This is a genomic window from Paenibacillus sp. J2R1T-4, assembly GCF_059692235.1.
Map to the genome: position 1 here is coordinate 1 of NZ_JCAUBA010000002.1, position 115343 is coordinate 115343.

The 115343-nt window shown below is 47.2% G+C and carries 126 protein-coding genes, 1 tRNA gene and 1 riboswitch (1 of these 128 running past the window's edge); of the genes, 107 read left to right on the forward strand and 20 right to left on the reverse strand.

All coding sequences use genetic code 11. From position 1 onward, the window contains the following. Positions 1-306: 306 nt before the first annotated feature. The 3 genes from AC58QD_RS03495 to AC58QD_RS03505 form a co-directional block, all read right to left on the reverse strand. Complete coding sequence (locus tag AC58QD_RS03495; RefSeq protein ID WP_497330086.1) at positions 307-780, reverse strand: hypothetical protein; 474 nt, start codon at positions 778-780, stop codon at positions 307-309. A 145-nt stretch (positions 781-925) separates the two neighbouring features. Continuing rightward, positions 926-1984 carry an RNA-guided endonuclease TnpB family protein gene (locus tag AC58QD_RS03500; RefSeq protein ID WP_497330088.1) on the reverse strand — a complete coding sequence of 353 codons (1059 nt, stop codon included), beginning with the start codon at positions 1982-1984 and terminating at the stop codon, positions 926-928. Between the two features lie 105 nt (positions 1985-2089). Continuing rightward, on the reverse strand, positions 2090-2614 hold the full coding sequence (locus tag AC58QD_RS03505; RefSeq protein WP_497330090.1) for an Rpn family recombination-promoting nuclease/putative transposase: 525 nt from the start codon (positions 2612-2614) through the stop codon (positions 2090-2092). Between the two features lie 250 nt (positions 2615-2864). Here AC58QD_RS03505 and AC58QD_RS03510 point away from each other — a divergent pair, with 250 nt between their 5' ends. After that, positions 2865-4052, forward strand: a complete 1188-nt coding sequence (locus tag AC58QD_RS03510) for a DUF3866 family protein (protein WP_497330092.1) — start codon at positions 2865-2867, stop codon at positions 4050-4052. 35 nt (positions 4053-4087) lie between these two features. Here AC58QD_RS03510 and AC58QD_RS03515 read toward each other — a convergent pair whose 3' ends face one another. Continuing rightward, positions 4088-4285 carry a hypothetical protein gene (locus AC58QD_RS03515; protein WP_497330094.1) on the reverse strand — a complete coding sequence of 66 codons (198 nt, stop codon included), beginning with the start codon at positions 4283-4285 and terminating at the stop codon, positions 4088-4090. 102 nt (positions 4286-4387) lie between these two features. On the opposite strand from AC58QD_RS03515, the gene AC58QD_RS03520 reads away from it, so the two are divergent. From AC58QD_RS03520 to fni, 15 genes are all read left to right on the forward strand, one after another. After that, on the forward strand, positions 4388-4945 hold the full coding sequence (locus tag AC58QD_RS03520; RefSeq protein WP_497330096.1) for an NUDIX domain-containing protein: 558 nt from the start codon (positions 4388-4390) through the stop codon (positions 4943-4945). A gap of 1 nt (position 4946) precedes the next feature. Continuing rightward, complete coding sequence (locus AC58QD_RS03525; protein ID WP_497330098.1) at positions 4947-6167, forward strand: endonuclease Q family protein; 1221 nt, start codon at positions 4947-4949, stop codon at positions 6165-6167. A gap of 91 nt (positions 6168-6258) precedes the next feature. Further along, positions 6259-6900: a stage II sporulation protein M gene (gene spoIIM / locus AC58QD_RS03530; RefSeq protein WP_497330100.1), complete on the forward strand. Its 642-nt coding sequence runs from the start codon at positions 6259-6261 to the stop codon at positions 6898-6900. Positions 6901-6963: 63 nt separating this feature from the next. Then, positions 6964-7434, forward strand: coding sequence for a ferric iron uptake transcriptional regulator (fur, locus tag AC58QD_RS03535; RefSeq protein WP_497330102.1), 471 nt, complete (start codon positions 6964-6966; stop codon positions 7432-7434). Between the two features lie 227 nt (positions 7435-7661). Then, positions 7662-8795, forward strand: coding sequence for an alanine dehydrogenase (gene ald / locus AC58QD_RS03540; RefSeq protein WP_497330104.1), 1134 nt, complete (start codon positions 7662-7664; stop codon positions 8793-8795). Between the two features lie 79 nt (positions 8796-8874). Further along, complete coding sequence (locus AC58QD_RS03545; protein WP_497330106.1) at positions 8875-9111, forward strand: DUF4227 family protein; 237 nt, start codon at positions 8875-8877, stop codon at positions 9109-9111. A gap of 76 nt (positions 9112-9187) precedes the next feature. After that, positions 9188-10093 carry a site-specific tyrosine recombinase XerD gene (gene xerD, locus AC58QD_RS03550; protein ID WP_497330108.1) on the forward strand — a complete coding sequence of 302 codons (906 nt, stop codon included), beginning with the start codon at positions 9188-9190 and terminating at the stop codon, positions 10091-10093. A 134-nt stretch (positions 10094-10227) separates the two neighbouring features. Further along, complete coding sequence (deoB, locus tag AC58QD_RS03555; RefSeq protein WP_497330110.1) at positions 10228-11400, forward strand: phosphopentomutase; 1173 nt, start codon at positions 10228-10230, stop codon at positions 11398-11400. Positions 11401-11427: 27 nt separating this feature from the next. Further along, entirely contained in the window at positions 11428-12255 is an 828-nt protein-coding gene (locus AC58QD_RS03560) for a purine-nucleoside phosphorylase (protein WP_497330112.1), read from the forward strand. A 56-nt stretch (positions 12256-12311) separates the two neighbouring features. Then, the gene (locus AC58QD_RS03565) at positions 12312-13160 is read left to right on the forward strand and encodes a purine-nucleoside phosphorylase (RefSeq protein ID WP_497330114.1); all 849 of its coding nucleotides are present in this window, start codon (positions 12312-12314) and stop codon (positions 13158-13160) included. Positions 13161-13171: 11 nt separating this feature from the next. Further along, the gene (locus AC58QD_RS03570; RefSeq protein ID WP_497330116.1) at positions 13172-13576 is read left to right on the forward strand and encodes a carboxymuconolactone decarboxylase family protein; all 405 of its coding nucleotides are present in this window, start codon (positions 13172-13174) and stop codon (positions 13574-13576) included. A gap of 25 nt (positions 13577-13601) precedes the next feature. After that, positions 13602-14858: an APC family permease gene (locus AC58QD_RS03575; RefSeq protein ID WP_497330118.1), complete on the forward strand. Its 1257-nt coding sequence runs from the start codon at positions 13602-13604 to the stop codon at positions 14856-14858. Beyond that, positions 14855-16186, forward strand: coding sequence for a pyrimidine-nucleoside phosphorylase (locus AC58QD_RS03580; RefSeq protein WP_497330120.1), 1332 nt, complete (start codon positions 14855-14857; stop codon positions 16184-16186). Before AC58QD_RS03575 ends, AC58QD_RS03580 begins: the two co-directional genes overlap by 4 nt. An 887-nt stretch (positions 16187-17073) precedes the next feature. After that, entirely contained in the window at positions 17074-17994 is a 921-nt protein-coding gene (locus AC58QD_RS03585) for a MerR family transcriptional regulator (RefSeq protein WP_497330122.1), read from the forward strand. A 44-nt stretch (positions 17995-18038) separates the two neighbouring features. Then, the gene (gene fni, locus AC58QD_RS03590) at positions 18039-19085 is read left to right on the forward strand and encodes a type 2 isopentenyl-diphosphate Delta-isomerase (RefSeq protein ID WP_497330124.1); all 1047 of its coding nucleotides are present in this window, start codon (positions 18039-18041) and stop codon (positions 19083-19085) included. Between the two features lie 81 nt (positions 19086-19166). On the opposite strand, the gene AC58QD_RS03595 is transcribed toward fni, so the two are convergent. Beyond that, entirely contained in the window at positions 19167-20084 is a 918-nt protein-coding gene (locus tag AC58QD_RS03595) for a helix-turn-helix domain-containing protein (RefSeq protein WP_497330126.1), read from the reverse strand. A gap of 240 nt (positions 20085-20324) precedes the next feature. Here AC58QD_RS03595 and AC58QD_RS03600 point away from each other — a divergent pair, with 240 nt between their 5' ends. From AC58QD_RS03600 to sigF, 5 genes are all read left to right on the forward strand, one after another. Next, positions 20325-21161, forward strand: a complete 837-nt coding sequence (locus AC58QD_RS03600) for a phytanoyl-CoA dioxygenase family protein (protein ID WP_497330128.1) — start codon at positions 20325-20327, stop codon at positions 21159-21161. Positions 21162-21414: 253 nt separating this feature from the next. Continuing rightward, positions 21415-22614: a D-alanyl-D-alanine carboxypeptidase family protein gene (locus AC58QD_RS03605; protein WP_497330130.1), complete on the forward strand. Its 1200-nt coding sequence runs from the start codon at positions 21415-21417 to the stop codon at positions 22612-22614. A 231-nt stretch (positions 22615-22845) separates the two neighbouring features. After that, positions 22846-23199: an anti-sigma F factor antagonist gene (gene spoIIAA / locus AC58QD_RS03610; RefSeq protein WP_497330132.1), complete on the forward strand. Its 354-nt coding sequence runs from the start codon at positions 22846-22848 to the stop codon at positions 23197-23199. Next, positions 23196-23642, forward strand: a complete 447-nt coding sequence (spoIIAB, locus tag AC58QD_RS03615; protein WP_497330134.1) for an anti-sigma F factor — start codon at positions 23196-23198, stop codon at positions 23640-23642. The genes spoIIAA and spoIIAB overlap by 4 nt, the downstream gene beginning before the upstream one ends. A 12-nt stretch (positions 23643-23654) precedes the next feature. Continuing rightward, a complete protein-coding gene (gene sigF, locus AC58QD_RS03620; RefSeq protein ID WP_497330136.1) occupies positions 23655-24410 on the forward strand; it encodes an RNA polymerase sporulation sigma factor SigF in 756 nt (251 codons plus the stop codon). 57 nt (positions 24411-24467) lie between these two features. Here sigF and AC58QD_RS03625 read toward each other — a convergent pair whose 3' ends face one another. Continuing rightward, a complete protein-coding gene (locus AC58QD_RS03625) occupies positions 24468-25397 on the reverse strand; it encodes a phytanoyl-CoA dioxygenase family protein (RefSeq protein WP_497330138.1) in 930 nt (309 codons plus the stop codon). A gap of 209 nt (positions 25398-25606) precedes the next feature. Here AC58QD_RS03625 and AC58QD_RS03630 point away from each other — a divergent pair, with 209 nt between their 5' ends. From AC58QD_RS03630 to AC58QD_RS03650, 5 genes are all read left to right on the forward strand, one after another. Continuing rightward, positions 25607-26257 carry a stage V sporulation protein AA gene (locus AC58QD_RS03630; RefSeq protein WP_497330140.1) on the forward strand — a complete coding sequence of 217 codons (651 nt, stop codon included), beginning with the start codon at positions 25607-25609 and terminating at the stop codon, positions 26255-26257. Positions 26258-26259: 2 nt separating this feature from the next. Further along, positions 26260-26685 (forward strand): stage V sporulation protein AB, encoded by a 426-nt coding sequence (locus tag AC58QD_RS03635; RefSeq protein WP_497331373.1) that lies wholly within the window; start codon positions 26260-26262, stop codon positions 26683-26685. A gap of 42 nt (positions 26686-26727) precedes the next feature. Further along, positions 26728-28443 (forward strand): spore germination protein, encoded by a 1716-nt coding sequence (locus AC58QD_RS03640; RefSeq protein WP_497330142.1) that lies wholly within the window; start codon positions 26728-26730, stop codon positions 28441-28443. 156 nt (positions 28444-28599) lie between these two features. Beyond that, positions 28600-29943 (forward strand): diaminopimelate decarboxylase, encoded by a 1344-nt coding sequence (gene lysA / locus AC58QD_RS03645; protein WP_497330144.1) that lies wholly within the window; start codon positions 28600-28602, stop codon positions 29941-29943. Between the two features lie 190 nt (positions 29944-30133). Beyond that, positions 30134-30298, forward strand: coding sequence for a hypothetical protein (locus AC58QD_RS03650; RefSeq protein ID WP_497331415.1), 165 nt, complete (start codon positions 30134-30136; stop codon positions 30296-30298). Positions 30299-30439: 141 nt separating this feature from the next. Here AC58QD_RS03650 and AC58QD_RS03655 read toward each other — a convergent pair whose 3' ends face one another. The 3 genes from AC58QD_RS03655 to AC58QD_RS03665 form a co-directional block, all read right to left on the reverse strand. Further along, positions 30440-30946 carry a general stress protein gene (locus AC58QD_RS03655; protein ID WP_497330146.1) on the reverse strand — a complete coding sequence of 169 codons (507 nt, stop codon included), beginning with the start codon at positions 30944-30946 and terminating at the stop codon, positions 30440-30442. A gap of 32 nt (positions 30947-30978) precedes the next feature. Beyond that, on the reverse strand, positions 30979-31329 hold the full coding sequence (locus tag AC58QD_RS03660; protein WP_497330148.1) for a YflT domain-containing protein: 351 nt from the start codon (positions 31327-31329) through the stop codon (positions 30979-30981). A 183-nt stretch (positions 31330-31512) separates the two neighbouring features. Continuing rightward, positions 31513-31950: a peptidylprolyl isomerase gene (locus tag AC58QD_RS03665; protein WP_497330150.1), complete on the reverse strand. Its 438-nt coding sequence runs from the start codon at positions 31948-31950 to the stop codon at positions 31513-31515. Positions 31951-32107: 157 nt separating this feature from the next. Next, positions 32108-32266, forward strand: a riboswitch (FMN riboswitch). A 271-nt stretch (positions 32267-32537) separates the two neighbouring features. Between AC58QD_RS03665 and ribD the strand changes: the two genes are divergently transcribed. The 9 genes from ribD (at position 32538) to ytfJ (ending at position 39564) form a co-directional block, all read left to right on the forward strand. Then, positions 32538-33671, forward strand: coding sequence for a bifunctional diaminohydroxyphosphoribosylaminopyrimidine deaminase/5-amino-6-(5-phosphoribosylamino)uracil reductase RibD (gene ribD, locus AC58QD_RS03670; RefSeq protein ID WP_497331375.1), 1134 nt, complete (start codon positions 32538-32540; stop codon positions 33669-33671). Beyond that, positions 33653-34336, forward strand: a complete 684-nt coding sequence (ribE, locus tag AC58QD_RS03675) for a riboflavin synthase (RefSeq protein ID WP_497330152.1) — start codon at positions 33653-33655, stop codon at positions 34334-34336. The genes ribD and ribE overlap by 19 nt, the downstream gene beginning before the upstream one ends. A 24-nt stretch (positions 34337-34360) precedes the next feature. Next, positions 34361-35587 (forward strand): bifunctional 3,4-dihydroxy-2-butanone-4-phosphate synthase/GTP cyclohydrolase II, encoded by a 1227-nt coding sequence (locus AC58QD_RS03680; protein ID WP_497330154.1) that lies wholly within the window; start codon positions 34361-34363, stop codon positions 35585-35587. Between the two features lie 40 nt (positions 35588-35627). Continuing rightward, a complete protein-coding gene (gene ribH / locus AC58QD_RS03685; RefSeq protein ID WP_497330156.1) occupies positions 35628-36098 on the forward strand; it encodes a 6,7-dimethyl-8-ribityllumazine synthase in 471 nt (156 codons plus the stop codon). Beyond that, on the forward strand, positions 36098-36754 hold the full coding sequence (locus AC58QD_RS03690) for a site-2 protease family protein (protein WP_497330158.1): 657 nt from the start codon (positions 36098-36100) through the stop codon (positions 36752-36754). Before ribH ends, AC58QD_RS03690 begins: the two co-directional genes overlap by 1 nt. A gap of 16 nt (positions 36755-36770) precedes the next feature. Then, positions 36771-37562, forward strand: coding sequence for a segregation and condensation protein A (locus tag AC58QD_RS03695; protein WP_497330160.1), 792 nt, complete (start codon positions 36771-36773; stop codon positions 37560-37562). 36 nt (positions 37563-37598) lie between these two features. Next, positions 37599-38207: an SMC-Scp complex subunit ScpB gene (scpB, locus tag AC58QD_RS03700; protein WP_497330162.1), complete on the forward strand. Its 609-nt coding sequence runs from the start codon at positions 37599-37601 to the stop codon at positions 38205-38207. A 74-nt stretch (positions 38208-38281) separates the two neighbouring features. Continuing rightward, on the forward strand, positions 38282-38956 hold the full coding sequence (locus tag AC58QD_RS03705; protein WP_497330164.1) for a DUF2953 domain-containing protein: 675 nt from the start codon (positions 38282-38284) through the stop codon (positions 38954-38956). A gap of 125 nt (positions 38957-39081) precedes the next feature. Next, entirely contained in the window at positions 39082-39564 is a 483-nt protein-coding gene (gene ytfJ, locus AC58QD_RS03710) for a GerW family sporulation protein (RefSeq protein ID WP_497330166.1), read from the forward strand. Between the two features lie 61 nt (positions 39565-39625). On the opposite strand, the gene AC58QD_RS03715 is transcribed toward ytfJ, so the two are convergent. Together AC58QD_RS03715 and AC58QD_RS03720 are read right to left on the reverse strand one after the other, a co-directional pair. Then, positions 39626-40954 (reverse strand): (Fe-S)-binding protein, encoded by a 1329-nt coding sequence (locus AC58QD_RS03715; protein WP_497330168.1) that lies wholly within the window; start codon positions 40952-40954, stop codon positions 39626-39628. Continuing rightward, positions 40947-42365 (reverse strand): FAD-binding oxidoreductase, encoded by a 1419-nt coding sequence (locus tag AC58QD_RS03720; RefSeq protein WP_497330170.1) that lies wholly within the window; start codon positions 42363-42365, stop codon positions 40947-40949. Before AC58QD_RS03720 ends, AC58QD_RS03715 begins: the two co-directional genes overlap by 8 nt. A 149-nt stretch (positions 42366-42514) precedes the next feature. On the opposite strand from AC58QD_RS03720, the gene AC58QD_RS03725 reads away from it, so the two are divergent. The 5 genes from AC58QD_RS03725 to AC58QD_RS03745 all read left to right on the forward strand — a co-directional run bounded on the left by AC58QD_RS03725 (position 42515) and on the right by AC58QD_RS03745 (position 48169). Further along, entirely contained in the window at positions 42515-43246 is a 732-nt protein-coding gene (locus AC58QD_RS03725; protein ID WP_497330172.1) for a FadR/GntR family transcriptional regulator, read from the forward strand. A 387-nt stretch (positions 43247-43633) separates the two neighbouring features. Beyond that, positions 43634-45649 (forward strand): endonuclease MutS2, encoded by a 2016-nt coding sequence (locus AC58QD_RS03730; protein ID WP_497330174.1) that lies wholly within the window; start codon positions 43634-43636, stop codon positions 45647-45649. A gap of 153 nt (positions 45650-45802) precedes the next feature. Further along, positions 45803-46981 (forward strand): D-alanyl-D-alanine carboxypeptidase family protein, encoded by a 1179-nt coding sequence (locus AC58QD_RS03735; protein ID WP_497330176.1) that lies wholly within the window; start codon positions 45803-45805, stop codon positions 46979-46981. 42 nt (positions 46982-47023) lie between these two features. Next, on the forward strand, positions 47024-47629 hold the full coding sequence (locus AC58QD_RS03740) for a nucleoside recognition domain-containing protein (RefSeq protein ID WP_497330178.1): 606 nt from the start codon (positions 47024-47026) through the stop codon (positions 47627-47629). Between the two features lie 6 nt (positions 47630-47635). Continuing rightward, complete coding sequence (locus AC58QD_RS03745) at positions 47636-48169, forward strand: spore maturation protein (protein ID WP_497330180.1); 534 nt, start codon at positions 47636-47638, stop codon at positions 48167-48169. A gap of 103 nt (positions 48170-48272) precedes the next feature. On the opposite strand, the gene AC58QD_RS03750 is transcribed toward AC58QD_RS03745, so the two are convergent. From AC58QD_RS03750 to AC58QD_RS03770, 5 genes are all read right to left on the reverse strand, one after another. Continuing rightward, positions 48273-49184 carry a hypothetical protein gene (locus AC58QD_RS03750; RefSeq protein WP_497330182.1) on the reverse strand — a complete coding sequence of 304 codons (912 nt, stop codon included), beginning with the start codon at positions 49182-49184 and terminating at the stop codon, positions 48273-48275. Between the two features lie 62 nt (positions 49185-49246). Further along, a complete protein-coding gene (locus tag AC58QD_RS03755) occupies positions 49247-50899 on the reverse strand; it encodes a hypothetical protein (protein ID WP_497330184.1) in 1653 nt (550 codons plus the stop codon). 21 nt (positions 50900-50920) lie between these two features. Beyond that, a complete protein-coding gene (locus AC58QD_RS03760) occupies positions 50921-51352 on the reverse strand; it encodes a divergent PAP2 family protein (protein WP_497330186.1) in 432 nt (143 codons plus the stop codon). Positions 51353-51383: 31 nt separating this feature from the next. Next, complete coding sequence (locus tag AC58QD_RS03765; RefSeq protein WP_497330188.1) at positions 51384-51734, reverse strand: SMR family transporter; 351 nt, start codon at positions 51732-51734, stop codon at positions 51384-51386. 29 nt (positions 51735-51763) lie between these two features. Beyond that, positions 51764-52615 carry a decaprenyl-phosphate phosphoribosyltransferase gene (locus tag AC58QD_RS03770; protein WP_497331377.1) on the reverse strand — a complete coding sequence of 284 codons (852 nt, stop codon included), beginning with the start codon at positions 52613-52615 and terminating at the stop codon, positions 51764-51766. A gap of 468 nt (positions 52616-53083) precedes the next feature. On the opposite strand from AC58QD_RS03770, the gene AC58QD_RS03775 reads away from it, so the two are divergent. From AC58QD_RS03775 to AC58QD_RS03850, 16 genes are all read left to right on the forward strand, one after another. After that, entirely contained in the window at positions 53084-54289 is a 1206-nt protein-coding gene (locus AC58QD_RS03775) for a HEAT repeat domain-containing protein (RefSeq protein WP_497330190.1), read from the forward strand. Beyond that, a complete protein-coding gene (locus tag AC58QD_RS03780) occupies positions 54286-55743 on the forward strand; it encodes a glycosyltransferase family 2 protein (protein WP_497330192.1) in 1458 nt (485 codons plus the stop codon). The genes AC58QD_RS03775 and AC58QD_RS03780 overlap by 4 nt, the downstream gene beginning before the upstream one ends. A 12-nt stretch (positions 55744-55755) precedes the next feature. Beyond that, the gene (locus AC58QD_RS03785; protein ID WP_497330194.1) at positions 55756-56568 is read left to right on the forward strand and encodes a response regulator transcription factor; all 813 of its coding nucleotides are present in this window, start codon (positions 55756-55758) and stop codon (positions 56566-56568) included. Between the two features lie 83 nt (positions 56569-56651). After that, positions 56652-56834 (forward strand): hypothetical protein, encoded by a 183-nt coding sequence (locus AC58QD_RS03790; protein WP_497330196.1) that lies wholly within the window; start codon positions 56652-56654, stop codon positions 56832-56834. Further along, positions 56821-57006, forward strand: coding sequence for a hypothetical protein (locus AC58QD_RS03795; protein ID WP_497330198.1), 186 nt, complete (start codon positions 56821-56823; stop codon positions 57004-57006). Before AC58QD_RS03790 ends, AC58QD_RS03795 begins: the two co-directional genes overlap by 14 nt. Before the next feature lie 20 nt (positions 57007-57026). Beyond that, on the forward strand, positions 57027-59240 hold the full coding sequence (locus AC58QD_RS03800; protein WP_497330200.1) for a hypothetical protein: 2214 nt from the start codon (positions 57027-57029) through the stop codon (positions 59238-59240). A gap of 33 nt (positions 59241-59273) precedes the next feature. Further along, positions 59274-60290 carry a glycoside hydrolase family 18 protein gene (locus AC58QD_RS03805; RefSeq protein ID WP_497330202.1) on the forward strand — a complete coding sequence of 339 codons (1017 nt, stop codon included), beginning with the start codon at positions 59274-59276 and terminating at the stop codon, positions 60288-60290. 211 nt (positions 60291-60501) lie between these two features. Beyond that, entirely contained in the window at positions 60502-61626 is a 1125-nt protein-coding gene (locus AC58QD_RS03810; RefSeq protein ID WP_497330204.1) for a hypothetical protein, read from the forward strand. 196 nt (positions 61627-61822) lie between these two features. Beyond that, on the forward strand, positions 61823-61984 hold the full coding sequence (locus AC58QD_RS03815; protein ID WP_497330206.1) for an anti-repressor SinI family protein: 162 nt from the start codon (positions 61823-61825) through the stop codon (positions 61982-61984). A gap of 163 nt (positions 61985-62147) precedes the next feature. Beyond that, on the forward strand, positions 62148-62480 hold the full coding sequence (locus AC58QD_RS03820; protein WP_497330208.1) for a helix-turn-helix domain-containing protein: 333 nt from the start codon (positions 62148-62150) through the stop codon (positions 62478-62480). Positions 62481-62631: 151 nt separating this feature from the next. Next, a complete protein-coding gene (locus AC58QD_RS03825; RefSeq protein WP_497330210.1) occupies positions 62632-63381 on the forward strand; it encodes a pseudouridine synthase in 750 nt (249 codons plus the stop codon). Positions 63382-63442: 61 nt separating this feature from the next. Next, on the forward strand, positions 63443-63970 hold the full coding sequence (resA, locus tag AC58QD_RS03830) for a thiol-disulfide oxidoreductase ResA (protein WP_497330212.1): 528 nt from the start codon (positions 63443-63445) through the stop codon (positions 63968-63970). A 16-nt stretch (positions 63971-63986) separates the two neighbouring features. Continuing rightward, the gene (gene resB / locus AC58QD_RS03835) at positions 63987-65672 is read left to right on the forward strand and encodes a cytochrome c biogenesis protein ResB (RefSeq protein ID WP_497330214.1); all 1686 of its coding nucleotides are present in this window, start codon (positions 63987-63989) and stop codon (positions 65670-65672) included. Beyond that, positions 65669-66928, forward strand: coding sequence for a cytochrome c biogenesis protein CcsA (gene ccsA / locus AC58QD_RS03840; RefSeq protein ID WP_497330216.1), 1260 nt, complete (start codon positions 65669-65671; stop codon positions 66926-66928). Before resB ends, ccsA begins: the two co-directional genes overlap by 4 nt. Before the next feature lie 17 nt (positions 66929-66945). After that, a complete protein-coding gene (locus AC58QD_RS03845; protein WP_497330218.1) occupies positions 66946-67665 on the forward strand; it encodes a response regulator transcription factor in 720 nt (239 codons plus the stop codon). Position 67666: 1 nt separating this feature from the next. Then, a complete protein-coding gene (locus AC58QD_RS03850) occupies positions 67667-69484 on the forward strand; it encodes an ATP-binding protein (protein WP_497330220.1) in 1818 nt (605 codons plus the stop codon). A gap of 84 nt (positions 69485-69568) precedes the next feature. Here AC58QD_RS03850 and serA read toward each other — a convergent pair whose 3' ends face one another. Beyond that, positions 69569-71158, reverse strand: coding sequence for a phosphoglycerate dehydrogenase (gene serA / locus AC58QD_RS03855; RefSeq protein WP_497330222.1), 1590 nt, complete (start codon positions 71156-71158; stop codon positions 69569-69571). 586 nt (positions 71159-71744) lie between these two features. Between serA and AC58QD_RS03860 the strand changes: the two genes are divergently transcribed. Then, positions 71745-72068 carry a rhodanese-like domain-containing protein gene (locus AC58QD_RS03860; protein WP_497330224.1) on the forward strand — a complete coding sequence of 108 codons (324 nt, stop codon included), beginning with the start codon at positions 71745-71747 and terminating at the stop codon, positions 72066-72068. A gap of 63 nt (positions 72069-72131) precedes the next feature. Here AC58QD_RS03860 and AC58QD_RS03865 read toward each other — a convergent pair whose 3' ends face one another. Beyond that, positions 72132-73055, reverse strand: a complete 924-nt coding sequence (locus tag AC58QD_RS03865; RefSeq protein WP_497330226.1) for a hypothetical protein — start codon at positions 73053-73055, stop codon at positions 72132-72134. 79 nt (positions 73056-73134) lie between these two features. Between AC58QD_RS03865 and AC58QD_RS03870 the strand changes: the two genes are divergently transcribed. Both AC58QD_RS03870 and AC58QD_RS03875 read left to right on the forward strand, forming a co-directional pair. Next, positions 73135-73728, forward strand: a complete 594-nt coding sequence (locus AC58QD_RS03870; protein WP_497330228.1) for a CPBP family intramembrane glutamic endopeptidase — start codon at positions 73135-73137, stop codon at positions 73726-73728. Next, positions 73725-73940 carry a hypothetical protein gene (locus AC58QD_RS03875; protein WP_497330230.1) on the forward strand — a complete coding sequence of 72 codons (216 nt, stop codon included), beginning with the start codon at positions 73725-73727 and terminating at the stop codon, positions 73938-73940. Before AC58QD_RS03870 ends, AC58QD_RS03875 begins: the two co-directional genes overlap by 4 nt. A gap of 54 nt (positions 73941-73994) precedes the next feature. Here AC58QD_RS03875 and AC58QD_RS03880 read toward each other — a convergent pair whose 3' ends face one another. Continuing rightward, positions 73995-74831, reverse strand: a complete 837-nt coding sequence (locus tag AC58QD_RS03880) for a polysaccharide deacetylase family protein (RefSeq protein ID WP_497330232.1) — start codon at positions 74829-74831, stop codon at positions 73995-73997. A gap of 193 nt (positions 74832-75024) precedes the next feature. Between AC58QD_RS03880 and AC58QD_RS03885 the strand changes: the two genes are divergently transcribed. From AC58QD_RS03885 to AC58QD_RS03995, 23 genes are all read left to right on the forward strand, one after another. Further along, on the forward strand, positions 75025-75357 hold the full coding sequence (locus AC58QD_RS03885) for a hypothetical protein (RefSeq protein ID WP_497330234.1): 333 nt from the start codon (positions 75025-75027) through the stop codon (positions 75355-75357). 240 nt (positions 75358-75597) lie between these two features. Beyond that, entirely contained in the window at positions 75598-76206 is a 609-nt protein-coding gene (locus AC58QD_RS03890; protein ID WP_497330237.1) for a genetic competence negative regulator, read from the forward strand. 122 nt (positions 76207-76328) lie between these two features. Further along, positions 76329-77024, forward strand: a complete 696-nt coding sequence (gene prsW / locus AC58QD_RS03895; RefSeq protein WP_497330239.1) for a glutamic-type intramembrane protease PrsW — start codon at positions 76329-76331, stop codon at positions 77022-77024. 326 nt (positions 77025-77350) lie between these two features. Next, on the forward strand, positions 77351-78706 hold the full coding sequence (gene ypeB, locus AC58QD_RS03900; RefSeq protein ID WP_497330241.1) for a germination protein YpeB: 1356 nt from the start codon (positions 77351-77353) through the stop codon (positions 78704-78706). Positions 78707-78829: 123 nt separating this feature from the next. Continuing rightward, entirely contained in the window at positions 78830-79483 is a 654-nt protein-coding gene (locus AC58QD_RS03905) for a flagellar brake protein (protein ID WP_497330243.1), read from the forward strand. 66 nt (positions 79484-79549) lie between these two features. Beyond that, positions 79550-79852, forward strand: coding sequence for a hypothetical protein (locus AC58QD_RS03910; protein ID WP_497330245.1), 303 nt, complete (start codon positions 79550-79552; stop codon positions 79850-79852). 182 nt (positions 79853-80034) lie between these two features. Continuing rightward, positions 80035-80715, forward strand: coding sequence for a (d)CMP kinase (gene cmk / locus AC58QD_RS03915; protein ID WP_497330247.1), 681 nt, complete (start codon positions 80035-80037; stop codon positions 80713-80715). A 4-nt stretch (positions 80716-80719) separates the two neighbouring features. After that, positions 80720-81304, forward strand: a complete 585-nt coding sequence (locus tag AC58QD_RS03920) for a lysophospholipid acyltransferase family protein (RefSeq protein WP_497330249.1) — start codon at positions 80720-80722, stop codon at positions 81302-81304. A gap of 130 nt (positions 81305-81434) precedes the next feature. Beyond that, positions 81435-82667, forward strand: coding sequence for a 30S ribosomal protein S1 (gene rpsA / locus AC58QD_RS03925; RefSeq protein ID WP_497330251.1), 1233 nt, complete (start codon positions 81435-81437; stop codon positions 82665-82667). Between the two features lie 129 nt (positions 82668-82796). After that, the gene (locus AC58QD_RS03930; protein ID WP_497330253.1) at positions 82797-83453 is read left to right on the forward strand and encodes a YphA family membrane protein; all 657 of its coding nucleotides are present in this window, start codon (positions 82797-82799) and stop codon (positions 83451-83453) included. 4 nt (positions 83454-83457) lie between these two features. Beyond that, complete coding sequence (locus AC58QD_RS03935) at positions 83458-84372, forward strand: YIEGIA family protein (RefSeq protein WP_497330255.1); 915 nt, start codon at positions 83458-83460, stop codon at positions 84370-84372. Then, the gene (locus tag AC58QD_RS03940) at positions 84369-84548 is read left to right on the forward strand and encodes a capping complex subunit for YIEGIA (RefSeq protein WP_497330257.1); all 180 of its coding nucleotides are present in this window, start codon (positions 84369-84371) and stop codon (positions 84546-84548) included. Before AC58QD_RS03935 ends, AC58QD_RS03940 begins: the two co-directional genes overlap by 4 nt. A 116-nt stretch (positions 84549-84664) precedes the next feature. After that, a complete protein-coding gene (gene der, locus AC58QD_RS03945) occupies positions 84665-85987 on the forward strand; it encodes a ribosome biogenesis GTPase Der (RefSeq protein WP_497330259.1) in 1323 nt (440 codons plus the stop codon). A 9-nt stretch (positions 85988-85996) separates the two neighbouring features. Then, positions 85997-86620 (forward strand): glycerol-3-phosphate 1-O-acyltransferase PlsY, encoded by a 624-nt coding sequence (gene plsY / locus AC58QD_RS03950; RefSeq protein WP_497331379.1) that lies wholly within the window; start codon positions 85997-85999, stop codon positions 86618-86620. Between the two features lie 71 nt (positions 86621-86691). Continuing rightward, entirely contained in the window at positions 86692-87732 is a 1041-nt protein-coding gene (locus AC58QD_RS03955; RefSeq protein ID WP_497330261.1) for an NAD(P)H-dependent glycerol-3-phosphate dehydrogenase, read from the forward strand. Positions 87733-87809: 77 nt separating this feature from the next. After that, positions 87810-88091 carry a stage VI sporulation protein F gene (locus AC58QD_RS03960; protein ID WP_497330263.1) on the forward strand — a complete coding sequence of 94 codons (282 nt, stop codon included), beginning with the start codon at positions 87810-87812 and terminating at the stop codon, positions 88089-88091. Between the two features lie 179 nt (positions 88092-88270). Next, the gene (locus AC58QD_RS03965) at positions 88271-88450 is read left to right on the forward strand and encodes a DUF2768 family protein (protein ID WP_497330265.1); all 180 of its coding nucleotides are present in this window, start codon (positions 88271-88273) and stop codon (positions 88448-88450) included. Between the two features lie 50 nt (positions 88451-88500). Next, positions 88501-88794, forward strand: a complete 294-nt coding sequence (locus tag AC58QD_RS03970; protein WP_497330267.1) for a 2Fe-2S iron-sulfur cluster-binding protein — start codon at positions 88501-88503, stop codon at positions 88792-88794. 4 nt (positions 88795-88798) lie between these two features. Then, on the forward strand, positions 88799-89398 hold the full coding sequence (locus tag AC58QD_RS03975; protein WP_497330269.1) for a nucleotidyltransferase family protein: 600 nt from the start codon (positions 88799-88801) through the stop codon (positions 89396-89398). Continuing rightward, positions 89395-89736 (forward strand): 2Fe-2S iron-sulfur cluster-binding protein, encoded by a 342-nt coding sequence (locus tag AC58QD_RS03980; RefSeq protein WP_497330271.1) that lies wholly within the window; start codon positions 89395-89397, stop codon positions 89734-89736. Before AC58QD_RS03975 ends, AC58QD_RS03980 begins: the two co-directional genes overlap by 4 nt. Then, positions 89730-90464 carry a YphF family lipoprotein gene (locus AC58QD_RS03985; RefSeq protein WP_497330273.1) on the forward strand — a complete coding sequence of 245 codons (735 nt, stop codon included), beginning with the start codon at positions 89730-89732 and terminating at the stop codon, positions 90462-90464. Before AC58QD_RS03980 ends, AC58QD_RS03985 begins: the two co-directional genes overlap by 7 nt. A gap of 313 nt (positions 90465-90777) precedes the next feature. Beyond that, positions 90778-92256 carry a stage IV sporulation protein A gene (gene spoIVA, locus AC58QD_RS03990; RefSeq protein WP_497331381.1) on the forward strand — a complete coding sequence of 493 codons (1479 nt, stop codon included), beginning with the start codon at positions 90778-90780 and terminating at the stop codon, positions 92254-92256. Positions 92257-92478: 222 nt separating this feature from the next. Then, the gene (locus AC58QD_RS03995; RefSeq protein ID WP_497330275.1) at positions 92479-92757 is read left to right on the forward strand and encodes an HU family DNA-binding protein; all 279 of its coding nucleotides are present in this window, start codon (positions 92479-92481) and stop codon (positions 92755-92757) included. Between the two features lie 75 nt (positions 92758-92832). On the opposite strand, the gene AC58QD_RS04000 is transcribed toward AC58QD_RS03995, so the two are convergent. Beyond that, positions 92833-94062 carry an ROK family transcriptional regulator gene (locus tag AC58QD_RS04000; RefSeq protein WP_497330277.1) on the reverse strand — a complete coding sequence of 410 codons (1230 nt, stop codon included), beginning with the start codon at positions 94060-94062 and terminating at the stop codon, positions 92833-92835. Between the two features lie 171 nt (positions 94063-94233). Here AC58QD_RS04000 and galT point away from each other — a divergent pair, with 171 nt between their 5' ends. The 25 genes from galT to trpA all read left to right on the forward strand — a co-directional run. Further along, the gene (gene galT / locus AC58QD_RS04005; RefSeq protein WP_497330279.1) at positions 94234-95217 is read left to right on the forward strand and encodes a galactose-1-phosphate uridylyltransferase; all 984 of its coding nucleotides are present in this window, start codon (positions 94234-94236) and stop codon (positions 95215-95217) included. After that, on the forward strand, positions 95214-96416 hold the full coding sequence (locus tag AC58QD_RS04010) for a galactokinase (protein WP_497330281.1): 1203 nt from the start codon (positions 95214-95216) through the stop codon (positions 96414-96416). The genes galT and AC58QD_RS04010 overlap by 4 nt, the downstream gene beginning before the upstream one ends. Before the next feature lie 103 nt (positions 96417-96519). After that, on the forward strand, positions 96520-97509 hold the full coding sequence (galE, locus tag AC58QD_RS04015; protein ID WP_497330283.1) for a UDP-glucose 4-epimerase GalE: 990 nt from the start codon (positions 96520-96522) through the stop codon (positions 97507-97509). 160 nt (positions 97510-97669) lie between these two features. Further along, positions 97670-98686 (forward strand): zinc-dependent alcohol dehydrogenase, encoded by a 1017-nt coding sequence (locus AC58QD_RS04020; protein WP_497330285.1) that lies wholly within the window; start codon positions 97670-97672, stop codon positions 98684-98686. An 81-nt stretch (positions 98687-98767) separates the two neighbouring features. Continuing rightward, a tRNA-Pro gene (locus AC58QD_RS04025) sits at positions 98768-98841 on the forward strand. A gap of 137 nt (positions 98842-98978) precedes the next feature. Further along, positions 98979-99200 (forward strand): trp RNA-binding attenuation protein MtrB, encoded by a 222-nt coding sequence (mtrB, locus tag AC58QD_RS04030; protein WP_497330287.1) that lies wholly within the window; start codon positions 98979-98981, stop codon positions 99198-99200. Positions 99201-99323: 123 nt separating this feature from the next. Beyond that, a complete protein-coding gene (locus AC58QD_RS04035) occupies positions 99324-99863 on the forward strand; it encodes a hypothetical protein (protein WP_497330289.1) in 540 nt (179 codons plus the stop codon). Between the two features lie 94 nt (positions 99864-99957). After that, on the forward strand, positions 99958-100824 hold the full coding sequence (locus AC58QD_RS04040) for a heptaprenyl diphosphate synthase component 1 (protein WP_497330291.1): 867 nt from the start codon (positions 99958-99960) through the stop codon (positions 100822-100824). A 19-nt stretch (positions 100825-100843) separates the two neighbouring features. Beyond that, positions 100844-101575: a demethylmenaquinone methyltransferase gene (locus AC58QD_RS04045; RefSeq protein WP_497331383.1), complete on the forward strand. Its 732-nt coding sequence runs from the start codon at positions 100844-100846 to the stop codon at positions 101573-101575. Next, positions 101562-102443: a UbiA-like polyprenyltransferase gene (locus AC58QD_RS04050; RefSeq protein ID WP_497330293.1), complete on the forward strand. Its 882-nt coding sequence runs from the start codon at positions 101562-101564 to the stop codon at positions 102441-102443. Before AC58QD_RS04045 ends, AC58QD_RS04050 begins: the two co-directional genes overlap by 14 nt. Continuing rightward, positions 102437-103048, forward strand: coding sequence for a UbiX family flavin prenyltransferase (locus AC58QD_RS04055; RefSeq protein WP_497330295.1), 612 nt, complete (start codon positions 102437-102439; stop codon positions 103046-103048). Before AC58QD_RS04050 ends, AC58QD_RS04055 begins: the two co-directional genes overlap by 7 nt. After that, positions 103045-103899 (forward strand): menaquinone biosynthetic enzyme MqnA/MqnD family protein, encoded by an 855-nt coding sequence (locus tag AC58QD_RS04060; RefSeq protein ID WP_497330297.1) that lies wholly within the window; start codon positions 103045-103047, stop codon positions 103897-103899. The genes AC58QD_RS04055 and AC58QD_RS04060 overlap by 4 nt, the downstream gene beginning before the upstream one ends. Positions 103900-103903: 4 nt before the next feature. Then, positions 103904-104878: a polyprenyl synthetase family protein gene (locus AC58QD_RS04065; RefSeq protein ID WP_497330299.1), complete on the forward strand. Its 975-nt coding sequence runs from the start codon at positions 103904-103906 to the stop codon at positions 104876-104878. Between the two features lie 134 nt (positions 104879-105012). After that, positions 105013-105456, forward strand: coding sequence for a nucleoside-diphosphate kinase (gene ndk / locus AC58QD_RS04070; RefSeq protein ID WP_497330301.1), 444 nt, complete (start codon positions 105013-105015; stop codon positions 105454-105456). 90 nt (positions 105457-105546) lie between these two features. Then, positions 105547-106332 (forward strand): CheR family methyltransferase, encoded by a 786-nt coding sequence (locus AC58QD_RS04075; protein ID WP_497330303.1) that lies wholly within the window; start codon positions 105547-105549, stop codon positions 106330-106332. A gap of 85 nt (positions 106333-106417) precedes the next feature. Then, entirely contained in the window at positions 106418-106582 is a 165-nt protein-coding gene (locus tag AC58QD_RS04080) for a hypothetical protein (RefSeq protein WP_497330305.1), read from the forward strand. Between the two features lie 255 nt (positions 106583-106837). Next, the gene (aroC, locus tag AC58QD_RS04085; protein WP_497330307.1) at positions 106838-108001 is read left to right on the forward strand and encodes a chorismate synthase; all 1164 of its coding nucleotides are present in this window, start codon (positions 106838-106840) and stop codon (positions 107999-108001) included. Position 108002: 1 nt separating this feature from the next. After that, entirely contained in the window at positions 108003-109097 is a 1095-nt protein-coding gene (aroB, locus tag AC58QD_RS04090; protein WP_497330308.1) for a 3-dehydroquinate synthase, read from the forward strand. A 4-nt stretch (positions 109098-109101) separates the two neighbouring features. Beyond that, the gene (gene aroH, locus AC58QD_RS04095) at positions 109102-109476 is read left to right on the forward strand and encodes a chorismate mutase (RefSeq protein ID WP_497330310.1); all 375 of its coding nucleotides are present in this window, start codon (positions 109102-109104) and stop codon (positions 109474-109476) included. A gap of 374 nt (positions 109477-109850) precedes the next feature. After that, a complete protein-coding gene (gene trpE, locus AC58QD_RS04100) occupies positions 109851-111398 on the forward strand; it encodes an anthranilate synthase component I (RefSeq protein WP_497330312.1) in 1548 nt (515 codons plus the stop codon). A 32-nt stretch (positions 111399-111430) separates the two neighbouring features. After that, the gene (gene trpD, locus AC58QD_RS04105) at positions 111431-112471 is read left to right on the forward strand and encodes an anthranilate phosphoribosyltransferase (protein WP_497330314.1); all 1041 of its coding nucleotides are present in this window, start codon (positions 111431-111433) and stop codon (positions 112469-112471) included. Then, positions 112461-113282, forward strand: coding sequence for an indole-3-glycerol phosphate synthase TrpC (gene trpC / locus AC58QD_RS04110; RefSeq protein ID WP_497330316.1), 822 nt, complete (start codon positions 112461-112463; stop codon positions 113280-113282). The genes trpD and trpC overlap by 11 nt, the downstream gene beginning before the upstream one ends. A gap of 2 nt (positions 113283-113284) precedes the next feature. Beyond that, entirely contained in the window at positions 113285-113989 is a 705-nt protein-coding gene (locus AC58QD_RS04115) for a phosphoribosylanthranilate isomerase (RefSeq protein WP_497330318.1), read from the forward strand. Then, on the forward strand, positions 113970-115175 hold the full coding sequence (gene trpB, locus AC58QD_RS04120; protein ID WP_497330320.1) for a tryptophan synthase subunit beta: 1206 nt from the start codon (positions 113970-113972) through the stop codon (positions 115173-115175). The genes AC58QD_RS04115 and trpB overlap by 20 nt, the downstream gene beginning before the upstream one ends. Then, on the forward strand, positions 115162-115343 hold the 5' end (the start) of the coding sequence (trpA, locus tag AC58QD_RS04125; RefSeq protein ID WP_497330322.1) for a tryptophan synthase subunit alpha. Its footprint extends 628 nt past the window's final position; the window shows 182 of its 810 coding nt (coding positions 1-182); the start codon lies at positions 115162-115164; its stop codon lies off the right edge, out of view. Before trpB ends, trpA begins: the two co-directional genes overlap by 14 nt.

A 115343-nucleotide genomic window follows, 5' to 3' on the forward strand; every position in this document is an offset into this window, starting at 1 on the left:
CTGCTTGTCAAGTCCTATTTCTCTTTTTCGTGCAAAAAAAGAGCCGGCTATCTTTCGATAACCAGCTCTTGTTCTTGATTTTTGGCCATGCGCCTTAACTTAATGACATTGAGCCTGGGGGCTCCCTTTTTTGTGGGTATCTAACACTTATTGAATATACATAACGGGAATTATCCGTTATTTCAACAGGTCCGCAAATTGCTCTAAAGCGGAAAATACGGAAAATACGCTCTACAGCTCGCGAAAGGTTGCTTAGCATTGCTCTAAAGCGGAAAATCCGCTTTACGTCTCCGTTTTCAAAAACTATTACTTAACCAGTTTCCGGATCTCGTCCAATGGCATATCAACCGTTTGGGCAACTTCTTCAGGAGAGAAGCCTTTGTCCAGAAACTTGCGAATAATTTCTTCCTTGCCCTTCTCCAAGCCTTCTTCTACGCCCTCTTCATAGCCCCATCGTTTCCATGCTGGCATCAGTTCCATAATCGATTCACCCTCCTCCTGAAATTGTTCACTAAGTTCCTGCAGGATCGCTTTATCTTCCTCATGGTTGGGATCAAAGTATAAGTCTGCAACAGACATTACCAAAGACATTTGCGCATCGTCCAGTTTGCTTCTAAGCCGCAGCAACATGCGCAGATAGGTTTTCCGAACATCTAGCTTCTCCTTCTGATTATACCCCATTTTTGCTAAGAGTGCAGCAGCCACGGGGTTCTCAGACTCGATAAAGCTTCTCCAATTGTTATGACGCAATTCAACCTTGAGAAATTGAAAATTTGACACTCCACACGGCTAAAGCCGTGGGATTCTTGATCGTTAGCGTCCGCAGTCCATTTCTGTTTTGGACAACGCCCAAGTTCAATGTCAAAACTTCGTTTTGACACAGGGCTGTGCCATCAGCCCGTCCTAAGACAGTGCATCTAGCATCTTAGGCTGACAGACTGTTACCGTCTATCTCAGGTTGATGCATGATATTGATTGCTCCAACCCTGTCGCGGTGTGCGTGGAAGCCGCATGCTGGACATTGATACGTTCGGTCCATTGCTTTGTTGCGTTTACCGCACGTCGGGCATGCTTGTGAAGTGTAGGCAGGATTCACTTCAACAACTTGGATACCCGCCAATGCAGCTTTGTACGCAATAAATATTTGCAATTGATAGAACGACCAGTTATGCAGGTTTTTAGCGTTTTTACGACTTGTTCTTGTCGTTTGGCGAATGTTCGTTAATTTCTCGATCTTGATGACCGCTACTTGTTCTTCAATCGCCATGTTCACGATCTGTCGGCTGATTTTGTGGTTTTGGTCTTTCATATAGCGCTGTTCCTTGTTTGCTTGCTTTCGGATGGCGGATAGCTTCTTAAGTTTGCCCATCTTCCTTCGACGCTGGTTGTACTTACGACGGACATATTTGTTCTGTCTCCCGTTGCCAACAAACTTTGTTTTGCCTGTTGATGTGACAACAACGGCTGGTACTTTCAAGCCAAGATCAACACCCATCGTCACATCGCCAACCATTTGTTCGGTGGGTACTTCAATTGCAATTTGAACATACCATCTGCCCGACTTTTCAACCAATTTGAGAAGTCCCCGTTTTCCGCTAGATAGCCTATTTTTCTCTCGTTCTGTTATACGAGATGAGATGGAGAGCCGCTTCGTTTTCCCATCCATCATAACCGGAAACGAAACGGTGTTGTCACCAATCGAATAATTTTGATTATTTACATAGTAGACTCTCCGTTTTAATATCGGATGTTTTTCTTTCGTTTTCGATTTGTTATGAATGCTTCGCGCATCTCGAATGACTTGATTCTTTACCGCTGATGGAAGACTGGCTTGTATATCTTTTGATGTTAGCTTTGGAAAAGCCCCCAGTAGTTTTGCTTGCTCTGTTAACTGATTGACCGTTTCCACATATTGTTTTCCAAGTTCCCGCAATAAGTCTGGATGGGTTGGAAAAATACGAACTTGAACCGTTACGGTTTGCACGTTTCCACCTCCTTTCGAACATTTGTTTGAATATATTCATTATACCAAACAAATGTTCGTATAGAAAGTCATTAAAATAACAGAAAATATAGAGATGTAGGACAATTAAACTGCCCGGTGGACAGCCCTTGTCCTAAGCTGATTCATCCCATGCCTGAAGGAATGGGCTTTCTCGGCTGATATCTGTAAGATGTTATGCTCCGGAATGACCATCGTCAGTGTATCCCGTTCATCCCTTGTATTATCTGCTGTAAAAATAGCAATCGGAATAATCAGTTTGTGTTCCTTCCGATGCCGCTCAAAGAGACGGCTGAAGTAGATAAACATCCTCTCATGGAAATCAGTCTCCCGGTAAGACTGCGGTTCAAAATGCACAAGAACATACGCATCCAATGCTTTGTAGCGGGTCTCAAGCAGCAAATCCAAATTTCGCGATTCACCCCCAACGATGTCAACTAGTAATTCTTGCATGAGAAACCTTGTATGAGAGTGGTCCAGAAGCCGATCCAGTTCCGGAAAAAACAGCTCGATAAATTCCGCAAAAAAGGATTGCAGAAGCTTCTTGAATGCTTCATCGTGCGGAAGCGATGGTTGTGCATCCCGAGTCAATCGTTCTTTTGGTTCTTCCATTCGATTCTTCCTTTCTTTATTTTATAGAAAAAGCGCAGAAAAAACGAACATATATTCTTATTTTGATTATACCAGAACGGATGTTCTTGGTAATGTTTTTTGGAATAATTTAGATCGAGTTCTGTGGACATAATTGAAGGAAGATTCCTGTACTTTAGGAAGAGAGCTCCAAGTGGGGAAAGGGGATGTGCTTGAGTTGATATACTGGTCGGATGCAGTCGTGAGCAGAGTGTTGAGCTGCAGGGGCGGGGTGCAGGAGCTTGAGGTTATACTTATTAATGGTGAAGAGCAAAAAACCGTCAAAGGTCCAGAAAGTAGTCGAGCAATGCAGGCATCCGATCGGGCTATCCTATATACAGAACTTATGCCGTCGGTCAAGCCAGGGGACCGGGTCGTGTTGAATACAACTGCTGTCCAGCTAGGTCTTGGGAGCGGGGGAGTTCACTTTGCGCATCATGTGGTGAAGCGCAGCGAAGAGGCGGCATGCAGCAACAAAGAGGGGATCGCTGAACAGGCGAGCGGGCACATTATGAAGCTGCGCTACACGCCGCAGCAGGTTGCGGTTCTTGCCGTGGAAGAGGCGGCTAGTCCGCACCACGAGCTGTTTTGCGGCCGGCCGAGGCTGGACGGCATGCCGGTGCTGATCGGCGAGCTGCATAGCATGCTGCCGATTGCAGCTGCGTGGTTGATGGCCGAGAGGGAGAGATCGGCGTCATCCACCATGGGCGTCGGCTCAGGAGCGCCGCACACCAGCAGCGATCGGCTCCGTCTCGCCTACGTCATGACCGACGGCGGCGCGCTGCCGCTCGCCTACAGCCGGCATGCCGCCGAGCTGACAGCCTGCGGCTGGCTCTCCGGCACGGTCACCTACGGCCACGCCTACGGCGGCAGCCTCGAAGCCGTGAACAAGTTCACGGCGCTGCTTGCTGCCCGGCACGTGCACCGGGCAGACATCACAATCGCGACGATGGGCCCTGGCATCGTCGGCACAGGCACCCGTCTCGGCCATACGGCCACCGAGACGGCAGAGCTCGTGCACGCCGCGCATCTGCTCGGCGGCCGGCCGGTCCTCATGCCACGTATCAGCTTCGCAGACGCGCGCGAGCGGCATCGCGGACTGAGCGACCACACCCTGACGGCACTCAGCGACTTATGCCTCGTGCCGGTCACCGTGCCGATCCCGGCGAACATACCGCCGTCCGCACGGAAACACATAGAAAGCCAAATCGCAGAGAACGATTTGGCGCACAAACATACATTCATTTATATGGATGGAATAAATTGTGCTACGATATCCGAACGTATGGCAGCATACGCCATACCCCTAACAACCATGAACAGGACATTTCAAGAAGATCCCATATTTTGGGCTGGCGTGTGCGCTGCGGCGGAGTACTCCCGTTTACTAATTCGACAGAACGATTCACCAGCACCTTAGACTTGCCCCTATGCACTCCATCATGTCCCGCCATCTTACTTAATACGGCTTGCGCTGCGCTTCAATCCGCCTTGCAGTCCACCACGATCCATATAACCCGTGAGATTGGATACCATGGACGCGAGACTAACATCGCCGCCATCCAGCTCCTGGGTCAGCTTGCGCAAATACTGTTGAACTTCCCATCCTTTGCCTACGACACGAAGCTGTCCATCTGACAAAATCGATTTCATCCTCAGTTCCTCCTCGATTACTTGCAAAGTCTGATATAATGACATCGTATGCGTGTGCAGGACAAGTTATGCTTTGTAATAATTCCACACTAATTTTCGGAGATGATAACCTTGAATAACAAATTTGAAGAAGTCACGATAAAGTCTGAACCGATATTCAAAGGCCGAATAATATCGCTGCAGCTGGATACGGTAGAGCTGCCTGACGGAAAAACGGCAACCCGAGAAATCGTTAAACACCCTGGGGCTGTGGCCGTCATTGCGCTTCACGAAGATCGTATGATCGTTGTTGAACAGTTCCGCAAACCGCTCGAGAGAAGTCTCGTAGAAATTCCTGCAGGTAAACTGGATGCAGGAGAGGTACCGATTGAGGCCGCTCGCCGTGAATTAGAGGAGGAAACGGGCTTTAGCGCCGCATCTTTGCGACCCGTCTGTTCCTTTTATACCTCTCCCGGATTTGCTGATGAAATTGTGCATGTATTCCTTGCCGAGCAACTCACTCCAGGTGAACTGCGTCCGGACGAGGACGAATTTCTGGATATACAATCCATTACCCTCGAAGAAGCGAAACAATTCATTACAGACGGACGTATTCGTGATGCCAAAACCGTTACAGCTGTTTATGCCTGGGAAATCTACAAGTTAACAGGACGAATCTGACATGTCTGATCATGCACTTAATAATTCAAATGGTAACCGCTATAGAGTAGATCTCCATATCCACATCGGACGCACAGAAAAAGGCAATCCCGTTAAGATCAGCGGCAGCAAGGATCTGACCTTCTTCAACATTGCAAGGGAAGCTGCAGACCGTAAAGGGATAGACGTAGTTGGTATCATTGATTGCCAATCTCCATTGGTGCAGCAAGAAATAATGGACTATCTGCACAAAGGCGAAATGGAGGAGCTTGAGGGGGGAGGAATCCGTTATCGTCAGACGACGGTGCTGCTTGGGAGTGAAATCGAAGTCAAAGACCCAGGCTGCGGGGCCGCTCACTTATTGGTTTACTTGCCAACCTTGAGTGCGATGCAACAATTTACGCCATGGCTTAGCAGATCTATGAAAAATGTAAATCTTAGCTCCCAACGCTTGTATGTGACAGCCCGAGAACTTCAACAGGAAGTAATAGACCGCGGCGGCATTCTGATTCCAGCCCATATTTTCACCCCGTACAAAAGCGTCTACGGAAGCGCCGTCCGCCATATGGCAGAAATGCTCAACATGACCCATATAGCAGGTGTGGAGCTTGGTCTCAGCTCGGATACCGAGATGGCCAGTTATATATCAGAGCTCGACAATATCCCGTTTGTCACGAATTCAGATGCCCATTCCCTGTCCAAGATCGGGCGTGAATACAATGAGATGCGTATGGAGCAACCCACGTTCGAGGAGCTTACATTAGCGCTGGCCGGACAAAAAGGACGCGGAATTATAGCCAATTATGGACTCAATCCGCATCTCGGCAAATATCATCGAACCTACTGTGCCTCTTGTGAGACGGTACTGCCAGAGCGGCATCAGCTGGGAGAGCGTTGTCCCTATTGCGGGCATGTGAAATTCGTACGCGGTGTATTCGATCGAATCCTTGATCTTGCAGACCGAGCAGCACCCCAGATCAATCCATCCCGGCCGCCCTATCGTTATCAAATCCCTCTGCCCTTTATTCCAGGACTCGGGAAACGCAAGCTTGAGCTTCTGTTAGATCGATTTGGCACGGAGATGAATATTTTGCATCAGGTTCCGGAGATCGAGCTGGCTGACGCAGTCGGCCTTGAGATTGCTCAATGGATTCTGCAAGCACGGCATGGACATTTAACGATCGATGCAGGTGGAGGAGGACGATACGGAAAAGTGAGTACAGATCAAGTAAAGCCAATCTAGTGTTCCATATAACAGTCATAGTTTCCCGCTAGTTTCATATACATGAACAGAGTTGGACAAGGAGTAGCTGAGATTTAAGGGGGAACTGCACATGAGCTGGAACAACCGGATGCGCTCTGATCTGAAGGAACATTTATCCCTATACGTTTTTGTTTCCGTCTTGTTGGTTATGGGCGTTGTATTCGGCGCACTTATGGTAAACGCGTTGTCGACTGATCAGAGACTGGAGCTAGGCCGTCATCTGAGCAGTTTCGTTCAAATGGTCGATCAAGGTACAGAGCTTGGCGGTAAAACTTCATTTAAGCTTGCTTTTTTTATGCATTTGAAGTGGGTGCTGTTGATCTGGATGCTTGGGTTGTCCGTTGTGGGTCTGCCTTTTATTTTTCTGCTTGATTTCCTAAAAGGAGTGTTAGTCGGCTTCTCTGTCGGAGTTCTTGTTGGAGAGATGTCCTGGAAAGGCATGTTGTTCTCCCTGGTCTCTGTTGCACCGCAGAATCTGATTATTATTCCGGCCATTATGATATGCAGTGTCTCGGCGATCTCTTTTTCCCTGTATTTGATCAAGAATCGATTTCTGCAAAAAAAAGGGACGTTGTATCCGCCATTTATCCGCTTTTCGTCGGTTACTCTCACCATGATTGCACTGATGTTCGGCGTCTCTTTATTTGAAGCTTATTTATCCCCGATCTTGATGCAATGGGTAACGCCTATGCTCAGTGCTATTGCGGAATAATATAAATCCCCCTATAATGGTTACATGCGCGGAAAAGGCGACAATGCTCTAAGGGGGAAGGGTATGGAAGCACGAATCGACAAGATCAAGCAGCAGCTGCAATCGCATGGCTATAAGCTGACACCCCAACGCGAAGCGACCGTTCGCGTCCTGCTTGAGAACGAAGAGGATCATCTCAGCGCGGAAGATGTGTTCATGCTCGTTAAGGACAAGGCTCCGGAAATTGGGCTCGCGACGGTATACCGTACGTTGGAATTGTTAAGCGAGCTTCACGTTGTGGAAAAGATGAACTTCGGAGACGGGGTTGCTAGATATGACCTTCGAAGCGACAATGCTTATCACCATCACCATCACTTGATCTGCGTGAAATGCGGAGCAGTCGATGAGATAATGGAAGATTGGCTTACCCCTCTGGAAGAAAGATTAGCTGTGGAGTACAATTTCAAGGTGCACGACCACAGACTGGATTTCCAAGGGATTTGTCACCGCTGTAATGAGAAGGAAGCCAAAGAGTCGGCAGGCGAGCAGGGATAATAGGAATGATTCATACCGCATGAGAATGGAAAGTCCCGTTTATTTATAAACAGGGGCTTTTTTAGTTTAGATACAAGCATCGGATGACGAGCCCTGAAACAGGATAATTAGTATATTTTCCTTCACGGAAGGGAACCTAATGGGCGAGGAGCGATTGATGGACACCATGCATAATTTATATCAAAGCATATCATGTCTAGAGATAAACGCGAGGAGGGTGGAAGCCTATGACCAGCTTAAATCGCTGTGTAGTCGGCGTACCTAAAGAGATCAAGAACAACGAGAATCGTGTAGCCCTTACACCTGCAGGCGTGCATATGCTGCAATTAAGCGGGCATGAGATTATAGTGGAGCGCTCTGCAGGAGCGGGAAGCGGCTTTACCGACGAGGAATACAGCCTCGCAGGAGCTGTTATTGCGGAGACGGCCGCCCAGGTGTGGGAACGCGCAGATATGATTGTGAAGGTGAAGGAGCCGTTACCGAGTGAATACGGGTATTTTCGGGAAGGGCAGCTGCTGTTCACCTATCTCCACCTCGCTGCTGAGCTTGATTTGACTCATGCGCTTATTAAGAGCAAGGTGACGGGGATTGCCTATGAAACGATACAAGCACCCAATGGCAGCCTTCCGCTGCTCACTCCTATGAGTGAAGTAGCAGGAAGAATGTCTGTTCAGATAGGTGCGCAATTTCTGGAGAAATTGTACGGGGGACGAGGTATTCTGCTGGGCGGTGTACCTGGAGTACCTCCAGGGATCGTCGTCATTCTCGGCGGCGGCATTGTAGGGACCAATGCAGCCAAAATGGCGTTAGGACTCGGAGCAGACGTTGTTATTGTTGAACGGAGCGCAGATCGGATGAGAGCGATAGATGATATATTCGGGGGGCGCGTCAAAACACTGATGTCCAACCCGCACAATATCGCAAACGCGGTGCAAAAAGCGGATCTATTGATCGGTGCCGTACTCATACCCGGTGCGCGGGCGCCGAAGCTGGTAACGGAAGCGATGGTCAGCCAGATGAAAAAAGGGGCCGTTATCGTTGACGTTGCGGTAGATCAAGGAGGATCGATTGAGACCGTTGATCGCGTTACAACTCACAGCAATCCTACTTATGAGAAGCATGGTGTCATTCACTATGCGGTAGCCAATATGCCTGGAGCGGTACCGCGGACATCTACGTTTGCGTTGACGAATGTAACGATCAGTTACGTTCTTGAGCTGGCCAACAAAGGGTATGAGAGAGCGGTCCGGGACAATGCTTCTCTGCGATTGGGAGTGAACACCCATGCCGGTTCTGTGACGCATCCTGCTGTTGCAGATGCAGTAGGTTTGCCTTTTGTCGCATTGGACACTACCGGCTAAAAGCTTGTCATATTCCAATCATGATGATCATAATCTTAGCCTAGACTGCTGAAAGAGGGACAAGGAGGCATGATGAAACGTGATAGTATCCATAAGAAGATGGCTGATGAGATTGAAATTCACGATCATGTTTTTTGTGCTGACTTTGGCGGTCTATTATTTGTTTCAGATCGTATCGGGGTGGGTTGAGCCAGCAGAGCGTTATAAGGAGCCAACAGGCAAAGCAGTCAAGGTGTTCCAAAACCAGAACAGCTATGGAGAGCAATCGACTTCGTTAGCAGACCGCCTGTTCCTGTTCTATTGGTACGGAGAATAGCAAGCAGGAATTCCTGCTTGAAGTGTGGAATGAATGAGGGATGTTCAATATTAGGTAAGGAAGGACCAATCCCTCGATGAAACAACATCTGCACGCGTTCATTCAATATTTATCCGTCGAGAAAAATCTTGCCAAGAACACCGTGGAATCGTATGAACGAGATTTGCTGCAATATATCGACTTTCTCCTGCGTTCAGAAACAAGCTCCATCGAAGATACGAATAAAATACATGTGCATCAATATATGCAATCCCTGCGTCAGCAAGGTAAGGCCATAGCTACAGTTTCACGTATTATGGTTTCATTAAGGGCGTTTTATCAATATTTGCTTCGTGTGCGGAGTATCAGCAGCGATCCGACGCTGCAGTTAGAAACACCTAAGCCCGTTAAACGAACGCCAACGATTATGACGATGGAAGAGATTGAGGCTTTGCTGCAATCACCGGATTCCTCAGAACCAAGCGGCTCACGGGATAAGGCGATGCTGGAGCTGTTATATGCAACCGGCATTCGCGTGTCTGAGCTTATTTCACTGGATGTAGCCGATATTAATCTTGAGCTAGGGTTTGTACGTTGTCCAGGTAAAGGGCTGAAGGAACGGATTATTCCTCTGGGAGGTATAGCCATTCAGTCGCTGGACGTATATATAGGTACTATGCGGCCTCAGCTGCTCCGCTCAGAGAACGAGGAGCCGGCGCTGTTCTTGAATCATTTGGGAACAAGATTAACACGTCAGGGCTTCTGGAAAATAATGAAAAAGGCTGTCAAAGAAGCAGGAGGCCGTCAGGAAGTGACGCCGCATACTTTGCGCCATTCGTTCGCTTCTCATATGCTTTCGAACGGGGCCGATATAAGAGCCGTGCAGGAAATGCTGGGACACGCCGATATATCGACCACACAAATGTATGCTGCGGTTACCAAATTAAGGATGAAAGATATTTATGACCAGGCTCACCCGCGGGCTAAGAGAAGTGGAGTGTAGGGAGTCATGCCGAGGAGGTGTGGCTTCTTTTTTTCTACAGACATGTGGATGATATGGTAAATTTGTGCATGTTTTGCAAAGCGCTGGACGGCGTGAGATAATACTCTAAAAACAACAGCAGGAGGGTATTCCTGATGACCTATAAACGTATATGTTTGGTCGTATTGGATAGCGTGGGGATTGGTGAGCTTCCAGATGCAGACCAATTCGGGGATGCAGGTTCTCATACTTTGGGACATATTGCAGAGCGGGTACAAGGCTTTGCTTTGCCGAATATGCAGAAACTTGGTCTTGGCAATATTGCTTCGCTGCAAGGAATTCCACCTGTACAGGAGCCACAAGCCTGCTACGGGAAGATGGCGGAAGTGTCCGTAGGCAAAGATACGATGACCGGTCATTGGGAGCTCATGGGACTCAAAGTGACAATTCCTTTCCAGACCTACCCGGACGGATTCCCTCCCGATCTTCTGCAAGCATTCGTAGAGAAGACAGGACGAGCCGTAATAGGCAACAAACCAGCTTCTGGCACAGAGATTCTGGATGAGCTGGGTGAAGAACAGATGAAGACTGGGGCCTGGATCGTCTATACCTCAGCGGATAGTGTAATGCAAATTGCAGCGCACGAAGAAGTAATCCCGCTGGACGAGCTCTATGCAGCCTGTACAATTGCCCGTGAGTTAACCGTAGGTGAACATGCCGTAGGCCGCATCATCGCCAGACCATACATAGGCAAGCCGGGAGCATTCAAACGAACTCCGAACCGCCATGATTATGCCGTCACGCCTCCAGCCCCAACAGTAATGAATAGTCTTAAGGACGCGGGACTTGATTGCATAGCTATTGGTAAAATCAACGATATCTACTCAGGTGAAGGGGTTACGACCGCTATCCATACGAAAAGCAATGAACACGGAATGGAAGAGACGATCGAGGTGATGGGCAAGCCGTTCCATGGATTATCCTTCACCAATCTGGTTGACTTCGACTCCCTATATGGGCACCGCAGAGATACAGAAGGATATGGACAAGCTTTGCAAGCATTCGACCGCGAGCTGCCGCGGCTCATGGCTAACATCGGGCATGAAGATCTGCTCCTGTTGACAGCGGATCATGGGAATGACCCTACTCATCCGGGTACAGACCATACTCGGGAATACGTCCCGCTTCTCGCTTGGAGTCCGAGCCTGAAGCAAGGGGGTTCACTTGGTGTGAGATCGACCTTTGCTGATTTGGGAGCTACGATCGCTGATAATTTCGGTATTCCAATGCCTCCGAACGGTACGAGCTTTTTGTCACAATTGAAATGAATCCATAATAGAAAAGAAAGGCTGGGGATGTTGCCCATGAATGTCATAGAGCAGATTGAAAGGGCTCGTCAGTTTATTGAAGAAGAAATTCCGTATCAACCCGAGATCGGGCTCATCCTGGGTTCCGGTCTTGGTGTGCTGGCAAACGCCATGGAAGACGTTACAGTTATCCATTATAGTGAAATTCCGCATTTTCCAGTGTCTACTGTAGAAGGACATGCAGGAGAGCTGCTAGTGGGGACGATTGAGGGCCGCAAAGCGATTATGATGAAGGGACGTTTTCACCTCTATGAAGGGTACGACGCTCAGACAGTAGCTTTTCCGATCCGTGTGATGAAGGCATTGGGGGTTCAGACCTTGCTCGTTACCAATGCTGCTGGCGGTGTGAATACGTCGTATCAATCCGGTGACCTTATGCTGCTCTCCGATCATATCAATCTGATGTATCGCAATCCTTTGATGGGACCGAATGATCATTCTTTTGGTGTACGGTTCCCAGATATGTCACAGGCATACAGTGACCGACTTCGCCAGATCGCGCATGAAGCGGCACAAGAGCAAGGACTCAAGCTGCAAGAAGGCGTATACGCTGCAATGACAGGCCCTAGTTATGAGACGCCGGCAGAGATCAGGATGCTGCGTACACTGGGCGCTGATGCGGTGGGCATGTCTACCGTGCCAGAGGTTGTAGCAGCTAGACACGCGGGCTTAGAGGTTATTGGGATATCCTGCATTACCAATATGGCGGCGGGGATACTCGAGCAGCCGCTGTCCCACGACGAAGTGATGGAGACTGCAGAGCGGGTCAAAGGTACTTTTTTGAACTTGGTTCAGCGGATTATTAAGAAGATCTAAGCAACTGGTCTTAACATTATTCTGTGATTTCTATCATTAATGCAGGAGGATTAGAAATGGAACATAACCAATATCAACAAATCGAGGAAGCCGTTACATATATTCAAGGACAAATAGGTCAACAAACACCCGTTATCGGTATGGTTCTAGGCTCAGGACTGGGAGATCTTGCGCATGAGGTTGAGGAAGCTATTGCCATTCCCTATTCGAACATTCCACATTTTCCGGTATCGACTGTCGAAGGTCATGCTGGACAATTCGTCATTGGCAAGCTTGAGGGCAAAACGGTCATCGTCATGCAAGGCCGTTTTCACTACTACGAAGGCTATTCCATGCAAAAAGTCGTATTTCCGATCTATGTCATGAAGCAGCTTGGTGTACGGACCGTAGTGATGACCAATGCGGCCGGGGGTATGAATAGAGCTTTTCGACCGGGTGATCTGATGCTGATTTGTGATCATATCAACTTGACTGGCGACCATCCATTAATCGGCCGGAATGATCCGAAGCTCGGAGTCCGATTCCCGGACATGTCCGAAGCATACAGCCGTAAGTTCCGCGAGCTTGCACATCGCTTATCAAGTCAGATCCGGGGGGATGACGGTGATGCCTTAGAGCTTCAAGATGGGGTTTATTGCGGAATCAGCGGGCCTGCTTATATGACGCCTGCCGAGCTCAAAATGCTTGTTGTAATGGGCGGAGATGCAGTCGGCATGTCTACTGTAGGCGAGGTTATTGCTGCTAGACATGCGGGGATGAGCGTCTTAGGAATATCCTGTATTACAGATATGGCGATCGGTGAAGAACTGGAGCCTCTTACGCATGAGCAAGTGGTTGATGTGGCGAATCGGACAAAACCGAAGTTTATTGCTTTGGTCAAAGCTTTCGTCCGAGAAGTGGAATAAAGGAAATACATATGGAGTCGAACGACCAAGGAAGTCTAGATGCCCGTTGGGAGTCAGGTTGGTCTTATTTGAAACAAATTACAGGCGATAAGGGGGAGCAGACCATTGCTCGGCTCAGGCAGTTCAGCCCGGATTTGTGTGATCTGATCATTTCATTCGCCTACGGCGACATTTACGCCAGAGATGGACTTGATTTGAAGCAGCGGATGATCGTCACCTTAACAACACTGATCACGCAGGGCGGCTGTGACAAGGAGCTGGAGGTACATATTGGTTCTGCTCTGAATGTAGGGCTCACACCAAAAGAAATCATTGAGATTATGCTTCATTGTATTCCGTATATCGGGTTTCCGAAGGTAATGAATGCAGTTGGCACAGCAAGAGAAGTGTTCGAGTCCAAAGGAATTCGACTGTAGCAAGGAGCGGGGGTTCTGAATAAAGATGGAAGGGCAACGCTCCATTACTTATATGCAAGGTGTTGCGCTGTACATGGGAGCTGTTCTGGGCTCTGGAATTCTTATTTTACCAGGATATACGGCACAAATTGCGGGTCCTGCATCTATCCTGTCGTGGATCGCTATGTCTTTGATCAGTATCCCGCTTGCCTATACGTTCGCTAGGCTTGCACTCAAGTACCGGGATTTCGGCGGCGTTGCCAAAATAGTTGAGCAAGCATTCGGCGCAACATGGGGCGCTTTGGTTGGATGGTTCTTCTTCGTCTGGGTTTCTACGGGACAAGCGGTTGTGGGATTAACGGGGGCTGCTTATATGGTGGCAGCGTTCCACCTGCCTGCTGTGTGGGAGTATTTATTCGCATTTGGTTTTCTAGTAGCCGCGCTAATCACTAATTTGCTTGGCATGAGGGCAAGCGCCAGACTATCCCTTGGATTAAGCGGAGCCGTGCTGATTCTGCTTCTGGTTACGATCGCTTTATCTTTGCCGGATGTTGAACGCGCTCAGTTCTCGAATTTTATGCCCCATGGTATTAGCGGAATCGGACAGGCTTGTGTATTGATTTTCTGGGCTTTCTTCGGTTGGGAGAGCATTACACACCTTGTTCCAGAGTTCCGTAATCCGGAGAGGGATGTCATGCGCAGTACCTGGTCAAGTGTATTCATTATTGGTGCGACTTACACCCTGTTATCTATCGTAACGGTGGGTACAGGTCTATATGGGGACCAGGCTACAGCTGCTCCGTTGGCCGAATTGATGGGACGCGCAGTCGGCTTCAGCGCCAGTATGGCAACCGCCATAGTAGCATGTATTGTATGTCTGGGAACACTGAACGTTTACTTGGCCAGCTCGTCTCGTTTAGGTTATGCGCTTGCCAAGCAAAGAAGATTTCCCGCTTGGTTCGGAGGGTTGGATGCTCGCGGTGTTCCTTATCGAAGTGCGGTCTTTCTGTTCGCGACGAACACACTCACATTAGTCGCTACCTATTGGTGGAGTATAAGCACGGATCGCCTTATTCTGGTTCCGACTACGCTCGGTATCGCTGTATATGTGATCGCCTCTTTCGCTTGTGTGAAGCTGCTGTGGCATGATCGGATCGGGCGCTGGTCCTCCATGCTTGCTGCGTGTTTCTGTCTCGCTGTTGCGCCATTTTCGATGTCTTACATAGCCGTTCCGCTAATCGTAGCCGTCGTTTGTATCATCTATATCCATACACGTAAAGGATCGGAGGTCGAAGCTTCATGAGAACGGTAGATTTGATTCAGAAGAAACGGGACGGAGGCGAGCTTAGCCGCGAGGAGATTGCCTTTTTGATTCAAGGCTACAGTGCTGGGTCTATTCCCGATTACCAGCTGTCCGCATGGGCAATGGCTGTGTTTTTCAAAGGCATGTCGGCGCGCGAGACCGCCGACCTGACTTTGGAGATGGCCGCCTCGGGCGATCAAGTCGACCTAAGCCCGATTGCCGGCGTCAAGGTCGATAAGCACAGCACAGGTGGTGTCGGAGATACGACAACGCTTGTGCTGGCGCCTCTTGTGGCCGCGGCCGGTGTACCGGTCGCGAAGATGTCCGGCCGTGGGCTCGGCCACACGGGCGGCACGATCGACAAGCTGGAGTCGATCCCTGGCTTCCGTGTCGAGCTCACGCAGGAGCAGTTCGTGGAGCAGGTTAACCGGCACGGCATCGCCGTGATGGGCCAGTCGGGGAACATAACCCCGGCGGACAAGAAGCTGTACGGTCTGCGGGACGTGACGGGAACCGTAAATTCCATCCCACTCATCGCAAGCTCCATCATGAGTAAGAAGATCGCTTCGGGAGCCGATGCCATCGTGCTCGACGTGAAGACAGGCAATGGAGCGTTCATGAAGACGTTGGACGACTCTATCAAGCTGGCGGAAGCTATGGTGGCGATTGGCGAGGAGGTCGGGCGTGAGACGGTTGCCGTAATCAGCAGCATGGAGCAACCGCTGGGTATTGCGGTCGGCAACGCACTCGAGGTGAAGCTGGCAATTGAAACGTTGAAGGGCCAAGGACCTAAGGATCTCGAGAAGCTCTGCCTGACATTAGGCGCGCACATGCTCGTGCTTGGCGGTAAGGCACTGGATGTAGCAGAAGCAGAGGAAATACTGCGGGAGTTGATCCGCAAAGGGTATGCGCTCAAGAAGTTCAAGGAGTTCGTCGCTGCGCAAGGCGGGTCGCCTTCCTTCATCGATCAGCCCGCACAATTACCTATGGCCCAATCCATCGTGTCCATTCCATCGGTATCCGCAGGCTATGTCTCCGCGATAGAAGCTGAACGCATCGGAATCGCGGCAATGCTGCTAGGAGCAGGACGAGAGACGAAGGAGGCCACTATCGACCTCGCTGCTGGAATTGTTCTGGCGCGTAAGGTTGGAGATCGAGTAGAGACAGGTGATTCCCTTGTCGAGCTTCATACCAATCGTACCGATGCCAAGCTAATGGACGAGGTGAGGCAGCATATTATCGAGGCTTATACCATAACGGAGCAGGAACCGGAGCAGTTGCCCCTCATTTATGCAATCGTTACGAAGGCTGGCGTGGAACGATACTAAGTTCATTGATTTGATAACACTCACAGGTAAGGATGTGAGTGTTTTTATTTTGTTGTTCGCCTAGCAAAACCGGAGGTGAGCGCATATTTATTTCAAGGAATACGATTCCAACAGCGGTTCGAGCATGCTTTTCTGCCCTCCCACGCGCCAACTGAACTCAACCGCCAACGACCTGGCCGGGCTAACAGTCAGGCTGTTCTTATTGTAACTGCAAAACCTGCAGTTAATTTCTCTCGAACGGCAGCAATTTGATTTATTACTGTAAAACCTGCATCTAATTATCCCAGTTTTACCGAAGAGAGCCGGATATCCAAGAAATAACGGTACGAAGTGCAGTTATTTTGTTACAATGCCTCAATCCCAAAAAAGTAACTGCAGCTTTTGCAGTTAAAGGGTAAGTCGTGCTCTTTCTATGACAGGAGGCGCATTAGTGGTAAGGCCTAAGTATTAACTTCTTTTTAATCTAACACTCATTGAAACGAAATAACGGAATTAATCCGCCAGACTCCGTTTATTTGTCCTAAAGCGGAAAATCCGCTCTACAGCTTGACGCAACGCTGCTTAGCATTACTCATGAATGCGAATCAAAGTTGTACCCAGCAAAACACGGAGCGCACAAAAAACATAACTCGATGATCCAAAGTTGAACAGAAGAGGGCAGGAAGGTGGAGCGGAAAAGCGTCAGCGGTCGCCTTTGCACTTGAATTCTCACCACCAAAAACAGTTCAAAAGAATTCAAATGCAACAGCGATTGGAGCCCGCCTTGCTGCCCTCCCACGCGCCTAACTAAAAGCAACCGACAAGAATTATAAACGTTTTGTTATAAATAAGGGATTAGTGTATAGTCTTTGTATAAGTATGAAACGGTTAGAGAAAGGTGAGCTTCTATGTACAATATGAAACGGGTAGTTCAGCTAGTGGGGATTCCTGCAGTGACGATACGCGCCTGGGAGAACCGATACGGAGTTATTGAGCCAGGACGAACAGAGGGCGGACATCGGCTGTATACCGATCAGAACATAGAGGATTTGCGTTGGCTGAAACAGCAAGTATCCGAAAAAGGATTTACGATTAGTCTTGCTGCTCAAATGTTGAAGAAGCGAAAAGAAGAAGTGGAGACAAACTTTCAAGTATTTGCTGAAAGCTTTGCTACATATAACGAGATATGTGAGCAATTATATGATGAATTGGTAAGTTTCGGCATTGAACGTGCTCATTTCATCTTGGATCGGGCTTTTGCTGCTTATCCCTACGAGGAGATATTTCATCGCGTGTTAGCGCCTATTATGTATCGGGTCGGAGATGAGTGGCAATCCGGTTGGGTCAGTGTGGCCCAGGAGCATTTCGTCAGCAATTTTGTATACCAGCGTTTCTTTCATTACTTCAGGCAACTTCCCGCAATCCCGTCATTGCCCAAGATGATAGCGTTTTGTCCGGAGGGTGAGCACCATCAGTTGGGCTTGCTGTTATTCGTGTTATTTTTGCGAAAAAAAGGGATTGAAGTCGTGTATCTTGGTGCCAACACCCCTATTGATGGAGTGCGTAAAATTGTTGGTGATATGGAGATCGCTTATATCTGCTTATCGCTAACGAGTAAAGAGCAGCTGAAAGAAACGTCCAAGGCCATCCAGGATCTAAGCGAACAGTTCCCAGAACTTAAGTTCGTTCTCGGCGGAAAAGGGTTCCTGCACATCGAGCAATCAATGAAGTGGTGGGTGCTCGATGGAACTAAGGAAGATTGGGAGAGGTGGTATCAAACCGAACAGGTCCTATGGACGTCTCCCAAGCCTGTTGAACGAAGAGTTTAATAGCAGCAGGTGATCGTCAGTCTGGTCAGGAGGAAAGAAAGGTTATGAGTACCGAACAAAGAAAGACAGAACATATTCGCATTTGCTTGGAACAATCTGTTGCGGGTAAAGGCATCACATCAGGGTTGGAGCAATATCGATTCAGGCATCAAGCTCTTCCGGAGCTGGATTTCGCCCAGATTGATCTATCTGCAGAGTTTCTAGGCAAAAAAGTAGCGACCCCATTCCTCATTAGTTCCATGACCGGAGGGACGGAGGCCGCGAAGCGCATAAACAGACATCTTGCCCAGGCAGCGCAGCAGTTGGGTTGGTCCATGGGGGTTGGCTCGGTCAGGGCAGCAATAGAGAAAGCTGAGCTCGTCGATACGTTTCGAATACGTGATGTCGCTCCAACGATTCCGCTCCTTGCTAACTTGGGTGCTGTTCAGTTGAACTATGGATATGGTGCGGAGGAATGCAAGCGCGCTGTGGACATGCTTGAGGCGGATGGTCTTGTGTTGCATCTGAATGCTATGCAGGAAGTTTTTCAACCTGAAGGAAACACCAATTTCAGACACCTGCTTCAGCGGATTGAGCATGTATGCCATACGCTTGCGATACCGGTGGGGGTAAAAGAGGTAGGCTGGGGAATAGATGGAGTGACAGCAAGGCGGCTGCTGGATGTTGGGGTAAGCTTTATTGATGTGGCGGGAGCAGGCGGCACTTCATGGAGCGAGGTCGAGAAGCACCGCTCCGCGGACGTCATACGCCGTCAGGCTGCCGACGCTTTCGCGGACTGGGGCGTGCCTACGGCAGCCTGTGTCCGTGACGTACGCCGGCATGCGCCGGACGCGCTCGTTGTCGCAAGCGGCGGACTCGCGAGCGGCGTCGACGCCGCGAAGGCGATCGCGCTTGGCGCGGACATCGCCGGCTTCGGACGCGGCTTGCTAGCCGCAGCCGTGGACGGCGAAGAGGCCGTCCAGCAGGCGCTCGCGCAAGCCGAGTTCGAGCTGCGCGTGGCGATGTTCGGCATCGGCGCGCGGACGCTGCGGGACCTGCGCGGGACGGCCGCACTCGTTCCGGCGTCCTCCTTTGCCGCGCCGCTCGCATAGATCCGCCGAAGAAATTCGTGCGGATCTGCAAATTCAGACCCAGTAGGGATACGACTACTAGCTCGATATCCTTACTGGGTCTTATTTGAGCTCTCTTATCGACTCGCGAAATGCTCCAGGCCAAATTCCTCGTGTGCGCTTGAATGCCTTGGAGAAATGATGGACATCAGCGAATCCGCAATAAACCGCAATGTCCTGCAAAGTGAGCTCGGTCGTGCGCAATAACTCCTCACTGTGCTGCAGCCGAAGCTTGAGCAAATACTGGTGCGGAGGCATGCCGAACGTCTCGCGAAACACCGCACTGAATCGCGAGGGCGACAAGTTAGCTCGCATGGCCATGTCTTTGACGGACAAAGATTCAGAAAGATGGAAGGAGAGGAAGGCGGTAATCCAATTCAAGGATGGCGTTGTAGAGGTCGGTTGCCGCTCAGCCGACGTGTACTTCTTCAGAATCGACAATATAAGCTCCGTGGCAAGAGTTTGTGCTTCTATTTGCTCGATTGCCTCGCGGTTTTGCCAGCATTGTACCATCCGGAGTAAGGTATCACGGAATTGAATGGGATGCTCCGGAACAAATCGTACTGGCACATGAATCCCATGCAGGTCGTTTAATCGGGGCTGCATGAGGGATTGATAAGCAGTCAAATCCAACTGACCGGCACCCGTCGGGAAGCTCTGCTCTCTAAGCGGATTATAAAAAAAATCCAAATGAGCAAATGGAGTAATTGTATTGGTCGTCCCTTGAAGGGTATGCACACTGTTAGGCTGAATCAAGCAAAATTGTCCGCTTTCGAACGTGTAGTCAACCCCATCCACATGGATCAGGCAATTTCCCTCCTGCACGTAGATCAACAAATAATCCAGCAAACGTCGAATGGGCATATGCCAAGGGGTACGTACAGCGAACTCGCTAGTTCGAATGAAGGGAACAACGGGTTGACGGCTAATGAGCTCTTCTAAGGTTGTTGTCATTGTTCTTGACCAGAATGTGCTGAGCATGGTCGATCTCTTACTTGTATGGGTGAAGCTTGAGTCATGCTGGTTTCGCTCATTAAGGAGTGCTCCTTTCCAATAATCATTCGATACCCCTAATTTATCAGAAGAGTACGCATTTGAACAGTCGTTTTTGACAATAAAGCTAGTCGGGATAAACAATGTCATGCTTGCTTCTGAATCGTATAATAGAGCTGTACTCTAACAGGAAAAGTTCTATTAACCCATAGAAAGAAGGTTCTCAGTATGGACATTAACACTAACAGTCTTCCCGATTTACAACAATCTTACGAATTGACACAGGATCAGATAAGGGCCTACAACGAGAAGGGTCACATTATGCTTCGCGAGGTCGCGGGTCATGATGAAGTTAATGCGTACAGACCTATTATCAACGATCTCGTAAGACAATTAAACAAAAATTCCAAGCCGATTGAAGAGCGGGATACGTACGGGAAGGCATTTATTCAAATCGGCAACGTATGGGTGAAGAGCGAAGCTGTTCAACGTTTTGTGTTCGCACGTCGGTTTGCCAAAATTGCTGCTGACCTTATGGGAGTGGATCGGGTGCGAATCTATGCGGATCAAGCGCTGTTCAAAGAACCGGGTGGCGGTCATACACCTTGGCATCAGGATCAGATCTACTGGCCGCTGGATACGAGTCATACGATTACCATGTGGATGCCGCTTGTCCCGATCCCGGAAGAAGTAGGTTCCATGACATTTGCATCCGGAACCCATAAATCAGGACATATTACCAAACAAGTCATCTCGGACGAGTCCCACAAGACATTGAAATCATATATTGAGCAGACAGGGATAGAGACGATTAATTACGGCGGGATGAGTGCAGGGGATGCTACTTTTCACGCAGGGTGGACGCTTCACAGCGCTCCGTCTAATCCTACTGAGCAGATGAGGGAAGTTATGACAATCATCTTCTACGCAGACCCTACATTTCTGCTTGAACCCGATAGTAATGCGCGCAGAAATGATCTGAATGGCTGGTTCCCGGGACTGAAGGGCGGCGACTTGGCCGAAGGTCCGATTCATCCCGTCCTGTTCGATCGCAACGCAGAATAGTTCTAACATTCTAGTTTATTATCCCATCTGTTAACCAGGAAAAGCACGGCAACTCCAAGCGTTCCTTTTGCGTAATCCAGCATCAGGCAGGAGTAGTCGTGCTTTTATTTTTCGTAAATGGGTATCACTTCCATAACTTTGCATTAGACTTGCTTCCATCGTTTAATTTCCTGAATTTGTGGCGAAACTAGTAGAAGGTTTTCCATACTCATAATGGGGTAAATTTGGGAGTTATTGATCTAGGAGGGGTATAATGGTGCTCAGAAGAAGTTGTCTGGGGTTGTTAAGCTTACTATTGTTATTTGCTTTATGTTCGCCCGTATTAGCGGCCGATGAGAAATCAGTGAAGCCTGTTGCGGAGGTAGCTCCTGCTGTTGAACTAGCGCCAAACGCTACTTCTGCCGTATTGATGGATGCGGACACCGGGACGGTTCTCTATGAGAAGAACATGAATGAGAAAAAGCCGCCAGCCAGCATCACGAAGATTATGACTTTGGTTCTTATTATGGAAGCGCTGGATCAAGGCAAGATCAAGATGGATGAGAAGGTCCGCACTAGTGAGTATGCAGCATCAATGGGCGGCTCACAGATTTTCCTGGAACCTGGTGAGGAATTAACGGTTGAGGAAATGTTGAAAGGCATAGCAATGGCATCCGGCAATGATGCTTCTGTTGCAATGGCTGAGAAGATCAGCGGTTCTGAGGAAGCTTTTGTACAGATGATGAATGCGAAAGCTAAACAGCTAGGGATGAACAACACGAATTTCGTTAACGTCAACGGATTGCCGGCAGATAATCATTTTACGACCGCTTATGATATTGCCATGATGTCCAAGGAATTGCTGAAGCACGAGGAAATCACCAAATTTACCGGTATGTATCAAGATTACTTGCGTAAAGAAACAGCCAAGCCGTTCTGGTTAGTGAATACGAATAAGCTTGTCCGATTTTACCCGGGTGCTGACGGTTTGAAGACTGGGTACACGAGTGAAGCTAAATTTTGTTTATCGGCAACGGCCAAGCGGGATAATTTCCGTGTAGTTGCAATCGTGATGGGAGAACCGAATACGAAGACACGTAATGCGGAAGTAACGAAGCTCTTCGATTACGCCTTCTCACAGTATTCGAATCACCCCATTTTCAAGGCGGGCGATGAAATCGGTACATTGAGGGTGGAGAAAGGGATACTTACACAAGTCCCATTAACTGCATCCCATCAATATTCGGTACTACTCAAGAAAGGCGAAGCCAACGCTGATATTCGTCATGAACTGCAGCTTGAGCCAAATCTCAAAGCACCGATCACCGCAGGGCAGCCGATAGGGAAGCTGGTTGTGTTCAAGAGTGATGTGAAGATTGCGGAGTTCGCGATTGAGGCACCTTCAAATGTGTCAAAAGCCGGACTGTGGACACTGATGAAGCGGACGGGCGCACGTTTGTTTACGATAGAGTGACGGTTTAGGTTTATTGCGACATATATACCCCACACCCACAAAGGAAAGTGAGGCGCTGAAGCGTATTCGATTCCTTTGTGGGGCACCAATTCGCCATAAAAGCTCAAAAAATGTCTAATTGTATCGTTTTATTGAAAGAAATAGCAGTTTTCTTCTAGTTTTGTCGCCTTGCAGGAATTAGCATTCGTTTCGTAGAAATTAGACAGCAACACGAAGGGAGTGAGGCTAACTGTGAGTCTGCAGATTGAATTGGAGCATTACCGAAGAACGTTGATCGTCCGTTTGCGCGGTGAATTGGATCATCATTCGGCGGAGACTGTTCGTACCCGTATGGAAGAAGCGATTCTGAAGGGTGATACCCGTCACGTCGTACTGAGCCTGAAGGATTTGTCCTTTATGGACAGCTCGGGTCTTGGCGTCATATTGGGCCGTTATAAACAGATCACCGGCAAGGGCGGTAAGATGGTTGTTTGCGAAGTGAATTCTGCCGTTTATCGGTTATTCGAATTGTCAGGCCTTTTCAAGATTTTAGCATTTCAGGAGAATGAGAGACTTGCACTTTCCAGTCTGGAGGTCGTGTCATGAGTGGACCTAATTTTATGACCTTGCAGTTTGCCAGTCGTTCACAGAATGAAGCCTTCGCGCGTGTTGCGGTAGCCGCCTTTGTCTCTCAGCTTGATCCGACACTTGAGGAATTGACGGATATCAAGACGGTCGTATCAGAGGCTGTGACGAATTCTATCATCCACGGTTATGACGAAAGAACCGATGGTGTAATTACCATATCGGCCACTATTGAGGGTGATAGAGTACAGATTAGTATTGAAGATTCCGGTAACGGGATCGATGATGTTGAGATGGCAAGAGAGCCTTTGTTCACCACGAAGCCGGAGATGGAGCGTTCCGGGATGGGCTTTACCATTATGGAAAATTTCATGGACGAAGTTTCCGTTATGTCTGCGCCTGGAGAAGGCACCAAGGTTACGATGGTCAAGCGGATAGAATCCAAAAAAGCGCTGTATAACTAGGGGTAGGTGACAATGGATGTGGATCTGAAGCATGCCTCACACAGTTATTTAGACGATAACGAAGTCAAAAGGCTGATTGCTCTTAGTCAAGCTGGCGACTCATTAGCGCGTGAAACGCTTGTGAACTGCAACATCCGCCTGGTCTGGTCGGTTGTGCAGCGCTTCTTGAACAGAGGATATGAGCCGGAAGACTTGTTTCAAATCGGTTGTATCGGTCTCTTGAAATCTGTCGATAAATTCGATTTGTCCTATGACGTCAAATTTTCCACCTATGCCGTGCCTATGATAATCGGAGAGATTCAGAGGTTTCTTCGTGATGATGGGACCGTAAAGGTGAGCCGCTCCTTAAAGGAGTTGGCTAATAAAGTGCGTAAGAAGAAGGATGAGCTGTCGAGGCGTCTTGGACGACTGCCGACGATTAGTGAAGTGGCGGAAGATCTCGGTATCACGTCTGAAGAAGTAGTATTCGCCCAGGAAGCGAATAAACCGCCTACATCGATTCACGAGACCGTGTTCGAGAATGACGGAGATCCCATTACACTAATGGATCAGATTGCTGATGAAGGTCAGGAGCGTTGGTTTGATAAGCTGGCGCTTAACGAAGCGATTAACACATTGAACGATAGGGAGCGGCTGATTGTGTATCTGAGATATTTCCGCGATCAGACACAGTCCGAGGTGGCCAACCGCCTAGGCATCTCTCAGGTACAAGTATCCCGATTGGAGAAGAAGATTCTCCAAGTCATAAAAGAACAGATCGCCCAATAAGGCGATCTGTGCGGCTGCCGAGTTTTAATCGGCAGTCTTTTTATTATGCAAGCCGCTTCAGCACTGGGCGCCGCTCATCTCATTCGTGAACATGCGCTTGTATTCCTTTGGCGTAACCCACTCGGCACTAGCTGGGGCGTAGTGGAATTGCAAGGCACGGCGTCTCTTATTGGTGAAGTTGCTTGGTGTGCCGTGATGAAGCAGGCCGTGAAAGAACAGCATGCCGCCAGGCTGCAATGGAGCTACATAAGCTCTATTCACATCAACATTCTCATCACACATCTGCCAGTCTCTGACGGCATAATGCGGCACACCTCCGCGCATATGCGATCTCGGGATAATATGCATGCAGCCATTATCCACGCCGGCCTCGTCCAGCGCGATCCATACCCCGACAATGGCTTTCTCGAAGTCTAGTCCCCGATAAGCCATATCCTGATGCCAAGGCTTCTCTCCTCCTCCTTGAGGCGGTTTCAATAATGCCATATCCTGGACGAGCTTGCCTGGTTCCCCAAGAATCAATTCCACCGTTCTCAGGATAGCTGGATCAAAGGCAATATCATAAAAGCGCTGATCGTAATATACGAAATCGGCAATTTTTCTTGTGGCAAGCTCGAATTGCTCTTTAGTCAAAGGATGTTGATCTTCTGACCGAGTAAGCTGAACCGCAGGTACTCTTACTTTCTTCGCTTCCGAATCTCCGTTCTGTTGCATAGATTCGCCCATAGGTTGGATCCGCTTGCTGCTCATCCATGCTTCAAAATCTTCCCGTGACATTAATCTTCGCGATTCCATCATATCCGTTATAGCTATCTTCGCATCCTCTACCGTTTTTTCGGATAACCCGGTTTGAATAGCCAAATAGCCTTGTTCCCGATAAAAACCGGCATGAGTCTCATTCACGCTGGACAAGTGGTTCACATACTGTACTTGATCCACGCTCGGGTATAATTGACGATTAATCTCTTCTGGATTTGATAATTTCATATGGAATCCCTCCATGTTGGTAAATTGCTTGCGATATAGCCAATCATAAAGGTCCTAAGCCGTTTGAGCCATGGAGCAGAATGATCTGAATTTGTACATAACAGCACATCCGTTCCATACAGAAGCAAAAAAATTGGAACAAACACGAGTAGGTTCAATCTATTCGCCGCATACTACAGGGAAAGGTTGTCACAAAAGGGAGTGATCCCATGTCAATACTACCCCCAGCTCCAACTGGAGCATTTCTAATTGTATACTTACGTCTGCGCAAGCGGGTAATGGCTCATAGAGGTGTTACGATTCGAATTGGGGATGTTGCACAAATACTCGTAGATCCCGAGCATGAAACCAAGCTTAAACAGTTGCCCTTGCATACTCCGAGCGAAGCAGACGGCTCCGTACTCTTAATTGATATGTTAAAAGTGGTAGCTGCAATAAGGTCCGAATTTCCTAACATGCAGCTGGAACATTTCGGAGATCCGCATGTGTTGATTGAGGTTGTGACCCCATCCAAAAAAACCAATCCTTTGCTGTTTGCTTTAGTATGGCTTCTGCTATTTGTAGGGTCGGGGCTTGCGATCATGAACTTCCATGTAGACGTCAGCATGCTGGAGGTGCATCGCAAATTATACGAGATGATCTCCGGAGAAGCCACGGAACATCCGTACTGGCTGCAAATTCCATACTCCTTCGGATTGGGAGCAGGGATGATCGTGTTTTTCAACCAATTGTTCAAAAAGAAACTCAGTGAGGAACCAAGCCCGCTCGAGGTGGAAATGTTCATGTATCAAGAAAACGTAAATAAATATGTCATCACCGAAGAATATGGCAAGCTTCATGACAGTAAGGATCATTCATGATTATGCATGGGTTCCTGCACGCATCAGCCTATATTTTTATCGGAATAGCAGGCGGAGTAGCAGTTGGCGGAGGAATGGTAGCTTTTCTTGTTGTGCTGGATGTAATTCCAAGGTTAGCTCAGATTGCGAAGACCCCTAATCGTATACACGCACTGGAGATGGCGGTTGTATCGGGTGTTATTTTTTTCACAATAGCGGATGTTTTCAATTGGAAATTCCACATGGCCCCGCTCTCATCGGTATGTTTCGGACTCTTGGCAGGCTGTTTCGTCGGGATGCTGGCAGGCGCCCTGACCGAAGTGCTGAATGTGTTCCCGATTATGGCCAAACGGTTAGGCATCGGAGATTATATCGTTTGGTTGTTAATGGCCATGGTGTTCGGTAAGGTGGCAGGTTCATTATTCGACTGGTTATGGTATTCCGTGTAGCTGGAATTGAGGGATTGTGAACGATGAAGGAGGGACGTCTGCATGGCGGATATGGATACGGAGCAACAAGAGCAAGAGCAGTCTCATCCCCTGTCTCGTGAACCAATTAACGACAACACTGAGCCTCAACACTCGGGGATGAGGGTACACAAGAGAAAGAGGCGTAAACACGATCAACCTGATCAACCCGATCAGCCTGATGACAGTGAGCACGAAGAAAGCAACAACAAAAAAGACAATAAAATGGATGATAAAGATATATTAACGGACGAAGAAATGAGCTTGAAGCATGAGAAGGACATTTCACCTAACTTCGAAAAAGTGAAACGCACGCTCGAAGAGAAGGTCGGCTTAAATCGCAGCTTCGATATCGTATTTAGAGAGATGGTATTCGGTAATGCGAAGCGCACTGCTTTTTTCTTTTTGAATGGCTTTGCCAAAGATACTGTACTAACGGATATAATTACGCGACTAACTTACCTTCACAAAGATCAGCTTGAGCCAGAACCGCTCAAGAGCTTTCTCGAACAATACATTCCCCATATACAAGTGGAGTCTATGCATGAGATGGACAAGGTCGTGGAATATGTACTGATGGGAACAACGGCATTGTTTATTGAAGGGGAGACGTCAGCATTAATCATTGATGCCAGAACGTTCCCGGTCCGGTCCATTGAGGAGCCGGATCTAGAGCGAGTTGTTCGCGGGGCGCGTGATGGGTTTGTTGAGACCTTGCTGACGAATGTGACGCTTGTGCGCCGCCGAGTCCGCGATCCTAGGTTGAAGCTGGATTTGTTTACGGTTGGAAGAAGGACGAACACCCATGTATGCGTTGGCTATATTGAAGATATCGCGGATCCTGCTTTGGTGAAATCGATTCAAGACAAAGTGAAGAGCGTCAAGATTGATGGAATCCCTCTGGGAGACAAACAGTTGGAAGAAGCGATTATCGGAAAAGGGTGGAACCCGTATCCATCTGTTCGTTACTCGGAAAGGCCTGATGTCGTCTGTGCGCATATGTTGGAAGGGCATGTAATACTGTTTGTGGATACTTCGCCGAGCGTTATGATCATGCCTACAACCTTTTTCCATTTGATTCAGCATGCGGAAGAGTATAGGCAATCGCCTTTTGTAGGCAGTTACCTGAGATGGGTTCGGTTTATCGGTATATTTACTTCCTTGTTTCTGCTGCCGCTCTGGTTTCTAATGGTGCAAAATCCGGATATCAAACCTCCGGGGCTTGAGTTTCTTGGGCCGCAGAAGGAAGGCTCGCTCCCCTTGCTGGTGCAATTCCTCCTAGTGGAGGTTGGGGTGGATTTAATGAGACTGGCCGCTGTGCACACTCCCTCTCCACTTACCGTAGCTATGGGTCTCGTTGCAGCAATCTTGGTAGGCGACATTGCGGTAAAGACAGGATTATTCATCAATGAAGTGATCATGTACATGGCCATTGCTACTATAGGAATGTTCGCTACACCGAGTTATGAGCTAGGATTGGCCAACCGTATTGTGCGTCTTGGGCTGCTCATATTAGTAGCTGCATTCAAGATACCCGGGTTCGTGATCGGAGTAACTTTGTGGCTCGTCATTCTGGGTACTCAACGATCCTACAATGCGCCATATCTATGGCCTTTTATTCCTTTCGATGGCAAAGCTTTACTTAAGATCCTCTTCCGAGTTCCAGTATTGCACGACAAGAGGCGGCTCAGCATTACGAAAGCACAGGATAAGACTCGCCAGCCTTCAACCAAAAAATAATTTCACATGCTTATGTCCCTCAGCCTGATTCATGTATCAGGTTGAGGGTTTTTAACATTTGCCCGATCTGTCGTCCCGCTTATTGTCATTAGATTCGTCCTGTGGTACTTTAGAAACAGACTAGTTAGGCAAGGACTTATGAGAAGAGGAATGATAATGCACCTACACGGAACAAGCACTATTAATGATGAAGGTCACCTAGTTATTGGCGGCTGTGACACGCAAGCATTGGCCCAGCAGTATGGAACCCCGTTGTACGTGTATGATGAGGAGCTTATTCGTACTCGCTGCAGAGAGTTCAGGGAAGCTTTTGAAGAAACCGGCGTACAGTATCAGGTAGCTTACGCAAGTAAAGCATTTTGTGTCAAGGCGATGTGCCGATTGGTGGAAGAGGAGGGACTTTCTCTCGATGTGGTCTCTGATGGTGAATTGCATACGGCTCTGGAAGCCGGATTCCCAGTCAATCGGATTCACTTCCACGGCAATAACAAAACGCCTCATGAGATTGGAATGGCACTCGATGCCAATATTGGATGTTTTGTCGTTGACAATTTCCTTGAGCTGCATGTGCTGAACGAGCTGGCGCTGGAGAGAAACAAAAAAGCGAATATTTTGCTCAGGATCACACCTGGAGTTGAAGCACATACACATGAATTCATATCGACCGGACAGATCGATTCCAAGTTCGGCTTCGACTTGGAGAACGGTACTGCATTCCGTGCCGTTCAAGAGGCATTGAAGCTCCAACAGCTTCGTCTGCTTGGTGTACACTCCCATATTGGTTCTCAAATATTTGAAGTGGAAGGCTTCGAAGCCGCAGCCGACAAAGTATCACGATTTGCCGCTGAGGTTAGGGACGAAATAGGCTGTACGTTTACCGTTATCAATCTGGGCGGAGGCTTTGGCATTCGATACATGGAGGGGGATACCCCGCTTCCAGTCGGACATTACGTCACAGCCATCGTGGAAGCAGTTAAGAAGAACTTCGCTGCTTACAACTATCCAATGCCGGAGATCTGGATAGAGCCAGGACGCAGCATCGTAGGAGACGCAGGGACTACGTTATATACAATAGGAGCCGTCAAGGATATCCCTGGTATTCGCAAATATGTCGCAGTAGACGGCGGCATGACAGACAACCCGCGCCCAGCGCTCTATGATGCCAAATACGAAGCCATGTTAGCCAATCGGGCATTTGATGTTGAAGAAGAGGTTGTCTCTATTGCAGGCAAATGCTGCGAGTCAGGCGACATGCTGATCTGGGATCTTGCACTCCCGGTAACGCATACTGGTGACCTGCTCGCCGTGTCGTGCACAGGCGCATATAATTATGCTATGGCGAATCATTACAATCGTATTCGTAAGCCAGCAGTCATTTTCGTACAAGACGGGAAATCAGACGTTGTTGTTCGACGAGACACATATGCTGATATTGCTGGCAATGACATCATTCCGCAGAGAATGCAGAAGCAGACCGTTGCGGTTAAGAGCGGCGAATAATTCCGTATGAGGAAGCTCTAAAGATCTTATGAACTCGAACTGTCACAAGCTCGAGCGCGTGTTGATCTTTAGAGCTTTTTTTATTTGCTTCCTTTTGCAGGATCGCTGCCTGCTGGTTCATTTACGGTTTAGATGGGTAATGAAGAGCATACAGGAAACGATACCAAATAAGGAAAGGGAGTTGATTACAATGGCAATGAATGAGAATCGGAATATTGAAATTGAGAAGAGAAATGTAGAAGAGAGAAGAGACAGCAGTATGGTTGCATCGACATTTATCAAATACGCGGCTTACGTGGTTATCTTATTCGTAGTCCTGTTCTTCCTAGTCAGATATGTATTCCCAATGTTCTAAAGCAGAAGGAAGAAAAGCGGTGCATCCAAGTCGTAATGACTTGGTTGCACCATTTTTTGTTTGCCGGGATGGACTCGAAAGGAAATAAAAAGAGGAAATAAAAAAGCCGCCCCCAGGAAGGAAAGCAGCTTGGACAACTTTCTATCGGACAACGGAGGCTCCGCTATTCCGTAACGCAGCTTCAGCAGCAGCCTCGTCAGAAGGTTCACTCTCAACTAATAGCAGAAGGTGCCCTTTCTCCAAGTATTCCGAAAACTGCTTGGAATCCGACTCATTGAAGCCAAGATCGCGCAGGGTTTGCTTGGTGTCTGCGTCGATCGGGTCAATGGTTTCTGACACGCCAGGATAGCCAACTTGGGGTCCAGGAATCGCATTGCCCATCGTATCCCCGAGATACATAGGACTTGCTGCCGCCAAAGGGATAACGGGGATATTAAAACCCGTCCTGGGCTCTGCATAACGATTGCCGTTTCGATCTTCTTCTATCTTCTCAACGCTTATATCGGTTTCGCTTTCCACACGGCTGGCATGATCTTCATTCCTCGCAATAATTCGGATATTCTCGGCAGTAAAGCCCTTCTCCTTGAGGAGATCAATAGCTTCAACAGCATGTCCTTGTTTATCGAATACGCCAACTATTTGTGTCATGAAGAGCACCTCCCATTTCATTAGTAGATTATTTAAGATTCGTAGCTGTGAACACGGTTCTTCACTAGAATAAGCACCTTGCCTTCATCCAGTTCAGACTCGTATTGCTGGGCCTGTGAAGGAGATAAGCCAACAGACTCAAGCTTAGCCCTAAGCTCGTCGCCCCTTGAGCGGAATAGGTTGGCTACTGTATTCAGAATACCTTCCTCTTCCGTCGTAATCGTATTTACATCTGCAGCATAAGCCAGATCATCTGTACGTTCCTTAGAGTGAGCAACAACGTAAGTGTCCTCACGAAGTATGCCTTGTCGATGCAGAATATCGATCTCTTCCATCGCACGCGCTGCATTGTCTACAAGCTTAGCATAAGGTTTCGCACTCATGAATGACGCCTCCTTTTAGGTGAAGATTATAAGGTATGCAAATCGTTCGTACTGCTCTCTAATTACCCTGTAAGCCAAATAATGAATCAGAGAGGAGGAATGCAAAAAAAAGCTATTCCATGGTGCGTGCACCAGAAATAGCTCGGGATTTCATTCTGATCAGAAAAAGTCGGGACCCGTTTATTAAGCCTCGTCCCAAACTTTAACTTCTTTCATTGTATCGCCTTGTGTAGTGGCATCTATGTACTCCATGCCCTTCACAACCTTACCGAATACAGTGTGAACCCCATCCAAGTGTGCTTGCGGCTGGTAGCAAATAAAGAACTGGCTGCTGCCCGTGTTTTTCCCTGCATGCGCCATGGAGAGAGTACCGCGCTCATGCTTGCTCGTATTAGTGGAAGTCTCGCAATCGATATTGTAGCCGGCGCCGCCATATCCAGTTCCTTGCGGGCAGCCAGCTTGAGCTACGAATCCTTTGATAACGCGGTGGAATTTCAAGCCGTTATAAAAGCCAGCATTCGCCAACTTCTCGAAGTTCGCAACCGTATTAGGTGCTTCTTCCGGATAAAAGTCGATAAGAACCATTTCACCATTTTGCAACTCAATACTGCCTTTTTTCATTTTATACCTCCATGTAGATGTGTTGTACGACCATTGTACTAAAAAGAAGCGCTTGAAGCAAAGTTGGGTGTGAGGAATCGGTTAAATTTACGAAACGAGGGTGTTACACTAGACAGGATATTAAGAAATCGGTATACTAATCAGTAATTTAATAAAGTTATTCTTTCGGGGCAGGGTGAAATTCCCTACCGGCGGTAATTTCGCGCGAGAGTGTGTGCGAATCAGTCCGTGACCCGTGCTGAAGCAATCTGGTTCAGCCGGTGGACTCGGTGTAACTCCGAGACCGACAGTATAGTCTGGATGGGAGAAGGAATGACGGAGAAACCGATAATAACGGAGCGTTCGGCGTGGTATGTGCATTTTTTCACATATTTCCGATCGTTCATTTCGCATTGCAAGAACGATTCTGTTTCTTGCTCTATCCGATAACGTTTATCCTTCGGTTGTAACAACAATGCTTAGTTTTATTTGTGTTGTGTTTCAACCTCCGCTCATACATTCTTGTGTTAATTTAGTGCCCCTTTACGAACTTGGTAAAGGGGCTTTTCGTACGTTCTCAAGAGGAGGAGATCTCCCACATGCAGGAGATGGATCGATTAAACGATGAATCGTATATGCGCCTCGCGCTTCAGATGGCCGAGCAAGCTCGCGGTCAGACAGGGATCAATCCGGTTGTAGGCTGTGTCATTGTGAAGGATGGTCGGATTGTCGGAATGGGCGCTCATCTACAGCGGGGCTCCCATCATGCTGAGATTAATGCTCTCCTGATGGCAGGTTCCGAAGCGGAAGGCAGCACGGTTTATGTAACCTTGGAGCCCTGCAGCCACCACGGAAGGACACCTCCGTGCTCCGAAAGGCTTGTCACGGAACGGGTCAAAAGGGTCGTAGTTGCCTGTACGGATCCGAACCCTGTTGTTGCCGGTACAGGAATACAGCAACTGCGCAACCATGGCATCGAAGTTCGGGTTGGGGTGTGCGAAGAGGAAGCGCGAATGATGAATGAAGCCTACAATAAATTCATCATTTCTCGGATTCCGTGGGTTACTCTGAAGACAGCGACTACCCTGGATGGAAAAATAGCGGCTCGTTCCGGAGACAGCAAATGGATTAGCGGGGAGTCCTCTAGAGAGCTTGTTCATACACTGCGTCATCGACATCAAGCGATCATGGTTGGTGTAGATACGATAATTGCCGATAATCCACAATTAACAACTCGTCTAACTGTGCCTGGGCTGCAGCCGCTCAGAGTCATCGTAGACTCCAAGCTTAGGGTTCCTCTTGATGCTCATGTCGTAACGGAACGGGATGCTCGCACGCTTGTCATTACGACTCAGAGCGTCTCCATTGAACAAATGATGAGGCTGAATGCGCTGGGAGTAGAAGTTATGAAGTGCGGGGATGGACCAAGAGTCGATCTAGGACTAGCGATGGTTATGTTAGGGGAACGGGAGATAAGCTCTGTACTGCTCGAGGGCGGCGGGACTTTGAATGGCGCCATGCTTGATGGGGGGCTTGTAGATAAGCTGATTTTGTTCATCTCTCCGAAGATAATAGGCGGAGGTGCGCAGGCCCGGTCTGCTTTTGAATTCGCAGGGTTCGATCGTATGGCTGATGCAATCGCGATAGAGAGGTTCCAAGTTGAGCGAGTTGGCAATGATTGTTGTATGATCGGCTATCCTCGTTATGAAAGGAGTAGTCCAGCATGTTCACCGGAATCATAGAAGAGATCGGACGGATGCGTCGTATTCGCAAGCAAGGCCAAGCGATGATCCTGACTATAGAGGCTCGCACCATACTTGAAGATGTGAAGCTGGGGGACAGTATATCGGTTAATGGCGTTTGTCTCACGGTGATTGAAGCAGATCGCGACAGCTTCACGGTAGACGTAATGCCAGAAACTTTTCGAAAGACGACATTGGAGAAATTGCAAAGCGGCAGCCGCGTCAATCTGGAGCGCGCAATGCCGGCGAATGGTCGATTCGGTGGTCATATTGTGCAAGGTCATGTCGATACTACGGGTAGGATCGTTGCACGGCAGAGGGAGGAGAACGCGGTTGTGTTCCAAGTCGAACCACACTCTTCCGAGATGATGAAATACATGCTGCCTCATGGTTCCATTACGATTGACGGAATCAGTTTGACGCTAGTATCGGTTACAGACGATAGCTTTACAGTGTCCATCATTCCACATACTCTAGCCCAGACGATTCTAGAAGACAAGAATCCAGGAGATACAGTCAATTTGGAATGTGATATTTTAGGCAAATATTTAGAACGGCTGTTATTTTTTAAAGGAAAAGATTTTGGTTCTGTCTCCAAATCGCCAACCGCGTCAACTTCTGGAAGAGTAACAGAAGCTTTCCTGGCGCAACATGGTTTTCTATAAGATCAACTTCGAGGGGGAAGTCCTATGGGACAACAAACTTTATTTCATACGATTGAGGAAGCGATAATCGATCTTATGCTGGGAAAAGTGATAATCGTGGTAGATGATGAGGATCGTGAGAACGAAGGCGACTTCATAGCTCTAGCGGATAAAGCAACACCAGATGTGATTAATTTCATGATTAAGGAAGGACGCGGTCTTGTATGTGTCCCGATTACTGAAGAACGTGCACTCGAGCTTGATCTGCCGCCGATGGTAGCGCGGAATAGTGATTATCATGGCACGGCGTTCACGGTCTCGGTCGATCATGTAGACACCTCAACCGGGATATCAGCATTCGAGAGAGCGACAACGATCAAGCGGATGATTGATCCTTCCTCTAAGCCTGCTGATTATCGCAGACCTGGCCATATATTCCCGCTTATCGCCAAGAAAGGCGGTGTACTTCGCAGGGCTGGTCACACAGAGGCTGCTGTAGATCTTGCCAGGATGTGCGGCTCTTATCCGGCTGCTGTCATTTGTGAAGTGATCAGAGAAGATGGTACGATGGCGAGAGTGACTGATTTACACGAAATTTCCGTCAAGCATGATTTAAAAATCATCACGATCCAGGACTTGATTCACTACCGGAACGAAAAAGAAAAGCTGGTTAATCGCGAAGTAGAGATCAAGCTGCCGACGGAATTCGGGGAGTTCACTGCTCTTGCATATACGAATCAAGTGAATGCTCAAGAGCATGTTGCGTTGGTAAAAGGAATAATCGACCCTGAACAGCCTGTTCTGGTTCGTATGCATTCGGAATGTTTGACCGGCGATGTATTTCACTCCCAACGTTGCGATTGCGGTCCTCAGTTGGCGGCGGCATTGGAACAGATTGAACGTGAGGGGCGCGGTGTTCTCGTATATTTACGTCAAGAAGGCCGAGGTATTGGGCTAATCAACAAAATGAAAGCCTATTTGCTTCAAGAGCAGGGATTGGATACGGTAGACGCGAATATTAAATTAGGCTTTGCTCCGGATTTGCGTGATTACGGAATTGGAGCTCAAATTCTAAAAGATATCGGTGTTCGTAAGATACGTCTTCTTACTAACAACCCACGTAAGATAAAAGGTCTCGAGGGATACGGAATGGAAGTTGTTGAGCGCGTCCCTATTCAGATGCAAGAACAAGAGGGTAACAAGAAATATTTGCGGACGAAGAAAGTAAAGCTTGGCCATTTGCTTAAATTAAACGAAGCGGACGGCATTTAACAGGAAGATATCAATCCACCAACCAAAGGAGCTTAATCTAATGACACGTATATATGAAGGCCACTTAATTTCCGAAGGTTTAAAATATGGGGTAGTTGTAGGACGCTTCAATGAGTTTATTACTTCCAAACTATTGGGAGGCGCCCTGGACGCTTTCAAACGGCATGGTGCGAAGGATGAAGAAGTGGATATTGCCTGGGTTCCAGGTGCATTCGAAATCCCATTGGTTGCTCAAAAAATGGCAGCCAGCGGCCGTTATGACGCCGTTATTACTTTGGGAGCGGTGATCAGAGGATCAACTCCGCATTTCGACTATGTATGCAGCGAAGTAGCCAAAGGCGTGTCTGCCATCAATCTCAAGACGGGTGTGCCTACAATATTCGGAGTTCTAACGACGGATTCCATCGAACAAGCGATTGAACGTGCAGGGACGAAGGCAGGTAACAAAGGCTGGGAAGCGGCAGCTACTGCAATCGAAATGGCGAATCTGACTAAGCAGCTGGAGGGGTAATGGACCTGTTTAACGGGTTTCAACTCGACTCTTTGTTATACCGAATTGCTGCTTTGCTGCTGGCTATTGTGGTACATGACGCGGTTCAAGCCGGAATAGCTGCCTTGCTGTTCAAGGACACAACAGCCAAGGATCAAGGCAGACTTTCACTCAATCCGCTTGCGCACATAAGTACAATAGGGCTGTTGCCCGTCCTTTTCGGACCGTTCGGATGGTCCAGACCGGTTCCTGTAGCTTCGACTCCACTGCCTGGCAAACAATCTATTCGTGCTACGATTATTTATGCAAGCGGACCAGTCGCCAATCTCTTAATGGGGCTGTTCTTATGGTGGCTTACATTTCGCTTGCCTGTATCGGCTTCAGATAGTATGATTCCTGCATGGTCATTGGAGCTCCTTCGGGGTATCCTGCAATGGAGCTATATCGGCAATATGATGTTTTTCCTGATTCATCTGCTGCCTTTGCATCCAATGGATTTGTGGAAAATATTGCGCAGGTGGTTACCTGCTGCCTGGGGACCCTGGTTGGTGAAAAATGAAAAGTTCGGTATCGCTATTCTCATCGGGCTTTTCGTAACTCCGTTCGGACAATTGATGTTCCAAAAAAGCTTTGAATGGTTAAGCAGTATGGTCATGAATATGTATGCGATAGGCTAGGGGGCTTGCAGCGCGGATGAAAGTACATTATAAGCTGGATACATTCGAAGGCCCGCTCGACTTGCTCTTGCATCTGATCGATAAGTCGGAGATCGATATCTACAACATTCCAATAACCGAGATTACGGATCAATACATGGAATTTCTGAATGGGATGCAAGAGCTGGAGCTGGAAGTCACGAGTGAATTCCTTGTGATGGCGGCGACCTTGTTATCGATTAAGAGTCAAATGCTTCTGCCTAAGCCCCCGGTTATCCAGCTGGACGACGACTATGGGATGGACGATGATTATGACCCGCGTGCTGAGCTAGTGCAGAAGCTGATTGAATACAGGAAATACAAGTCTATCGCGGAAGAGCTCAGAGACAAGGAGCTGGCGAGAAGCCTGATCTACACTCGTGAGCCCGAGGACTTATCCCCGTTCATTCCGCAGAAGCAGGAGAACCCTGTCAAAGGCTTGCATATAGCCGATCTCGTCATTGCCTTCCAACGTGCGCTTCGCAAAGTCAAGAGCCGTCAAGCTGTTGCGCGTATCCGTCGCGATGAAATTTCTGTAAAAGACAGAATGAATGAGATTGTGGATCTGTTGGAAAGCAGCGGAGGGAACGCTATGTTCTCCAGCTTGCTAGATAGCGGGTATCACCGTGAGGATGTAGTTGTAACGTTTCTAGCCATTCTGGAGCTCATGAAGGTCAAGCGAATTATGTGCTATCAGAATCATTTATTCGATGATATTGTACTCCAATGGAAAGCGACAGAAGCTGCTGTGGACTTGGAGGAAGGTTCACCGAATTTTACGGATTATTAAGCAGTACTCGATGATTAAGGAAACGGGGAATGCAACATGGAAGCACGCCAGATGAAAGGAGTCATTGAAGGCTTGCTGTTCGTCTCAGGTGACGAGGGGTTGGATCTGAAGCAAATTGCTGATGTTCTAGAGGTTCCTGCGACAGTTGTGAAAGAGCTTCTTCGCGATATGAAATCCGATTTCAAACGTCAAGGAAGAGGCGTGCAAATCGTGGAGTTGGCCGGTGGTTATCAATTGACTACACTTCCGGCCCATGCTCCATTTTTTGAAAAGCTAGCCTATTCCCCGACTCGTACAAGCTTGTCTCAAGCTGCTCTGGAGACATTAGCAATCGTTGCCTATAAGCAGCCTCTCACAAGGATTGATATTGAAGATATTCGCGGCGTGAAATCAGATCGAGCCCTGCATACGCTGGTCGCCAAAGATTTGATTGAAGAAGTAGGCCGAGCTGAAGCTGTAGGTCGCCCCATTCTCTATGGAACAACTAAGTCTTTTTTAACCCATTTCGGACTAGCAGGTCTGCAAGATCTTCCAGAGCCGAGCTCGGTTCAGTCCGATGAAGGCTTGGAAGAAGAGACTCGGATGTTGTTCGCCAGGCTGGATGCCAAGCAGCTAACAATAGATGATTTGGATAGCAGCAGCTAAAAGAAACTATCAGCGAATGAAAACAACTATACAAGCCATACTAAACCATGTCATGAAAGAAGGACGGGGGAAGTATGGCTATGGTCGTTTTATGGATTGTTGCTGCATTAATCGTGCTCCTGATCCTTGTTTGGTACAGTGACGTACGAATTCAGGGTCATTTCTCCAGGATGGGTGAGAATGATCATATTAATATTCATGTCAGAGCCCTGTATGGCATTATTCGATTCCAATATGTAATACCGGTCATCAAATTCCAGGGGTTGAAGGGGTTAATGATTGAGCGAGAAAAGAATCTCATCCAGCGTGAAGACCGAAAAGAATGGATCGATAAAGGGAAAATCATGCAGTTCTTCGAAAATACCAAGCTGATGATTAAACATACGCATGGTCTTACAGATTGGGCTAAACAAACGTTTAAGCATGTAAAGTGCACAGAATTAAGATGGACAACTCGAGTAGGCTTGCCTGATGCACCAGAAACCGCAATCCTTACGGGAGCCATATGGGCGCTGAAGTCGAACATCCTTCATTTAACATCCAAATTCATGTCGATCGAAACGCAGCCTAAGCTGCACGTATTTCCGTTATATAATCGCACTCATTTCTCCACAGAGGTGATCGCAACAACCCATATCCGAGCAGGGACGGTGTTATTAGCTGGCCTTAAGCTTCTGCCCAGAATAAAAAAAGCGAAGAACGGGTTTCAAGCATGGCGAAGACTTTTGATCAAACCTTCTTCATCCTGACGCTTAGACAGCACCGTTATGCGCCTTAGTGCTCGGTACATACGTTAAGAAGCTTGTGGTCATAATAAAGAATGCAGAAGTAATCCTAATCATTTAGGCATAACTCAAATTAAGGAGGCTCGAAAATGGCAGATCACCCAATACAAGGTCTCATGAAAACGGCGATGGAACAAATTACGGAGATGGTAAACGTAAATACCATCGTAGGAGATCCGATTGAAACACCTGACGGCAGTGTCATTATGCCAATCTCCAAAGTGGGCTTTGGTTTCGCGGCAGGAGGAAGCGAGTTCGCTGTAGAGGAGTCCGACAGCACACAATCGCATGGAAGCGGCGCTGGCAATGGACAAAATGCGCATAATGCCTCGGTTGCTCTTCCATTCGGGGGCGGAAGCGGCGGCGGGGTATCCATCACTCCAATTGCTTTTCTAGTTGTGGGCAAGCATGGAGTAAAAGTAGTGCCGTTGGACAATCAGACTCATTTGTACGAGCGTCTTATCGATTCTGCACCGCATGTGTTTGATAAAATCCAGAGCATGATTAAAGACAATTCCTCGAGTACGAGCGCTAGCTCGATACATGTGGACAGCATGAATAACATTATGTAGCGGAATGAACAAAAGCTGTCCTCGCGGACAGCTTTTACTTTTGATCTGGACGATTCTAACCTCACTTTTGGATGCGGTCGTATAAGAAATCCACGATATGAATGGCTTCCATCTTATCTGACATCTGCTCACGTTCAATCCCGACCTTCATTTGCAATAAACAGCCTGGATTACTTGTAATCAGATAATGTGCATTCGTGTCTTTCACATGTTCCATCTTGTGCTCCAGAATGTCGTTGGACATGTCTTGTTGCACGATATTGTATATACCAGCCGATCCGCAGCAGCGCTCGGCGCCTTTCAGTTCCACGAAGTTCACATCAGCCACGCGGTCCATTAAATTCCTTGGTGCGTTGCCGGAGCGCATGACATTGCGCAGATGGCAAGAATCCTGATACGTGATCGTTACTTTTTCTTTCTCCGCCTTATCTTGTGCATTAGCTGCAAAAGCAGGCAAGCGGCCTTTTTCAAGCAAGATTAAAGAGATGTCCTTCACACGAGTTGCGAACCATTCTGCATCCTGGGCATACTCGGGATCATCGTGCAGAAGGTGATCGTACTCGACGAGAAGCGCGCCGCAGCCTCCGGCATTAGAAACAATAAAGTCTACGTTCGCGTCACGGAAGGCACGAATGTTACGTTTGGCCAGATTGCGAGCTTCATTCGTCTCGCCTGAGTGAGCGTGCAAGGCGCCGCAGCAATTCTGCGTCTCCGGGATCACAACATCGAAGCCTGCTTCAGACAACAGCTGTACGGTTTTGCGGTTCGTTTCCGTGAACAAGACGTCCATAAGACAGCCTCTGAACATCCCAACACGGGCAACAGGCTTACCTTTGGCCGGGACAAAGGTGCCGAATGTCTCGACGATCCCTTTACCGGAAGCATCCGGCATAATCTTCTCCATATCGCGCATGTTCTTAGGAAACAGCTTCATCATGCCCGACCCGCGAACGATGGTCCGCAGCCCGGACTTTTGGTATAACTTCAACCCGCGTCCGAGAAGCTTCATCCGGCTCTGGAACGGGAATACGCGTTTGAACATGACGTTCCGAACACCTTTGACCCACCAACGATGTTCTTCGTGTTCCTCCAGCGCATCACGTGTTTGCTCGAGTAAATGACCATATTTCACGTCAGCAGGGCACACCGGCTCACATGCGCGGCATCCCAAGCATAAATCCATCTGGTCGCGGAATTTCTCATCAGGCTCCATAAGATCATCCACAACAGCTTTCATTAAGGCGATCCGTCCGCGCGGAGATGCCGCTTCTAATCCGGTTTCTACGAAGGTTGGGCAGGCCGCTTGGCAAAATCCGCAGCGCATACAGTTCGTAAGCTGGTCATAATCCAGCGTTGCTTTCATGCGGTCGGTTAATTGAACGTTACTCATGATGCACCACCACCCTTTTACGCGACTCTTTCGGGAATATTTTACCAGGATTCATAATGTTATTCGGATCAAACACACGCTTGATCCCTTTCATGATCTCAACGCCTACAGGTCCGACCTTCCATTCCAGGTAAGGGGCCTTAACCATTCCAACCCCATGCTCGCCAGTAATAGTTCCACCAAGGGAAATAGCGGCTTCGAATATTTCTTCGAAAGCAAGTTCTACGCGATGAATTTCTTCTTTATCGCGAGCGTCAGTGGTACAAGTAGGATGAAGATTGCCATCTCCTGCATGCCCGAACGTACAAATCTGGATATCATATTTCTTAGCAATCCGATTAATCTCGATTACCATATCGGCAATCTTGGAGCGGGGGACGGTAGCATCCTCCAGAATGGTCGTGGGGCGAATACGGGCCAGTGTAGACAGAGCGCTTCTGCGAGCCAGCATAAGCTTCTCTGCTTCTGCTGCATTGGCAGCCATCTTTACTTCCACGGCTCCTTGTTCTTTACATATCCGAACAATCTCATTAATGTCCTTCTCAACAATCGACTCGTCCAATCCATCCTGCTCAATCAAGAGGATCGCATCCATGTCGAGCGGTAATCCAATCTTGTTAAAGCCTTCGACCACCTGAATTGTAGGATTATCCAGGAATTCGAGTGTGGCCGGGATAATCTTATTGCCAACGATGCTGGATACAGTTCGGGCGGCTGCATAAATATCCTTGTACATCGCAATCATCGTTTTCTTATATTTGGGAGCTGGAATAAGCTTGACAGTAGCCTCTGTCACAATGGCAAGCGTACCTTCAGAGCCGACAAGCAGCTTTGTAAGATCATAACCGGCTACGTCCTTATACAGCTTGCCGCCTGTACGAATAATCTCGCCAGAGGGCAGTACCGCTTCAAGCCCAATGATATAATCCTTAGTCGTGCCATATTTCAGTCCGCGAAGTCCGCCTGCGCATTCCATAATATTGCCGCCAAGTGTGGAAATGACCATGCTGCTTGGATCCGGGGGGTAGAACAGTCCGAGCTTCTCTACTTCCAGATGAAAGGTTTTGGTGTTCAGTCCCGTTTGGAATGTGGCAGTCAGGTTATCCGTGTCGATCTCAATCAGCTTGTTCATGCGAGTCATGACGACAACCAGTCCGCCCTCAGTAGGCACAGTACCGCCGCATAAGTTGCTTCCTGCTCCGCGGCCTACGATCGGGATGCGGTGTTCGTTGGCGGTCTTCAGAATAGCAGCTACTTGCTCCGTATTGGCTGGATATATAACGCCATCCGGCATGGCTTGAAGCATCGGAGTAGCGTCATAAGAGTGAGTTACAAGTGCTTCCATGTCATCTTTGAAATAGGAAGGACCAACGATTTCGAACAGCTTTTGTCGTACGGATTGTTCTAGCATTTTGGCAGATACCCCCGATTGAATAATAGTAATTGATAAAATATCGAATAATTAGTCAGGTGATCTGATGACTTTTCCATTATTATAGCTTACTATAAAATGTGTGTATAGTCGTTATGTCTGACAAATTTAGAAACGGGTGAATGTTCATGACATTTAAGCAAATAAAGCCGCAAAAAGGAAACGAGCTAGTCATGGAGCAGATCAAGCGGCAAATTCTCGAGGGTGAAATCGTTCCTGGAGCGAAGCTTGCCTCTGTTGTGGATTTGGCTGCTTCATTCGGCGTAGGGCGATCAACGATTCGGGAAGCGTTAAGTGCTCTGAGAGCAATGGGATTCGTCGACATTCGTCAAGGCGGGGGTACATATGTGGTGGAACCCTTACCAACAAAGTCGTCAGCGGGCAATGGCATGGATTCGGATGCTATATTCGAACGGGCTGAAACGTTGCAAGAGCTGCTTGAGGTACGCAAAATTCTGGAAACGGGATGTGCTGCGGCAGCTGCCAGGCATCGTACGGATGAAGATCTGATTCAATTAGATCGAATCATCACCAAGATGAGGCTTCACTTAACAGACGAGTCAGTAGGAGAAGAGGCGGATGTGCAATTCCATCTTCAACTGGCTGCGGCTGCTCATAACACGCTGTTGCTGCAACTGATGGAATCGGTGTCCGGACGATTGCACGACAGCATGAAGCAAACTCGCCGATTGTGGTTTTATGGCGAACAAGCCGAGGCAGAGCGGCTGCTGCAAGAGCACTCGGATATCGTGGAATCCATTCGCCGCCGTGACGAGGCTGCTGCGTTCGACTCGATGATGCGTCATCTAGCGAAGGTGGAGAATGTGCTGCAGCGCGCATTGGTAGGCAAACAGCGGTAGAGATCAACATTGACAATGAAGTATCGCTATAATAAGATGTACGTAATCCAACTGAAAAGGGGAAGTTTTGATGGCCGGGGTAGTTCTTAACTAAATCAATTTCATATTGCATTCCAGAATAAGTTCGTCGAACGCGATAAGCCGAATGTTGTGATTACATCGGTTCTCTTTCGCTATGCTTACTTAGGAATGCATGAAATGATCGTTAAGAACAGCGGGAATCAAGCTTCAGAGGACCCTCCTCCGAAATAAGAACCGTGCTCTTGCAGCACGTTTTTTTGTTTTTACTCAAGGGGTCTATCTATGCGAAGATGAACGATTGTTGTTCATCTTCTTTTTGTTGTACCCGGAAAAGTTGACTCGAATACAAGGAGGCTCACACAGAAGATGAGCGGAACATTGCAAATGAATCAGTTAGAGTTCGAGAAAGTAAAACAGCGGATAAGAGAATTTGCTCTATCTGAACCAGGACGGATCTTAATTGATCAACTGTTACCCATTACGGACGATCGCCGCATTACTATGTGGCTGATGGAAGCGGAGGAAGCATGCGGAATCCTTAAGACAGGAGGCAGCGTCCCGATTCCTTCTATGGAAGGGTTGACCACTATGTTGGAGCTGTTAGGTAAGGGCTACCTGCTGCAGGCAGAGGATTTGGCGCTCATGGGCAAGTTCATTGAGTCCGGATTGCAGATGAAGCGGTATATGAAGAGTAAGGAGCATCTCGCCCCACAGGTAAGTTCCTATGCGCGTTCTCTCCATGAGATGAAGGAACTGCAGAAAGAGATTGAGCGCTGCATTCGACACGGAAGAGTTACTGACCAAGCCAGCAGTGAATTGCTCAAAATCCGTAAGCAAATGGCTATTGTCGAAGAGCGCATGCGCAAAAAGCTGGACGGGATCGTCAGCAAGTATCGTAGCATTCTGCAAGAAGCGGTTGTCAGTATGAGGAATAACAGGTATGTGCTGCCGGTAAAGCGGGAACATCGCAAGCAAATAGCCGGGTCGGTGCTGGATGAATCCGCAAGCGGTCAGACTGTTTTTGTAGAACCAGCTGATATTGCAAGCTTACAGCTGGAACTGCGGGAATATAGCGCCGATGAAGCGAGAGAAGAGGCCAAAGTGTTAGGAATGCTAACAGCAATGGCTGAAGAGCATAGTCAGGAGCTTTCTATTAATTACGAGACATTTGCGGCCTACGACTTCCTTTTTGCCAAAGCCAAATACGGCTACTCACTTGACGCGAGGAAGGTTGCCTTGAACAAGAATGGGTTGATTCGTATAAAAGGAGGTCGTCATCCTTTATTGGGCGGATCCTCGGTTCCCCTGGATTTTCATATTGGTCGAGTTTACAATGCTCTACTTATTACAGGACCGAATACAGGTGGAAAGACAGTGAGTCTTAAGACAGTAGGATTGTTAACCCTTATGGTGCAGGCGGGATTACTCGTACCAGTTGAAGAGGGCAGCGAGTTTGCTATTTACACGAAAGTCGTTGCAGATATTGGAGACGGACAGAGCATTGAGCAATCGCTCAGCACGTTCTCTGCACATATTCGCAGCTTGAAGCAGATCTTGGATGAAGCAGATTCTCACACCCTTGTGTTACTAGATGAACTTGCAGCCGGTACGGACCCCGGTGAAGGAGTAGGTTTGTCAATTGCGATTCTAGAAGAGCTGCAGCGCAGGAAATGTACCGTAGTGGCAACTACACATTTTAATGAAATCAAACGATTCGCAGAACAAACTACTGGGTTCCAGAACGCCAGGATGGAATTTGATCAGGAAACATTACGGCCGCTGTATAAGCTGAAAATTGGTGAAGCAGGAAGCAGTTATGCGTTTGACATTGCCTATAAGTTAGGAATTGATGCCGCCATAATAGCCCGCTCACGAGAAATTGCCAAGTCGAACACCCGGCTCTCCGGCTCGCAAGAAGCACTAGCTGTGCAGCCTCCTGAGAAGTATTTTGATGGGAACAAGGCTGTGGGGGATGTCGGAGAGGACATTTCCGTATTATTAGACCAAGAGAAGGTTGCTCCATCCAAGCATACCCCCATTGCAGATGCTGGCAACACGAGCGATGTGCGGAAATCCCCCAATCGGACTTTTACGGTAGGTGACTGCGTATGGATTAGCTCGTTCCGCAGAACCGGCATTGTGTGCAGCCTTCCAGACAACCGTGGCCGTATTCAAGTCATGATCCAGAAGGAAAAAGTATGGCTAAATGTCAAGAGGCTGTCCCTTTATATTGAGAGAGAGAAGCTGTATCCGGAAGGTGAGTATGATATGGATATCGTGTTTGATTCCAAAGAAAATCGGAAGAAACGCAATCAGATGAAACGTAAACATGTAGAAGGATTGACCATTGAGTACCCAGACCCAAGGAAAAGCGGCCGATAAGAATGGCCTATAAAGGTTTTCCAAGACATGCTGCTCAGGCATGTCTTTTTGGAGATGGATGCGCATATACTTGTACCGATTGGTGTACAGGCAGGCTAGGAAGTAATCGGGAAAGCAGTTGGTTATGAACGGTGTACAGAAAGGAAGAAGGCGATGAGAAAGGCACACATGTTATTCGCGATAGTACTTGCATTTGTAACGTTGCTCTTGGTATGTGCTCCAAGCTTTGCAGCCCCGCCGCCGCTATCTACAAGAGCGGAAGCTGCTGCATTGATCGATGTGCAATCAGGCCGGATCCTATATTCCAAAGCTGGAGATAAACGCATGCGCATAGCCAGCCTGACTAAAATCATGACGGCTATTGTGGCCATAGAACGAGGGAATCTGTCTGATGCGGTGAAAGTGAGCAAGAATGCAGCGGGGAAGGAGGGCTCTTCGATCTATTTGAAGCAAGGTGAGGAGATGAGTCTGCACAATATGCTCTATGGACTAATGCTCCGATCCGGGAACGATGCAGCTACGGCGATTGCTGAGCATGTAGGCGGATCGTTGGAAGGATTCGTGTACATGATGAATGAGACCGCACGCATGATTGGGATGAGCGCCTCCCAATTCAAGAATCCCAGTGGACTTGATGAAGAGGGACACTACGCCACGGCGAATGATATGGCTAAACTGACAGCTTATGCGCTGAACAATTCAACCTTTCAGGATATTGTGAAAACCAAAGTGAAAACAGCACCAAATCCGAATGATCCTTGGGATTATAAGTGGACGAACAAAAATAAAATGCTCAACTTTTATCAAGGCGCGGATGGGGTGAAGACCGGTTATACGAAGCTCGCCCTCCGCTGTTTGGTCTCCTCCGCGACAAGGAATGGACAGCAATACGCTGTAGTGACCTTGAATGACTCCGATGATTGGTCGGATCATACGAGAATGTTGGATTATGGGTTCAATTATTATCCATTAACCGAAATCGTCAGAAAAGGGAATCGGTTAGAGGGGACAACTATTGCAGCAGGCAAGTCGTTCCGGTATCCGCTGAATAGCGAAGAGCAAGGAACTGTACGGACTGAGGCAAAGCTGCTGGATAACAAGAGCTCTACGGGTTATGTATTCGGTGAGCGCGGTGTGTTGAATATTTACGTAAACAATCAGTTAGCCGGCGCAATTCCGCTATATGAAGAGAACAGCCCTCGTATCAAGGAAACAGCAGAAGATGCTTTTGGCATGAAGGATAGTAGTTCGAAATATGGTTCTGTGCGAGGCAACTGGCTGGCGGCCATACAATCCGCTTTTATACGCCTGCTCTCGCCCGGCGGACGCTAATTTGCAGCTGGACATCTTGCTATCAAGGGAGGAGGGTTCATCATGGTGAACATCATCTGGTTGTTTTTTCTTGTTGCTGGATTTGTTGCAGCTGCCTTGCAAGGTCGAATCGACCTAATGACGGAAGCTGTATTCGAAGGGGCCAAGACCGGGGTCACCGTATGCTTCGGGCTGATCAGTATCCTCGTATTCTGGATGGGGATGATGCGCATTGCTGAAGATGCGGGCTTATTGCGGAAATTAGCCGTTCTGCTGAGACCCATTGTCCGCTTCCTTTTCCCTGATGTGCCAAAAGACCATCCGGCGCTAGGTTACATCATGTCCAACATGAGCGCTAACATTCTGGGTCTTGGGAATGCTGCAACTCCGATGGGTATCAAAGCGATGCAGGAGCTCCAGAAGCTGAATCCTGATAAAGATACCGCTAGCGCAGCTATGTGTACTCTGCTGGCTCTCAATACAGCCAGTATCACGTTAATTCCAACAACGCTTATTGCGATTCGAATGAATTTTGGCTCAGCAAACCCCGCTGAGATCGTGGGAACCACCTTGCTTGCTACAATAATCGCGACAATTGCTGCTATTGCCCTCGACCGCTGGTTCCGGTTCCGCAGCTTAACCGCCACTCGACCAAAGCCGAAAGGGTGAACTCCCATGTATGCGTTCGTTACAATGATGTCCGCCTGGGCGATCCCGGTCATAGTGGTGATGATACCGCTTTACGCAATGTACAAGAAAATCCCGGTGTACGAAACTTTTGTTGAGGGTGCAAAAGACGGCTTCGATACAGCTATCCGCATCATTCCGCCTCTCGTCGGGATGATGGTTGCTATCAGTGTGTTCAGAGCATCGGGTGCGATGGATTGGATGCTTGGTTGGTTCCGTCCGGTGATGGACTCGATGGGTGTGCCAAGCGAAGTACTGCCGCTCTCGATCCTGCGGCCGATAACTGGATCAGGCTCACTCGCCTTCACAGCGGAGCTGATCAAGCAGTACGGCCCTGATTCCATGATCGGCAGGATCGCTTCGACGATTCAAGGGAGCACGGACACAACCTTATATGTACTGATCGTTTACTTCGGCGCTGTCGGAATCCGCAAAGGCCGTTATGCCCTCAAGGTTGGTCTTATCTCTGATCTTGTCGGCTTCATTGCATCGATAGTTATATGTTTGTTAATCTTTAAATAAGATACGGATCAGGCTGATCTCAATAGTGGATTGGCGAAGTACGAAATACGCCCTCGGTGCCTCCATTAAGGAAGCACCGAGGGCGTATTTTGTTAGTTAGCTTTTATTCCCTTAACGCAACCCAACTGTCATATTCATGAATGGCATAACCGCCGTATGAAGGATGGCTAGAGAGGGATTGAATGACAGTACCCAATTCGCTAGTCATTTGGGCTTTTCCTTTGGCATAAAAACTGCTGTTCGCTTCATTATTATCCATCGTTTCCACTCCGATGACTAATGACTTGCCTGCCGCTTCGTATAATTCTTTCGAAACAGCGTTGATGATACCCTGAGCGTTATCGATATAGGCCATCAGGGTGACCTGATCCAGTCTTCCAATCATATAATCCGTAAGCGTCGTCGTGTCTCCTTTACCGTCGGGCACGAGGAACCATTCAAGCCATACAGGCAAATCCGCGCCTGCAGTCAAGTAGGAATCTGTCTTTACTTCCTGGACAAAGCCGCTGACCGTATCCATCCAATTCCCAATGATTGTATCCTGATCCGTCTGCCATTGCGGTAGGACATAAGGCTCCACATCGAGATGAATGCCGCCGAATCGTTCAGCGGACCGGGAGCTGTTATTGTAGGCTTTCACCCAATAAATAAATTTGTATAGCTCCTCTTGCTTTTCTGGAAGCACCCAGTCAGGCTTTCCGCCTAAGGCTTGAATCTCGATGCCACGTTCCCCTGCCTCTTTGATAAAAGTACGATATACCTCGACGGGTATTTCTTCATCAATTTGCAGGTATACCAGATTGACACTATTTTGAGAAAGATAGTCTAACGTCTGATCTTTGTCCCTCCAGATGGCATATGTATTCCACATCCATGTTGCAACGATTGAGGGGTTATCTTCTGCGGCCGTCGCCTGTTTCATCATATTGGACTGCGGGGGCAGGATGATAAGGGCTTGTACAAGGGCCAAACCTAACAACACTTTTACAACCATACGGGATACTCTTCTTGCCATTCATAAGCCTCCTTAGGGTGGGGATTGCCGCCGGCAATATGATTTTGCCGGCGTCGGTTAGGTTATTGGGTACAGACCAACGTTCCAGAATCCCTTAACTCCATTATCGAATCACACCGCGGTTCTTCTTTCACCTCCTTGTATTCGATTCCGTAGTCCTGCAATCGGATTTTGTTGGAAAACGCGTAGGAGAAGTATGCGGTCACTGGCTGCGGTGCTTGCTTAAGCGTCTGTAATTGACTTTTTAACGCTTGGTTCGCTTCCGACTGAAGTTTGAAGTAAGAGAATGATACCATAGCTACATTGATGAACAGCACGGCGACCAAAAGCCAGCTAAGGCCCCGGATCACCTTTCGTTGATCAAAGCTGAAGCCGAGTAACGCAATGATGAATGGAAAGAGCCACAAATGCGGGACGTAGCGCGCCCACCAAGCGGCGTAATTGATAAACACAGATGCGAACAGGATAATGAGCAATCCGATCACTACCATCGTTCGAGGGATGTTAAACAAAAACGCCATGATCAGGATGATCAAGGAAAGCACGAGTATGCCGCTGAATAGCGGACCGAATCCCCCAATCGCCGTGTCAGGGATTCCGTAGTATTGCAGTTCTTCCATGCTGAAAGTAAAAGGAGTTTTCAGTGTCGTTGTGTCACGCTTCGTGCTGTTTCCTTCCGATTGTGAGAAGTAGGAGACGACAGCCTCTTCGAACCGGTTCATGGTCATGAAGCTTGTCGGAGTAAAAGCTGTCACAACATCTCTTGAATCTTCTCCTGCCAAAGGATAGAACGGATTGTTGTACTTCGCCGTGTTGGTTATATACGGATTGAAGCCAAGTGCAGCTACCCCGATGATCGTGCTTGCCGTCATGACGATCAACATTTTTTTCAGCAGGCCGTGTTTTTGCGTGATGTATAGTGTCAATACAATTCCGATACACAAAATGCCGACATACGCAATCGCGGTAAATTTATTATTGACCGTTAGCATCATGCACAGTGAGAATGCTGCGATTAAGTAGGAATTATGCCTTATATAAATCAGCACGCTGAGTGCAACCAAACAGATGAGCAGAGAACCAAGCTGTCCATCGACGTAAAAACTGAGGCTTTGGTAGATGCTTACCGGATTGCAGGCAATCAGGAGTGCAAAAATGGCGGCCAATACGCGTTTTCTCGGTAGGCATGCAGCTAAAGCAGCAAAACTTATAAAGAACGAGCCTGAGATGAGCAGGAAGTTGAACACTTTGCTCAGCTCAATATTGCCGGTTATTGCGTACAGCGAGGCGGCCAAAGTTTCACCCGCTTTGGCATAATGGTCGATCCAGATCGCGTAAGGTACCCCCTGATCAGCGAGCGGCTTATCGTAGAACGGGTTCCAGCCATTCACGAGCTCTAGAATCCCTTCCTGGTGGTACGTCTGGCCATCATAGCTCAAGTCATAATAATATCCGCTCATTGCCAAAAATATAAAAAACAACGCGGTGGACGCGAGAAGACTAATACTGAAATATAGCAGGTACTGATCCGGGAAGTAAGCTTTTGCCGTAAACCAGACAAACGCAACCGTCACGGCTACCGCAATAAACAGATTGGCGGCTGAGATCTCGATATTTACGAGAAACAACAGCGTAGTAACCGCAAAGGTCGAAGCGGTAAAGACCAGTAAGGACAACCCCGTGAGCAGACTTGTATTCTGGATTCGGTCATTCATCTCTATCTCTCCTAACGCAATTTATATAAATACAGAGGCGATCCATCCGACAATTGTGCCGACGAATAGTCCGCCTAGTATTTCGATTTTCGTATGCCCCTGTTTTTCCCTCAGCATCGAAGCCTCATCATCGGGTTGCCGCCTCGACAACAGGTTGATCCATCGCGAGTTCTCTCCGACCGCCCGACGCACACCCGTAGCATCAATCATGACGATCATCATTGCAGCAATCCCCAAGCCGAATAAGGGGCTGTCCCATCCGGCAGTGAATCCGATCAGCATGGTGATGGAGGTAATTACAGAGGTGTGTGTACTTGGAAATCCGCCGTTTCCGATATGGTCGCGTGCGTGTTTGCCATGCTTGAGAAAGTGGATCGCAAATTTCAAGCACCCGGATGTGACCCAGGCTATTATCGGAATGATTGCGAATATATAGCTGTGAACCTCTTTCATTTCGTGTATTCCCCCGTGTACATAGGTTGGTTCAAGATCTTGATATAACAACGACGCCCATCAAAATAATGCCGATTCCGACCCATTTCATGGCAGAGATCGATTCGTTGAACATGTAGTAGCCGGCCAGGGCTACTACCACATAACCAAGGCTGACCATCGGATAGGCAACGCTAATATTCATCTGTTTTAACGTAAGCAGCCAGAACAACGAGCTGAGAGCATAGGAGAACAGCCCTGCCAGCACCGGCCACGAACTGAACATTTTTACGATTCCCGGTCCATGATTCCAGAGTGGCCTCGGATTCACTAGCCCCCATTTCATCAACAACTGTCCGATGACGCCCAGCATTACGGATGATAGCAGCCACACAAATTTCATCTGGTTTCCTCCGGATAGACAATTTGGACTCATTCCAAGTAAATAAGGATGAGCACGATCGAGAACGCGTACAGCATGACTGTTACAAGAATATGACGGTCTTCAAAGAGTACTTTTTCCGGCTTGCCGCCTTTGTCTTCCATATGGATCAAATACAAATAACGGAATACGCCGTAAATCACGAATATCAGAGTCCACATGAGATGAATTGTATGGCCGGACGTGAAGGTAAACAGGGCATAACTCATGATCGTGGCCGTCGTCACAATGCTGTTGAGCTGGTTTAGCAGTTCAATCGAGTAGAAATCAAGCACTTTCCGGTGCGCTCCTTTATCGGTCTGCAGAGAATGCACCTCGTGTCTTCGTTTGCTGATCGCAAGAAAGATAGAAAGCAGCATTGTACATATCAAAAACCACGGGGTAAAAGGGACTCCGATTACGAGACCGCCTCCAATGGCACGCAGCACGAACCCTGATGCAACGATTAGAACGTCAACAATGACGACATGCTTGAACTTCAACGAATAGCCTACATTCAACAGAAAATAAACGAGCAGCAGCAGGCTGAAAAGCGGGCTGAACGAAAACGCCGTCATCAAGGAAAAGACCACCAGTACGGACCCGAGCAGCAAAGCGGCATAAGGATTAATCGCGCCGGAAGCCATTGGTCGGTGGCGTTTCTCCGGATGCTGCCGATCCGCTTCGCGGTCCACGAAGTCGTTCAGGATGTACACACTGCTGGAGACGAAACAGAACAGAATGAAGCCCGCAACCGAATGAAACAGCATGTCCATGTTCGACTTTTTAATGGAAAAGATAAGGGCGGCGAACACCAATAAATTTTTGGTCCATTGCCTTGGACGCAGCTGGATGAAGTACATGTACAGGGAGCTGGGAAACAGGCTGAATTTTTTTTCCTTAGCATCCACGTTTGAATTTGGTAAATTCATCAATCAACCATCCTTTTTCTCTCAGATAAAAGCAGGTTAAAACTCCTCTCCGGATCTTTTCACCATCTATGAATGGTGGACTTAATAAAGAACACCACGCTTGATTATATAGAATGAAACGTTCTTTATAAAGCACCAATGTAGGGAGGATACTCGAATATATGGAAGAAAACAGGGGGATTTTGTTCTTTTTATAGAAATTTGTCGACTTTTTGCTATTTTAATTTTTGATAGAATTGAGTTATACTCAGTACTGGTTCATTATTAAGAACACGCGACGCCGGCCAGGGCGGAATGCGCATTTATGAAATGTAAGGAAAAAAAAGAGAAAAAGAGAAAAAGAGAAACAGAGAAAAAGAGATATGGGAGATAGGAGATTCTGATTAGGAGGGAAACTGTATGACCGAAAGTGCTTCGGATATTATCGTTCTGGCCTATATATTGATAGTGTTGATCGTAATTGTTTTTATCAGTCTGTTCGGTTTAAGAACTAGGGCCATTTGGCTTGACCGCCAAACCCGGCATTATTTGCAAAAGCATCAAGATTATTTCGATTATGTGATGTCGCATTTACATGAGGAAGCCCCGTTTCAGAAACCAGACGGTGTGCTGACGAAAACCGAGCTCAAAGTGATTCAAAACAAACTCTTTCAATGGATGGAGAAGATCGTCGGAGTCGAACGCGACAAATTGACAAATCTCTGCTGGGATCTCGGTTTGGTGGAGTTGAATTTGCGTAGGCTGCGCAGTGAGATTCATTGGACCCGACTGGACGCTGCTTATAATCTTGGCGTCATGCAAGCGAAAGAGGCAGTTCCATCACTACTGCATATGCTCGGGGAGGAAAGCTACGGTTCCCCCTCATTCGTGATTGCCCGCGCCATCTCCAAAAGTGCGCAAAGCGATGAGGAGCTTGACCGGATGGTGCGCAGCTTGGCGAAGTACCGCAAGCAGTCGCACCGACTCGTGGCCGAGGTGCTGGCCCTATCCCGAATTGATAGTACTTTCCTGTTGATCAGTTATTTGCAAGAAACGGACGAGGAACTGCTGAAGATCGCCTTGACAGGCTTGCAAAATCGAACGATTCCCGATGCACATTTTATTTTGACACCGTTCGTCCAATCAGACGATCCAGAGTTGAGGTTGTTGGCTGTACAGGCGCTCATAGCCCAGGGTTCGCAAATAACTGAGGAACAGTGGGTAGAGTTGATGCAGCACGAGGATGCGGATGTCCGAGCGACGGTTGCTGATACTTTAGGCCGATCAGGAATGGATAACTCGATTAACCTGTTGAAGGCTGGTATGACCGACTCCGACTGGCGCGTGCGGTTTAACAGTGCCAGAAGTCTGGTCCAACTTCAAGATAGCGGCTTCCGTGCTTTATGTGAGATGGCCCTGCACGGAGGAGAATCGGTGCAGGGAATTTTGGCGGGCGAAGTGATTCAAGAAGAATTGACGAAAGGTGCGCTGTATTTCGACGATTTCGATGAAGCGATGTGGCATAACCGCAGGCTTCGCATTTACCGGCAGTTTTTCGACGAGCAGGGTCCCGGTATGCAGTCGCAAGGCGTTGTGCTCAGCTTTTCGAAAGGAGATCCAGCATGAAACAATTGCTTCTGGGCTATGCTCTATTCGCCCTTTATTCGGTTATAGCTGTTTATGTTTTTTATATGATTATTATGTTGCTCTCACATAAGCGGATCATCCGCATCATCAAGGGTGTGAAATACGCCAGGTACCGCGAACTGTCCGGTTCCGAGCAAGTACCCCCGGTTTCTATTCTGGTACCCTCCTATAACGAGGAGCTGACGATCATTGAAAGCGTCCGTTCCCTCTTGAATCTGGGTTATCCATCCTATGAAGTAATCGTCGTCAACGACGGATCGAAGGATGCTACGCTGCAGGTGTTAATCGACGAATTCAACTTGATCCCTAAGACGAATTATTCCGTCGGGGAAGAGCTGGAGGCGAAGCCGATCAGAGGCGTGTATCATAATCCGCGCTACCCCAAACTATATGTTGTGGACAAGGAGAACGGCGGGAAGGCGGATGCTCTGAACGTGGGCGTCAATGTGTCCCACTACGCGCTCGTCGCAACGATCGATGCGGATTCACTACTGGAGAAGGATGCCTTGATCCGGCTAGCCTCCGTGTATATGGAAAACCCCGAGGAAACGATCGCGATCGGAGGCAATGTACGCGTAGCGAACGGGTGCAAAATTGAGAATGGGTGCGTTACGGAAGTGAGCTTGCCAGACAAGCTGCTGCCGATGTTCCAGAACATCGAATATTTGAAATCGTTCCTTGCTGGTCGAATCGGCTGGAGCGCCATCAACGGGCTTATTATCGTGTCCGGCGCTTTCGGCTTATTCCGAAAAGATTACTTGGTCAAGGTCGACGGTTACCGGGACGGCTTTCCAGGCGAGGACATGAACATAATCATCAAGCTTCACAAACATATGCTCGACAACAATCTCCCATACCGGATCGCATACTGTCCAGATGCGGTATGCTGGACGCAAGCGCCAGAATCGCTGCGCATATTGCAAAGCCAGCGCAAGCGGTGGGCGCGTGGGAATATCAAAAATATTTTCAAGTATAGCAGCATGATGTTCGTCCCCAAATATAGAGCGGTTGGGCTCCTCTCCATGCCATATACTTTAATCTTCGAGACGTTAGGACCTTATTTGAGATTGACCGGCTATATGGCGCTTTTCGGGTATATCGCTCTGAATATGGCCGACTACAAGATGATGCTGCTAGTCATCGGGGTTAGTCTGCTAGTCGATATTTTATTCAGCTGCGGCGCTTTGTTAATTGAAGAAATAGCTTTCCGGCGATATCCGAAATTCAAGGATTTGATCAAAATGATGCTCTATTCCGTGCTGATGACGCTCGGTTACAACCAGATCAATGTGTATTGGAAAATACTCGGACATATCGACTACATCCGCAATGATGATTCGTGGGGCGTTATGGTCCGAACGAGCTGGAAGGATGAAGTTGCGGGACAGAAGCCCGCAATTCAAAACCAAACTGTAAACAATCAATCCACTTAGAGGTGATGTGAAATGTCTATGCAAGTATTGCAAGAAGCGGTGGAAATTCATCCATTATTCGTTCACCTGAATCGGGCGCTCGTGGATTCAAGCCAGACGGCATGCGGTCTCATATTGGCAAAGTGCGTGTTGAACTCCACTGCGCAGAGTCAGCTGCAAGAAAGGGTCGCACGGCCTGAATTGGATCTGCAAGCGCAGTTTTTGTACGAGTCAAACAACGAGACGCTGGCAATCTTACTTCCCGACTATGCGTTGAGCAATACACATTTCGTTTCGCTGTCTGTCAAGCAGTTTTTGCAGGACGAGCAGCACCCTGCGGGCAACATTGTCATTGCAAGCTTTCCGGAATGCGGAGTACCGAGAGAAACAGATCTGCAGGCGATGCATGCGATGATTGCAGATGAAGCGAACCATGAAAATTCGATTCTGATCTATAACCAACCGGAAGAGAAACGGAAAAATTCCACCATTCTGATCATTGACGAGGATGAAACAGGCGGCGAGCTGCTCGACTCCCGGCTGCGCATGAAAGGGTACGAAGTATATATGGCTAATAACGGGTTTGACGGATTGCGCTTGTTCAATTCCTTGTCGCCGGATCTTGTCATTATGGAGCTGTCCTTGCCTGGTTACGACGGGTATGATGTGATTCGCAGCATCAAGGGACGGAATGGGAATGATTCAGACTGCAGGATCATGGTGCTGTCGGAGAATCGGATGGAGCGTGACATTAGCGCCTGCTTTGAGCTGGGCGTTTCCGACTATATCAAAAAACCGTATTCTCCGTTGGAATTGGAAGCAAGAATTCGTCGGCTCCTGCAATAGTAACAGACGTCAATATGAATGAGCCATGAATGATCACTTACGATACCAGCCTTGTATTGCAGGGCCTTGAGGAGGTGTGAGGTTTGAACTCGATTAACAGGAACGGAGATTTGAGCGGCCTTCGCCAAGAACTTCAACGATTTATTTCGGAAGCTCAAAGTAATCATTTCAATTTGTCTCAGCCCCTAGATATGTATGTGGGAGAATTGAGCAACATTTTGCGCAAACATCTGGATGCCGGGGTGGAAAACAATGAAGAAATTTGATGATTATCCGAAAGCCTTCAAGAAAATGGTCCGATACATTCGACAAGAAGCAACCATCGAGCAAATCCGCGGAATGGAAAACATTTTTGTCGACACGGTCGCTCTGCGACTCCAGAAATTGGAGCCTGACAGCGATACACGGAACCGCCATTTATACAGGAAGCCGCAGTAAGTAAGGAGAAGAGTTGCCCTATGAAAAGGAACATAAAGCTTCGTCTAAGCATAACGATTGTCGCAGTCCTGATAGCCGGTTATTTCGGTTGGCAGCATTTCCAACCCATAAGTGCGGAGAGTGCAGATATGGAGAAAGTAAAGCTGGATAACGGAATGAACATAAAGTTTCGCACACAAGGCGATCAGGTCGAAATTTATAAAGACCAGCAATGGCATTCTTTTTTTGCCAAAGGTGTTAATATCGGAGCTACAATTCCCGGGCACGATCCGGGAGAGCTAGCGATCGATAAAAAAACGTTTCTGAGGTGGTTTGCCGAAATCAAAGAGTTGGGTGCCAATGTTATACGGGTGTATACGATCCATGAACCGGTTTTCTACGAGGCGTTGGTCGAATTCAATCAGGAGCATCGGGATTCCCCTCTCTATTTCATACAGGGTGTGTGGTCGCCTGAGGCGCAAATGTTGAAAACTCATGATGCCCTTAGCCCTCTCGTGGTGAAAGAATTCAAGAAAGAAATCATTTACGCTGTAGGGGCGGTTTATGGCGATGTTAAAATTCCGAGCGAGGGGGGAAAGGCTGACGGGCGGTATAAAGTGAATGCCGGTCCTTATTTAATGGGCTGGAGTATTGGAACAGAGTGGGATCCGCCTATTGTGGAAGCGACAGATAAGGCGAATCAAGGCATGGCGCCGTTCCAGGGGGACTATTACAAGGCCAAAGAAGGCTCCACTCCGTTCGAAAACATGCTTGCGGAAATGCTTGATACGCTCGCTGCTTTCGAAAGTGAACAGGGGTGGCAGCATCCGCTGGCCTTTACAAACTGGGTGTCGACCGATCCGCTCGAGCATCCCGGAGAAATTGACCGCGCTGAGGATCTTGTCAGTGTGGACCCGATGCATATCGTGCCGACGAACTGGCAAGCGGGGTATTTCGCGTCGTTCCATGCTTATCCGTATTACCCGGAATTTTTCCGCAGCGACCCAACGATCCAAAACGTCAAAAACGATAAGGGTGAAATCGACACCTATAAGGCGTACCTGCGTTTGTTGAAGGAGCACCATAAAGGAGTGCCGATTATGGTCACGGAGTTCGGGGTTCCAGCTTCGCTCGGAATAGGGCATATTACCGGTTTGGGCCGCAATCAGGGCGGGCATACGGAGGAGGAGCAGGGCAAGATCAACGCTGATCTGCTTCACGAAATCGTGCAGGAAAACTACGCAGGGGCTATTCTGTTCATGTGGCAGGATGAATGGTTCAAGCGAACGTGGAACACACAAGAATTCGAGCAGCCGGTCGACCGGCGCAAATATTGGCTGAACGTACTAACCAATGAGAAATTGTTCGGGATTACGGGTATGTATTCAAGCAAGGACGGTCCGCTCTTGATTGATGGGAAATTGGATGACTGGGAACAGATCAAGGACAAGAAGAAGTATGACCCCGGAGTTCCCGGCTGGAAAAATATGTGGGTAACGCATGACGAAGCTTATCTGTATATTGCTGGCGAACTCGAGAAAGACTTCGATCCCGAAAAGGAGATTCTTTATATCGGGGCGGATACTATGGAGGGCGGAAACAAGCATTCAAAAGAATTGGGTGACCGGACGCTGAGCGAAGGATTAGAGACGCTGGTAACAATCGGCCGCCCACAGGAAAGCCAAGTAAGCATCGCGTCGAATTACGATTTTACTACCCGATTGTGGGGCGTTATCAATGGGATGGCTCCTGTTAACGAGGGCGATATGAAAGACGACTCCGGCATCTTTGCTCCATGGAGATTGATTGTGGACATGGAGTTTAGTCCGCCGGCGGCCAAACATTATCGTCCTTACAAGGATCTGCCTGCAGGCGAGTTGAGAAGGGGAACGACTGATCCGGCCGCTCCGGATTACAATTCGCTCACCATGTGGCAGGCGAAGGGGAACATCATAGAGATGCGAATTCCTTGGATGCTTCTCGGTTTCGCGGATCCGAGCTCCCTACTAGCGGTCAATTACGAGGAAAAGGACGGGAAGCTGCAAACCCAGAAGGTGGACGGCGTCCGCGTACTTCCTTGGATCGTTAACCGAAGCACGAACGAAGTGTATGGTTTGGGGAATGGCAGTGAGGTTACGGATGTGTCAAAGTTGCCCAAATACAAATGGAAGTCCTGGAACGAAACGCAATTTCAGGAAAGGCTGAAAAAGAGCTATACGATCATGCAGAAAGCTTTTAGGGAAATCAAAGAGTAGTCTTTCTGATTCATTCAAGAGGCTGCTATCAGAGTGGACAAGGTGCAGCAAATGGACAATACAGCCTATTTAAATGCTTATTGGTTCAGTGGCATAGAGCCGCTGACGGATGAACAAATAAGAGAGCACGTACTGGAATTGCAAAAGTACCAAATCAAATATCAATTGGCGGATATCGGGATATTGGTCTCGAGCGGGGATGAGTCCAACGGAACGCTGCCTGCTGATGGCTACAAGGAACTGGGTCATTGGATCAAAGTGTCCAGGGAAACGGATCCGAATCAAAAGATAATTGCTATGGTGAACGACGGCAAACGATATGTTTGGCAGGATGGCAAGAGAGTAGGCAACCCGAACTTCGGGAATGCCGTATATAACGATAACTTGAGAGCTGTTGCCAACATGTTGGTCAACCAAGGTGCTGCTTATGGCGGGATACGATATAGACTGGATGGAATCCAACTCGATATCGAAGGGTTTTTACCGAATGATCCGGTACTGAAGACAACGTCTGAGTTCGTTCGGAGCGATTTGGACGACAAAACAATTTATTCGATCGCCTCTCCGGCGGATCCGGCTGTATGGTCGGATGCATATGTCAGCGAAATGGCCGGCATATTCAATATGCTCAATCCGATGATATATGATCAACTGGGCTGGGGTTCCTCTATCCATTCCCGAGAGACATATCAGCACTTATGGAAAACTACGATTGTCCGATATGCACATGCCATCGCGAACAGCAGTAGCATTAGTACGCTGCTGATCCCTACGATGCCCGTGTATGAGAAGAAAGTGGCCGAAGACTGTACCGTTTATCATGATCCAGCCATCGAAAATATATTTAATGCTGCCCAAGGTGTCAAGATGGCCAGAACGCAATTGGCAACGGATTCGAAGACGAACCCGAGAATATACAAAGGCGGTTTGAATGGTGCAGGTATTTTCTGGTGGAGTAAGTTTATTCTTCAAGGTCCCGACCTAAACGACCCTTACGGTCACGATTATGAACTGGATCGTAGGTGGTGGACGAAGGAATGGATGCAGTAGAGAAGTAGCATAATCAAACATGGAATAACCCGTCCCGGGTGGGACGGGTTATTTATTTTTATCCAGGACGTTTGCGACATGCTTAGGTCTTTAGCTTTATTTTTATACCCAATATTATAAATGCTGTAATATTTTGCTCGTTACTTTCCGAATAAATGCAGTACATGCATGTATCTCACCAAGAGGTTCACATCTAGGAGGAAGAACGAGAATGAAAAGAAAAGTTATTGGGTCTTTCGTGTTGGTTACAGTGTTGCTGTCGTTGTACGTTTCACTTGTTGTCTATGGCCAAGAGGCAACGAATGCAGGAACCGTGCTGCCGGACGATGCCAAGCAAGTGAATAATACCGCTTATTTAAATTCATACTGGTTTGACGGAACGGAGCCTTTGACCGATGAACAGATGAAGGAGCGGGTGCTGGAACTGCAGAAATACCATATCAAGTATCAGTTGGCGGATATCGGGATCCTGATCTCGAGCGGAAACTCCCTTAACGGTACGTTGCCGACAAATGGGTACAAACATCTGGCTCGCTGGATTAAGATATCCAGGGAAACAGCTCCTGATCAAAAGATTGTTGTAGCCGTTAACGACGGCAAACGTTTTTTTTGGCGGAACGGCAAAAGGGTAAGCAACAAGAATTTTGGAAATGCAACTTACAATACCAACTTAAGGGCGGTTGCCGACAAACTAGTCAATCAAGGCCTTATGTATGACGGGATTTTATATAAAGCAGATGGCATTCAGCTCGATATCGAAGGATTTTTGCCGAATGATCAGGTTCTTCTGGCAACGGCGAAATCGGTTCGGACCACGCTGAACGATAATGCCATCTATTCGATCGCTTCCCCGGCGGATCAAGCTGTATGGTCGGACGCGTACATTAGCGAAATGGCTGGTATTTTCAATATGCTAAGCCCCATGATGTATGATCAGATGGGCTGGGGCTCCCCGATCGTTTCTCCGGACTCTTATCAGCAACTCTGGAAATCGACGATTGTTCGATATGCGCATGCAATCGCGAACAGCAGCCACCCGGAAACAATGCTCAATCCGACTATGCCAGCGTATGAGAAGAAAGTGGCGGAAGACGGCACGGTGTATCACGATCCCGACATCGAGAATATATCCAATGCGGCCCAAGGACTCCAATTGGCAAGAGAGCAACTGATTCTCGATCGTACGGCAACCCCATTGCTAAATCCGAACGGAGTGCATGGAGCTGGTATTTTCTGGTGGAGTTCCTTTATCCTTCAAGGTCCGGACCCACGAAATGGTTACGATTATGGACCAGACCGCCAGTGGTGGATGGAGCAATGGGTAGGGCAGCAATAAGGGATTTGACAAAACCACCAAGCACCTGACCGATGAACTTTCGGTCAGGTTTTTTGTCAATCTTTTCCGTACTTACAGATTACCCCCATAATTGAACAAGCTCACGCGAAAGCTGTAACACCGCTATTTATTTTCAAGAACATTAGGCCGGCAAAACCCATTGTCGCTGAAAAAGATATCGGAGGTGCACCAAAGCGTGAACACTAGAAAGACCATGATGAATCTGGAATTGGATATGGAATGGATTGATTTGATCGCTACCGCTCAAACAATGGGTATACCCTTAGAGGATGTTAGGCATTTTCTTAAAGAATCTAGTAATTCTGAAACTACAGATAGTAAAGATAGTATTGGCTAGGCTATCAAATTTTTCCGACATCTGTAAAATCCCCGCCCTCCTTTTTCCGTAACCCGGAAAAAGGTTTTTATCCTGTTATTTCATAAATTTCCCCACAAATATATTAATTTTTGATAAAATGTAAATTAGACATAATATTATGAGCATTCACCTAGGGGGATTTATGAAGATAGGGGAACGTGTAAAACAATTGCGCTCCGAGAAAGGATTTTCTTTAAATGAGCTTTCTGAGAAAGCGGGAGTTGCCAAATCATATCTGAGCAGTATTGAACGTGATATTCAATCGAATCCATCTATTCACTTTCTCGAAAAAATTTCTGCTGTACTTGGCGTGCCTATCGAAACGTTCTTTCAGCCACAGCCAGTACCGGAACTTGAATTAGACCCTGAATGGTCCATGCTGGTTCGCGAAGCCATGGATTCAGGCGTAACCAAGGAGCAGTTTTTGGAGTTTCTGGAGTTCAATAAATGGCGAACCAAACAAGTAAACAAATAACTAACGACAATCTCGTACCACCGATCGTGTGGTGCAGGGTTGTCGTTTTTTGTTGACACTTAATCACTGGCGAACTTCACCCAACTTGTACTTTCTACCTAGGATAGGTAATATAAAGACGAGATTATGAAAAACTTGGAGATGAATCGAGATGGAAAGATTGCAAAAAGTGCTGGCCCATGCCGGCGTCGCTTCCAGACGGAAATGCGAAGAGTACATAGAAGCAGGCCGAGTGCAGGTTAACGATGAGACGGTCACTACGTTAGGGGCCAAGGTTGATCCTCTAACGGATGTCATTACCGTGGACGGACAACCTATTAAGTCCCAAACGCTTGTTTACTATACGATGAATAAGCCGAAGGGCGTAATCACGAGCATAACTGATCCTGAAGGTCGTCAGACCGTGTCTGATTATATTAAGGATATCAAGGAACGCGTGTATCCTGTCGGTCGACTTGACTATGAGAGTGAAGGCCTTCTTCTTCTGACAAATGACGGAGAACTGGCCAATCTGCTCACCCACCCGAAGCATCACGTGCCGAAGACCTATCATGCTACTGTAAAAGGCGTTCCGCACGGTTCCCTGATTGAGAAGCTGAAGAGCGGGATTATGTTGGATGATGGAATGACGGCTCCGGCCGAGGTCGAATACCACGATGTTAACCCGGAGAAAAATGAATCGATCATTGCCATAACGATCTATGAGGGACGGAATCGCCAAGTGCGCAGAATGTTTGATGCGATCCATTATCCGGTCAATCGCTTGAAGCGGGTTCAGTTCGGCAGCCTGCTCCTATCCGGTTTGCCTCGCGGCAAGACACAGAAGCTTACGCCAGCGCAGGTGAAAGAGCTTTATTCCAGTGTTCTGGAGTCACAAAAAATACAAACTAAGCCGGAGTAGCGCTTCAAAATTTCGTTATAATGAAGACAATGCAATAACAATTATAGTTTGAAGGTGATGGATGTTGGGCAAATATAGAAGAAGAATCCAAATCATCATATTTGTCGCCGTTTTATTGATTGGCGGATATACAATCGGGAGCAGCTTATTTTCTGAGGAATCGATTCCTAAGGAAGGCAGTACAGCTCCTGCTTTTAAATTAACGGGATTGGACGGCAAAGTACAGGAATTATCCGATTACAAGGGTAAAGTCGTCGTCGTTAATTTCTGGGCAACTTGGTGTGAGCCTTGTTATAAGGAGATGCCAGCTATCCAAAATCAATATGAGAAATGGAAAGACCGTGGAGTAGTGGTATTGGGTCTGAATTTGGACGAAAGCCCGGTTACTGTGCAGACCTTCGTCAATCAATATAAACTGACGTTCCCGATTCTGATTGATAAAGAGTTTCGGATGAGAAACAGGTATCATGTAGTCAGTTACCCCACGACGTTTTTCATTAATGAAAGCGGCAAAATTGTGAAGATAAGTATCGGAGAGATGGATGAGACTTTTATTGATCAGACCTTAACCGCCATGCTGAAACAGTGAAAGGGGGCAGTGACGGGTGATTTCGAACACAAAATGTGAGTGCGGACATCAGAATCATGTCGGGACCCTGCTCTGCGAAGCTTGCGGAAAGCCAGTGAACGAGCAAGATCTGAACAGTGAAGAACTGCTTGAAATGCGTTATGACGGGGTCGCGCGTCGTTCCCAAAGAAGTAATCCATCATGGATCGATCGGGTATGGAACTTTTTCTCTTCCGTTAAGATAGCGATTTACTTGATCTTAGCTACATTGGCTGGAGCTGCATTAGGTACGATTTATCCTCAGGAGAACACGTTTCTGAATATGGACCCCTCGGTTTACTATAAAGAAACTTACGGCACTTTGGGACAAATCTATTACAAACTCGGATTGTCTGACACTTATGGCTCCTGGTGGTTCATTACCCTGTTAGTCATGATCGGAACTTCCCTTGTAGTATGCAGTCTGGACCGGGTTCTTCCCTTGTATCGTGCGTTAAGCAGACAACAAATTCGCAAGCATCTGCAGTTCATCAAGCGGCAAAAGGTTACATACTCAACAGAGTTACCCTTTGCACAGAGCAATAGTAATCAGCCTGCTGAAGAATGGGTGCAGAATGCTGCTGCACAATTGCGTAAGAAACGATACAAGGTTCATACGGATGGGACAGCGCTTCTAGCGGAGAAACATCGATTCAGTCGCTGGGGACCCTATATCAACCATATCGGTCTTATTATCTTCTTGTTAGCGGTTGTTGCGAGAGGGATCCCCGGATGGAGTCTGGATCATTATATGGGTTTCCTCGAGGGCACCCCAGTACAAATTCCCGAAACTCGCTATTACTTGAAGAATGAGCAATTTACAGTCGTCTACTATGACGAGAACGAGATGACGGATAAGTTCCGCGAACAGAACAAATCCGTACCCAAAACCTATGAAACCAAAGCCGTGCTCTACGAGTGTTTGAAGGATTGCGGAGATCCAACCAAAGAGCCTGAGCTGAGGCAGGTGGCAACTCACGACATCATTGTGAACAAACCTCTGAATTATAAAGGCTTGTTGGCCTATCAATTTGATTTCTCCGAAACGCCACAGTTGATTTCCGTCTCGCCAAGTCTTAAGAACAAGAAGACTGGGGAACAATTCGGGCCTATCAACATCAAAATGAAAAACCCGGCGCAGAGCTATGAAGCTGGTCCATACAAGCTCGCTCTAAAAGGATATTTTCCGGATTTTACAATGAGTGACAAAGGACAGCCTATGACCAAGTCCAACGAACCGAATGCACCTGCATTCGTCTTCAACATAACAGGGCCTAATCTTCCTGCAGAAGGCACGGGTTATATTTACTTTCCTCGGGAAGTAGACAAGGTGAATTTCCGTCAAGACGATATTAACGGATCGATTGCCCAGAATTGGGAGATATCCGCTAACTCCATGCAGGATGTGGAGATAGCGAATTATACAAGCTTTCTCAACATCCGAATCGACCGGGCACTGCCTTATATTTGGGTAGGCTCAGCAATCTTTATGATTGGTGTTATTATGGGCCTGTATTGGCAGCACCGTCGAATATGGATTCGCATCGATAATGGCAATGTGCTAACGCTGGGAGCACATACGAATAAAAACTGGTATGGTCTTCGGAACGAGGTAGCCTCCGCCTTGCGAGTTGTAAACCTTCAAGTAGATCCGAAGCAGCTTGCGAATGAGGTGAGAACGTGAGTTTAGAGTCAATCAGCAGTGTGTTCTTGTTGTTTGCGTTTATTTTCTATTGTTTGTCGTTCGGATTGTTTGCGGTTTCCATTACAGGCAAGAAATTCAGCGCGCGTGAACCTGAAGAGCATGTAAGATTGTGGAGCAGATTCGGTTTTGGCATAGCTGTACTAGGACTTGTGAGTCATTTGTTGTTCTTCTTTACCCGTTGGGGGGCGGCAGGACGGATCCCGACAAGTAACATGTTCGAGTTTATGACGTTCCTGGCCATGATGACCATGGTAGCTTTCATTATCATTTATCTGATCTACCGGAAGCCGGTTTTAGGACTTTTCACGACTCCGGTCGGCGTCATCATCTTGGCTTATGCGTCGGTTTTCCCGCATGAGATTACACCGTTAATTCCAGCACTGCAGAGCTACTGGCTCAAAATCCATGTGACAACAGCGGCGGCTGGAGAAGCATTTTTTGCAGTTGGTTTCGCGGCAGGACTAATGTATCTGATCCATGTTATTAACTTTAAGGATACCAGTCCAAAAGGCAAACGAGCGGTTCGCGGTGTAGAGCTTACCATTTTTGTAGTGATTCTGATCATTTCGTTTATCGTATCGGTCTTCGCATTCCGCGGTATAGGGTATGAAGCCAAATTTTTGCAGGAAACGGTGAAAATAGATCAGACCGGTGCGGAGGTTACTTCAAAAGAAACCGTAGATTATGTACTGCCTCCGATCGTCCAGCCTTATAACAGCACAGTGGAGAGTATGGATTCCTTCTTAGGAATCAATCAGCCGTTGTTCGAGGCGCCGTCATGGATGCATGGCGTTAATGCAGGACGCAAGCTGAACACGGTAATATGGGCATTTGTGATCGGGATCGTATTATACGGCTTAGCGAGATTAGTATTGCGCAAACCAATCGGTGCTGCCATCCAGCCTGCCATGCACGGAATGGACGCGGAAGATTTGGATGAAATCAGTTACCGAGCCATCGCGATAGGCTTTCCGATCTTTACCCTGGGAGCACTTATATTCGCCATGATCTGGGCCTCTGAAGCCTGGGGAAGGTTCTGGGGTTGGGATCCTAAAGAAGTCTGGGCGCTAATTACATGGCTGTTCTATACGGCATATCTGCACTTCAGACTATCTCGGGGTTGGCAAGGACCGAAGTCAGCATGGATGTCTGTAATCGGGTTTATCGTGGTTATGTTCACCCTGATAGGGGTAAATTTGATTATTGCCGGGCTTCACTCATATGCGGGCGTATAAGAAAGGATGGACATTAGATGATGGATAGAAAATCAAGCATATTGATCGTCGATGATGAAGAACGCATCCGCCGTTTGCTAAGGATGTATCTGGAGAAAGAAGGATTCACCATTCAAGAAGCTGAAGATGGAGAGACGGCGCTCAGCAAAGCGTTGGATAACGAATATGATCTCATACTGCTTGACCTCATGCTTCCGGGCATTGACGGGATTGAGGTGTGCTCGCGACTGCGGCAAGTGAAGGCAACACCTGTCATCATGTTGACTGCCAAAGGCGAAGAGACCAATCGGGTGCAAGGCTTCGAGGTTGGTGCTGATGATTATGTAGTCAAGCCATTCAGCCCGAGAGAGGTAATCTATCGGGTTAAAGCGATCCTGCGCCGTTCATCTGTAACTGCTTATTTGGCTAAAGATACGATCAATACCAGCAATAATATAGTGTTCTCCAATTTATTGATTGAGCATGATGCCCATCGTGTATCAGCAGGCGGGCAAGAAGTCGCCCTTACCCCTAAAGAGTATGAACTGTTGCACTATTTGGCCTCATCGCCTGATAAAGTTTTCTCCAGAGAAGATCTGCTGAAGGATGTTTGGAACTACGAGTTTTTCGGCGATTTGCGAACGGTAGATACTCATGTTAAGCGTCTTCGAGAGAAGCTTAACAAAGTGTCTGCAGATGCCGCTTCGATGATTACGACCGTATGGGGAGTAGGCTATAAGCTCGAGGTGCCGAAATAACGTGAAACTGTGGAGAAGTGTTGTAGGAAAGTTATGGATGACGATTATTATTCTTGTAGCCGTTGTTCTTCTGATTAACGGCGTTTTCATGGGTCAGTTCTTGAATACGAACTTCGCTAACTCCAAGGATCAGGAAGTCAGCATGCAGAAGCTGGCTTCCAAGGTAGCTCAGGAACTCAAGAAACACAAGGAAGATACGAGTTATATGAGTGCCGTGAACGAGCTGCTTGCAGCCCAGGACGCGGCTCTGGTTGTTTTGGACACCAAATTGGGGGAGAGCTTCTCAGCTCCTGTATCGGCAACCTTACCCAAATTCAAAGCTGTCGATATATTCATGCAAGATCAGCTGGATAATGTGATTAAGGGCGGTACAGAAAAAAGGATATTTATTGATCCTCAAAGCGGCAAACGATTTCTCGCGGTTGCGGTACCTCAAACCAGTGATGGAATTGGGGGGGCCGGCGGTATAGTCATGATGTATCAAACGCAAATGTCTTTAAGCTATACGCAGGCTTATTTCCGCAACTTGTTTATTATCGCAGGGGTAATTGGATTCCTGCTGACGACCTTATTCGCTTTTTTCTTATCTACCAAGATCACTCAACCCTTGCTACAGATGAAAAAGGCAGCAGATTTCATCACCATGGGGGAGTATAAGACAAGAGTTCCGGTGTCCTCGAGTGATGAGATCGGAGAATTAGCACAGACCTTTAATCACATGGCAGGCAGATTGGATGAGACGATCCATGCATTGAATCACGAGAAAGAACATCTGTCTAGTGTGCTGCGAAGTATGACGGATGCGGTTATTACATTGGATGCGAACGGAACGGTCATCTTGACTAATCCTCAAGGCGAGCGATTGGTGAGAGAGTGGCAAGATCTGGAGTGGTCGGAACCGGAGTCGTTACAAACCGAGCATCGGCCGATACCGGTTCCTCTGCAGCAGCTTTTCGAGTCCGTCGTTCAAGATAGTGTTGAGATGACCTCAACGATTCATGTACGCAACAGTGTATATTCCGTAGTTATGGCCCCCCTATACTCAGGAGAGAGCCTTAGAGGGACGGTTGCCGTGATGAGGGATGTTTCCGAGGAGTTCCGACTGGATAAGCTGCGGAAGGACTTTGTGGCAAATGTCTCGCATGAGCTGAGAACACCTCTGTCCATGCTTCAGGGTTACAGTGAGGCTCTATTGGATGACATTGTTTCCACACCCGAAGAGCGTCATGATGTAGCTCAAGTCATACACGATGAGTCGCTGCGTATGGGTAGACTTGTTCAAGACTTGCTGGATTTAGCCCGTATGGAAGCAGGGCACTTGGAGATGCACTTTGGCGCAGTAGAGATGAATGCATTGGTAGCCAGGGTACAACGTAAATTCCTGGCCTTGTGCAGAGAGAGAGACCTTAGTCTGCATGTTTCTTTCGAGCCGGAGCAGATCAACCTTGCCAATGCAGATGAGGATCGATTGGAGCAAGTGTTGACGAATCTGCTCGATAACGCGATCCGCCATTCTTCACCTGGAGGAACTATTGCTATTAACGTGAAGGCCTTGATCTTAAACAATATCCCATCCGTAAAAATGCAAGTAAGTGATCAAGGACAAGGAATCCCTAAGGAAGACTTGCCTTATATTTTCGAACGATTCTACAAAGCGGACAAAGCAAGGACGAGGGGCAGCTCAGGCTCTGGCGGGACCGGTCTTGGCCTCGCGATTGTCAAAAACATCGTAGAAGCGCATCAAGGGATGATTGCAGCGGAGAGTGAAGTTGGCCACGGAACGACATTTTCCATCACGATTCCTAATCATTCCGCATAAAACAAAAGGATTTTTCCGAAGAGCATATCGGAAAAATCCTTTTTATGTTGAGAAAACGTGACAAATCTTGTTAATCGTGAAACATTATAGCAGGATTTCCCGAACACGTTTGAGTTCAGGGAGCTTGGCAAGCTCATCCAGGACGTGCTTCGGAGTTTGCTTATCAACGGTTAACAGCATAACGGCTGATCCGCCAATATCTGTACGCCCCACCTGCATTGTAGCAATATTGACATCGTTATTACCAAGCAGAGTACCTACCTTACCGATAATACCTGGCTTATCATAGTGCGAGATGAGTAGAATATTCCCTACAGGAGCGATGTCAACCGGATATGGACCGAAACGAACAATTCGTTCGCCGAAACCAGCCAAAAGGGTACCGGATAGCCATCTTTCCTCTTGTTTCGTCTTGAGTGTGATCGTAACCAGATTAGTAAATGTTTGTGAAGAGGTGGATTTCTCGATCACCACATTCACATCCCGTTGCTTAGCAAGGTGAGTAGCATTGACGATATTTACTTGCTCCTTACCCAAATGATGGGAAAGTACTCCTTTCAACACATACCTAGTCAGAGGGTTTGTGTCGAATTCTGCGAGATCACCGGAATAGTTGATCTTGATTTCCTGAACAGCACCTTCCGTAATCTGAGCAAGGGAGTTACCCAGCTTCTCGCACAGGCTGAAGTAAGGTTGAATCTTGTTCAATACTTCTGCTGGTACTGGAGGCATATTGACGGCATTCTTAAACGGATTATCACGCAAAATGTTCAACACTTGCTCAGAGACGTCAATAGCTACGTTCTCTTGGGCTTCGATTGTAGAAGCGCCCAGATGCGGTGTTACTACAATCTTGGGATGCTTCAAGAAAGGATGATCCGCTCTTGGCGGCTCTTCTTCGAATACGTCAAAGGCTGCTCCTGCTACGATGCCTTCATCAATGGCTTCCACAAGCGCCAACTCATCGATAATCCCGCCGCGTGCGCAGTTCACAATACGCATGCCGCGTTTCATCACTTCAAACTGTGCTTTGGAGATCATATGGCGTGTCTCGGGTGTTAGCGGGGTGTGCACGGTCATGAAATCCGCATTGCGGATGATCTCATCGACGCTGGCAAGCTTGATTCCCATCTTTGTTGCCCGGTCTTCACTCATGAATGGATCGTAGCCAAGAATAGTCATTCCGAAAGCTATCGCACGTTTTGCTACCTCTGTGCCAATTCGCCCAAGTCCGAGAACGCCTAGTGTCTTATTGCGCAACTCAACGCCGACGAAGGATTTGCGGTCCCAAGTGCCATCCACAGTTTTACGATAGGCTTGCGGGATGTGGCGAGCTAGTGCCATCATCATTGCAAATGTGTGCTCACAGGTTGTGATCGTGTTCCCGTCAGGAGCATTAATAACTACGATTCCGCAAGTGGTAGCAGCTTCAAGATCGATATTGTCCACACCTACACCAGCGCGTCCGATTACTTTCAAGTTAGTGCCAGCTTCCATGATTCGTTTCGTTACCTTCGTCTGACTGCGGACTAACAGGCCATCATAATTGGCAATGATGGCGACAAGCTCATCCTCAGATAAATTCGTTTGCTTGTCGACAATGATGTCCTGCGCATCGGTCAATTGCTGAAGTCCGAGATCGCTGATTGGATCAGATACTAATACTTTGTACATGGTAAGAGCCTCCCTTATAGTGTATAGCATGGTTCAAATAAGCGAATCTATAACAAAAAAACTCTCGAACTCTACACGACGCTATGACGTGTAGAAGGGACGAGAGTTTGTGATCGCGGTGCCACCCTAATTTTGCCGAATACTTGCGTATACAGCCTTATTGGTCATAATATGACCAGGAGAGGTAACGGTCTCAGACCGACTACGTTTAATCCATTCATCGGACAATGGGGTTCACGTGTAGCTCAGGAGTGGAACGATCTAAGTTTGCTTGCCGGTTCGCAGCAACCACCGGTTTTCTGAAAGCAAGGGATTAGACGATTCTCCGTCGATGCCAATTACAATGTTTGTTTGCTTGTTTCCTAATTTAACATGAGTCTTAAGGGGTGTCAATCATTTAAAGACACATTAATGACAATGAAAACGATGCCTTCCTTTAAAGAGTCAAATTATAGACACAATTGTGGACGAGGAAGGTTTAGCACCTGGGCAGGGTTAGAAGTTGATCTTGAACAAGCTAATTATTTTGGTTATTGTTCTAAGTAAAGACAAATCTTAAGTTTTTATTAAAGGAGAAACTTTCCCAATGAGTTATACGTATATTCATCCTAAGACGTTCGCAGAGAAGCTGGTCGATTGGTCGGAAGCAGATGGAGTCATTATTGATGTCCGGGAAAGCTATGAATGGGATTACTATCACTTGGAGCAAAGCCAGTTAATTCCTATGAATACGATCCCTTATAAGCTGGAGGAGCTTCCTCAAGATACTCCGTTATATATTATTTGCGCGCATGGGGTTCGAAGCGAGACGGTTAGTCATTACCTGACTGAGCAAGGCTTTGATAAGGTGATTAATGTATCAGGCGGGATGGCTGCTGTCGCTGAGTTGCGCGGTTTTGCTTACGATTGATGTGTCTGCTAACGAACAACAGTCTGAACAAGCCGAAGCCTGTGCAGACTGTATAGTAGTTGATTATTGCTGTGAAAAGAAGGGGAGCTGCGGTAACGTTTCGTTTGCGAAGTATTTTTGCTTCCGCTGAGTGAAGTCGCCTTGGCGGATTGCACTGGTCCCGATCAAGGTATCGACTATAGCCGGTATGTCGTTAAGGTTCATCTTTTTCGCTTGACCTGAAGCAATCATCTCTTCAATTCTTACTGTAATGTCTTGCGGATATACAGCAGTGAACCACTTTCCATTCAACACGATATTGGCAGCAGCATTGTTCTTGACAATTAAGCTCATCTGGGACCACTCGGTTACCGTGATAGGCGATTTGCTTAGCAGCGGTAGCCCCCTGATCTGTTGGTCAATGGTTTCGTTCCATTTGGTCATGGCTGCATAATATTGCTGCTGCCCTTGCAGGGAGAATCGTTTGGCCTCTGTCAGAAAAGCGTCTTTGTCCAACTCGGTCAACAGCACGCTTACGTGCATTCCATTGGCGGAGCTCTGATACTTCTTAAGGGTGTCCGCGAACAATTGTAAGCTCTTCATATAATTTTGTTGAGCTTCAACTAATAATGGAGAGGTAACTGGCATGGCAATAACCGAAGCGTCTGCGACTTTCTTCAAGGCTAATCGGCTCAAATCTTTCATCACATCAGCCGGATCGATCGATGCAGCGCCTTGGTCCAATTGTTTCAATTGCTCGAACCATTTCAGTTGAAATTCCCTATATGGCGAGAGAATGCTATGATAGAAGGATACCAGATGTTGCTGATCGTAAGCTCCGGGTTTCCGAGCAGCTTCTTCCTGATTTTTCATAATGACAGCATATTTGGCATCTGATTTCTCTCTACCGATCTTGACCCCATAGAAAAACGCTCCAGCTATGCAGACCAACATAAAAACAATAACTAATGAAAACAAATAATCCGCGCGGTTGAGTCGCTTTTCCATTATTTAGCTCCTTGTCCAGTGTCGTAAACTAGTATAGGGGATAATTGCTGAAATGTGAACCGTGGAAACCAGGAGATGCATGAAAAAAATAAATTTCAAGAATATTAAGTTCCGAATGGTTCAGCCTTCCGAGCTGACAGATCGACTGTTACTGCTCAACTTATACATTACGCAAGCCCTTACCCTTATTGTCGGCATTTTGATCCTTTTATTTCAGTCCAGAAATCCATTTCATTTGTTCGTTTTGCCGCAAGGGTATTCTTATATATGGTGGGGACTCGGTTTTACTGCAATAGTGCTTATCGTTGATCTGCTTGTGTCAAGTGTAGTACCTGAGGAATTGACCGATGATGGTGGAATTAATCAGATGCTGTTCGCGAACAGACCGCTTTGGCATATCGCCGTGTTGTCTGCAGTTGTTGCGATTTGTGAAGAAGTATTGTTCCGGGGAGCGATCCAGCATGCATTCGGTCCTTATTGGACAAGTATTTTGTTCGCTGCCATTCACATTCGTTATTTGCGTCACTGGCTTATGACAGGGCTGGTGTTTAGTATTAGTTATGGCCTTGGTTGGATATATATTCAGACTAATACACTATGGACACCGATACTTGCCCACTTTATGATAGATTTTGTAATGGGGTGTATTATTCGATACGGGAGGAAAGCATGATGCGAGGGGACGTCAAACATACTGTGTTGGGCTCGATGGAGCGTCCGGATCCAATGATGAAAGATGAACGGCATCTACCGCCGCGAAAGGTCATTCACCCTAATGATCCTTCAAAGTGGAGCCGATGGTTTCATTTCAGCCTGGTGCTGTTGCTGTGTATATTAATTGCCGGCATGGTATTCTGGTACAAAGTATATATCATAGAACCATAATCATTATGAAATGAAAACCGTCCAGACCGATAGTGGCTCTGAACGGTTTATTTGTTATTCAACCTGGATAGTTAGGGGATCAACAAAGGAATACCCTTTTTGTTCAAGCTGAGTAAGCAGATTATCGAGTGCTTCGGCTGTCCAGGGTAATTCGTGCATCAGGATGTTGCTGCCATAATGGAGTTGTTCGAGAACGCGCTTAATTACAGCCTCAGGGTTTTGATATTTCTCTAACCAATCCTCTGAGCCGTTGGACCATGTCATATACAACAATTTTTGTTCAGCTGCTTGTCTCTTAACCTCATCTCCTCCAGAACCAAAAGGAGGCCGGAAAAACCGGGGCTCTTCTCCAATAGTCTCTTTGACAATTACCTGCACATCTTTAATTTGCTTTGCAATCTTCTCGGGCTTTTCCAACTTCAGGTCGATATGATCCCAGGAGTGATTGCCGATAACTTGACCTTTACTGTGGATCAATTTCAATAATTCCGGCTTCTGCTTCACTCGAAACCCATTGACGAAAAAGATCGCTTTAGCATGGTGCTTCTCCAGTGCAGCTAAGAGTTGTTGGTTAAGCTTCAAATCCTTCGGACCATCATCGAATGTAAGTAATACTACTTTATCTTTTTCGTTCGGATCAATGGGGACTACGTCATAATTTTTGTTTATTCTATATTTGATTGATGGGAGTGGAGAAGGTGTTGGTGTTTCAGGCTCAGAAACAGGAGGAGATACGGCGGGAAGTTCGGGTGAGGCAATTATGTTCTTTGGTGTGTTAGACGGCACTATTGTACCGCCAACGGGCTTGTAGGATATGGAGCAAGCTACGGTAAGACAAGTCCCAATACTAATCGTCACGATGGTTATCATCCATTTTTTATAGCACTTCATTAGGCTCTCTCCTGATGGGGTTGGATTTGAAGTTCATGCATCTTGTATACTCTATTTCTTACCCAATCTTGAAGCATATGATGCAACTGTTTATGTCTGCTTGTCATTTCCTGTTTTTTTCAGGCATGGACATGCAATGAAGAGTGAACAATATAAGATGATTCGAAACCCTTAGAGAATGGAGGAGTTCAATATGAGAATAGGCACACTCTTGTTTGGTGGGCTCATTGGGGCGGGTGCTGTTATATACTGGAATCGCAGAGGAAAGCATGCAGCGATGTCGGCGGTATCCACTCAAACAGGAAATATGATGAATCGGATGATGAACAGAGGGAGCAAAATGGACAGGCATGCGGATAAAGCAGCTTCCAAAGTTACAAATCACACCCAGAATGATTCAATGTTTGGTCTTAACAAGGTCGAAGAGATTGTGAACAAAGACCCGGAACTTAAACGCCATGTTGATGAAATTATCCACAGCCAGCATAACTCGTCGCATAAAGAGGTACCAGTCATAACTCAATAAAATGATGCTTATGAAGAATCCGACTTCTCTTTTAGAGAGAACCGGATTTTTTTTGCAACTACACATTTCTTAAGTTGCTCCTACATAAATATGATCTGACTTTATTATGCCGGAACTTTTTTTCGTGCATTGAGTATAAAAAAATGATAACATAAATTATACAAGCCTGATCATTCGTTCACCATTCTTTCTAAGAATTCATAATCTGTTAATATCAGATATGGAAAGGGAGGTCCTGTCATGAAGATCGAACGATTGAGCGTGGATAAGATAAGGATTTTCCTTACATTTGACGACCTGAAGGAACGTGGCATTCAGAAGGAAGATATGTGGCGAGAAATTCCCAAAGTGCATGAACTATTCAGCGAAATGATGGAACAAGCCTATACAGAGCTTGGATTCGATGCAACTGGACCTCTTGCTGTTGAGGTGTTTGCATTGCCAGCGCAAGGAATGGTCGTAATTGTAACACGCGGGAAGGTGCATGTCGGAGCAGACGGCGAAGTTCTGGATGAGGAAGAAGCCGATGATGTGTATGAAATGGAAGTAACGTTGGAACAAAGCGATATAGTTACCTTCGCCTTTCAAGACTTCGAGCATTTGTTGCGTGCTGCCAAGGTAATTTCTGGAATAGGTTTAGATATCGGAAGCTTATATTCCTATAAGAATAGATGGATTTTACACATAGATCCGTCAGAATTGGAAGAAGCGAAGTTCCATGCCTTGATTGCTATTCTTTCGGAATTTGGGGAAGCCACCTCAGTTACGTCTGCTGTCCTTATGGAATACGGCAAATCCATTATTCAAGAGTCCGCGATTCGAGTATTGTGCGAGCATTTCAAATCATGATGTCTATAACCAATGGCTTGATCTGATCTAGCATCTCCAAAAACAATTCGTTTTTGAGGGTGCTTTTCGTATGTCTTCGTGATTGTATTTATACATCCTGCACCAAAAGGAGGGAACCGACTATGGAGTGGTGGTCGATAATTACCGCAGCAATCGCGCCTGGAGTAGCGCTTTTGGTCTATTTCTATCTGAAGGACTTATACGACGCAGAGCCAATCTCTATGGTAGCACGCGTGTTCTTATATGGCGTTCTTATCGTGTTTCCTACAATGGTAGTGCAGAGGGCTTTAGTGCTTGGATTAGGCGAGAATAACCTGCTGTTTGCCTTTGGGATAACAGGTTTTGTTGAAGAGTTTGTCAAATGGTTCGTGCTGTATTTTGCTATGCTGAAGCATACCGCCTTTGATGAGCCTTACGATGGTATCGTATATGCCGTAAGTATTTCTATGGGGTTTGCTACCCTGGAAAATGTCATTTATGCTCTTTTCAATCATTTCACTTTGTCTGCGCTAATGTTCCGCGCCTTTTTGCCTGTTTCCGGACATGCTTTGTTTGGGGTCATGATGGGTTATTATATGGGCAAGGCCAAGTTCGGGACTCCTTCTGAGAAGAATAAGCTTTTGTTATTCTCTTTGCTGGTTCCTGTGTTCTGGCACGGATTGTTTGATTTTATTTTGCTGCAAGTGACGAACAATTGGATTTGGTTCATGGTGCCACTTATGGTGTACTTATGGTTGCGCAGCTTATCGAAGGTTCAACGGGCTAACGCCAGGTCGCCATTTCGTCTTGTGCGAAGGGAAGAAGAGATTAAAAGCTGAATAATTCGTCCATAATGGGTATATATTCCTTAATTGGGGGGAGCCCATGGTTGTAAGTGATCGAATCAAGGTAAGAATCAGATGCAGGCAATGCGGGGAAAAGTTCATACTGCGCGGCAGACGAGAGAAAGACAAGATTGAGACGGGTTTCAAAATGTGTTTGTGCAATAACCAGGATGATTTCGAAATGGATTTGGAAGCGTAGGAGATTCTCCCTTATGGAGAATCTTCTTTTTGTTGTAATCCACCGAGTAAATAAAATGTATAATCATCCTGCCCTAAGCGAAAACTATTAACAGTTTTGGTGGATGAAAGGGGCGAAAGGGATGTACAGAAGACTTAGCGGCATCATGTTCCCGGTCGTGACATTATTGTTAGCGGGAGCAGTGTTATGGGGTTATCAAGTGAATCAGGAGAAAAATTCAATATTGTTGAAAGCTGAAAACCAGTATCAACGCGCATTTCATGACTTGTCCTACCATGTGGACCAACTGCAGAATGAATTAGGGAGCGCGCTTGCGATTAATTCCACCTCTCACGCTTCCCAGCGAAAAGGTCTGGTCAACGTATGGAGGCTAACAAGTGAAGCCCGCAATGAGATTAATCAGCTTCCACTTACATTGTTGCCCTTTAACAAGACGGAAGAATTTCTAAGCAATATTGCCAGCTTCTCTTATAGGGTTTCTGTAAGGGATTTGACTAAAGAGCCTATGACTCCAGATGAAATGCAATCGATGAATGCTTTGTTTGAGCGTTCCAAAGAAATCTCAACTGAGCTGAGAGATGTACAGTCCAAGGTTATCGCCAACAATCTAAGGTGGATGGACGTTGAAGTAGCATTAGCCTCGGAAGAGAAGCAGCTGGATAATACAATCATAGACGGCTTCCAGACAGTGGATAAAAAAGTTAGTGAGTATGAGGATCTGAACTGGGGACCTTCAATGGTCGGAATATTCGAGAAGCGTTCATATCAGGCGCTAGCAGGCGCTGATGTATCCATTGACGAGATCAAGCAAAAGGCAGCCAAGTTTCTAGGGATTTCTGACCCAGCTACGATTCAAGTGGTTGAGAACGGGAATGGCAACGAGTATAGTTCCTTTAGCGTGACGGCGAAAAAGCCTGACACCCAAGAGGATGTTTCCATTGATTACACCAAGAAGGGCGGGGCTATGATATGGTTCATGAACCCTAGGACAATCAATGAGAAAAATATCGACATCAACAAAACAAGGGAAGTCGCTCAGCAGTTTCTAGAAGCGAATGAATACACATCGATGGTTCCGATCAGTTACGATGAGTATCAGAACGTAGCCAGTCTGACTTTTGCCCGTCAGCATGACAATATTATTTACTATCCGGAGAAGGTATCCGTCATGGTCGCGCTTGATAATGGTGAGATAACGGGACTTCAAGCATCCGACTATTTGTTTGAGCATAAGAACAGGGAACTGAAGACCCCGGCGATGACGATCGAGCAGTCCAAAAAATCATTGAATCCATCGTTGCAAGTAACAGACGAAAAAATCGCGCTTATCAAGAACGATCTCGATAAGGAAGTGCTGTGTTATCAATTTACCGGATCGATTAACGGAGCGGATTACAGAATTTTCCTTAATGCGGATTCAGGCAATGAGGAGAAGGTCGAACGGCTTAAAGCAGCTGATGCAGATGTAAGCTCATAAAGGTGAGGAATGGGGAGCGGCGAAGATGCCGTTCCTCTTTTATTTGTACTGTTCGTAAGTGAAAAGGACGTGGTATAATCAGGAATATTGAGTTCAGCAATTATATCAAGGGGTGGACCAGCTGTGCTTCCAAAAGTGAATAGTGTGCTTTATCTGCAAGTCAACTCCATTGATGAGGATGAAGCCAAGCAAGAATACAAAGCAAGAATAGCAGATGTGAATCTTAATTACATCTCGATGGAAGTTCCCATTCATACCAAAACCGGTAAACTGAAGAGATTGTATGCGGGAGATCAAGTTTCTGCGTATTTCGTGACTGAAGGAGGTGTGAAGAATTACTTCAACACCGTAATTCTTGGATTCAAAGAAGAAGTGTTGCGTCTTGTGCTTATTAAGCCGCCTGAGCCGAGCCAGATCACACAGGTACAGCGAAGGAATTTCTTGCGTGTCCCAGGTGAATTGGAATTAGCAGTTAAACTATCGGAACAGATGCAGTTTTTGGCCACAACAGAAGATGTAGGCGGCGGTGGTATTTCATTTTTTTGTGACGGGCGTATCCCTCTTGCCAAGCATGACATTCTGAGTTGCTGGTTGTTGACCCCCTATAAGAGTGGCCAAGTCGATCACGCTAATTTCAAAGGCGAGGTAGTTCGGACCAAATTATTGGAAACAGGCAAACAGATCGTTATGTTATCTTTCACAGAAATACAGGATGTTGAACGTCAGAAAATCATTAGATATTGCTTTGAAAGGCAGCTCGACTTCCGAAAACGTTGATGAATAGAGCTTCATGCGCATGGGCAAACTTAATGGATACAACTTCCAGATAGGTGAGCGACAGCGATGAGCACTAGATTCTCGAATGCAACAGGTACAGAAGACGGAATCGACGGAATGAATGTAAAAGCGGAATGGAACGGTTGGAATGAATCCGATGAGGAATCAGACCAGTACGATCAGCTCTTCATCAGTTGGTCCAACAGATGGGAGCGGGTGATTCGCATCCTGATCGTTACGTTTCTATTAATTCTTTTGCTTTCCCAGGTTTTGCTTCAATGGCCCTTTTTTCGCAAATCGGTTGTTAAAGTGGAGCGATTGGAAGGAGAACCTTATGTTCAGACATTTGATTCTCAGTCAAACCGATAGCTTTTGCAACCAAAAAGGTTTCATGGTATCATTTCAAAGCAGGCTTGCCTGCTTTTTTGATGCCTTTAGACGTATGGAACTTGGCTATGAAGTACAGCTATGAAATGCAATTGTTTCATAAATGCCAGGTTTATGCTTATGAAGTGTATATGTTTCACAAATGATTAAGGAGGAGTAATCGTTTGGACAAGTTTAATATCGCCATTGACGGTCCTGCAAGCGCAGGTAAGAGTACCGCTGCCCGGTTCGTTGCACAACAACTTGGCTTCGTGTATGTGGATACAGGTGCAATGTACAGAGCAGTGACCTGGAAGTCCTTGTCAAAAGGTCTTGGTGCAGAACGGGCGGACGAAATTGTCCGGATGGCAAATGCTATGAAGCTGGAGCTGTTACCAGGCGATAACGGACAAGTTGTATTGGTTGACGGTAAAGATGTAACAGAAGAGATTCGAAACGCACAAGTTACAGCGAACGTGTCCGCTATCTCTCAAATACCCGACATTCGTGAATTGCTCGTAAAGATGCAACAGCAAATGGCTCAAGCCAAGGGTGTAGTGATGGATGGACGTGATATTGGAACGCATGTACTTCCTAATGCGGAAGTCAAAATATACTTAACCGCCAGTGTCAAGGAAAGAGCCGCGCGTCGTTTTGAAGAGATCAAGCATAAGCAGCCTGAATTGACTCTCGAGCAATTGGAATACGAAATATCCGAGCGTGACAGGATGGACCAGGAGCGTGAAGTATCACCTCTAAGACGGGCCAAAGATGCGATTCTGTTGGATGCAACTGAGCTGTCCATTCAGCAAGTATGTGAGCGCATACTAGAAATTTCGCGAGCCTCAGCTGGGAAAGGGGCGTAGTGCAATGCTTTATATTTTGTTCAGGCAATTGTTTCGAATTTTGTTCAGCCTATTTTTCCGTCTGGAAGCCCATGGTAAAGAGAACATTCCAACTTCCGGAGGAGTTGTGCTGTGCTCGAATCACATCAGTCTCATGGATCCGCCTCTAGTTGGAACTCCCTTGAGGCGCAAGGTTCATTACATGGCCAAAGAAGAGCTCTTCCGCATACCTGTATTAGGTTGGTTAATCACGCAATTTGGAGCTTTCCCAGTGAAACGCGGCGGGGTAAGTAAAGAGTCGATTCGCCTCGCCACACAACTGTTAAAAGACCAAAACATGCTTGGTATATTCCCGGAAGGAACACGCAGCAATTCGGGCGGGATGGGCAAAAAGGGTGCGGCAAGCCTTGCTTTCAAAGCAAATGCAACCGTGATACCTGTGGCAATCGTAGGTTCTTATAAGTGGTTTCGCAAAATGCATATTTACTATGGGCCACCTGTTGATTTATCTGCATACAAAGATAATCCTTCATCCGAATCTTTGGAACAGGCAACCGAGCGGATCATGGAAGAAATTCGCAGTATGATTGCAAGGAACAGTGTGAAGTGAAACCTGTATAAACCGATACTTGTTACGAATCGAACATTGATTCAAGCGTATGGAAATGGTATCTTGGAATTATACTAACTAATATGTCTATGGATAATCAGATGGTTGTCTGTTGAGGAGGTTCTTACAAATGTCAGAAGAAACAAACGTACAACAACCTGGAGCGGTGCAAGAAGTTGAGGATAATACGACTCCTGATTTTGCAAACGTAGCATCTGTTAAGAAGGGTGACGTTGTCAAAGGTAAAATTGTAAAGATTGAGGACAATCAAGCGATTGTCGATATCGGTTATAAATATGACGGCGTTATTCCAGTGAAGGAATTGTCATCGATTCAGTTAGAGAATGCAGCATCCGCTGTCCAAGTAGGACAAGATGTAGAGTTGAAAGTAATGGATCTGAATGATGATAAGGAGCGCTTGGTTCTTTCTAAGCGTGCTGTTGATAGCGAGAAAGCATGGGACGAGTTGCAAGGTAAGCTTGACAGCGGAGAGATCTTGGAAGCGGAAGTAGCTGAGGTTGTAAAAGGCGGGCTTGTGGTTGATGTTGGGGTGCGCGGTTTTATTCCTGCTTCCATGGTAGAGCGCCATTTTGTTGAAGATTTCTCGGATTACAAGGGGCGCACTTTGAAATTGAAGGTCAAAGAAATTGATCGTGAGAAGAACAAAGTGGTTTTATCTCAAAAAGACGTTCTGGATCAAGAATTCGAAGTGAATAAGCAGCAGATTATGGCGGGCCTTTCTGTAGGTCAACAAATTGAAGGAACCGTTCAGCGTTTAACACAGTTCGGTGCATTTATCGATATTGGCGGGATAGACGGGTTGGTCCATATTTCCGAGATGGCTTGGCATCATGTGCAGCAGCCTTCCGAAGTTGTCCAAGAAGGCGACAAAGTTACTGTCCAAGTATTGAAGGTAGATACGGCCAATGATCGAATCAGCCTAAGTATTCGCGCGGCTCAACCAGGTCCATGGCAAGCGGCTGCGGGACAATTCGAAGCCAACCAAATCGTAACAGGTACAGTGAAACGTTTGGTTGCTTTTGGAGCATTTGTTGAAATTGCTCCAGGTGTTGAAGGACTTGTACACATCTCCCAAATCGCGCACCGCCATATCGGTACTCCGCATGAGGTGCTTAAGGAAGGTCAAGAAGTGCAAGTGAAGGTATTGGAATTCAATGCCGATGAGAAGCGTGTAAGCCTAAGCATTAAGGAAACCGAAGAGGCTCCTGCCCAAGCTCCACGTCCAGAGAAACGTTCTGAGAAAGTACCGCAAATTCAGAATGATAACGTATCAATGTCGAATCAGTCCATGAGCACAACACTCGGTGAGCTGTTCGGTGACAAGTTGAAGAAATTTAAATAAGCAAGATTCATGTTACGACGGCAACTTCCAATGGGGGTTGCCGTTTCGATTTCTTCTTCCGCCTTGGTGACTAAAACTGGTTAGAATCAGCAATACTAGGCGTAGCAGGAAATGTGCAGGTGAAGAAAAATGAATCCAGGTTATTTAAGCTTGATCCTTATGTGTTTGACTGTTATTTTACTAGCGAGCGGTTGGAAAGAGGTGCTCTTGCCGGGGATAGCCGATCGCAATATAGTAGTTTTCATTGTCTGTTGGATTGCATTAAGTCGAACTCATGTCCCTTTGCCAGGATCCGTTTCGATTGAGATTAGTTTGATTGTACTTCCCTTGACATGGCTTGTATTGAGGGCTGTTGTAAAAAAATGCACGTGGCTAGCGGTTCTTAACTTTATTTCAGTTGGACTTTTTTTAGCGGCTTTGTATTATTTGCTCTGTTACTTCGCTCAAGCAGATCCGTTGTTTTTCCCATATGATTCACCATCCATCGCAGCCGCCTTCTTAGGGTTAGTTACTATCCTGATCGTCCGAAATGCCAATGATCCATTAGGTGTGTTAACTTTTGCACTGCTTGCTGGGGCAGCCTTGTACACAGCTGTTATTTATCCAAACCTTTCTTCAAACAGCTATACTTTTGGCGACAGATCGTTTCAGGATCAGTGGTGGGCAGCTGTGGTCTCGGCTCGATTGGCTTCGTTGTGTGTACAGACGATATGGTCTTTCGGGACGAGTACTCTGAGAGGCTGGGTTAGCCGAATTACGGGAAGCAATGACGAGAGAAAGGAGTGAATGGATGATGCAAACGCTCTATGCAGAAAGGTACACATTGGGGATTGTGATTGGAGTCTTATTCGGTCTGATCACTCGTCTATCACTTCTTCAAACCGACTATAGACAATACCCTACATATCCGCATGGGCGAATCATTCATATTTCATTGGGTTTCATCGCTGCTGGTCTTGGAGCGGTCGCCGTTCCTTCCCTTTTTGACAAAAATTATACGGCCATTACCTTCTTATCCCTTGCTGCCCAACAATTCCGGGATGTTCGTAACATGGAACGGAATACGCTCAGCAAAATTGATGAGATGGAGCTTGTGCCGAGAGGCAGCACCTATATTGAGGGAACAGCGATGGTGTTCGAGGGCAGAAACTATATGGTTATATTCTCTGCTTTCATGTCTTCCTTGTTCACCATTCTATTCGGTTGGATGTGGGGTGCAGTCGCAGGGGTGATCGCCATGCTGATCGCTCGGATTTTCAAATCAGGCAAATCGATCTCTACCGCTGCAACTGTAGAAATTGCTGAGGTGGTGGTGAAAGGACCCGATCTCTATGTGGGGGATATTTATATAATGAATGTTGGATTGGAACAAAATCAGGCCATCATCTCGAAACATGGAATGGGTCTAATTCTGACTCCCCGCAACCGTAACTGCCGGATTACTCTAGCTAACTTAGGGCAGCGTCAAGCGATGCTGCATGATCTGTCCACAATCCTTGGAGTGTATCGCGACTCAGGAGAACCTTCCCTGATTCCGCTTGGCAAGTTGGACATGAATGATGGCCGTCTGGCGCTTCTGATCCTTCCTCAGGAGCGCAACCCGCATTTAGCCAAGCAAGTGCTTGAACGAGTTCCTTTGCTTGAGAGTGCCGTAAGAATGCCCTCAGAAGCGAAGGCAAGTATGAGGAAGGTGGATTCAGGATGAGTGGAATTATGGCCATCATTACGTTGCATCGCGAGCTGGTTGCAGGCGGAGCTCCCATCTTTGTGGTGAGCGACGCAGCAGAACAACAACGTATGGCTTTCTTGTTGGAGAAAATATTAGACGGGTCTGCACATGATTTGAAAAATGGGAATTTAATTATAGTAAAGCATCATTAAGGCTTGGAAGAACCGAATAAACACGGATAACTGAGGGAAAAGGATTAGCCAATTGTCTTCTTTTTTGCTATGATGTTAAGCGGTGAGAAATCGAAAGTATGGGAGTTGAGCGTCAAATGGCAAGACCTATCGTCGCCATTGTGGGCCGCCCGAATGTTGGGAAGTCGACGATATTTAATCGAATAGTCGGTGACCGACTGGCCATTGTTGAAGATAAGCCTGGTATTACTCGAGATCGTTTATACGGAATTGGGGAATGGATGGGCACTTCCTTCAGTATTATAGATACAGGCGGTATTGAAATCGACGGAGAAGACGAGATTCTTAAATCTGTTCGCATGCAGGCAGAGCTGGCTATTGAAGAAGCAGATGCGATCATCTTTATGGTGGACGCGAAGGACGGAGTTACAGCAGCGGATGATGAAGTAGCGAAGATGCTGTATCGGGCGAAGAAACCGATAGTGCTTGCGGTTAATAAGGTTGATAATTTGAAGCGGCAAGAGGACATCTATGAATTTTACTCCCTTGGCTTCGGAGACCCTATCAGTATATCTGGATCGCACGGTATTGGTATTGGTGATTTGCTAGAGCTGGTTGTTAGCAAGCTCCCTGACAAGCAAGAAGAAGAGTACGGTGAGGATACGATCAAAGTAGCATTAATAGGCCGTCCGAATGTAGGGAAATCTTCGCTCGTAAATGCTATATTGGGTGAAGAACGTGTCATAGTAAGCGAAATTGCGGGTACGACACGAGACGCTATTGATACTCCGTTTGTAGTGGACGATCAGAAGTTCGTTCTGATTGATACTGCAGGAATGCGTAAGCGCGGCAAGGTGTACGAAACAACAGAGAAGTACAGTGTCATGCGAGCGATGAAAGCGATTGAACGGGCAGACGTGGTACTCGTCGTTATTAACGGTGAAGAAGGCATTATTGAGCAGGACAAGCATATTGCTGGATACGCCCATGAAGCGGGAAAAGCAGCTGTATTCGTGGTGAATAAGTGGGATGTTGTAGAGAAGAACGACAAGACCATGCAGCAATTCACGCAGAAGATTCGCGACCATTTCTTGTTCATGTCTTATGCTCCGATCATATTCGTCTCAGCTAAGACGAAGCAAAGGCTGCAGCGTCTTCTACCACAAGTGGTCGAAGTTGGCGAGGCTCATGCTATGCGTGTGCAAACCCACCTATTGAACGATGTTATTGCGGATGCAATAGCGATTAACCCGCCTCCAACTGACAAGGGCCGCAGATTGCGTCTTAACTATGTCACTCAGGTTTCGGTTAAACCGCCAACAATTGTGTTCTTCGTTAATGATCCTGAGCTTATGCATTTCTCCTATGAGCGCTATTTGGAGAATAAGATTCGTGCTGCCTTTAGCTTTGCCGGAACTCCGCTGCGATTGTTCACACGAAGGAAATCTGATGATGAATAGGGGAGAGAGATTGTGCATTTGGCACTGTCTATATTAATTGGATATTTACTAGGATCGATCAGCTTCAGTTTCTTATACGGCAAGCTGGCTAAAGGAATCGATATTCGCAAGCACGGCAGCGGGAATGCAGGGGCAACGAATACATTGCGTGTCCTTGGCGTCGGGCCAGGTATTCTCGTCCTTCTGCTGGATGCAGCAAAGGGAGTAGTCGCTGTATGGATTGCCGGGGCGCTCGGCGGGGATAACTTATGGGTGCCTGTTCTAGCAGGACTAGCTGCGATTGTAGGTCATAACTGGCCTGTATTTTTCAATTTCAAAGGAGGCAAAGGGATCGCTACCACGGTTGGTGTTGCTGCTACCCTTTGCTTTCTTCCTGTCTTATACGCGGGTATTATTGCTATCATTTGTATTGCCTTAACTCGTTATGTTTCATTAGGTTCACTTGTGTTGACAGGGCTACTGCCTATTCTCTTGATCGTGATGAACAGACCTTATGAAGTTATATGGGCTAGTCTTTTGATCGCTTTGTTTGCCTTTATCCGTCATCGTTCGAATATTGTGAAACTGATTCAAGGTAAAGAGAATAAACTGGGCGCCAAAAAAGACCGCTCACAAACACATATGACCAAGTAAACTCCGCATTTTGCTTATAGTTTAGCTTTCGAAGTGCATTTGCTCCGCAAATGCTTGAGGAGGAATCATTCATGAACAATCGGCGAGTAGCTGTTCTGGTAGCAGGAAGCTGGGGTACTGCGCTTGCATCAGTGTTAGCAGACAACGGGATTGACGTGCGGATCTGGACCAGGAATGCTGTTCAGGCGCAAGAGATCAATTCGGAGCATACGAATCGGAAATATACGAAGGATGTTGTGCTGTCGGGTCGTATTCAAGCTACGACAAACGTGGAGGAAGCACTCTCCGGTGCGGATGCCGTGCTGTTCGCGGCGACTTCCTCGAGTATGAGGGAAGTGGCCAGAATGGCCAGTCCATATATTCCTAAGCTGGCAACTATTATTCATGCAACCAAAGGGTTTGAAGCTCAGTCTTTGAAGCGTATGACGGATGTCCTTGCTGAAGAGCTTCCTCAGATCGATCCCAAGTGTATCGTTGTGTTATCGGGGCCAAGCCACGCGGAGGAAGTGATCCGACGTTGTCCGACGACTATTGTCGTCGCTGCTGGGAATCAGGAGGCAGCTGAACACGCTCAGGATTTGTTCATTAATTCTTACTTTCGTGTATATACGAACCCTGATGTTACAGGGGTAGAAGTAGCAGGAGCGCTTAAGAATATTATCGCGCTTGGAGCTGGATTGTCAGATGGTTTGGGCTTTGGAGATAATGCCAAGGCAGCACTCCTAACTAGAGGGCTGGCCGAAATATCAAGACTTGGCATTACGATGGGGGCTAACCCGCTGACGTTCTCTGGTTTATCTGGCGTTGGTGATTTAGTAGTTACTTGTACAAGTCAGCACAGCCGGAATTGGCGGGCAGGCTATATGCTTGGACAAGGCAAGGAGCTTCAAGAGGTGTTGGATACGATGGGGATGGTCGTTGAAGGTGTCAAGACAACTCAAGCGGCATATGCCTTATCCGAATCTTATGAAGTGGATATGCCCATTACCGAACAGCTGTATAAAGTCCTTTTCGAGTCCAAGTCTCCACAATCCGCCGTCGAAGATTTGATGGGAAGAGATCGGACCCATGAGATGGAGCAGGCCATTATCGACCCGCAGAAATTTATATAAGCTCGCAGGACAGAAGCCTATACATACTATGCAAGACCCTCATACAATACCGTAAGTAAGGTTGGAGGAGGGTTGGAATGAGCGGCAAAGATATGTCGAAAGACGTACTTAATTCGATCAAGAAAAGAACAGGCAAAAATGTGAGTGAAAAAGATATACAGAAGCTTGCGAGCGGCGTGAAGCCTTCCACCGTGCAAAGCGAAAGGCAGCTTAGACAGTTGATCAAGCAAGTGTCCGGTATGGTCAACATTCCAGTATCGGAAACGACGATTAATGAAATCGTGCATGCGGTGCAAAAAAGCGGCGTCAATCCGAACAGCATGGAATCGTTAATGAAACTAATGATGGGGAAAAAATAATAGATAATCAGGCATAAGCGCATGTTCCCCTGCTGCTTATGCTTTTTTGTTGCGAACTTTTGACACTTTTTCCTGTCGTTTCACAAACGAAACAAGGAATGTTATAATCAGCCTTAGGTTTTCTTAGACGACGGATCGATATGATAACCGAATACTTGGTAAGTCGGGTGATTAATAAAATGGATAGTATGACTAAAATGTGGGCTTCTTTCATGGGGATGGGACTAATGATTGCTGCTTCCTTTCTGATCACGTTTGCCCGCGTCAAGCTTAAAGGTTTTTTTCGGGTAGTCGTTTCCATTGTGGCCTTCCTGCTGCTGCTTATTTCTATCGTGTACATGCTATTATCTATCTTATAACGGAGAATTCCACAGAGAAGAACTAACATAACCACCGGGGGGGACCATAAATGTTGGAGCTAAAAGGACGGTCTAAGGTGGCAACCGTACAACCAGAGAAAGGCCTGACCATTCTAGACCATGCGTTGAAGCATAATGTTGACTGGGGTTTCTCCTGCACAAGAGGAACCTGTGCCCGATGCCGCTGCTTCGTGTCAGCTGGCGCAGAAGCTCTCAGTGAACCTAATGAGGCGGAATATAGCCGATTGGAGCCGGAAGAAATCGAACAAGGATACCGCTTGGGATGTCAAGCGGAGGTAAGACGAGACGGAGACATATCCGTGTCGTTGAAGACCTATTTCTAATCCCATGCTGTTCATTGAGCGAATTCAACCAACCGTACAGCTTATTCACGAGACGTTAGCGAAGGTGCCATGCAGTTGGCTTGTTGGCGGAAGCACAGGCTTGCTTTGGCAAGGAGTACAGCTTGAAGCCGAACCTCGTGACCTTGATATCTATGCAGATCGTACACGAATCAGTGTGATTCACGATGCTTTACAACTTTTTTCAACAGACACACCTGTTGACAGCGAGACTGGTATTTACCGCTCCTTATTAAGTCATTACACTATATGCGGAACTCCTGTTGAGCTTGTAGGTAGTCTTATAGTGGACCGCGGCACAGCTGTTTATGAAGTAGAAGTGACTCATTTTATGTCAGATTATGCTCAAGCGGTTCAGATCAATGGACTGGTGGTGCGCATCATGCCCTTAATCCATGAGCTTGTATTTAATGTGCTCCGTGATCGGCCGGACCGATATATCGCGATTGCGGATGTAATAAGTAAAGATGTCTACACCCATATCCCGGTTTGGCGCCAACTGCTTAAGCGCAATCAAATTGGAGAGCCTTATCTGGGCACCATCCAGACTATTTTGCCAGAGCTCGTTCGGGAGGGAGGAGCATGATAGTGGAGATTACGTTTCTGCCGAACAACAAGAAGATTGCTGTTAGACCTGGTACAACGATATTGGATGCTGCTGGAAAAGCACGTATACAGATTCGTTCACGATGTGGCGGGAATGCTTCATGTTTAATGTGCAAAGTTACGGTACAACCGTCTGCTAACCTCCAACCGATGACTGAGAATGAAGCGCGCAAACTAGGGGATTTGGCTTCCGACAATATTCGACTCGCCTGTCAAGCGCGTGTTACTGGTGAGTTAACGGTTGAAGTGCCAGAGGATCCGCTTCGTGCTGCGGTTCGAGCGCAATTGGCCAAACAGCAGGAGGATGATTTATGGTAAAGGTAAAAAAACGCAGCATTCGATTGGTTGTGCTTCTCGGTTGCCTGGCAACCTTTTTGACCGGATGCTTGTACCCCGATGAGATGAAAAGTGATAGCCAAGCGTCCATAAGAGAAAGCATATTGCTTGTTCAGAATGCTGTAGACACCTATAAGCAGCGAACGGGCGTGCTTCCTATTAAGAATTTTGATCATAATACCCCGTTATATGAGAAATACGTGCTTGATATGAGGAAGCTGAAGGAAGGACAATACATCACTCAACTGCCAGGTGTCGCATATGAGAATGGTGGAAACTTCATCTTTGTGCTCGTTAATCCGGATGTCAAACCAGAGGTTCGATTGATTGACCTTTTGACATATCAACAGATAGGAGATATTCAGAAGCAAGTCGACACCTTTAAAGCATCCAACCAAGGACTGCTGCCGTTAGGGGCTGAGGTAGCTCCTCATTTCTATCAGCTAGACTTTGGCAAATTAGGAATGAAGCAAGCGCAGGCAGAGAGCCGCTACTCACGTCAATATTTAAGTTTTGCAATCCATGAGTCTGGGCAGGTTCTGATTGATTATGCGCCCGATATTATGAAGTTTATTACAGACAAGGGGCTTTCCTCTACGTTGGATTCTAGTACGGACCTAAGGACGATTTTAGTAAAAGAAGCCCCTTTTGTGCCGGCCAAATCTTTTCCCTATTACTGGAAAAGCGGACAGCCTGTTCTCTCCGAATAGCTCCTGAATGAATCATTAGACCCTTCAGCCAGATGGCGTGAAGGGTTTATTTGGTATTTTCGAATATAAGGACTCGTCAATACATATATTGGTGCAGTGTAGCACGCGTTGAAAAGGGGTGGTAACACAGCACTCCAAATTACTAGAGAAAAAAATAGTAGCTATACTGTCATATTTTTGAGCCTCGTACATATATTTTTTACTAGTCTGAAAGCATGTACGAGTTTTGTCGCATACGAGGCCTGCCATCGCAGCATCCGTCATAAGTATCGCGGCACTTGCTTCATTCATCATCCTGTTGGGAGGGATTAAATTGGAGAAAGTGGATATTTTCAAGGACATCGCAGAACGCACTGGCGGAGATATTTACCTGGGGGTTGTTGGCGCGGTCCGTACAGGCAAATCGACGTTTATTAAACGTTTCATGGAGACGCTGGTGCTGCCGAACATTCAGAACGAAGCAGAGCGGGTCAGGGCAACGGATGAGTTGCCGCAAAGCGCTGCAGGCAAGACGATTATGACAACCGAACCGAAATTCGTGCCAAACAATGCTGTGAAGCTTCAAGTGGCCGAAGGATTAAATGTAAACATAAGGGTTGTGGATTGTGTCGGGTATGCTGTGGAAGGGGCCAAGGGCTACGAGGATGACAATGGCCCGCGGATGATCAACACTCCATGGTTCGATGAACCGATTCCATTCCAGGAAGCTGCTGAAATCGGGACACGCAAGGTGATTCAAGAGCATTCCACGCTTGGAGTAGTCATTACCACGGACGGTTCCATTGCTGAGATTCCAAGATCATCCTATGTGGATGCAGAGGAAAGGGTCATCAATGAACTTAAAGAAGTCGGGAAGCCTTTCATTCTGATTGTGAACTCGACCCGGCCGACTAGTGTGGAAACCCTGGAGCTCCGTAACCAGCTTAATGCGAAATATGACATTCCCGTCATGGCACTTAGTGTAGCCAATATGAACGAGGACGATATCCTTCAAGTCATGCGTGAGGTGCTGTACGAATTCCCTGTTCACGAAGTGAACGTCAACCTGCCTAGCTGGGTTATGGTGCTGGATGAGAAGCACTGGCTGCGTTCCTACTTTGAAAGCTCTGTACGTGATACAGTCAAGGATATTCGCCGCCTGCGAGACGTGGATCGGGTCGTCAGTCATTTCGATACGTACGACTTCATCGAGCGCGCAGCGCTAGCTGGAATGGACATGGGTCAAGGAGTCGCTGAGATTGACTTGTACGCTCCTGATGAATTGTATGATCAGATTCTGGTGGAAGTAGTAGGGGTTGAAATTCGCGGTAAGGATCACCTGTTGCAGCTCATGCAGGAATTCACCCATGCGAAGCGAGAATATGATCGATTCGCAGAATCGCTCGAGATGGTGAAGACGACCGGTTATGGAATTGCCCCGCCGAGTCTCGAGGACATGTCTCTGGATGAACCTGAGCTAATCCGACAAGGCTCCAGATTCGGTGTGAGATTGAAGGCTACAGCGCCTTCCATTCATATGATTCGAGTCGATGTTGAATCTGAGTTCGCGCCAATCATTGGTACGGAGAAGCAGAGTGAAGAGCTGGTTCGTTACTTGATGCAGGATTTTGAAGAAAATCCGCTCAAGATATGGGAATCCGATATTTTCGGACGCTCCCTGCATTCCATTGTACGAGAAGGAATTCAGGGCAAGTTGGCCATGATGCCGGACAATGCGCGCTATAAGCTTCAAGAGACGCTTGGGCGTATCATTAACGAAGGTTCAGGCGGGCTAATCGCAATTATTCTATAAGTAATGAGGGCACTCTGGGGAGTGCTCTTTTTTCTGGTTGTTTTAGGTATAAAGTCCGCTTGTAATTGAGATGTCTTTGCTTTAAGATTAATGTTGGTCGTATTTTTATTTCATTGGGTATTACGAGTACAGGTCGTTTTACACCACCATGTATAAATTCTGCAAAAACGGTGAACACAGAAGAATAAAGGAATTATCACTCATGGGGGGGAGGTGAAAGGCATGAATAAATCCGAATTGATCGCAAAAGTGTCAGAGTCGACAGATCTTTCAAAGAAAGATGTGACGAAGGCAGTTGATGCCGTATTCGAGGCAATCACTGAGGCAATGCAATCCGGCGATAAAGTCCAATTAGTTGGATTCGGTAACTTCGAAGTTCGCGAGCGTTCCGCTCGTAAAGGTCGTAACCCGCAAACTGGTGAAGAAATTGAAATCGCAGCAAGCAAAGTGCCTGCATTCAAACCAGGAAAATCGTTGCGTGACGTATGCGCCGCTCAATAGATTTAATCCGAACATAAGAAGTCATGCACATACTTATAAAAACGCTCTGGCTATAATTAATAGCTGGAGCGTTTTTCAATTTGCAGAATGGTAAGGTTGAGGTGAGAAAAGAGTGGAAAGGACAATGGTTACAGCGCCAATGGCTGTTGCCAACTCACCCAAGGGGGATACCTCGATGCTCAACTGGTCAAGAGTGGATTCAAGCGCTCGGCTATGAACAGCTAGATGGACGGATTCCAATAGAAACTCAGCAGACTGCGCGACACCGCCTCCGAGAATTATTTTTTGCGGATTCAGTGTATGGATCAGATTGGTCAGACTAATGCCCAGAAGTTGGCCTGTTTGACGGAATGTTTCTCGTGCGGCAGTGTCTCCTTGAAGGGCGGCTTCATAGACCATTTCACCCGTAATATGATCAAGAACTCCATTCACCATCCCCTCCACGAGGCTTGAACCGCCCATGGCAATATGCTTCCGAATTCGGTCTGCAATGGCAGGACCAGATACTAATGTCTGAAGGCAGCCATAATTGCCGCAGCTGCATCTTGGCCCGTTAAGGTCAACGGTTGTGTGACCAATCTCACCGGCAGAGAAACGGTTTCCTCGATATAAGCTGCCTTGCAGGACGATTCCAGCACCAACACCCTCACCGATATTGACACAAATGAAATGTTGGAGCTGCTGACCGCCGCCGAACCATAACTCTCCTAATGCCATGGCTGCAGCATCATTTTCCACATAAACGGGAATCTCAGTTGACTGTTCCAGATAAGCCCGGATCGATACATTACGCAGTCCTAAGTTGGGTGCGAACAAGGAGATCCCCTCGACTGGATTGACCATCCCGTGCATGGCGACGCCAATCCCAAGAATGGACGACTTCTTAAGCTTGCAAACCTCCATGAGCCGGTATACGGTTTCGTTCAATAGCTGAAGCAAAGATTCGCTGCTCAGCCTAGCGGGCATGGACTTCTTCTCCTGATGGATGAGATTCGCATTGAGATCAGAGACGACAGATTTGACTGTTGTTACTCCAACGTCGATCCCGATGCAATAATAAGCAGTTGCATTGATCATAAGCGGGATTGGTTTGCGTCCGCCACTGGAAGCCCCGATCTCCCCTTCAATAACAAAGTTCTCTGCAATTAGTTCGCTAACTATATGAGTTACTGTTGGTGGCGTTAGGGAAGTGCGCTTGGCAATTTCGGCACGAGAGATAGGGCCGTCTTCACGAATTTTGTTTAACACAATAGAGCGGTTCAACGATTTCATCCATTGGAAATTACCGGTTATCGGGGGATTCATAAGCACACTCCTTTTCATAGAGATATTCCTGTCCATCCTATACTTAATTAGAATAACGAAAAAAGTTTATTGGAGCAATCTATTTATTATTGAAAAAAAGACCAAAACCAAGTAAAATGAAGGAAATCTTAATTAAAATAATTAATAAAGTGACATAAAAGGAGGATAACTATGGCAGAGTTGCGTTTCAACCCGTTGTTAGGAGATTGGGTAATGGTAGCTTCCAATAGAGCGAACCGTCCCCATATGCCGAAAGATTATTGTCCTTTTTGTCCAGGTTCAGGAAAAGTACCTGATGAGTATGATGTGTTGATGTATAAAAACGATTTTCCAGCGCTCAGCCCGAATCCTCCAGAACCCGATCCAGTCGCAACATCGCTGTACAAGACGGCCAAATCGTATGGTAAATGTGAGGTTATCCTGTATTCGCCTGAGCATAATAAGACGCTTCCTGAACTATCGGTTGAGCACATTGGCAAGCTAGTCGATCTGTGGACGGAACGTTTTGCTGAGATGGAGAAAGATCCTTTGAATAAATATGTGATGATTTTCGAGAATCGTGGGGAAGAATGTGGGGTAACAATGCCTCACCCGCATGGCCAAATCTATGCTTATCCCCACGTGCCGCTTAAGATACGAACAGAGCTTGATAATAGCAAGAAGCATTACGATCAGAATGGAACCAACTTATTCGGAGATATGAACCGGGAAGAAATCGAGTTTGGGCATAGAATTATTGTGGAGAATGAGCATTTCTTGAGTTATATTCCGTTTTTCACGGATTATCCATACGGGGTCTTCATCGTAAGTAAGGCTCAGAAGACAGCGTTAACTGACTTCACAGCCGAAGAAAAGCTTGGCTTGGCCTCGATCTTGAAAGATACGACAGGTGCAATGGATCAACTGTTCGATAAGCTGTTTCCCTATATGATGGTCATTCATCAGCGCCCAACAAACGGGGAGAATGTGGACGACTACTATCGATTCCATATAGAATTCTACCCGCCGCTTCGCGAGAAAGACAAGATCAAATGGTATGCATCGTCTGAGATGGGAGCTTGGGCCGCTGCGAATACGGCGGCTGTGGAAGAGACCGCCCCCAGATTAAAAGAGGCGTATCAACGATTTTTATTCAAGGAGGGGCGACTTTCATGAGCCAAGAACAAGCTTCGCAAGGTGTCAAAGAAGTACATGCTGGGTTTAAGCGATACTTCGGGGAGAATTCAGAGGTCCGAGTTTTTTTTGCCCCTGGGCGTGTTAATCTGATCGGTGAGCATACCGATTACAATGGAGGGTATGTGTTCCCGGCTGCATTAACATTTGGCACTTATGTTGCATGCGCACCGAGAACAGATGGAGTGTATCGGTTCAGATCTTTACAATTCACGGCTGAAGCAGAATGCCATCGCTCTGAGCTCGAATACAGGAAGGAAGACGATTGGGCTAATTATCCGAAAGGTGTTCTAGTTGAGTTGTTGAAGGTTAGCGGAGAATCAGGTGCAGCCGCATACTCTGGTGCTGATCTTGTATTCTGGGGCGATGTGCCCAATGGGGCCGGTCTATCATCTTCCGCGTCCATTGAGTTGGCGACTGCTTTGGCGCTAACGAGTTTGGCGGGCGTTGAACTGCCTAGGATTGAGATGGTTAAGCTTGCGCAGCGCGCTGAGAACCGTTTTATTGGTGTAAATTGCGGGATAATGGACCAGTTTGCCGTCGGGATGGGGAAGCAAGGTCATGCGATCATGTTGAAGTGTGATACACTCGACTATCAGTATGTTCCTTTAATTATTGACGGCTATAAGCTTATCATTACGAATACGAATAAACGGAGAGGTCTGGCGGACTCCAAATATAACGAGAGAAGACAGCAATGCGAGGATGGACTTGCCATTATACGTCAGACTTTGCCAGAGTTAGCTAGTCTCGGAGAATTGTCGGTAGAAGCTTGGGAGCAAGTTAAGCAACTGATTGAAGATCCGGTAATCCGAAATCGGGTGGAGCACGTTGTATGCGAAGACGACAGAGTAATTAGGGCGAGGACGAGTTTATCCAATCACGATCTGTCGACTTTTGGTTCTCTAATGAATCAGTCGCATGAATCATTAAGAGACTTGTATGAAGTAACAGGACTCGAGCTGGATACACTGTACGCCGTTGCGAGGGAAGTGGATGGCTGTATAGGAACACGGATGACAGGAGCCGGATTTGGCGGTTGTAATGTTAGTCTTGTTCGTGAGGATGCGGTAGAATCCTTCAAAAGGATCGTTAGCGATCAATATACACAGAAAACGGGCTTGACGCCGTCATTCTATGTATGCGATATTGGCGATGGTGCCAAAGAGATTTACGTTTAGGTTCCGAATATTCTTACGAGGTGCATTTACTTCGTAAATGCTTAGTTTATGGAGCTTCGCTATGAAGTGCATTTACTTCGTAAATGCTTAAGGAGGGATTTACTTGTCAATCTTGGTAACTGGCGGAGCCGGATATATAGGAAGTCATGCCGTAAAAGAGTTACTGGCGCAAGGCGAAGAAGTAGTTGTCATTGATAGTCTGATTACAGGGCATAGGGAGTCCATTAGCAAGGAAGCTTCTTTCATAGAAGGGGATATTCGTGACGCTGCTTTATTAGATCAATTATTTTCAACCCACGATATTGAAGCCGTCATCCACTTTGCAGCTTCTTCTCTGGTGGGAGAAAGTGTGGATAAACCTCTCGAGTATTACGACAACAATTTACTTGGGGCACATTCCCTAATCTCTGCCATGCAACGGCATAATGTGAAACGCATAGTCTTCTCCTCAACAGCAGCTACCTACGGAGAGCCTAAGCGAGTGCCGATTGAAGAGAATGACGCAACCGAGCCCACCAGTCCTTATGGTGAGACAAAGCTAGCTATGGAGCGTCTATTCCGTTGGTGTGACCGGGCTTACGGAATCAAGTCCGTATCTCTGCGATATTTCAATGCTGCAGGCGCGTATCCGGACAGCACGATCGGCGAGGACCACAAACCCGAATCTCATCTTATACCGCTTATTTTGCAAGTTCCGCTTGGTCAGCGCGAACACATCACCATGTTCGGGGAAGATTATCCAACTGAGGATGGCACATGTGTGCGCGATTATATACACGTCATGGATTTGGCCAATGCACACTGGTTAGCGTTGAAATATTTGCGGGAGAGCGGCAAAAGCGGGGTTTATAACCTAGGTAATGGAACCGGGTTCACCGTTAGGGAAGTCATAGAGGTGGCCCGTCAAGTGACCGGACATCCTATTCCGGCAGTAGCCGCGCCTCGCAGAGCAGGTGATCCAGCTGTACTTATAGCCTCATCAGACAAAGCTAGGCAAGAGCTCGGGTGGCAGCCGCGTTATGCGGACTTGCGGACGATCATCCAAACGGCATGGGATTGGCACAGCCGTTGTCCTCGAGGGTATGACACATAATTAATTGCGAATGCCGCCCAGTGCGGCATTTTTGATTTTCCGGGACAAAGAACGTTTTGCATTGACGGAAGATACATGCCGTGGTACATTAATGTCGATAATTTTGATATTTCGCAATTAGTTTTGGTATTACGAATAATAACAAAAAGGGGGAACGAATATGAGGGCATTGATCTATGAGGGACCTAAACTCATGAACGTGCGAGAGGTAGAACGCCCGCTGCTGCAAGAGGACGAAGTACTGATTGAAGTCGTCTACTCAGGCATTTGCGGATCAGAGCTTAGCGGTTATTTGGGACATAACTCGCTCAGGAAGCCTCCGATGATATTTGGTCATGAATTCGCAGGAACAATTGCTGAGATTGGAAGCAAGGTTACACGGCTTGCGGTCGGAGCTCGTGTAACAGCTAATCCGCTGGTCACATGTGGTACATGTGATCCTTGTCTGCGCGGCAAGCAACAGCTGTGCGTGGAACGGAAGCTTTTAAGTGCAGCTTTACCTGGCAGTAACGCTCAGTTTGTTAAGATTCCAGCAAGATTCGTATACGTTTTACCTGATCATGTTACTTTCGAGCAAGGTACATTCGTTGAACCGATGGCATGTGGAGTACGCGCGGCCGAATTGGCTGAAGTATTGCCGGATCATCATGTGTTAATTGTTGGTCTGGGACCGATCGGACTGTTCGCTTTGCAAGCGATGCAAGCGCACGGCGTAAAACATATCATCGCCGTTGATCGCAATCCCCAGAGGCTTGCTATAGCTGCTGAGTTAGGTGCAATTCCATTACATGCCGCAGAGGTCGACGTTAAGGAAGAAGTACGTCGTCTTACGAGTGGAGTTGGTGTAGCTGTTGCCGTGGATGCTGTAGGTGCTGGTGTTACGCGCACACAATGTATCGAGTGCGTCGCTTTTGGGGGGAAAGTAATTCTGACAGGTCTTCATGAAGCAGAATCCTCTTTACCGATCAACCATATTATTCGCAGTGAAATTGTATGCGTCGGAGCATTTGCTTACTCGGCCAGCAACTTTAAGACTGCCCTTCAATGGATAGCAGACGGCAGGGTAACGATGAAAGACGAATGGGTTGTTAAAGCTCCTTTCGAAGAAGCATGCAAGTGGTATGACTTATTAATATCTGATCCGGGGAAGGTTGCCAAGGTTCTGCTATATCCATAATCAAGTTTTTATAATAATGCTTAAAAGAGGATTGCCAACCTTTCAACGTTAATTTATAATGTGCTTACGTTGGTCTGCTGTCGGGGTATGGCGCAGCCTGGTAGCGCGCACCCTTGGGGTGGGTGAGGTCGCACGTTCGAATCGTGTTACTCCGATATGGGAGAAGAAGGCACCGCTGATCGGTGTCTTCTTTTTCGATTTATAGACGAGCTCATGCAAGTGTCCAGTTGACAGCGGACTGCTTTTACGACATGATGAACCTAACAGAAATTGTGAATAATGGGGTGTACAGATGGATTCGGTTCAAGGAGACTATTTTATTATTAAGGCCAAGGAAAACGGAGTACACGTAATCGGACTTACAAGAGGACATGATACCCGCTTTCATCATACGGAGAAGCTGGACAAGGGTGAGGTTATGATCGCTCAATTCACGGAACATACTTCAGCCGTGAAGGTTCGAGGCAAAGCATCTATAATTACGAGCTATGGCATTGTTAATACAGATGATTAATATTAGAATTGCAGGCTAGCAGGCATAGCCTGCTTTTTTTATTTGTACAATGGGTATAGAGGTTGTTTATTGGCTTCATTTGTTTCACAATAGTTTGCCCATAATGCAGGAGGTGTCGTCCTTATGAGCGGGATGTCCAGATTATTGATTGTTGCAGTGGTATCCATCGGGATCGCCATAGGCTTGTCCTGGCTGCCGAAGCTGGACTCGTTGTCACGCCAGAACGCTCAGGAGGCTGCAGCATTCGGCACGGGATCTGCCAAGACATTGAATGATCAGAATTTGGTCGATTTACTAGTGAATCAGCCCCTATTTATGGATATTGGGCGTGTAGAGTGGAGTGACTCTATTCTCTCCATAGACTTGAAGACGAAGCAAGGCCAGGCTGATGCCGATTTCATATATCGCGACTTGTATACGATCTCCCGTCTTGGCTTCAATGGTACGAAGAATGTGAAGCAACTTCTCGTGCGCATTATGGAGCTATCCCCGAATCCTTCTAGTTCACCGCAGCTGTTGGTTGCGATGGAGGCACGGAGAGAGGATACGAAAAAAGTGCTGCAAGATGCGCAGCAACCTGGCATTATGAACGCGGAGCAGTATGTAAGTTCACATTTTAGACTCACTTTTACACCCAAATGGCTTGACCGACAGTCTCAGTAAAAGGGTACAATAGATGTGGATGTGCGTCCGCCAAACGGATGTGATATAATATCGAAATGGCGTTACTGACTTTGGTCGCGGTACGGAGGCATGTATGGACAATTACTCATTAGAGGATACGGCAAAAAAATATACACAATATGACATGATCCAAACAAATACGGATCTGCCGCAGTTTCCGAATTTGCGTTCGGAATTACTTTTCACGGTACTTAAGAAAGGCTCTTCCACAGTGGAACAGGGGGAGCTTTATGCGCTTGTAGCTTCTCTTGCCCAGCTCGGTCTGGACACACACGAGATGATTCCGGCGACGAATGATCGCAAGGAGAAGAAAGAAGCGCGGGCGAGACAGCTCAAAGTTCTGGCGGGCGACTATTTCAGCAGCCGGTTTTATTACTTGTTATCACAAGCAGGTCAAGTGGACATGGTTCGCCAAATGTCAGAAGCGATCTGTGATGTGAACCGGATCAAGATGAATCTGTACAACAAGATGCTGCAATGGAAAGTAACGGCCGAAGACTATCTGCATTTGTCGGTGCATATCAAGTCTCAGCTGTATGCATCCTTCTCGCGTCAGCTGGAGGGCGGTCTTTCCAGAAGCTGGCCAGAGCTGCTGCAAGGATATACCAAGTGCGAGATACTTCTAGATGAGATCAAGCGGGTTGACCATGTCGGGAGCTTCCGCTCAAGCTGGGCGTTCTGGCATATTATGCAATCGGGGACGAAGGAAGAGAAGCGTCAGCTGCAGCAGCAGGATGAGCCTGACCACACGAAGCTTCGCACATTAATTCTGAAGTACAATGTAAAAGCGCAGCTTCTTCAGATGCTGGAGTCTCAATATAAGCTGGTATCGGACAAAATCCGTGCTTTAGAATCAGACAAGCTCATACAGGATTTATATCGGTTAGGGGAGCCTTTCACGAGGTATCTGACCGCTCCTAGAGCCATTGAAGAAGGGTGAGGTGAATACTTGAGTGGAGATGAAGACATCCAAAGAGCAGTTCGTCCATTCCGTATTTGAGAGCATCGCCCACAAGTACGATCTAATGAATGACTTGCTTAGCTTCCGTCAGCATAAAGCGTGGCGCAAGTTCACGATGAAACAGATGGATGTGCAGCCGGGATCCACTGCAATTGACCTGTGCTGCGGCACATGCGACTGGACGATTAGCTTGGCAGAGCACAGTAAGACAGGGAAGATCACTGGACTGGACTTCAGTCAGAACATGTTGGATTTCGGACAACGAAAGATAGAGAATCTGGGAATGGACGAGCAGATTAATCTGTTACACGGGAATGCAATGCAATTGCCGTTCGAGGACAATACGTTCGATTATGCAACCATTGGATTCGCACTTCGTAATGTCCCGGATCTCGTGCAAGTGTTGAAGGAAATGCAGCGAGTGGTCAAGCCCGGGGGGATGGTTGTGTCGCTCGAATTGTCCAAACCAACCTGGCAGCCGTTTAAATCGATCTATTATTTTTATTTTCAGAAAGTGTTGCCTCTAATAGGTAAGTTGGTAGCCAAACGTTATGATCAATACAAGTGGCTGCCTGAATCGCTCATTCACTTTCCCGACCATAAGCAATTGGCGGGTATTTTTCGCGAGTTAGGGCTTCAGAACGTGCGAGCTTACCCGTTGACGGGCGGTGTTGCCGCGCTTCATATCGGCATCAAGAGGAAACGGGGAGACAGAAATGAAAGGGAATAAGCTTGCAACTTTTCTGGAAATGATCAAGTTTGAACATACTATATTTGCTCTTCCTTTTGCATTCATGGGAGCAATGCTTGGGGCAGTCATAGGACAAGGCCACTTGCCATCCTGGATGCAGATTGGATGGATCATATTGGCGATGATAGGGGCTCGCAGCGCTGCTATGGGGTTGAATCGGATCATCGACAAGACGTTCGATAAGAACAATCCGCGTACTGCGGGCCGGGCCATTCCGGCGGGTCTGTTATCTTCAAAGGAAGTAATCTTGTTCGTTATTATTTCGTTTATTGTATTATTTTTTGCTACAGCCAATTTGAGCACGCTCTCCATGAAGCTGCTTCCATTGGCCGTTTTTATGCTAGTCTTCTATTCCTACACCAAAAGATTCACGTGGGCCTGCCACATCATCCTCGGTTTGACGATTGCATTAGCACCGCTAGGAGGCTGGGTAGCTGTAACAGGCCGTATCGATGGATATGCCTTGATCTTATACGCCAGCGTCGCCCTATGGACCGCTGGTTTTGATGTCATCTACGCCTGTCAGGACGTTGATTTCGACCGTGAGGCCAAGCTCCACTCGATCCCGCAGCGTTTCGGCATTGCTAAGGCCTTGTGGATTGCGAAAGGGTTTCATTTCTTGACGGCAATCGGATTCTTAAGTATGTTCCTGTTCGTAAGCGAGCTAAGCTGGTGGTATTTCATCGGCGTTATTATATCCTATGCCCTATTGATCTATGAACATATGTTGGTCAACCCTTCGAACCTGACGAAGCTGAACACGGCGTTTTTTACAATGAACGGTGTGCTTAGCATCGTAATATTCAGCTTCACTTGCCTAGATTTGGTGGTGCGTTTTGTATGGTAAACGCAGCCCAGGTGAACCATAGCAAACCATGGATTGTCGGCATAACAGGAGCAAGCGGAGCCATCTATGCAGTCCGCCTCATTGAGGCGATGCTGGCCCGCGACATTTCGGTGCATGTGGTGATAACAGATGCAGGCTGGCGTGTATTGCATGAAGAATTAGATTGGAATGCAGCTCGCAGACAAGAGACGTTGGCAGAGAAATTCGGGGGGAAAGTACGTTATTATCCGAATCAAGATATTGGGGCAAATGTAGCTAGCGGCTCCTTTCTCACATCAGGAATGGTGATCGTGCCCTGCAGCATGGGAACTCTATCGAGCATCGCGAGCGGCGCATCCGATAATTTGTTGGAACGGGCAGCAGACGTCATTCTGAAAGAAGGAAGGCGGCTGTTCCTTGTCCCGCGGGAGACCCCGCTACACTCCATTCATCTGGAAAATATGCTGAAGCTGTCGCGAATGGGAGTTCGCATTATTCCTGCTATGCCAGCCTTTTATCATAACCCTCAGTCGATGGACGAGCTGATTGATTTCATGGTAGGTAAGGTGCTCGATAGTATGGAGATTGATCATGATTTATATAAACGATGGGGGGATGGCAAGTGACACAAGCAAATGAACGAATCCGCATCGGTAAAATTAATTATACGAATGTATGGCCCATCTATCACGAATTCCCGCATCATCGATTCGAGGGAATGCTCGAGTGGATCGAGACTGTACCTACTGGATTAAACGAAGCCATGCGCGCGGGGAAGATCGACATGGGGGCCATATCCTCTTTTGCATATGGTGAGTCGTTCGAAGAGTATGATTTATATCCGGATTTATCTGTCAGCGCAACGAATCAAGTGAATTCGATCTTGTTATTTCACCGCAAGCCGTTGGAGCAATTGACACAAGCAAGGATTGCACTTCCTACGACATCAGCTACATCCGTTAACCTGTTAAAAATTTTGATGACCAAGTTTTATGGGGGCAATCCCGAATACGAGTATGCGACCCCGTCACTAAAGGATATGATGGAACATAAGGATGCTGCGCTGCTGATCGGAGACGACGCCATTAGGGCTAGCTGGACGGATCATCCGTACCTGGTAACAGATCTAGGAGAGCTGTGGAGGCGTTCTACGGGAACGGGCATGACTTTTGCTGTGTGGGCTGTTCGTAAGGAAACCGTGGCCAAGTTCCCGGAGACGATTGCTGCGATTCATGATGCGTTCATGGAAAGCAAGCACAAAGGAACAACAGACCCATCAGCCATTATTGTGCATGCTCAAGAGAAGATTGGCGGTACCCTGGAATACTGGCGCAATTATTTTCAACATTTGAATCACAACTTCGGTGAAGAGCAGCAAAGAGGACTACGCTTATATTTCCAGTACGCAAAAGAGTTGGGTTTGTTAGAGAGAGACGTGCCTTTACAATTTTGGACTGATAAAACCAGAGTCAGGTGAATGAATGAAACTAATGGATATTTACGCCCGCATGAAAAAAGAGATTGCGCAGATTGAGAGGGAGCTCGAGGATAGCATTTACACCGACCAACCGCAGCTCAAAGAAACGTCGCTCCACTTGTTAAAAGCGGGAGGAAAACGGATTCGGCCTGTTTTTGTACTACTGGCCAGCCAATTCGGCACGTACGATCTTCAGCGGGTTAAGCTGATCGCTGTGCCTCTTGAATTGATCCATATGGCCTCGCTTGTGCATGACGATGTCATTGACGATGCGAATACTAGACGCGGACAGCTTACCGTCAGGTCCAAGTGGGATAATCGGATCGCGATGTACACCGGTGATTACATCTTCGCCAAAGCGCTAACCGTAGTTACTCAACTGCCGAATCCGCTTATTCACCAAATATTGTCCAAAGCGATTGTAGAGATGTCGATTGGGGAGATGGAGCAGATCCGCTACTTCTTCCATACCGAGCAATCGGTCCGCACATACTTATTGCGCATAAGAAGGAAAACCGCCTTGCTTATTGCGATCAGTTGCCAGCTAGGCGCAATTGCTGCTGAAGCCACATATGAAGTAAGCTTGCAGTTGTACAAGTTCGGCTACAATGTAGGTATGGCTTTTCAGATTCGTGACGACATTCTCGATTTAATTGGATCAGAGAAACAGCTAGGTAAGCCTCCAGGCAGCGATATCAAACAAGGCAATATTACACTGCCCGTCTTACTTGCGCTTCAGCAGCCGGAGCTTAAGGAGCGGTTATTATCCGAGATTGGGCGCATTCAAGCCTTGGACGGTCAGACCGATGTCGAACCCTTCCTCCAGATGATTCGCGGAAGCAGTTGCGTAGAGCAAGCGGATCGTATATCCTCACAGTATATCGACAAGGCCATCAAGGCGCTGGAGGGTTTGCCGAATATTCGCGCTAAGAAGGATTTAATTTCGATTGCTCACTTTATAGGCAGCAGATCCTATTAAGTGGCTAGAATAAGTCGTTTACCCACGTATGCGATCCAGATAATCCGACCAGAATGGTTATTACATTACACCTATGGGACTTTCGAAATGAAGGGCATTTGTTCCACAAAAAGGTTTGAATAGGAGGATTACAAATGGAAAAAACATTTATGATGGTAAAGCCTGATGGAGTAGAACGCGGTCTGATTGGTGAAATCGTGCAACGCTTTGAGCGAAGAGGTTTTCAATTGGTTGGCTGCAAATTAATGCAGATTCCTAAGGAACAAGCCGAAAAGCATTATGAAGAGCATTTTGGACGTCCTTATTATGATGATTTGATGAGCTTCATTACTTCCGGCCCTGTATTCGCGATGGTCTGGGAAGGAGATCAGGTTATTGCTTTGTCTCGCATTATGATGGGGAAGACCAACACATTAGAAGCGTTGCCTGGAACGATCAGAGGTGACTTCGCGATCCATACGAACCGCAATATTATTCACGGATCTGACTCGCCAGAGAACGCGGAACGTGAGATCAATATCTTTTTCAAGCCCGAAGAATTACTTACATACAGCAAATTGATTCAAAAGTGGATTTAATCTAACCAGGTATTTTTTATGAGGAAGAAGGATAATGCTCCGGGTTTATGGAATAAGGGTAGTGACCCTGCAGCCGGAGAGTGATCTAGTTTGGAGCAAGAAGACAAGGATTTTAATGCATTTATCAAAAAGGTTAAAGATTACTCGGCGATTGATTTATCCCAGTACAAGGAAGCACAGATGAAACGCCGCCTCACCACATTTTATATGAAAAAGGGTTATGCTTCCTTTGTTGATTTTTTTGATGGGATGATGAAGAATCGAGAGTTATATTACGAATTCCTCGATCGAATGACGATAAATGTTTCTGAGTTTTGGCGGAACCCCAATCGGTGGGAAGTGCTGGAGAAGAAGTTTATTTCTGAGTTAACTCGAACCTCTGGTCGCATTAAATGCTGGAGCGCAGCTTGCAGTACGGGTGAGGAGCCCTACACGTTGGCTATGATTCTTGCGGAGAACGGTGTTTTGGAGCAAACGCAGATCCTGGCCTCCGATATCGACGACGGGGCAATGGACAAGGCAAAACAAGGTATTTACTTGGAACGCTCCTTGCGAGATGTGCCGGAGAAATACTTGAAAAAGTATTTTCATTATCAGGATTCCGTATACAAGGTTTCAGACACACTCAAGAGGAACATCGTTTACCGCAAGCAAAATTTATTGAATGACCCCTTCGACAGTTCGTTCGATCTGATCATATGTCGGAATGTTATGATTTATTTCACGGAAGAAGCGAAGCACCAGCTTTATCACAAATTCAGCCGGGCGCTTAAGCCTGGAGGACTGTTGTTCGTAGGAAGCACAGAGCAAATTTTCACTCCGGGACAATATGATCTGGAGCCTGTTGACACATTCTTTTATCAAAGAAAACATTAACTAGGTATAAGACCTTCCATTAATTCACATACTGGGTGTAAAGAGCAATCTGAGCACAGGAGACAAATTTGTTGGAGGGCTTTACATGGACAAAAGGAAAGTAATCACCGCTTACCGAAGAGGGTTTATTACAATTCAGGAATGCGCGCAAATACTAGGTATCGATTCGATGCAGCAGGTAGCGGGCATGGTGAACGATCCGAAGTGGATGGAGCCGAATCGGGTTCTATCTCGTCCGGTTAACAGCTAACGAACAATATCAGACCAGTAACACAATCAACGAGCACGTCACGAGTATGCACATCACATGCATCCCGGACGTGCTTTTTTGATGTTTTACTAAAGCTTACATAAAAATTCAAATCGGAATGGCCTGTATTCGGGAAGAAGCTTGTCTTTTTATTGTCAAAGTGGGGAGCCTGTACTATAATTAGCAAAGGACTTTTACAGCAAAGCGCTAAAGTATAGCGTGCAGAACGGAATGGACGAAAGGGGAACTATTGAAATGAGATATTTAACAGCGGGTGAGACTCACGGACCGCAATTGACCGCGATCGTTGAAGGGATTCCGAGCAATTTGCCGCTAACGGCGGAACCGATAAATGAACAGCTGGAGCGCCGCCAGAAAGGTTATGGCCGGGGCAAACGAATGCAAATCGAGAAAGACACGGCTCAGCTCGTAGCAGGTGTTCGCCATGGCAAGACAACTGGGGCTCCGATTGCGCTAGTAGTGGAGAACAAGGATTGGAAAGCTTGGACAACAGTTATGAGCATTGAAGATGTAGAGGAAGGCAGCGAGGGTAAACGGAGAATTAACCGTCCTCGTCCGGGCCATGCCGATCTGAACGGAGGTTTGAAGTACAATCAACGCGATTTGCGTAATGTACTTGAACGCTCCAGTGCTCGTGAGACTACCGTGCGCGTTGCTTGCGGCGGAATCGCTCGTCAACTGCTGGCGCAATTTGGCATTAAAGTGGCGGGACAAGTAATATCGATTGGAGAAATTAATGTTGAACGACAAGATCTGCCGCTTGAGGAGCTTCGTCGGATTACAGAAGAATCACCAGTCCGTGTAGTTGATAAAGCAGCGGAAGAGAAAATGATTGAAGCCATCGATCAAGCTAAGAAAGACGGAGATACGCTTGGCGGTGTAGTTGAAGTTATCGTTGAAGGCTGTCCGGTTGGACTAGGCAGTCATGTACAATGGGACCGTAAGTTGGATGGCCGGATCGCGCAAGCAGTCGTATCGATTCAGGCATTCAAGGGTGTAGAGTTCGGGATAGGATTCGAAGCAGCCAAGCGACGGGGCTCGAAAGTGCATGATGAAATTCGCTACTCCGAAGAGGAAGGCTTCAATCGCGCCTCTAACCGCGCTGGGGGGATTGAAGGCGGAATGACTACGGGTGAACCGATTGTGGTTCGTGCCGTTATGAAACCAATCTCAACGCTTTACAAGCCATTACAAAGTGTAGATATAGATACGAAGGAAGTTTTCACCGCACAGGTGGAGCGTTCTGATACATGTGCGGTTCCAGCAGCAGGTGTCATTATGGAGAGCGTCGTCGCTTGGGAAGTGGCCAAAGCATTCATGGAGAAATTCGGCGGTGATTCCATCGAAGAAATCCGTGCCAACTATGAGAATTACCTCGCACAAGTAGGGCGGTATTAGAATGAAGCAGTTAACGGTGGAATTAGGGGATCGATCTTACCCGATCTATATTGGGGCAGGTTTATTGAATCAAGCGGCCGAACTGTTCCAGCAGCACGGTATCGGGGTCAAATCACCGGTATTAGTCGTAACAGACGAGCAAGTAGCTCCGCATTACCTGGAACAAGTTACAGGAGTGTTGCGGGCGGGAGGCTACCAGGTAGCTACAGCAGTTGTGGCAGCAGGGGAGAAGTCGAAGTCACTGGCAGTTCTTGAACAATTGGTTGCCATCGCCTTGGAGGCTTCTCTGGATCGCAATTCTACGATTGTCGCATTAGGCGGCGGTGTCGTAGGTGATCTGGCCGGTTATGCAGCGGCGAGTTTTATGCGCGGCATACGTTTCGTGCAGATGCCAACCACGATTCTTGCCCATGACAGCAGTGTCGGGGGCAAAGTCGCCGTTAATCATCCGCTTGCCAAGAACATTATTGGAGCTTTTCATCAGCCGGAATTTGTCCTTTATGATATTTCAACCTTAAGCACATTACCAGATCGTGAAGTTCGAGCAGGATTGTCCGAGATGATCAAGCATGGATTGATCTGGGATCGTACTTTCGTCGATTGGTGTGAAGAGCATGTAACGGATCTGCTTCAGCTTAACGAGGAAGCGCTAGAGTACGGATTATACGAAGGCTGCAAGGTGAAAGCGATCGTAGTTTCACAAGACGAGCGTGAAGGCGGTATACGCGCCATATTGAACCTTGGGCACACTTTCGGCCATGCCTTCGAAGCAGTGGCTGGATACGGTGAGCTGTTGCACGGGGAAGCCATCGCGATCGGCATGGTGTGCGCAGCTCAATTATCCGTAAATCAGGGGAACCCTGCATCCATTCTGTCCACAACGGAACGGATTTTCCGGAAGTTCGGGCTGCCAGTACGCATTCCAGCTCATATGGACACGGAAGAGATTCTGAGTGTCATGATGCATGACAAGAAGTTCAAAGAAGGCAGCATGGTATTCATCGTTCCTGTAGACATTGGTTCTGTTGAGATCAATAATGGAATTAATTCGGAATCTGTGCGCGCTGTACTTGAAGCGATGAAGGGAGAGCTATAGTGTCATGGGAGTAAGAGGAATTCGGGGAGCTATAACGGTTCAGAATAACGAAGAAAATGAAATATTAGCTGCAACTGCAGAGATGTTGAACGAGATCGTAGTTCACAATAAAGTACAACCAGAGGACATAGCAAGTGTATTCATTACGGTTACGGATGATTTGGATGCCGCTTTTCCAGCAAAGGCGATTCGTCAGATGCAAGGCTGGGAGTTGGTCCCGCTCATGTGTTCAATGGAGATCTCCGTCCCGAATGGCTTGCCGAAGTGCATACGCCTAATGGTTCACGTGAATACCAATAAGAGCCAGGCAGAGATTCACCATATTTACCTGAATGAAGCCAAGAAGCTGCGTCCAGATCTGGCTCAATCGAAATCTTAATCATTCGCGAATAGTATTGACGGTTATTTTCAATGTGGTGTATAGTAGAGAGCAAGTAAGAGCCGAGTAGAGTTAGAGTTGAGCAGAGTTTAGACGAGTAGAGATGAGCCCGTACGACAAGTCTTGTTATTCGGTATCCGATAACAGGGACGTAACTGATAGCTGAGCGAGTACCTTGAATTCAACATGAACGAGACGAGTCTAGCCTTTTGCAGGCATCAGATTTGTTTGGTTTGATGAATCATACTCTCTTCACATCAGTTCGAATGGAGCAATTTCCACTATCTGCAAACAACCCGACCTCTGCGCGATGCGTAGAGGTTTTTTTTATCGTTTTAGGACTATTAGATTCCCTTTGGAAGGAGCGATGCAGGATGTATTCCCCGAGCAGCCAAGAAGTTGTACGCCTAGCCCAGCAATACAATCTGATTCCTGTCGTACGCAATTTGATGGCAGATACCGAAACACCAATTCGAGTATTCCAGCATCTGCATGAAGAGAAACGAGCTTTTCTTCTGGAAAGTGTAGAGGGCGGAGCCAAGTGGGCTCGATATTCATTTCTAGGTACAGATCCGTTTCTTATCGTTCAAGGCAAGAGCGGTCATTTCGAGATCGAGCATGATGGAGAGAGGAAGACCGTTCACGACAAACCGTTGGAAACCCTTAAGGCGCTGCTGCGCTCTTATTCCAGCCCAATTATTGCAGACTTGCCTCCATTTACAGGGGGAGCAATCGGATTCTTCGGTTATGATTTGCTTCAATATTATGAGAATGTGCCTCCGCACCGTGAAGATGATCTCAAGATGGATGACATGCAGTTTATGTTTTGTGATCAAATCATTGTCTTCGATCATTTCAAACAGCGCATCCAGGTTATTGCGAATGTTCATATCAAGCCGCATGCAACAGATGCCGATATTCTCGCCGCTTATGAGGTTACTTGCCGCAAAATAGATGCAACTATAGAACGACTGCAGCAACCCGTTCCACAGCTTAGCACTCAACGTAATGCGATTCCAGCTGATGTCGAGATGGGCAATATCCAGTCCAACATGACCAAGGAGAAATTCATCGATAACGTGAATCAAGCGAAGAAATACATTCGTGCTGGAGATATTTTTCAAGTGGTGTTATCGCAACGGTTCCATATAGAGACCAGAATCTCACCTCTACATGTTTACCGGGTCCTGCGTACGATGAATCCTTCACCTTACATGTATTACCTTAAGATGGATGATGAGGTCATTGTAGGAACTTCTCCGGAAGCACTTGTAAAAGTAGATAACGGCAAAGTGGAGACGCGACCGATTGCGGGGACCCGACCCCGAGGAAAGACTCCTGAGCAGGATGTTGAGCTGGAAAAAGAGCTGCTCGCTGATGAGAAGGAACGCGCAGAGCATTTGATGCTCGTTGATCTGGGACGTAATGATATCGGACGCGTGGCTGAATTCGGCACCGTCAAATGTGACTCTTATATGCAGATCGAGCGATACTCGCATGTGATGCATATTGTATCTAACGTATCGGGACAGCTGCGGAAAGACAAAGATTTCTTCGATGCCTTCATCTCGTGTTTACCGGCGGGGACCGTATCCGGTGCACCCAAGCTTAGAGCGATGGAGATTATCGCGGAACTGGAGCAAGAAGCCCGTGGGACGTATGCGGGAGCGATTGGTTACTTAGGCTTCTCAGGTAACTTGAATACTTGTATCACGATCCGCACGATTGTTTTTAAAGACGGGAAAGCCTTTGTTGGAGCAGGAGCCGGCATCGTCTGGGATTCTGTTCCGGAGATGGAATACCAGGAGACGGTTAACAAAGCAATGGGAATGCTCCGCTCGATCCGTATGGCAGAAGCCATATTCGGAGTAGAAGCAGAGCCGGTTACATCTGGTGTTGTAACGAATCAGGATTATTATTAAACCGTCATTGGGACTAAGGGGAGGAAACGGGGATGCAGCAGGTTATGTCGGTACAGCAGGCAATAGGCCGGGTAGCGGGCGGCGGGAACTTGGCTCGGGAAGAAGCTCGATATGTGATGGGCGAAGTAATGGCAGGTAATGCAACACCAGCTCAGATCGGAAGCCTGATTACGGCTCTGCGAATGAAAGGGGAGACAGCAGACGAAATCACCGGATTCGCAGAGACGATGCGCAGCATGGCTAACATGGTACTCACCGAGAGCAGCAACCTGCTCGATACATGCGGTACGGGAGGAGACGGCGCAGATACATTTAACATCTCGACGGCTTCCGCATTGATTGCAGCAGCAGGCGGCATCCGAGTAGCCAAGCACGGCAATCGTGCGATGTCGAGTAAGAGCGGCAGCGCTGATGTTCTGGAAGCGCTAGGCGTCTCCATCGGACTGAACAGTGAGCAAGCGGCGAAATGTCTCGAAGAGGTAGGCATCTGCTTCATGTTTGCGCAATCGTACCATCAATCCATGAAACACGCTGCAGGTCCACGCCGTGAAATCGGCATTCGAACTATATTCAATTTGCTTGGTCCCCTTACGAATCCAGCTCGAGCAGACCGTCAATTACTTGGTTTGTTCGATCAAGACAAGACGGAGCTCATTGCGAGTGTACTGAAATCTCTAGGACTAAAACGCGGTTTAGTTGTAGCTAGCCATGACGGATTAGACGAGATCAGTATCTCGGCTCCAACCAAAGTTACGGAGCTCAAAGATGGTGAGATTGTTACTTATGTCATCACACCAGAGGATCTCGGTCTCGGCACCTATTCGATGCAGGAGGTCGTAGGCGGCGACGCCCAGCATAATGCGCAGATGATCCGCTCCGTCTATGGAGGGCAGACTGGCGCATGCCGGGACATCCTGCTAGCCAATGCAGGAGCTTGCTTCTACGTAAGCGGTCATTGCTCCTCCTTGCGTGAGGGTGTACAATTAGCAGCATCTGCAATCGACTCTGGCAAGGCGCTCACAAAGCTTGAGCAGCTTGTCCAATATACAGGAGAACTTAGCCATGTTTCTTGATCGAATAGTAGCTACCAAACAACAGGAAGTGGAGACGTTGAAGCAAAGCTTCTCCCTAACAGCCGCAGAGAAGCAGATTTCAGAAATGTCAGCCTGTCTTGGCTTCGAACGGGCCTTGACCGTTCATCGTAATCGCACCATGGGCTTGATTGCAGAGGTGAAGAAGGCTTCTCCTTCCAAGGGATTAATAAGAGCCGATTTTGATCCAGTTCAAATCGCGCGTGCTTATGAAAGAGCGGGTGCCGACTGTATTTCCGTTTTGACAGATACCGAATATTTTCAAGGCTCTAACACATACTTAAGCGCAGTAAGAGAAGCGGTGCAAGTGCCTCTCTTGCGCAAAGATTTTACAATAGATGCCCGCCAGATTTACGAAGCTCGTCTCATTGGAGCAGATGCGATTCTGTTGATCGCTGCTATTCTGACTTCAGCAGAAATGAATGATTATCTGCGTACGGCGAAGGACATAGGACTTGATGTACTTGTCGAGGTTCATGACCGTGAAGAGCTAGAACGCGTGCTCGATCTTAAAGAAACCGCCACGTTGATTGGGATCAATAATCGGAATCTGAAGACATTCGTGACCGATCTGAGAACAACAGAGGAGCTCACACCGCTAATTCCTAAGGATCGCGCTGTCGTCAGTGAGAGCGGAATATCCGCTGCAGAGGAAATCGGATACCTGAGCGGTCTAGGGGCTCAAGCTGTTCTCGTAGGCGAGCATTTCATGCGCAAACCCGACATTGAGCAAGCAGTCTACGGGCTGTTAGGTCAGGCAGAACGTCCACCGCATGAGCAAGGAGCGCGATAAGGATGGTCGTAAAAGCAAATAAAGCGACAGTGAAAATTTGTGGACTTCAGGACGTTGAAGTGCTAAAATCTATCATACATTTACCGATTGACTACATTGGCTTCATTTTTGCAAAGAGTCGGCGTCAAATAACGGGTCAGCATGCCGGACAACTAATCCGAACGATGCGCGATAGTGTATCGGCGGGTCAGCCCATCCCTTTGTTCGCAGGGGTATTCCTTAACCCTTACAGGGAAGAATTAACGAATATTTTGTCCGCAGCGCCGCTTGATATCGTTCAATTGCATGGACAAGAGCCTCCAGAGCTGTGTCAATGGGTGAAAGAGACGTTTGATGTACAAGTCATGAAGGTAGTTTCCATCGGAGGTCAGCCTGCAGAAGGCGGTCTCGACAGCACACTCCTTCCTTATGTTGAGCATATTGATATGCTTTTACTGGATACGTTCGAACCGCTGATAGGGGGAGGCTCAGGGCAGACGTTTGCCTGGGACCGCATACCTGCTTATCTGGAATGGACCAAAGCCCATAATATCCCTCTGCTTGTAGCAGGGGGTTTGCACGCTGACAATGTGGACGAACTTCTTAATACTTACGGTCCTGACGGAGTGGATGTATCAAGCGGAGTGGAAACAGAAGGTATGAAGGATGTACTTAAAATAACGGCTTTCGTGGAAAGGGTGAAGCATCATGCATCAAATGCCGGATGAACATGGTCGATTCGGAGTTTTTGGAGGAAAATACGTTCCTGAGACGTTAATGAACGCACTTCACGAACTCGAACAGGCTTATTTGAAATATTCGAAGGATCCTGAGTTTATTAAAGAAGTAACTTACTTGCTGCACGAATATACAGGGCGCCCTTCCAGATTGTATTATGCGGAGAGATTGACTGCACAGCTCGGCGGCGCCAAGATCTATTTGAAGCGCGAAGATCTTAACCATACAGGTGCTCATAAGATCAACAATACGATTGGACAAGCGGTTCTTGCCAAAAAAATGGGGAAGACCAAAGTGATAGCTGAAACTGGAGCTGGGCAGCATGGTGTTGCTTCGGCAACGGTCGCCGCTCTGCTCGGCATGGAATGTAAAGTGTTCATGGGTGAGGAAGATACGAAGCGCCAGCAGTTGAACGTGTTCCGTATGAAGCTGCTAGGAGCGGAGGTTATTCCTGTCTTGTCTGGTACTCGTACGCTTAAGGACGCTTGTAATGAAACGCTTCGCTATTGGGTTAGCAATGTGCATGACACTTATTATATTCTGGGCTCCGCTACGGGTCCTCATCCTTATCCGATGATGGTGCGTGATTTTCAACGTATTATTGGCGATGAATCACGTTTGCAAATTGTGGAGAAGGAAGGGCGTCTGCCTGATGCTGTCGTAGCTTGTGTTGGTGGAGGCAGTAATGCGATTGGTATGTTTTATCCCTTCATCCAGGACCAAAATGTACGTTTGATCGGGGTAGAAGCAGCAGGCCGCGGTGTTGAAACGGATGAGCATGCGGCGACGATGACCAAAGGCAGTCATGGTGTGTTCCAAGGTTCTTACAGTTATATTCTTCAGGATGATTTCGGACAAGTGCTGCCTGCGCATTCCATCTCAGCTGGCCTTGACTACCCCGGAATCGGTCCGGAGCATTCTTATTTGAAAGACGCAGGTCGAGCCGAATACGTGCCGGTTACGGATGCTGAAGCCTTGGAAGCTTTGCAATTGCTTAGTCGTACGGAAGGTATTATCCCAGCGCTAGAGAGCGCTCATGCGATTGCCCACGTTACGAAGCTTGCCCCGACCATGAATCCTGACCAACTAATCGTGGTTAGCTTATCAGGCCGCGGAGATAAAGACGTGGAGTCGATTATGTCATACTTAGGGGGTAGTCTTGATGAATCACATTGATGCCAAGTTCGCCGAACTGCGTGACAAGAAGCGTACCGCCCTTATTCCCTTCGTGACAATCGGAGATCCGGACCCCGAGACCTCTATTGATATACTCGTTGAGTTGGAAGCAGCCGGCGCCGATCTGATCGAGCTCGGTGTGCCTTATTCGGATCCGCTAGCTGATGG

Coding starts and splice junctions, on each gene's coding strand:
- AC58QD_RS03505 (WP_497330090.1), bottom strand. CDS start 2,614: ATGGAAGAACCAAAAGAACGATTGACTCGGGATGCACAACCATCGCTT.
- AC58QD_RS03515 (WP_497330094.1), bottom strand. CDS start 4,285: ATGAAATCGATTTTGTCAGATGGACAGCTTCGTGTCGTAGGCAAAGGA.
- AC58QD_RS03520 (WP_497330096.1), top strand. CDS start 4,388: ATGATAACCTTGAATAACAAATTTGAAGAAGTCACGATAAAGTCTGAA.
- AC58QD_RS03525 (WP_497330098.1), top strand. CDS start 4,947: ATGTCTGATCATGCACTTAATAATTCAAATGGTAACCGCTATAGAGTA.
- spoIIM (WP_497330100.1), top strand. CDS start 6,259: ATGAGCTGGAACAACCGGATGCGCTCTGATCTGAAGGAACATTTATCC.
- fur (WP_497330102.1), top strand. CDS start 6,964: ATGGAAGCACGAATCGACAAGATCAAGCAGCAGCTGCAATCGCATGGC.
- ald (WP_497330104.1), top strand. CDS start 7,662: ATGACCAGCTTAAATCGCTGTGTAGTCGGCGTACCTAAAGAGATCAAG.
- xerD (WP_497330108.1), top strand. CDS start 9,188: ATGAAACAACATCTGCACGCGTTCATTCAATATTTATCCGTCGAGAAA.
- deoB (WP_497330110.1), top strand. CDS start 10,228: ATGACCTATAAACGTATATGTTTGGTCGTATTGGATAGCGTGGGGATT.
- AC58QD_RS03560 (WP_497330112.1), top strand. CDS start 11,428: ATGTTGCCCATGAATGTCATAGAGCAGATTGAAAGGGCTCGTCAGTTT.
- AC58QD_RS03565 (WP_497330114.1), top strand. CDS start 12,312: ATGGAACATAACCAATATCAACAAATCGAGGAAGCCGTTACATATATT.
- AC58QD_RS03570 (WP_497330116.1), top strand. CDS start 13,172: ATGGAGTCGAACGACCAAGGAAGTCTAGATGCCCGTTGGGAGTCAGGT.
- AC58QD_RS03575 (WP_497330118.1), top strand. CDS start 13,602: ATGGAAGGGCAACGCTCCATTACTTATATGCAAGGTGTTGCGCTGTAC.
- AC58QD_RS03580 (WP_497330120.1), top strand. CDS start 14,855: ATGAGAACGGTAGATTTGATTCAGAAGAAACGGGACGGAGGCGAGCTT.
- AC58QD_RS03585 (WP_497330122.1), top strand. CDS start 17,074: ATGTACAATATGAAACGGGTAGTTCAGCTAGTGGGGATTCCTGCAGTG.
- fni (WP_497330124.1), top strand. CDS start 18,039: ATGAGTACCGAACAAAGAAAGACAGAACATATTCGCATTTGCTTGGAA.
- AC58QD_RS03595 (WP_497330126.1), bottom strand. CDS start 20,084: ATGCTCAGCACATTCTGGTCAAGAACAATGACAACAACCTTAGAAGAG.
- AC58QD_RS03600 (WP_497330128.1), top strand. CDS start 20,325: ATGGACATTAACACTAACAGTCTTCCCGATTTACAACAATCTTACGAA.
- AC58QD_RS03605 (WP_497330130.1), top strand. CDS start 21,415: ATGGTGCTCAGAAGAAGTTGTCTGGGGTTGTTAAGCTTACTATTGTTA.
- spoIIAB (WP_497330134.1), top strand. CDS start 23,196: ATGAGTGGACCTAATTTTATGACCTTGCAGTTTGCCAGTCGTTCACAG.
- sigF (WP_497330136.1), top strand. CDS start 23,655: ATGGATGTGGATCTGAAGCATGCCTCACACAGTTATTTAGACGATAAC.
- AC58QD_RS03625 (WP_497330138.1), bottom strand. CDS start 25,397: ATGAAATTATCAAATCCAGAAGAGATTAATCGTCAATTATACCCGAGC.
- AC58QD_RS03630 (WP_497330140.1), top strand. CDS start 25,607: ATGTCAATACTACCCCCAGCTCCAACTGGAGCATTTCTAATTGTATAC.
- AC58QD_RS03635 (WP_497331373.1), top strand. CDS start 26,260: ATGCATGGGTTCCTGCACGCATCAGCCTATATTTTTATCGGAATAGCA.
- AC58QD_RS03640 (WP_497330142.1), top strand. CDS start 26,728: ATGGCGGATATGGATACGGAGCAACAAGAGCAAGAGCAGTCTCATCCC.
- lysA (WP_497330144.1), top strand. CDS start 28,600: ATGCACCTACACGGAACAAGCACTATTAATGATGAAGGTCACCTAGTT.
- AC58QD_RS03650 (WP_497331415.1), top strand. CDS start 30,134: ATGGCAATGAATGAGAATCGGAATATTGAAATTGAGAAGAGAAATGTA.
- AC58QD_RS03655 (WP_497330146.1), bottom strand. CDS start 30,946: ATGACACAAATAGTTGGCGTATTCGATAAACAAGGACATGCTGTTGAA.
- AC58QD_RS03660 (WP_497330148.1), bottom strand. CDS start 31,329: ATGAGTGCGAAACCTTATGCTAAGCTTGTAGACAATGCAGCGCGTGCG.
- AC58QD_RS03665 (WP_497330150.1), bottom strand. CDS start 31,950: ATGAAAAAAGGCAGTATTGAGTTGCAAAATGGTGAAATGGTTCTTATC.
- ribD (WP_497331375.1), top strand. CDS start 32,538: ATGGATCGATTAAACGATGAATCGTATATGCGCCTCGCGCTTCAGATG.
- ribE (WP_497330152.1), top strand. CDS start 33,653: ATGTTCACCGGAATCATAGAAGAGATCGGACGGATGCGTCGTATTCGC.
- AC58QD_RS03680 (WP_497330154.1), top strand. CDS start 34,361: ATGGGACAACAAACTTTATTTCATACGATTGAGGAAGCGATAATCGAT.
- ribH (WP_497330156.1), top strand. CDS start 35,628: ATGACACGTATATATGAAGGCCACTTAATTTCCGAAGGTTTAAAATAT.
- AC58QD_RS03690 (WP_497330158.1), top strand. CDS start 36,098: ATGGACCTGTTTAACGGGTTTCAACTCGACTCTTTGTTATACCGAATT.
- AC58QD_RS03695 (WP_497330160.1), top strand. CDS start 36,771: ATGAAAGTACATTATAAGCTGGATACATTCGAAGGCCCGCTCGACTTG.
- scpB (WP_497330162.1), top strand. CDS start 37,599: ATGGAAGCACGCCAGATGAAAGGAGTCATTGAAGGCTTGCTGTTCGTC.
- AC58QD_RS03705 (WP_497330164.1), top strand. CDS start 38,282: ATGGCTATGGTCGTTTTATGGATTGTTGCTGCATTAATCGTGCTCCTG.
- ytfJ (WP_497330166.1), top strand. CDS start 39,082: ATGGCAGATCACCCAATACAAGGTCTCATGAAAACGGCGATGGAACAA.
- AC58QD_RS03715 (WP_497330168.1), bottom strand. CDS start 40,954: ATGAGTAACGTTCAATTAACCGACCGCATGAAAGCAACGCTGGATTAT.
- AC58QD_RS03720 (WP_497330170.1), bottom strand. CDS start 42,365: ATGCTAGAACAATCCGTACGACAAAAGCTGTTCGAAATCGTTGGTCCT.
- AC58QD_RS03725 (WP_497330172.1), top strand. CDS start 42,515: ATGACATTTAAGCAAATAAAGCCGCAAAAAGGAAACGAGCTAGTCATG.
- AC58QD_RS03730 (WP_497330174.1), top strand. CDS start 43,634: ATGAGCGGAACATTGCAAATGAATCAGTTAGAGTTCGAGAAAGTAAAA.
- AC58QD_RS03735 (WP_497330176.1), top strand. CDS start 45,803: ATGAGAAAGGCACACATGTTATTCGCGATAGTACTTGCATTTGTAACG.
- AC58QD_RS03740 (WP_497330178.1), top strand. CDS start 47,024: ATGGTGAACATCATCTGGTTGTTTTTTCTTGTTGCTGGATTTGTTGCA.
- AC58QD_RS03745 (WP_497330180.1), top strand. CDS start 47,636: ATGTATGCGTTCGTTACAATGATGTCCGCCTGGGCGATCCCGGTCATA.
- AC58QD_RS03750 (WP_497330182.1), bottom strand. CDS start 49,184: ATGGCAAGAAGAGTATCCCGTATGGTTGTAAAAGTGTTGTTAGGTTTG.
- AC58QD_RS03755 (WP_497330184.1), bottom strand. CDS start 50,899: ATGAATGACCGAATCCAGAATACAAGTCTGCTCACGGGGTTGTCCTTA.
- AC58QD_RS03760 (WP_497330186.1), bottom strand. CDS start 51,352: ATGAAAGAGGTTCACAGCTATATATTCGCAATCATTCCGATAATAGCC.
- AC58QD_RS03765 (WP_497330188.1), bottom strand. CDS start 51,734: ATGAAATTTGTGTGGCTGCTATCATCCGTAATGCTGGGCGTCATCGGA.
- AC58QD_RS03770 (WP_497331377.1), bottom strand. CDS start 52,615: ATGTACTTCATCCAGCTGCGTCCAAGGCAATGGACCAAAAATTTATTG.
- AC58QD_RS03775 (WP_497330190.1), top strand. CDS start 53,084: ATGACCGAAAGTGCTTCGGATATTATCGTTCTGGCCTATATATTGATA.
- AC58QD_RS03780 (WP_497330192.1), top strand. CDS start 54,286: ATGAAACAATTGCTTCTGGGCTATGCTCTATTCGCCCTTTATTCGGTT.
- AC58QD_RS03785 (WP_497330194.1), top strand. CDS start 55,756: ATGTCTATGCAAGTATTGCAAGAAGCGGTGGAAATTCATCCATTATTC.
- AC58QD_RS03795 (WP_497330198.1), top strand. CDS start 56,821: ATGAAGAAATTTGATGATTATCCGAAAGCCTTCAAGAAAATGGTCCGA.
- AC58QD_RS03800 (WP_497330200.1), top strand. CDS start 57,027: ATGAAAAGGAACATAAAGCTTCGTCTAAGCATAACGATTGTCGCAGTC.
- AC58QD_RS03810 (WP_497330204.1), top strand. CDS start 60,502: ATGAAAAGAAAAGTTATTGGGTCTTTCGTGTTGGTTACAGTGTTGCTG.
- AC58QD_RS03820 (WP_497330208.1), top strand. CDS start 62,148: ATGAAGATAGGGGAACGTGTAAAACAATTGCGCTCCGAGAAAGGATTT.
- AC58QD_RS03825 (WP_497330210.1), top strand. CDS start 62,632: ATGGAAAGATTGCAAAAAGTGCTGGCCCATGCCGGCGTCGCTTCCAGA.
- resA (WP_497330212.1), top strand. CDS start 63,443: ATGTTGGGCAAATATAGAAGAAGAATCCAAATCATCATATTTGTCGCC.
- AC58QD_RS03845 (WP_497330218.1), top strand. CDS start 66,946: ATGATGGATAGAAAATCAAGCATATTGATCGTCGATGATGAAGAACGC.
- serA (WP_497330222.1), bottom strand. CDS start 71,158: ATGTACAAAGTATTAGTATCTGATCCAATCAGCGATCTCGGACTTCAG.
- AC58QD_RS03860 (WP_497330224.1), top strand. CDS start 71,745: ATGAGTTATACGTATATTCATCCTAAGACGTTCGCAGAGAAGCTGGTC.
- AC58QD_RS03865 (WP_497330226.1), bottom strand. CDS start 73,055: ATGGAAAAGCGACTCAACCGCGCGGATTATTTGTTTTCATTAGTTATT.
- AC58QD_RS03870 (WP_497330228.1), top strand. CDS start 73,135: ATGAAAAAAATAAATTTCAAGAATATTAAGTTCCGAATGGTTCAGCCT.
- AC58QD_RS03875 (WP_497330230.1), top strand. CDS start 73,725: ATGATGCGAGGGGACGTCAAACATACTGTGTTGGGCTCGATGGAGCGT.
- AC58QD_RS03880 (WP_497330232.1), bottom strand. CDS start 74,831: ATGAAGTGCTATAAAAAATGGATGATAACCATCGTGACGATTAGTATT.
- AC58QD_RS03885 (WP_497330234.1), top strand. CDS start 75,025: ATGAGAATAGGCACACTCTTGTTTGGTGGGCTCATTGGGGCGGGTGCT.
- AC58QD_RS03890 (WP_497330237.1), top strand. CDS start 75,598: ATGAAGATCGAACGATTGAGCGTGGATAAGATAAGGATTTTCCTTACA.
- prsW (WP_497330239.1), top strand. CDS start 76,329: ATGGAGTGGTGGTCGATAATTACCGCAGCAATCGCGCCTGGAGTAGCG.
- ypeB (WP_497330241.1), top strand. CDS start 77,351: ATGTACAGAAGACTTAGCGGCATCATGTTCCCGGTCGTGACATTATTG.
- AC58QD_RS03910 (WP_497330245.1), top strand. CDS start 79,550: ATGAGCACTAGATTCTCGAATGCAACAGGTACAGAAGACGGAATCGAC.
- AC58QD_RS03920 (WP_497330249.1), top strand. CDS start 80,720: ATGCTTTATATTTTGTTCAGGCAATTGTTTCGAATTTTGTTCAGCCTA.
- rpsA (WP_497330251.1), top strand. CDS start 81,435: ATGTCAGAAGAAACAAACGTACAACAACCTGGAGCGGTGCAAGAAGTT.
- AC58QD_RS03930 (WP_497330253.1), top strand. CDS start 82,797: ATGAATCCAGGTTATTTAAGCTTGATCCTTATGTGTTTGACTGTTATT.
- AC58QD_RS03935 (WP_497330255.1), top strand. CDS start 83,458: ATGATGCAAACGCTCTATGCAGAAAGGTACACATTGGGGATTGTGATT.
- AC58QD_RS03940 (WP_497330257.1), top strand. CDS start 84,369: ATGAGTGGAATTATGGCCATCATTACGTTGCATCGCGAGCTGGTTGCA.
- der (WP_497330259.1), top strand. CDS start 84,665: ATGGCAAGACCTATCGTCGCCATTGTGGGCCGCCCGAATGTTGGGAAG.
- AC58QD_RS03955 (WP_497330261.1), top strand. CDS start 86,692: ATGAACAATCGGCGAGTAGCTGTTCTGGTAGCAGGAAGCTGGGGTACT.
- AC58QD_RS03960 (WP_497330263.1), top strand. CDS start 87,810: ATGAGCGGCAAAGATATGTCGAAAGACGTACTTAATTCGATCAAGAAA.
- AC58QD_RS03965 (WP_497330265.1), top strand. CDS start 88,271: ATGGATAGTATGACTAAAATGTGGGCTTCTTTCATGGGGATGGGACTA.
- AC58QD_RS03970 (WP_497330267.1), top strand. CDS start 88,501: ATGTTGGAGCTAAAAGGACGGTCTAAGGTGGCAACCGTACAACCAGAG.
- AC58QD_RS03975 (WP_497330269.1), top strand. CDS start 88,799: ATGCTGTTCATTGAGCGAATTCAACCAACCGTACAGCTTATTCACGAG.
- AC58QD_RS03980 (WP_497330271.1), top strand. CDS start 89,395: ATGATAGTGGAGATTACGTTTCTGCCGAACAACAAGAAGATTGCTGTT.
- AC58QD_RS03985 (WP_497330273.1), top strand. CDS start 89,730: ATGGTAAAGGTAAAAAAACGCAGCATTCGATTGGTTGTGCTTCTCGGT.
- AC58QD_RS03995 (WP_497330275.1), top strand. CDS start 92,479: ATGAATAAATCCGAATTGATCGCAAAAGTGTCAGAGTCGACAGATCTT.
- AC58QD_RS04000 (WP_497330277.1), bottom strand. CDS start 94,062: ATGAATCCCCCGATAACCGGTAATTTCCAATGGATGAAATCGTTGAAC.
- galT (WP_497330279.1), top strand. CDS start 94,234: ATGGCAGAGTTGCGTTTCAACCCGTTGTTAGGAGATTGGGTAATGGTA.
- AC58QD_RS04010 (WP_497330281.1), top strand. CDS start 95,214: ATGAGCCAAGAACAAGCTTCGCAAGGTGTCAAAGAAGTACATGCTGGG.
- AC58QD_RS04020 (WP_497330285.1), top strand. CDS start 97,670: ATGAGGGCATTGATCTATGAGGGACCTAAACTCATGAACGTGCGAGAG.
- mtrB (WP_497330287.1), top strand. CDS start 98,979: ATGGATTCGGTTCAAGGAGACTATTTTATTATTAAGGCCAAGGAAAAC.
- AC58QD_RS04035 (WP_497330289.1), top strand. CDS start 99,324: ATGAGCGGGATGTCCAGATTATTGATTGTTGCAGTGGTATCCATCGGG.
- AC58QD_RS04040 (WP_497330291.1), top strand. CDS start 99,958: ATGGACAATTACTCATTAGAGGATACGGCAAAAAAATATACACAATAT.
- AC58QD_RS04045 (WP_497331383.1), top strand. CDS start 100,844: ATGAAGACATCCAAAGAGCAGTTCGTCCATTCCGTATTTGAGAGCATC.
- AC58QD_RS04050 (WP_497330293.1), top strand. CDS start 101,562: ATGAAAGGGAATAAGCTTGCAACTTTTCTGGAAATGATCAAGTTTGAA.
- AC58QD_RS04055 (WP_497330295.1), top strand. CDS start 102,437: ATGGTAAACGCAGCCCAGGTGAACCATAGCAAACCATGGATTGTCGGC.
- AC58QD_RS04065 (WP_497330299.1), top strand. CDS start 103,904: ATGAAACTAATGGATATTTACGCCCGCATGAAAAAAGAGATTGCGCAG.
- ndk (WP_497330301.1), top strand. CDS start 105,013: ATGGAAAAAACATTTATGATGGTAAAGCCTGATGGAGTAGAACGCGGT.
- AC58QD_RS04080 (WP_497330305.1), top strand. CDS start 106,418: ATGGACAAAAGGAAAGTAATCACCGCTTACCGAAGAGGGTTTATTACA.
- aroC (WP_497330307.1), top strand. CDS start 106,838: ATGAGATATTTAACAGCGGGTGAGACTCACGGACCGCAATTGACCGCG.
- aroB (WP_497330308.1), top strand. CDS start 108,003: ATGAAGCAGTTAACGGTGGAATTAGGGGATCGATCTTACCCGATCTAT.
- aroH (WP_497330310.1), top strand. CDS start 109,102: ATGGGAGTAAGAGGAATTCGGGGAGCTATAACGGTTCAGAATAACGAA.
- trpE (WP_497330312.1), top strand. CDS start 109,851: ATGTATTCCCCGAGCAGCCAAGAAGTTGTACGCCTAGCCCAGCAATAC.
- trpD (WP_497330314.1), top strand. CDS start 111,431: ATGCAGCAGGTTATGTCGGTACAGCAGGCAATAGGCCGGGTAGCGGGC.
- trpC (WP_497330316.1), top strand. CDS start 112,461: ATGTTTCTTGATCGAATAGTAGCTACCAAACAACAGGAAGTGGAGACG.
- AC58QD_RS04115 (WP_497330318.1), top strand. CDS start 113,285: ATGGTCGTAAAAGCAAATAAAGCGACAGTGAAAATTTGTGGACTTCAG.
- trpB (WP_497330320.1), top strand. CDS start 113,970: ATGCATCAAATGCCGGATGAACATGGTCGATTCGGAGTTTTTGGAGGA.